Origin of the sequence: Endozoicomonas montiporae CL-33, assembly GCF_001583435.1 — a bacterium.
In the GTDB taxonomy this organism is placed as follows: Bacteria; Pseudomonadota; Gammaproteobacteria; order Pseudomonadales; family Endozoicomonadaceae; genus Endozoicomonas_A; species Endozoicomonas_A montiporae.
In genome coordinates, this window is record NZ_CP013251.1 from 4,014,316 (window position 1) to 4,129,658 (window position 115,343).

Sequence of the window (115,343 nt, forward strand, 5' to 3'; positions counted from 1 at the left end):
GGTCACTTTTACTTCGTATTCAGGGAAGCTTTCTTCCACTGCACGACCCAGTTCAACCACACCGCCAATCTTTTCACCTTCAGACACCACGACGATGCTGGAGGTTTTACCGGCACGACCGCTGTTCTGCAGAGAATCCATCAGCTTATCAACAGAGTGGTCTTCTTCAGGAATCAGGATTTCTTCAGCGCCTGCAGCAATACCGCTGTTCAGGGCGATAAAACCTGCATCACGACCCATTACCTCAATCAGGAACAGGCGGTTGTGAGAAGTCGCCGTGTCGCGAATTTTGTCAATCGCTTCTACCGCTGTATTCAGAGCCGTATCGTAGCCGATGGTGTAATCTGTACCGAAGATATCGTTATCGATAGTGCCCGGAACACCGATACAAGGCATACCGTGTTCTTTTTCAATCAGCATGGCGCCGGTAAAAGAACCGTCACCACCGATCACAACCAGTCCGTCCAGACCGGCTGCTTTGGCGTTTTCAAACGCCTTGGTACGGCCTTCAGGCGTACGGAACTCTGCACAACGGGCAGATTTCAGGAAAGTACCACCCTGGTTGATGATATTGGCAACGGAACGGGCGTTAACCTCTTCCATGTTGTTTTCAATCAGACCCTTGTAGCCTTCATGAATCGCCACCGGCTGAACACCGTAGTAAATGCAGCTGCGTACAACGGAACGAATGGCAGCATTCATACCCGGAGCATCACCACCCGAAGTTAGAACGCCAATTTTTTTCATCTCTGCCATGGTTCTGTTCGTCTCCCTAGTCTTGAAACTTGTCTGAAACTCGCGTTACAAGTCGCGTTAATAAAGTATCTTCCGAAAAAGAGTGAAGATGACTCGATGCGCTTTCAGTGCGACGGATTTATTTAACAGTAATGATCTGCATGGTGTTGGTGCCTCCTTCAACCTCTTCACTCTCCCCTTTGGTCAGAATGATTCGGTCGCCGGGCTCCAGCAAGCCACGCTCTTTCAATTCTTTAATAGCACGGTCATTCACTTCAGGACCGTACTTACTGCCACTGTCAAAAGCGACAGCCTCAACACCCCGGTACAGAGCCACACGACGCTCGGTCGTTTTGTAGCGAGTCAGGGCAATAATGGGCAGTTCCGTATTGATACGGGAAACCCATAAAGGTGTTGCACCGGACTTGGTCAGACAGACAATGGCCTTAACCCCAAGATTATTGGCCGCATAAGTGGCTGCCAGTGCAATGGCTTCATCTGTTTCTTCAAAACTGCCTACGGCCTCTCGATCCACATGAGCAATCAGTTCAGGATTTTTTTCAGCACCCGAGCAAATGCGGCACATGGCCTTAACCACTTCATGCGGACGCCTGCCGGTGGCTGTTTCACCCGATAACATCACGGCATCCGTACCATCCAGCACGGCATTGGCGACATCAAACACCTCCGCACGGGTCGGCTGGGTGTTGTGTATCATGGATTCCATCATCTGGGTGGCTGTAATCACCGGACGGTTCAGGCGGCGGGCTTCATTGATCATATTTTTCTGAACGCCAATCAGCTCGGCATCACCAATCTCAACGCCCAGGTCGCCCCGAGCCACCATCACAGCGTCGGATGCCCGGATAACGGCTTCAAGCAATCCGGGATCAGCCACCACTTCTGCACGTTCAATTTTGGACAGAATACTGGCAGTGCCTCCAGCCTTACGCATTAATTGACGCGCCAGATGCAAGTCATCAGGGCTGCGGACAAAAGAGACGGCCAGATAATCCACCCCGATATCAGCCGCCAGCTGGATATCAGCTTTATCTTTATCGGTTAACGCGTCTGCCGATAGTCCACCGCCCGCCAGATTGATGCCTTTGTTGTTTGAGAGTTCGCCACCGTCCAGAGTGGTGGTCACAATGCGCGAACCATCAATTTTGATGACCTGCAGGCTCAGGCGGCCATCATCGAGTAACAAAACATCGCCGACTTTGCAGTCATTAGGTAAATCTTTGTATGAGAGTCCAACCCGGGTTTCATCACCGGCTTCAATAGAAAGCTCTGCATCCAGAACAAATTCTGCCCCGTCGGGCAAATGAATTTTTCCGTTCTGAAAACGACCAATGCGTATCTTAGGTCCCTGCAGGTCACCCAATATGGCGATACTGCGCCCAAGGCGGGTAGAGATCGTGCGAACCTGTTCCGCACGGGTGCGGTGATCTTCAGCATCACCGTGGGAAAAATTCAGGCGGACAACATTAACACCAGCCTTTATCAGCTTTGTTAACTGCTCATCGGTCTGCGTAGCAGGACCGAGCGTGGCGACAATTTTCGTACGTCTGAGCATGCTATCCTCTCAAGTTTGACCTGTGGATCACCTGTGTGGCAATTCAACCGGACTGCTGGATTTTCCTGCCAATGACATTCGTATGACAGCTTAATGACAACCGGTTGTAGCTCTACAGCTCAATACTCTCCTTTAACGAGCCTTCAACGAGCCATCAACGAGCCCATCAACAAACAATCAGAAAGCCCGGTTAATGAGCTCATTCGTGATTGATGATTAATGGATACACGGTACGGCAAACAACAGAAAAAAGAAGGCAGTCTCTTGAGACAGTATAGTCTTCGACCTGTTGTGGGTGATGAACTTTGACCAGCCTGCTCTGTGACAACAGTCAATGTGAACAGATACGTTCGGCCACGAGGGTCTATTCAGAAAACTCTGAAAATACGAGCACCGTCTTCTTTTTACTACTGCTCATAACACAGTCCAATTACAACTCATGAAGAAACATTTCGAGTAAAACATGAGTAAAACGGCTGTTTACATCTTCTGCGGATAAAAAGTGACACTTTTCTTATCCGGCTTTTACAACAAAAACACAGGCCCGAAAAAGAGCCTGTGTTTTCATTCAAACAACACTTAGGCGTTCATGAAAGCCTTAGCGGTGTCCAGCATACGGTTGGAGAAGCCCCACTCGTTGTCGTACCAGGACATTACCTTAACCAGGTTGCCTTGCACGCGAGTCTGGGTCGCATCGAAGCTGGAAGAGAACGGGCAATGGTTGAAGTCCATGGAAACCAGAGGCTGGTAGTTCACGTGCAGAACCTTGCTCATAGCTTCGGAAGACTTGGCCGCAGCAGCAACGATTTCGTTTACTTCTTCAACAGTAGTTTCGCGGCCAGCAACGAAGCTCAGGTCTACCAGAGATACGTTGATGGTAGGTACGCGAACAGCCATACCGTCGAACTTGCCTTTCAGTTCTGGAACAACCAGACCAACAGCAGCAGCAGCACCAGTAGCAGTCGGGATCATGTTCTGTGCAGCAGCACGAGCACGGTACAGGTCGCTATGGTATACGTCAGACAGACGCTGATCATTTGTGTAAGCATGAATAGTCGTCATCAGACCCTTTTCAATGCCCAAAGCATCATTCAGCGGCTTGGCAATTGGCGCCAGGCAGTTAGTGGTGCAAGACGCGTTAGAGATAACGGTCATGTCAGAAGTCAGAGTCTCGTGGTTAACACCGTAAACGATAGTAGCGTCTACGTTAGAACCAGGAGCAGAGATGATTACTTTCTTCGCACCAGCGTCCAGGTGAGGCTGACAAGCGTCCTTGGAACGGAATACGCCAGTACATTCGAATACTACGTCAACACCCAGCTCAGCCCATGGCAGGTTGGATGGATCGCGCTCGGAGAAAGTTTTGATTTCGTCGCCGTTTACGAACAGCGCGTTTTCACCTTCTTCAACCTGAGCGTTGAAACGACCGTGTACGGTGTCGTACTTGGTCAGGTGAGTGTTAATTTTTGCATCGCCCAGGTCGTTGATAGCAACGATCTGGTATTCATCACGGCGACCTGCTTCATACAGTGCACGCAGAACATTACGGCCGATACGGCCGTAGCCGTTGATAGCGATTTTGATCATGACGTCTCCAATACCCTTAGTCACAGCGGACAAGCCGCTATAGCCTTTAGTAAATAGGATTTTTTGAGCGAATGCAGCCTAGTGAAAATACCTACCCATCTCTACAAACACCTTTAAACACAAGGGTTTACAGAGATTACCAGCCTCACTAAACAAACATTCACACATCAGGACAGCAACAGGCAAGCCGTTCACAGGATAAACAATGTATACCCAGAACCACTCCAATCATTACAGCAAAATGCACGACAAGACACAGACGTGAACACGCTATATCACCCGGTCAAAAAAACTGATCCTGATCAATAAAATCAACTATTGGTCAACCACAGAGCCTGAGTCGAAAATACCCCCAAAACATACCAGCCTGAGAGTTTCCTGAAACAAGCCTGCCCGCTACCAGTAGCTGTCTGCCTCAGTAGGACAGTTCACAGACGACAAAAAGCCGAGCCACCCCAGCAAGCACCAGCCTTTAAACAACATCATGTTGCAACCTGATACTTCCGAGTTTGCTCAGCTTATTCTAGAAGCAATCTCATGCACTTGCTGTGCCTGAGGCTGTTTCCAGTCATTTTTATCTCTTTGCCTGCAGATTGAAATATAGCCATCATTAGCGGCTATACCTAACTTTCGATGAGTTTCGACTACAAATCAGTCGTTAAAAGGACCATCAAACATCTGCCGGCCGATCCGGACAGCGGATCAGAGAAATCATTACTTCAGGGTGGTGATGAACTCAGCCAGGTGAGATACCGCACCTTCAGCACCTTCGCCTTCACCGATGATGGTCACGGTGGAGCCTTGGGTCAGACCCAGAGTCTGCAGCTTGAACAGACTCTTGGCGCTCGCCTGCTTGCCAGCAGCTTCCAGTTTGATGTCGCATTCGAAGCCTTTGGCTTCTTTTACGAACTGAGCAGCTGGACGAGTGTGCAGACCATTTTCAGCAGTAATAACTACGTCTTTCTTGAACATTGTATTTCTCTCAATAAGCGTGGAGATTTTGCGAGCGTTGAAGCGGCTGGATTTAAAAATAATAAATCAGCACATCCGGATGCTCAAACTAAAAATCAACGGGGCCACACAACGGCAACCCCTTACAATTCTATTGAAATAGAAAGTAAAACGAATTGATATAGCGGCTTGTCACTATTGTCATGTTTGCAAAACCTTTCAGAACAGCCGTTACGCCAGTTCCTGCCTGATTTCTCCGGCAATAATTTCTGCCTGTGGCCCCAGAATAACCTGAAGGTTATTGGCACCAAGCTTCACCACTCCCTTAGCCCCCATAGCTTTAAGGCCCGGCTCATCAATTTTATCACGATCTACCAGAGTCAGTCGTAAGCGGGTAATACAGGCGGATACAGAATCAAAGTTGTCTTTACCGCCCAGCAACTCAATAAATTGCCTGGCTCGCCCGGATTCGGAAATCTCCCTGTCCGCCCCCTGTTCAACATCCTCTTCATCACGACCCGGCGTTTTCAGGTTAAACACCCTGATCGCAAAATAGAAGGTGCAGAAGTAAATCACAGCAAAAGCCAGACCAATAATGACCAGGGTCACAGGTTTAGTGGCCAGCCCCCAGTTAAGTACCATATCAAAGGCACCGGCGGAAAAACCAAAACCATGAAGTACGCCAAACCAGTTAGTCACCACCAGCAATAAGCCGGTCAGAACGGCATGGACGACATACAAACCCGGAGCCTGAAAAACAAATAAAAATTCCAAAGGCTCAGTCACACCGGTAAGAAAGGCTGTCAGGCCAACCGAAAACAGCAGGCCACCCACTTTCGCCCGATTCTTTCTGGGTGCAGCAAGATACATCGCCAGGGCAGCCGCTGGCAAGCCAAACATCATAACTGGATAAAAACCAGCCATAAACACGCCTGCCGTGGGGTCGCCTGCAAAGAAACGTGGCAAGTCGCCATGAACAATGTGACCCGCCGCATCCGTATATTCACCCAGACCAAACCAGAATACAGAATTAACAACATGGTGCAAACCAACAGGAATGAGCGCCCTGTTCAGCACGCCATAAATGAACTCCCCTAAAGAGCCAGAATCAGCAACCCCGGTTGCAAAAGCATCAATACCAGACTGAATGGCAGGCCAGACAAATCCGGCAACCACAGACATCACAAGGGCAATCAGGCCCGTCATTATCGGCACAAGCCTTTTACCACCAAAGAAAGCCAGGTATTGTGGCAACTGAACGGTATGAAAACGGTTATAGCTATGCCCGGCAATAACACCGGCAATAATGCCGCCAAAAAACGACATATCGATGTTTGTATTGATGGTTTTGGCTGCTGCCGTCAATACAAAGTAACCGACCGCACCTGCCAGCACTGCGGAACCAGCATCATCTTCCGAAAGTCCGGCGGCAATACCCATGGCAAATAACAGTGGCAAGTGACTGAAAATTGCATTGCCCGCTTCTGCCATAAAGGCAATATCCAGCAAATCCGGTTGCCCGATGCGCAACAGCAGGGCAGCAATAGGTAACGTTGCTATTGGCAACATCAATGCCTTACCCAAACGCTGCAAATAACCTAAAACATCCACAACCGTACCCCTGCATGTCATTATTTTTGCTGTTTGATTTCGATCAAAGAATGCCGAAATCAGTTTTCGGATGAAAATGTAACGGGTTACAAAGCTGCACTTCAAGTAGTTGCACGTATTTAAGACCGGCCATTAACCTGTAATTTGGTCTACTGCAAAATAGTCCTTCCAGTGATGGATTAACAAGTTCTGTTTAAATCTCCCCGATTTTTTAACGAAGCTCGTAACAAACCAACGGTTGAATGCTCACCCATGATTCTGCGCCTGCTGATAACAACACTTCTAACCTGTCTGGCCTCTTCAGTGGTGGCAGGAACTACACCCCATAACGAAACCCGGGGCTTTATCAATGTGCTCCACTGGTGGACCTCCCCCAGTGAAGCCGCAGCGGTTGATGTATTAAAGCAACATTATGCCCGGTCGGGATTTGCCTGGGCTGATCAGGCTATTGTTGGCGGCGGCGGCGGCAAAGCCATGACTGTATTGAAGTCCCAGATTATCTCTGGAAACCCGCCTCATGCTGCGCAGATCAGTGGTATGGGCATTCAGAACTGGGCCAGCCTTGACTTGCTGAGACACATTGACGGCTCTGCAAACCGCAATCAATGGCGAAATGTCCTGCCACAGTTTGTATTGGACACGGTGCAGTTCCGTGACCGTTACTACGGCATTCCGGTAGGCATTCATCGCAACAACTGGCTCTGGATTAATCCAACCGCCTTTGAAGACACCGGGTTGGCAATCCCATCCAGTTGGGATGACCTGATTGCCATTGCCCCACGCTTGCGTCGAGCAGGATTCATTCCACTGACACACGGTGGCGAACCCTGGCAGCAGGCAGCCATTTTCGAGTCTGTTGTACTTTCAGAAGGCGGAGCAGACTTTTACCGTCAGGCTCTGGTTGAGCATGATGAAGAAGCACTGACCAGCCCCACCATGATCAAAGTGTTTCGCAAGCTGAAGCAGATTACATCTTTAACACCCAATGACCGGAGCAGAAGGCCCTGGGATCAGGCAACCAGGGAAATCATCAACGATGAGGCCGCAGTGATGCTGATGGGAGACTGGGCGTTGGGAGAGTTCAAAATGAGCGATCAGCTCGAAGGCGTAGATTTCTACTGTCGCCCCGCCTTTGGTACCGAAGATCATTTCATCTATAACATCGACAGCTTTGTCATTTTCAACCGCAAACGCTTCAAAGACCGTCAAGCTCAGCAATGGCTGGCACAACAACTCATGAACAAGGAAACCCAGATCGCCTTCACCGATAAAAAAGGTTCCATTCCTGTTCGAATGGACGCCACAGATCAACTCGAAGGTTGTCAGAAAAAGAGTCTGAATGCGCTAAACAAAAGCATCAAAGAAGGCACTCTTGTACCCAGTATCATTCACGGAATGGCGGTTAAAGAGTCCCTTCAGGCACCCGTCATCAACTTTGTCAGCAGCTATATGTCCGTCCCGACCGCCACTCCCGAACAGGCAGTCATATCGCTATCTGCAGCGCTTTTGGCCCCCGCAAAATAGCCATGACTTATTGACACGAAATTGACTTACAGCAATGCATTTTCGTTCGCACTTTTTGCAGAAAGAGTTCGTTACATTTCGTTTACCTCCTTTACCCAAGAGGTACGGACGTTTTGATACTCTCCGCCCACGATAACAATCAAACACAGGCTCACACCTGACAACAGTGTGTGTGCCGTTGACCAGACTCAATCATCACGAGGTTTCACACCATGTTGCAAAACGCCTTTGGGGTGCTGCAGAAAATCGGCCGAGCGCTGATGCTGCCTGTAGCCATTCTGCCAGTCGCGGGTATCCTGCTGGGTATCGGTGCTGCTGATTTTAGTTTCCTGCCTTCCCTGCTGAGTCAGGTGATGGAACAGGCCGGTGGTGCCGTATTCGGCAACCTGCCACTGCTGTTCGCCATTGGTGCGGTACTGGGTCTGACTGACAACGACGGCGTCTCCACTCTGGCGGCTATCGTGGGTTACGTTGTTATGCTGGCCACCATGGGTCTGGTTGCAGGCCTGATGGGTGTTGAAACCAAGTCCATTATGGGCATCACCTCCATCGATACCGGCGTATTCGGTGGTATTCTGTCCGGTGCCCTGGCGGCGTTCATGTTTAACCGCTTCTACAAGATCCAGCTGCCTGAGTATCTGGGTTTCTTTGCGGGCAAGCGTTTCGTGCCAATCGTAACCGCTTTCGGCGCCATTGCCCTGGGTGCCATCATGGCGTTCGTATGGCCTCCCATCGGTCGCGCCATCGACACCTTCGGCTTCTACGCTGCAGAAGGTAACCCGGTTGCTATGGGCTTCGTATACGGCTTCATCGAGCGTCTGCTGATTCCATTCGGTATCCACCACGTATGGAACGTTCCTTTCCAGATGGAAATGGGTCAGTTCATCAACGAAGCAGGTCAGGTATTCAACGGCGACATCCCACGCTTCTTCGCGGGTGACCCGACTGCTGGCTTCCTGGCAGGCGGCTTCCTGTTCAAGATGTTCGGCCTGCCTGCTGCCGCTATCGCTATGTGGCACTCTGCCAAGACCAAGCAACAGAAGCGTGTTGGCGGTATCATGATCTCCGCAGCCCTGACTTCCATGCTGACCGGTATCACCGAGCCAATCGAATTCTCGTTCATGTTCCTGGCACCTGCCCTGTACGTGATCCACGCGGTACTGGCTGGCTTCGCCTTCGTGATTACCAACTTCCTGGAAATCAAGATGGGCGCGTCCTTCTCCCACGGCTTCATCGACTTCGCTCTGTTCGCAGGTATCGGTACCAAGTCCTTCTGGCTGATCCCACTGGGTCTGGTTTATGCGGCTCTGTACTACAGCGTATTCCGCTTTGTTATCGCCAGGTTCAACCTGAAGACACCAGGTCGCGAAGACGAATCTGCTGGCGGCAAGGTCGAAGTTGGCCCAGAACTGGCTGGCAAGCTGATTGAAGCTTTCGGTGGCAACGCTAACATCAAGTCCATCGACGCTTGTATCACTCGTCTGCGTGTAGCGGTTGTTGACGTGAAGAACGTTGATCAGGCTGCTATCAAGGCACTGGGCGCTCGTGGCGTAATGGTTGTTGGTAACAACATGCAGGCTATCTTCGGTCCACAGTCTGAGAACATCAAGACTGAAATGAACGAACTGAACAAGTCTGGCGGCATGGCTCCAGCAACTGCTTAATAATCCTTTAGCGGATTAAATAAGCAACAGAAACGGGGACACCTCTCAAGGGTGTCCCCGTTTTTTTAAATCACGCAGACCGTTACTTAGAGTCGTATCATGACTATAAAGAAGCAAGCTGCCCTATCGCCCGGGATAATATCAAACATTCTGTCTACTTCGCGCGCGACTGCAGCTCTCTCATCAATCACCCACCACTCACTCACGAACGCTTTTCCGGGGCGCAAATAATGTAGGCACTACGGGAGCCGGAAGAAGATCAATACGACTTCTCAATCATCCAGGAAGATCTGGACTATCTGGCCAAACACGATAAAAAGCTCTTCATTCAGCTACAGGACGCAACCTTTGATCCGGGCCTTCGCGGCGTTCCTGACTATCTTGATGATGCAAAATACGGAGGTGGCTCAGTGCCTCGTATGAATCAACAGGGCGAGCAAAATGGCTGGACCGCACGCCGCTGGGATCCTGCCGTTCAGGAGAGATTTGCAAAGCTTATTGGTAAACTCGGTGAAACATTCGATGGGCAAATCGCCGGAATCAACCTGCAGGAATCGGCCACCGCCACCACATCCGACATTGACCCCGGTTTTTCTGAAGTAAAGTTCGTCAATGGCATCAAATCGAACATGAAAGCACTGGGTGAGGCTTTTCCAGAAAGTACCACCATGCAATACGCCAACTTTATGCCCGGCGAATGGCTGCCGTGGGACGACAAAGGTTACCTCAGAGCTCTGTATGAATGCGGTGAAGAGATCGGCGTTGGTCTTGGCGCTCCGGACCTGATGGTTCATCGGCGCGCTCAACTGAACCACGCTCTGGCCATGATGCACGAGAGTGATTTTAGCGTACCCCTTGGAATCGCGATTCAGGATGGGAATTACATTGGTGAGACAGACTCTCATAAGGTGGTTGAGCAACGCGAGAACATTGTCCCTTTACTGCACGCTTTTGCAAACCAGTTTCTCAAAGTAGACTACCTGTTCCGGGTCAACCAGTCGCCGTATTTTGAAGAGGATGTACTGACTTGCTTTGAGCTACCTGAAGCCAAAACAGCATCAGGGCAACAATCAACGCTTTCAAAGAACTAGCGGCTTTCAGGAATACCTCTCTACAGGTATTCCTCATTTTCTACCACAACCCCTCACCACCAATAGTCATCTGGAATATGTACTCAGAATTACAGAATAGATGAAAACGTTTACACCCTCTTGAACACAGTCTTCGTCTTTTTTTATTGAGTTAAGACAAAAAAAACACTCTCTCACGACTGATAGCCTTCATCCACCCACAGCAACCACGACAAAGCACTCCCACATAACAACGCTGTGTCTGACGACTATTGACTGACAAGAGGTTTTCCAACGATGCAAAATGCATTCAGCGTACTGCAAAAGACAGGGCGCTCACTGATGCTGCCAGTAATGATACTGCCCATAGCTGGTATCCTGCTTGGCATAGGCAGTGCCAACTTTACCCTTATTCCCGACCTGCTTAATGGTGTCATGATCAAAACTGGCAGTGTCATTTTTGGCAACCTGCCACTATTGTTTGCCATCGGCACCGCCCTTGGCCTCACAAACAATACCGGCACCGCCACATTAACAGCCGTTGTCGCTTATCTGGTTATGCTGGCCACCATGGGAGAGATGGCTCAGTACCTTCAGCTGGATACAGTAACAGTACTGGGTATTGAAACCATTAATACGGGCATTCTGGGCGGGATACTGGCAGGCATCCTGACAGCAGTTCTATTCAACCGATTCCACAAACTGAAGTTGCCCGATTATATTGGTTTCTTTGAAGGCATTCGCTTTGTGCCCATTGTTTCAGCCTTTGCTGCCATTCTTCTCGGTGTGGTTCTGACGTATATCTGGATGCCGGTAGAAAGCGCCCTGAACTCATTCAGCCAACAGGCCATCGAAACCAGTCCGGGCAGCATGGGCTTTCTCTATGGATTTGTCGAACGCCTGCTGATTCCATTGGGCATTCATCATATCTGGAACATTCCTTTCCAGATGCTGATGGGCGAATTTGTCACCGCCACCGGTGAAGTGGTGACCGGCGACATTGCCCGCTTTTTTGCCGGAGACCCCAGCGCAGGATTCCTTGCCGGAGGTTTCCTGTTCAAGATGTTTGGCTTACCCGGTGCAGCCATTGCCATTTGGCACAGTGCCAGACCTGAGAATAAAAAGCGCGTTGCCGGGTTAATGTTTTCAGCCATTCTGGCGGCCATGATGAGCGGCATCACCGAACCCATCGAGTTCGCCTTCATGTACATTGCGCCAATGCTTTATGCTATTCACGCTGTATTGGCCGGCATTGCCTTTATGGTCACCAATCTACTCGACATTCGCATGGGCGCCTCGTTCTCACACGGACTGATTGACTATGTACTGTTCTTCAGCATCGGCAACAAACCCTTCCTGCTGATCCCTGTCGGGTTATGTTTCACCGCCATTTATTATTTCGTCTTCCGCTTTACCATTCATTATTTCAACCTGAAAACACCTGGGCGGGAAGATCAACCAGTGTCTAATGAAAAGCTGGCGGTTACACCTGAACTGGCAAGAAACCTTGTACATGCGCTGGGTGGAAACAATAATCTTAAGACCATCGACGCCTGTATTACACGTCTGCGTATTAGTGTTAACGATGCAGACGTGGTTGATCAGGAACGGCTAAAAGCACTGGGGGCAAGAGCAGTCGTCGTCGTTGGAAAGAACTTGCAGATTATCTTTGGGCCGCAATCTGAAAGCATTAAGACTCAGATAGTTGAGCTGGACGAACCAGACTGCAAGCCTTTGACATCACCTGCATAAAATTTTTAACTGATGTTACGCACCTTAAACGAAGGAATCAGGGCTACAGAGCAATGACCTCGTTCGGAAATCTTGATGATTCGTAGAGGGTGCGTAACTCCAGTTTTTAAGAAAGCATGGCTCTGATTGCATGACGATTCAGAGCCACTTACTTAAGGGAAGATAAATTACGAGTCGAAAGGAATAGTCAGTGTAACTTCAAGCCCACCCTCAGGATGATTCCGAAGCGACAGGTCCCCACCATGAGTACCCGCCAGATGCCTTGCTGTAATAAGCCCAAGACCATTACCACCCGGATTACAGGCCTGACCATGTTCAAAACGTCGATAAGGCTGAAACACTTCTTCTTCCATACCCTCAGGAAGTCCAGGCCCCTTGTCTCTGATCACAATCAGGTTCTGCCCCTCTTCAATAGAAAGAGAGACATCGGCATTACCACCATAAACAACCGCGTTATCTATCAGGTTTTCAAGACAACGCCGCAATGCCAGCGGCTTGCCGGTCACCAACTCATGCTCATGGTATTTCAGACTGATCTTCTGTCCAACGGACTGACCGGCTCTGGCAATATTTTCTAGCACCTGTTTAAGGTCAACCGGCTCCGGATTTTCATGAATGTCGGTATCGCGAACCATTTGCAAAGCACTGCGTACCATCATATCCAGGTGATCAATGTCTTCAACAAATCCCTGTCGTTCATCATCGTCATCCAGCATTTCAGCGCGCAAACGGAGCCGTGTCAGCGGAGTCTTCAAGTCATGGGAAATACCTGAAAACAGCTGTTTTCGATCATTCAGAAAGTGCTGAATATTTCTCTGCATCCGGTTAAACGCACCGGCAGTCGTTTTAAACTCTATCGCACCTTTTTCTGGCAGATACACAGGCTCAAAACTCCTGCCAAAGTTTTCAGCGGCTTTGGATAATTGTTTTACAGGGCGGGTCAATACATAAATCATCCAGCTGCCAAACAACAGCAAAACGGTGAGTGCAAACAGATAAATAAGCTGCAAATCCACGGGGAGACTCGAGGACATAATGGCGTAATCCGGCATGAGGGTAGCCAGATAGAGCCACTCATTATTGGAGACCGGCACCTGTATCACCAGAATAGGCAACGACAGAGGCTCCACAATCAGTGCATGCTGGCCCCAACTTTCTGTCAGCTCCATCAGGTAAGTGTCGTTATTAAACACCCGCAGTGTTTCCGGTGCCGAAAACGCAATACTGATATCACCATTGGCATGAAAGGCATCCAGAGTATCCTGAAAGCCATTAATGACGATGTCTTTACTGCGGGTTCTTGCCAGCTCATCAATCTCGATAAAATCACGATTGAGGGTAACAAAATAGCGCGTACCGCCCATATCCCGAAGCTGGTCCAGAATAATATGACGGTAGCGATTGGGCAGGGAGTCAAAGTATTCAATGGTAGACGACACTCGCATCGCCATATTGAATACAACATTTTCCAACGCTTTTTCCTGAGTTGTTCGGGTCTGATAATTCCAGACCACGCTGATCATGAGCTGAGAGGCAAACACCAGCAACAGCATAAACATGAAAAACCTTCCCGGCAGGGAGTCTGGCAGCAAAGCCCGACCCTGGGACGCTAATCGACGCCACCCGGTTCTGGTGCTTTTATGGCCCGCAGGTTTGGAAACACCACCCTGACCCGATGCCGCCTCGGCATGAACATCAACAAACTCAGTCAAACAGCTACTTCCTCATGCTGTGCTTTATTTATGCAGGCACTTTATCAACCCACTCAACTTCTGTAGTCAGAATGTAACCCTGACCTCTGACCGTTTTGATCAGCTCCGGCGCACGGGCGTTTTCACCCAGACACTGCCGTAAACGACTAACATTCACATCAATAAAACGATCCATCGGTGCCGAATTACGCTTGCGCGTTACTTCTGCAATGCTCTCACGACTGAGCACTTTCCCCTGATTGCGGATAAACAACATCAGCAGGTTATAGTCAGCACCGGTTAATGGCACAGGTTCACCATCCGGAGAGACCAGTTCGCGGGTCACCTTATCCAGACAGAAACCATTAAACACGGCATAGCGACCCGATGTCTTAGGCTCTGCCACCTGCTCACTACGACGAAAGATGGCTTTAATACGTGCCAGCAATTCGCGAGGGTTGAAGGGTTTACCCAGATAATCGTCAGCGCCCATTTCCAGACCAATGATTCTATCCATTTCATCGGAAACCGCTGTCAGCATTATTACCGGCGCTTTTGAGAAAGTACGCAATTCACGGCAGACGTCAAAGCCATCCATACCGGGCATCATGATATCCAGCACGACAATGACGCGAGACTCATCCTCTCCAGCCGATCGCCACTCCTGGAACTCCTGCAAAAAGCTTTCACCACTATTCGCAGCAATGACGTTATAGCCATTCTTTTTCAGATAGCTGGCCAGCAGATCACGAATCGAGTCATCGTCGTCTACAACAAATACAGTGCTAGAATCAACCATAAGCAACCAAGTCCCAATATACTGCAACATTATGTCTCGGGAAGAGACTGTAACATAATGATTTGGCTCAATTTTAGATAAATTGACCCAACACCGTCATACTCACATCTCCATCGATCCGGTACTAATGCACAGATAGAATGTAGAAACCGCTGCACCTTCCTATAACGCACAGCGCACGACAGCTTAACGGTTTTTACCAAGGATTGTTATAGTTGTGTATCCCTCCTGTCTTCGGCCTATGGACTACATTTCAAATCAGATATTCAAGAGTGATGATTGTTATGGCTGGCACTATCTTTCTGTTACTACTGATAGCTTTTAGCTTCATTCTGAAAAACCGGTTAAAACCGGCACTGGGTGTATTTTTTCTTTCCTACCTGGTGGCCGTTTATTGGCTGCAACATGACGGATTCGACACCTTGTCCATAATGCTCTAGGAAATGATCATGAGTCAGAACGAACCACTTGTTGTTTCAAACCTATGGCGACAAATAAACGCCCTGGGACTTTTAGCTCTTTCAGGCGTTCTGGGATTTGCCCTGCTTAACCAGTTTGCCTGTCACGACCTGCCCTGCCCACTCTGCTTACTTCAGCGCATTGCCTTTACCGGTTGCATGTTCGCGATTTTGCTGAATATTTTTTACGGTACACGACCCTGGCATTACGGTATTTTACTGGTATCAGCCATGCTGGGGGCAGGCATAGCACTGCGCCAAATCAGCCTCCATGTTATTCCCGGTAATCCGGGCTACGGAGGAACAGTTTTCAGCTGGCACTTTTACACCTGGTCATTTCTCTGCTTCACCACCATTATTGCAACCGTTTCTTTAACTTTTCTTGTTCCCAGCCATTTCAGCGTTTCATCCGCTTTCATCGGCTTCGGAGCACAACCCGCATGGATAAAACTGGCCGTTGTCCTCTGTTATTTAGTGGTTTCGGTGAATATGGTTTCAGCTTTTCTGGAATGTGGTTTTTATGCCTGTGCTGAAAACCCTGTGCATTACAAGCTACTGCAAGGCTGGCTATAAGCCAATGGCACTGAACCCAAGAACACAGTAGCTCTGCACGCTGTCTCAACGAGTTCGGACTGTAGGTTGGGACGAGCGGAACGCGACCTCCCAACACGGTCACTATCAACCTGTCACCGCAACACTACAGCTATAAAACCCATGCCCTTCAAGGGATTCACCGTGTTGGGAGTCACTTCGTTCATCCCAACCTACAGCCCTTTGTTTTTAAGAAATAAGTGCTTAAGCCACCGCCACTGGGCTATAAGCACCTATATCAACCGCAGTTATTAGACAAAAAAATGGGGCAGATGCGTCTTTCATCATCTGCCCCATTTATCGTTCTACGTTTTATCGCTAAAGACTACACAGCAGTGAGCTTATTCGCCGTAGTAAGCCTTTTTAAGCAGCCCTTCCAGCTCGGTCACCAGAGGCATACGAGGGTTGGCCGTGGTGCACTGATCTTCAAAGGCATGAGCGGCCAGTTCCGGCACCTTCGCCAGGAACTCTTTCTCGTTGAAGCCCATTTCCTTCAGGGAGCCAGGCATGCCCACTTTCTTCATCAGGTCACGAACGGCATTTGCCAGTGATTTAACCCCTTCATCAGTGGTGCTGTGCGGCAGACCCAGAGTCTTGGCTACTTCAGCGTACTTCTCGTGTGCGATGTAGTGATCGTATTTCGGGAAGGTCGCTACCTTGGAAGGCTTGCTGTTACCGTTGTATTCAATCACATGTGGCAGCAGCAGAGCATTTGCCAGACCATGAGGGATCTTCATCTCATGACCCAGTTTGTGCGCCATGGAGTGATTGATACCCAGGAAAGCGTTGGCAAAGGCCATACCTGCAATACAGGAAGCGTTGTGCATCTTCTCACGGGCACGCTTGTCGGCAGACTCGTACGACGCTGGCAGGTAGTCAAAGGTCAGTTGAATAGCCTTCATCGCCAGAGCATCGGTGTAATCAGACGCCATCACCGACACAAAAGCTTCCAGAGCGTGAGTTAGTACGTCCAGACCGGTGTCCGCCGTCACCTTCTTAGGCACAGTCGCGACCAGATTCGGATCCAGAATCGCCACATCCGGTGTCAGCTCGTAATCCGCCAGCGGGTACTTGATGCCTTTTTCCTTGTCAGTAATCACCGCAAAGGAAGTCACTTCAGAACCGGTACCGGACGTGGTTGGAATGGCTACCAGACGCGCTTTCTTACCCAGTTTCGGGAACTTGTAGACACGCTTGCGGATATCCAGGAACTTCTGTGCCATGCCTTCGAAGTCAGCTCCGGGCTGCTCGTGGAACAACCACATGCCTTTCGCCGCATCGATGGGAGAACCACCACCCAGAGCGATAATCACGTCTGGCTGGAAACGATCCATATCTTCAGCACCGGCACGAATAGTGGCCAGTGACGGATCAGGTTCAACCTGATTGAAAACGCGCACCTGCACAGGCACCTGACGGCGACTCAGGTGGTACTGAATCTTGTCAACGTAACCCAGACTCTGAATGGTTTCATCGGTGACGATAAATACACGAGAGATGTCTGGCATCTTCTCAAGATACTGCAGGGAGTTGGCTTCAAAGTAGATTTTACGTGGCAGTTTAAACCACTGCATGCTCACACGACGCTTCGCCACACGTTTAACGTTAATCAGGTTAACCGCTGAAACGTTGGACGTGGTGCTGTTACCACCATAGGTGCCACAACCCAGAGTCAGTGACGGCATGTTGGTGTTGTACAGATCACCAATAGCACCGTGGGTAGACGGTGAATTGATGATAATACGACCAGCCTTCATCGCCAGAGAGAACTGATCGATAACATCATCATCCTGCGCGTGCAGTACCGCAGAGTGACCCAGACCACCAAAGTTCAGCATCTTGTCAGCCAGCTCGATACCGTGCTTGGAATCACGAGCCTTCAGAACACCCAGTACCGGAGACAGCTTCTCGCGCGACAGCGGGAATTCAGGCCCGACACCTTCAATTTCAGCAGCAATAACACGGGTATTTTCAGGGATCTTGATCCCTGCCATTTCAGCAATCACCACCGGCTTCATGCCAACAATTTTGCTGTTAACGTGCCCGTCTACAATCACTACTTCCGCCAGTTTTCTGGTTTCTTCAGGGTTAGTGAAGTAAACATTCAGCGCCTTCATCTCTTTGATGAACTGCGGGTAAACGGCTTCATGAACAATCGCTGCCTGCTCTGAGGCGCAGATCATGCCATTGTCAAAACTCTTGGACATCACCAGGTCATTGGTCGCCTGCTTCAGGTCAGCAGTGCGGTCAATCACACAAGGTACGTTACCCGGACCTACACCCAAAGCCGGTTTACCGGAAGAGTAAGCCGCACGAACCATGCCGGAACCACCGGTGGCCAGAATGACGGAAATATCCGGGTGAATCATCAGCTTCTGAGTGGCTTCCAGAGAAGGTTTTTCTACCCACAGAATACAGTCTTCCGGCGCGCCGGCTTCGATGGCAGCATCACGCAGAATGCGGGCGGCTTCACTGGAACACTTCTGGGCAGACGGATGGAAAGCAAAGACAATCGGGTTACGGGTCTTGGCGGAAATAATGGATTTGAACATGGTGGTAGACGTCGGATTCGTCACCGGGGTAATACCGCAGACAATACCCACTGGCTCCGCCACCAGCATGAAGTCTTCTTCCTGATTATCTTCAATAACGCCGACAGTCTTGTCGTACTTGATGGAGTGATGAATGTACTCGGTCGAGAAGATGTTTTTGGTCACCTTGTCTTCCAGAATACCACGGCCGGTTTCTTCAACCGCCATACGCGCCAGTTCCATATGCGCTGCCTGACCAGCAAGCGCCATCGCCTTATTGATTCGGTCGATCGCTTCCTGATCCAGCTCCAGGTATTTTTCACGAGCCGCTTTGGCTCGATCCAGCAGAGCGTCGAGTTGAACCTCAACCTCTGTCTTACCGGTTTCCTGTTTTACTGCTTTGGCTGACCGCCCTTCTTTCGCTAAAGGCTTATCATTGGCCATTTGCATTACCTCATACTTGTCATCGAAATCCTTCCAAGCCTGATTCGTTCATTCATTCAGGCTCCAGGAGCCTGTCGGCCTTATGCGTCCGTAGCGAGGATTGCAAGAAATTGAGGATAAAAGCTTCTGATTTTGAGGCGAATAGCAAGCTATTCAACGAAAAATCAGGAGTTTTTAGACCAATTTATTGCAACCGCAGTAGGACAGTCTTAAGGCCGGCAGGCTCCTAGCCGGTATAAACGTCGTGCCGTGTCATTAACAGCTATTCTGACGCGTTACCGCTATCCGGAGCTGGTCATTGCCAGCCCCTCTTTATATTTCGTTGTTGGCAGTTCTTTATTGTGTGAACTGTCCTGCAGTCAGTAGTCGTTTAACGACCATCACTGCGTTCAAGCTTAAGGTGGTTACCATTTCCGCATGCCAAATAACCTTCGTCTATTTATAAAACAAAGTACTTAAAGCTGCTTGGAATCCGGAAATGATAATTGGCTAACATTACAATCTCAGACTTACAGAAGCCTGCCTGACGGCAGGCTTCTGTTATGAGCGTATGATTCAGCAATCATACGTCACAGACAGCTTAGTGCTTGGCAATAAAGTCGTTCAGCAATGCTTTTACGTCTTCAGTGGTTGGCTGGTTTACAGCCGCTTCAGCCATCACTTTCAGCTCTTCGTACTTGTGGCTACGCAGAACTTTCTTAACACGTGGAATAGAGGTGGCACTCATGGAGAACTCGTCCAGACCCAGACCCGCCAGAATCAGGGAAGCACGCTCGTCGCCCGCCATTTCGCCACACATACCGGTCCACTTGCCTGCTTCGTGGGAGCAGTCGATGACACGCTTGATGGCACGCAGAACAGCCGGAGCCATTGGATCGTACATGTCCGCGATCATTTCGTTACCACGGTCTACCGCCAGAATGTACTGGGTCAGGTCGTTGGTACCGATGGAGAAGAAGTCCATTTCCTGAATCAGCAGGTCAGCAACCATCACAGCAGCTGGTGTTTCAACCATGATACCCACTTCAACGGTATCGTCGAACGCGATGCCTTCTTTGCTCAGTTCCGCTTTCACGTCAGCAACGATCTGCTTCAGACGACGGGCTTCTTCAACAGAAATCACCATCGGGAACATGATCTTCAGCTTACCGAACGCAGAAGCACGCAGAATGGCACGCAGCTGGGTGTTCAGAATCTCAGGCTTGTCGAAGCACATACGGATTGCACGCCAGCCCAGGAACGGGTTCAGCTCATGCGGCAGATCCAGGTAAGGCAGATCCTTGTCACCACCGATATCCAGAGTACGGATAACAACAGGACGATCGCTCATTGCTTCTGCAACGGCCTTGTACGCTTCAAACTGTTCTTCTTCGGTCGGCATCTGGGTACGGTCCATGAACAGGAACTCGGTACGATACAGACCCACACCTTCAGCGCCGTGACGGTTGGCACCTTCAGTGTCTTTTACGGTACCGATGTTGGAGCAGATTTCGAACTGCTTGCCATCAACGGTGGTGCATGGCAGATCTTTCAGCTTGGACAGTTCTTTACGCTCTTCGTCCAGCTGCGCCTGCAGGGTTTTGTAGGAATCGATAGCAGACAGGTCCGGGTTAACCAGAACCTTGTTGTTGATCGCGTCCAGAACAACGGTATCGCCATTCTGAATACTGTCAGTGGCTACCTTGGCACCCACGATAGCTGGCAGTTCCAGAGAACGGGCCATGATCGCAGAGTGGGAAGTACGGCCACCAATGTTAGTGATGAAGCCCCATACACGCTCAAGGTCAATCTGGGAAGTTTCGGAAGGCGTCAGGTCATCAGCGATGATGATGGTGCCGTGATCAACGTCTTCCAGAGAAGCCATGTCGATGCCCAGCAGGTTCTTGATCATGCGACGACCAACGTCCTTGATGTCAGCAACACGCTCACGCAGGTAAGGGTCATCCAGCTCTGCCAGCATCGCAACGTTCGCTGCGATGGTTTCACTCAGCGCTGCATCAGCAGGCTTCAGGCCCTTGATCGCTTCAACAACTTCTTCTTCCAGCTCTTCGTCAGTCGCCACCAGAATGTGACCTTCGAAAACTTCCGCTTCTTCTTCACCCAGCTTGGCTGCCGCCTTGTCGCGGATTGTTTCCAGCTGTTCAACGGTTTTAGCGATCGCCTCTTTGAAGCGCGCAATGTTTGCGTCTACTTCAGAGCTGTCCAGTACGCCATCGCTGATTTGAAATTCAGCTTCTTTAAGGACAAATGCTTTACCAATGGCAACGCCGGAGGAAGCAATGATGCCTGAGAACATAAACCACCCACATTTATATCAATCTAATACTGACGTTTGCATATAACAAAAACATTTAACACAAAACATCAATAATATTTAATCATTTAGTTTCAAACAGAATGACCGAATCTTCACACAGCCATGCACAGGCTTTGACATCAAATCACATTCAACATTTTCAAATGAAATAAAGCATCGAAACTGTCAGAAGCAATTAATCAAATCAAGATAGTGCAACATCCGGTGAAATGCTCTGCAAAACACCCACCAGACCAATAGCCAAACAAAAAAACATTTGCACTCATAATCAAACAGTATGATATATGAAATACAGATTTATATAGTGTTTTTTCATTTAAAATGTGAATTCCAGACAATCTCTGCCCAAATTTATCTAGCCGGGGAAAATTACAACACCGTTATGTGAATTTCCCTGACCTGTATCAGTATTTCCTTGCCACCACTGCACCCGGACAACGGATCACATCAAAAGCACCGTATTGCGCAACCTCCGGGAGCCTTGTACGTATTAGTACTCAGCACCAGCACTACAAGAACAACGAGGCATTTGTATATAATTGCCAAATGTCGCACAATAGCGAGATTGTGTTGTCAGGCTTTCGTAATCAATGTCCATTCAATGCGGCTAAGGCGTTAAATACATTAACTGTATTTATACACTGTTAGCGCTGTAACAGGTAAGACCAGACAGTATTAAGAAACAATTTTTCAATATCTAACAGATTGGGAAAGACTTCTTTACATCATTTCTGGCCTTTTGATTTAAAAAAGCAATTAACCTGACAATCAGAATGTTAATGATGACAGTAATTATTAGAACACTGTCATATAAAGACATTCACTCCCAGTTCAATTCAACCTGACGAACGTCAGGTTGATAAAACTCGATGAAGCAAACCTTTCTGGGATGCATCACAACTGCTACCACTGACCGAGGAATCGTTTATGGCTCTGGTATCTATGACTGAAATGCTGAACAAGGCACGCGAAGGCAAATACGCCGTAGGCCAGTTCAACATCAACAACCTGGAATGGACTCAGGCTATCCTGACTGCCGCTCAGAAAACCAACGCTCCGGTTATTCTGGGTGTATCTGAAGGCGCTGCTCGCTACATGGGCGGTTTCAAGCTGATCACCGCTATGGTTGGCGCTCTGATCGAAAGCATGGAAATCACTGTTCCTGTTGCTATTCACCTGGACCACGGCTCCAGCATCGAGAAGTGTAAGGAAGCCATCGACGCTGGTTTCACTTCCGTAATGATCGACGGTTCTCACGGCCCATTCGAAGGCAACGTTGAGATGACCAAGACTGTTGTTGAATACGCTCACGCTCGCGGTGTTTCTGTTGAAGCCGAGCTGGGTGTCGTTGGCGGTCAGGAAGACGACGTTATCGCTGACGGCGTTATCTACGCTGACGCACAGGAATGTAAAGAGCTGGTTGAGCGCACCGGTCTGGACTGCCTGGCTCCGGCTCTGGGTTCCGTACACGGCGAATACGCTGGCGAGCCAAACCTGGGCTTCGCTGAAATGCAGGAAATCAACGAACTGACCGGCGTACCTCTGGTACTGCACGGTGGTACTGGTATCCCAACAGCTGATATCCAGAATGCTATCAGCCGCGGTACTGCAAAAATCAACGTAAACACCGAAAACCAGATCGCATGGACCAAGATGGTACGTGAAGTTCTGGCTTCCGACGCTAAAGTTTACGACCCACGTAAGGTTATCGGTCCTGGTAAAGAAGCGATCGTTGAAACCGTAATGGGCAAGATCCGTGAATTCGGTTCTGAAGGCAAGGCGTAAGTCCTGACTTCTTTCCAGCAGCCTTCCGGCTGCTGGATTCTTCTCCCCCTCCCTCCTTATTCTTATCATTTATAACCACCTTTACATCTATAACGACCTTTGCATCCCGACTCCGGCATGGCGATAATAAGGTCAGTCCTCATAACTCGAACAATACCAAATTCCCTCAACCCTCTTTTACTAACTGGAGTTACGCACCCTCTACGAATCATCAAGATTTCCGAACGAGGTCATTGCTCTGTAGCCCTGATTCCTTCGTTTAAGGTGCGTAACATCAGTTACTAATAAAAAAGGAGCAAGCATGGCTCTCATCAGTCTCAGACAGCTTCTCGACCACGCTGCCGAGAACAACTATGGCGTTCCTGCGTTCAATGTTAACAACCTGGAACAGATGCGCGCCATTATGGAAGCCGCCGATGAAACCGATTCACCGGTCATTGTTCAGGCATCCGCCGGTGCCAGAAAATACGCCGGAGCCCCTTTTCTCAGACACCTGATTCTGGCTGCCATAGAAGAGTTCCCACACATTCCTGTGGTGATGCATCAGGATCACGGCACCAGCCCCGCCGTCTGCCAACGCTCAATACAACTGGGCTTTTCCTCTGTCATGATGGACGGCTCACTAAAAGACGACGGCAAAACACCATCCAGTTACGAATACAATATCGATGTCACACGACGAACCGTTGAAATGGCACACGCCTGCGGTGTTTCAGTGGAAGGTGAGCTGGGCTGTCTCGGCTCATTGGAAACCGGAGAAGCCGGCGAAGAAGACGGCGTAGGCGCTGTCGGCAAACTGTCTCACGATCAATTATTAACAGACCCTGACGAAGCCGCCGACTTTGTTCAGGCTACCCATGTGGATGCACTGGCCATTGCCTGCGGCACCAGCCATGGCGCTTATAAATTTACCCGTCCGCCAACAGGTGACATTCTTGCCATTGACCGCATTCGTGACATACACAAACGCATCCCCAACACCCATCTGGTGATGCATGGATCATCCTCTGTTCCTCAGGACTGGCTCAAAATCATTAACGACAATGGTGGTGAAATACCGGAAACCTATGGCGTACCCGTTGAACAGATTCAGGAAGGCATCCGCCACGGCGTGCGTAAGGTGAATATCGACACCGACCTGCGACTGGCTTCAACCGGTGCTATCCGCCGTTTCATGCAGGAAAACAAATCAGAGTTTGACCCTCGCAAATACCTGACCGTTGCCACCAAAGCAATGAAAGACATCTGCCTTCAACGTTATCAGGCGTTTGAAACAGCAGGCAACGCTTCCAAAATCCGGGCTCTGAGTCTGGAAACCATGTTCGACCTGTACAGCCAAGGCAAGCTCGACCCTAAAGTACAGTAATAAGAGTACAGTAATGACAGCAGCCGGTTGCCAGTCATAGCGCAACCGGTTTCATGAGCTGGATCATTTAGCGACAATCATGTAAGTGTTATAACGTCCATCACATCCCTGATCCTATAAATTTCAAAATAAAGCGGAGAACGTCAGATATGTTGTATGGACTGGACATTGGCGGTACCAAAATGGAACTGGCGGCCTACAATGATCGCCACGAAAGAACCTTCAGCAAACGCATACCAACACCTACCGACTGTTATGACACTTTCAGGCAAAGTATAAAAAACCTGATTCTGGATACTGACGACCAGCTCAACGTACGTGGCTGCGTCGGCATCGGTATACCCGGATTCATAGAACCTGATTCAGCCAAAGCACTGATTGCCAACATACCCTGCGGCAACGGTAAAAACCTGTTAGCAGACCTTGAATACCTGTTAAATCGTCCGGTTAAAATAGAAAACGACGCCAACTGCTTCACCGTTTCAGAAGCCATTGGTGGTGCAGGAGAAGGCTACGATAGCGTCTTCGGCGTTATTTTAGGCACCGGCTGCGGCGGCGGAATATACGTAAAGAACAGGATTTATAACGGTCAAAATAATCTGGCAGGAGAATGGGGACACACACCTCTGCCTTTTCAAGCACTGGAACTCGGCGGCAACGATTTCCCCATCATCGATTGCGGCTGCGGCCTGCGCGGCTGCCTGGATAACTATCTGTCCGGCCGCGGACTGGAAATCATTTACAGACACGTTTCAGGCACACAGGCAGAAGGCAAAGACATCATTCAGCGTTACCGCCATCAGGACAGCCATGCTGAAAAAACCATCAAACTCTACACCGAACTACTGGCCTGTGGACTGGGAAGTCTGACCAACGTGATTGATCCTGGCGTATTCGTACTGGGCGGCGGTCTTTCAAATTTTGATGAGCTTTACGACCTTGTTCCACCACTCATGAAAAAATACACGCTTAAAATCGGGAAACTGCCTGAAGTGCGTAAAGCACGATTTGGTGATGCCGGCGGTGCTCGTGGGGCAGCAATGTTGAATTATTAACCGTATCTATCAGGAGGTGGCAAAAAGCATCCACCTCCCTACAAATAATCTAAATAAAAACAATTCTTTTTCACAGTTAAAAAGTACTAGGAGCCTGTCCGAGAATAGCGCCCGTAGCGAGGATCGTAGAAAATTGAGGATAAAAATTCGGTTTTGAGAGGAGAATAGCGAGCTATTTGACGAACAAAATCGGATTTTTAGACCAATTTACTACGACCGCAGTAGGGCAGACTATTCTCGGACAGGCTCCTAGCTACGCTTACCCCTTAATTACACATATCAGATAAAAGGGATAAAGCACTATGGCACTCTTTTCGAAGAGACTGAGGCGAGTTGCAGTCTTAACTTCAGCATTAACCATAACAGCCTTCGACCACGTATTTGCAGAAGATGAAACTGATACAACCTCAGTTCTTAATCGCATCAGCGACCAACACACAGACTGCCATATCTCATTGCTTTCAATTGCAAAGACCAATCAAACGTACCTGCCACCAGAAACAAACTGCACAACTACAACACAACTACAACACAACTACAACACAACTACAACACAACTACCAGCCGGCATTATGATCGAACGATCAACTCTCATCGATGGAAATTTAAAATAACCACAACTGCCCCCGGTGCCATCAAGGTTTAGCGCATCGCACGGTAATTTGAGGTGTTTTACCCCCTTGATAGCCAGCTCGGAATAGACTTTACTGACATCCTGTTCGAAGAGTTCGTCCAGTGTTCTTCCCAGAACCAGGGCTTACGCATCAATCTGAACTAGCAAATGCCGATTAGGGAGTTGTTTTCTCTAACACACAGCTGAAAAGAAGTTGAAATAATCAAACTCTCAGGATTTTTAAACGACAGTAGGTTTTATATCTCCTGATTTTCACCAATTCCAAACCGAACAGTCGTACTTTGAAAATCTGTAGTCGTTAATATTCAGCCTCTACAAGATAGGTACGATTGTTTTAATTTGATGCGTAAACCCTGTTCCCAGAACTAATGCAGTTTCCTGATATTTGCTTTTTTGATAAATAGCAGAAATCAGGAAAATGTCAGGTTAGGTGGTGAATGACGGACACAACTAATACCAATTCCGCTTTCTAAATATGACCATGAGCAAACCATTCTGGGTCGCGGGACAATACCCTGAAGGGCATAAAGCGAAAAGACGAGTAATAGCGAGCTACTTGTGCCCTTTGGTTATTGCGAGGAACTCCAACGCAGCTCCCGTGATTCAGAATGGCTGCGCAATTCATGTTTAGAAAGGGGGAATTGGTATAACTACTCATAAAATCTAGCACCGAAGATACGTTTTAATTTTTATAGAGACGGCCTGCCAAATATTATGAAAAGTCCATCCATAACTATTCTTTATTTTACGTATAAACTGCGTTGTTCTTTATCTGTTTTTTTTCTAACCGTCTGCGTTTTTTCTTTTTCCACTTACAGTGCCAGTGATGGCGATACCCCCCCGGGCACAACCTATTCCCCAAAAAACACAACCACCCACCTGCCCTCCCTTGGAAAAAGGGCAGAAAAACCATCAACAACAGTGCAAATTGCATCGTCTCCTTTATTGGCGGCATCACGTCCTTCAGCCGCCGCTCTAAAGTCTACAGCGGTTGCAGCAATCACTCCAACGGCTACTTCAACAGCTTTCGTTAGCGCCACCACAGCCCTCCTGAATCCCTGTGACAGGTTGAGGGATGATGAAAAAGCCCGAAATATCTGTAACCACTTTTTCAAAACCCCCGGAGCTTCAGTTAATCCTGAAGAGTTTTCCCATGCATTTGTTGTTAGCTCCAGCCATGTTGATTACAGACCAGACAAACAGCTTGCTTCATCACGGATTGTATCTTCACAAACAACAGCAGCCACACCATCACCCGGTGCAACGTCATCAACGGTAAAAGCTGCCCCGTCGACCCATGTATCTCCTGACGTTTCCGTTGGCAGCATTACGCCAGCCCGGTTACCGGTCTCTGTCACCGCATCGGTCAGTCCGGCACTCGCGAAAACAAAACCATGTAATGATATCCGGACGCACACAACCGCATTTGCTGCCTGCAAGGCATTTCTCGAAAACAAAACAGCCTCTGCTGGTCACACTTTTTCCACGGCCGTGGTGGTCAACAATGCAAAGGAACTGGACGACGCAGTGACAGGAAAATTCCTGTCAGGCAGTGCAAAAACCAGCAAACTGATTGTCTTGAAAAGTGGCACCTATCAACTGACCCGCACACTGTATATTAGGGACAAAATAGCCCTGGTCGGAACCGTTGAAGACGGTGAATATCCGGTCATTGAAATTGATGCTGGCAACTTCAAATCGAACAAAAACTCTCTGGCTCACCTCTACCATGATTCAACGGTAGTTGAATCCGGCTTCTACAGTCATCACATTCACTGGAACACCACCAATCACAAGGGCACAACCTTACAACTGTTCATGGGAGCCATTGACAGCCAATCTTATGAGGGGGAGCTTCGGATTTATGAAAACAAATTCTCGGAAGCAAGACCCGGTTTGACGAGTCACTATATCCTGCTATTGAATGCTATTGGTGGTGCGGTTATAGAAAACAACCGGTTTGATACCGGTTATTTAACATATACTCCTGTTTTGGTTACTTGTTTAAGTGATATCTGCGAAACAGCAAAACCAGGACTTGAAGTTCTCGATAACCATTTCCACAGCAACATTCCTATCACAAATAACCAACTGCGTTCAAAGTATTCAATTGTCGTCAGAGGTTACATGCGCTTCGGGATCATTGGTAACCGGCAGGAAACCAAAGAGGCTGCAGGCAATATCTATATCACAGACCATAAAAATGAAAAAAACATAGATGGCTATGTACTCAACAACATTGCCCATAAAAACGCACCGGAGCTTCAGCGCAGAATTCTCTTTCGGTCCTTCCACTCTCCCGAAGAATCCGTGAAGATCACCGGAAAGCTTCATGTTGCAGGAAATGACTACTACACACTTAAAGAATATGGACTTTCCTCCAACCATGTTGATTACAGAGCAGGCAAACAGCTTGCTTCAGCATCGGCGGCACTGGCACGTTTTACACCCTCTGTTACACCTTCCCCGCCTGTTTTGGCTACAGCCACAGTCAATAGCTGCGGCACTCCCATGCCAAGTCGAATCGGAAAGATGCGGTCATCACCCCCCATTATCAGCAGTCCGTGTGACCAGCTGACCTGTTCTGAAGCACAAGTTTGTCAGAAGCTTACGGATGACCTTCAGAAGCTGGAAATACAAACAACGTTCTCTGAAGCGGTTATGGTTAAAAACAGTCAGGAACTGATTAACGAAATAACCACGACTTCAGAGTCCGGCAAGGTTATCCTGCTTCACGCAGGCAGTTATGCACTGGACGAACCACTCCATATTCTTAAGACCGTGGCGCTGGTCGGCATTGGGAATGCGGTGGTTAAACCTTCGGCCAATTATCCTGCCGAAGCAGGTGCACTGGTTCTCCTTGATGATGCCGGTACAGGTCATGGTTTCTTCACCAGAGACATGACCTGGGATATCTCGGCGTTTGGAGATTCACAGGGCGATCCTCTCAGCACTGCAGTCAAGGCCGTCAACTATGAAGGCAAACTCCTGATGAGTGGTAATGATTTTCAATATCACGCAAACAGGGAGAACGAAAAAGCACCTTACCATTATATCGAGGTCCAGAACTCATCAGGCGATGTACTGATCAGTGGCAATAATTTCTTTTCAGGAGGACTGCAGAGAGCCCCCATTTATGCCAGCTGTCAGGGCTGCCGGACCGACGACCAGACTATTGGTATTTTCAGTAACCACTTTACAGACTCAAATGATGGCGAGTCTGCACTGACTGCCATTGATGTCCGTCACTACAAAACCCTGAACGTTCATGGCAATGTTCAGGACACAGAGTCTGCTTCGGCTGGCATCAATATAGAGCTGCCAAACCATACAGACGCTATCAATGCCATTATCAAAGACAACATTGCTATTGGTACATCCGATGAAACCAGACGAACGATTGATCTGACAGTTGCCAGACTCGCAAATGAAGCTGCCCGCATCGATGGCACTGTGGAGGTATCCAATAACCGCTGCTTCTCCGTTAACCACAATGGAATACCGTCACATGTTCTTGGGCTGATACAGGGTAGCTGCCCGATTTCACCGGCTGCCCGGGCTCATATAGGAGAACAATCATCCAGTGGCATCAGTGCTGGTGAAGGCGTTGGCTATACGGTGGCTGCTGCTTTTGGTACTTACACAATACTTCTTCTGTCAAGCGGAGCATACAGCAGGTTCTCACTGCCCGGTCACGAGTATGTTTACAATAAAATATTCCTGAGGCTGGCAGGGCCTGTCCTGTGGCTGTACTCAAACACTTTTGGTTCTAAAGGCCACAAGCCAAAAAACAACCAAGAAGAAAATGAATTAAAATTTCTTGATAGACCCGTCGCCACTGAAAATGATTGTTTTTTTTAGATGGTTGATTTTTAGATGGTTTTTCTTCATGGTACGACCATGCCGAAAATCACCCTCGCTCTCAAGCAAAAGTCAGCTCTGGAGTCACGCCATAAAAAAGTGCGTGATGCCCGTGAGTGTGACCGCATTAAAGCCGTTTTGCTGAGCTCTGAAGGGTGGTCAATCAAATTTATTGCACAAGCGCTGAGGTTAAGTGAGCACAGCATCAGTCGCCACTTGGATGACTATCTCAAGCAAGAGAAGTTGAAGCCGGAAAATGGCGGCAGTGAAGGTTATTTGTCCGATGTGCAAACCCAATTGCTTGTTGAACATCTCACAGAATTCACCTATGCCCATACCCACCAGCCCCCTGTGTCAGCATAGTTGTCGCCTACGTTTCTGACAGATGGGGCATCAAGTATACCGTTTCAGGGCTTAACAAATGGTTGCACCAACAGGGGTTCTCATATAAGAAACCCAAAGGTGTTCCTCATAAGGCAGAATAACGACCATCGACATGAAACCCGGTGCAATCAAGGTTTAGCGCATCGCACGGTAATTTGAGGTGTTTTACCACCTTGATAGCCAGCTCGGAATAGACTTTACTGACATCCTGTTCAAAGAGTTCGTCCAGTGTTCTTCCCAGAACTTTGTCGTTCATGTGCTCTGGTTTAATGCCTTCCCGTATCAGTTTATCGAGAGGCTTATTGGCGAAGAAGTTGCACATACCGGCTACCAGACCGAAAGTGTCTATGTTCTGAATCTGAGTGCGATACTGAATAGGGGCATAATGCAGTTTCCTGATATTTGCTTTTTTGATAAACAGCAGAAATCAGGAAAATGTCAGCTTAGGTGGTGAATGACCGATACAACTAACTACTCATACAATCTGGCACCGAAGATACGTTTTAATTTTTATAGAGACGGCCTGCCAAATATTATGAAAAGTTCATCCAGAACTATTTGTTATTTTACGTATAAACTGCGTTGTTCTTTATCTATTTTTTTTCTAACCGTCTGCGTTTTTTCTTTTTCCACTTACAGTGCCAGTGATGGCGATACCCCGGGCACAACCTCTTCCCCAAAAAACACAACCACCCACCTGCCCTCCCTTGGAAACAGGGCAGAAAAACCATCAACAACAGTGCAAATTGCATCGTCTCCTTCATTGGCGGTATCACGTCCTTCAGCCGCCGTTCTAAAGTCCACAGCGGTTTCAGCAATCACTCCAACGGCTTCTTCAACAGCTTTCGTTAGCGCCCCCCCCACAGCCCTCCTGAATCCCTGTGACAGGTTGAGGGATGATGAAAAAGCCCGAAATGTCTGTAACCACTTTTTCAAAACCCCTGGAGCTTCAGTTAATCCTGAAGAGTTTTCCCATGCATTTGTTGTTAGCTCCAGCCATGTTGATTACAGACCAGACAAAACACCATCACCCGGTGCAACGTCATCAACGGTAAAAGCTACCCCATCGACCCATGTATCTCCTGACGTTTCCGTTGGCAGCATTACGCCAGCCCGGTTACTGGTCTCTGTAACCGCATCGGTCAGTCCGGCACCCGCGAAAGCAAAACCATGTAATGATATCCGGGCGCACACAACTGCATTTGCAGCCTGTAAGGCATTTCTCGAAAACAAAAAAGCCTCTGGGCCTGCTTCGGATAAGCCTAAGTTTTCACACGCCATTCTGGTTAACAATTCGACGGAGTTGATCGACGCCGTCAATAAAACGACCGGCGATGATGGCAGAGCCATTCGTGGCCGCATTGTTCTATTGAACCCGGGCACCTATGAGCTGTCAAAAGCTCTGTCCGCCACTCACCGGACTGCAATGATTGGCCTAAAAGATGAAGACGACAGACTGCCTGTTATAAAGCCAGCAGGCGACTCAGCTGGCAGCCGTAATAAGTTGTATTCACTGCTTATCCTGAACACCATATCGAACCCTCGGGATACCGGTTTTTACAGCTGGAACCTGGAGTGGGCAGGCAGCGATCACTACTATTTTGACGCCATTGTTTACGCAAAGGGTTATAACGGAGACATACGGATTTACCAGAACCGCTTTAGCAATAAGTATTTCAGTTGGTTCAGTTATACTACTTCTCTGTTGGGTAACGCCGGTCATAAGTACTACTTTGGCTACAATACTTGTGATGATACATCATCATTAAATGGCATTTTGAGTTCCAGTGCCATAAAAAGTCAGGCAGAAATTGAGATTGAATCGAATGAATTTAAAGCCTCTGCTGTTGAAGGTGCACTTGAAAGATATTTGTATTCAAACGCTATCTACCTTGGTGGTTATCAACGCCTGAAAATCAACGACAATATTCAGAAAGACAAGTACGCTCTGGGTAACATAAAAATTAAATTTTTCAATAACCAACAAATCATAAATGCTTCCATACAAGGTAACAAAGCGCATAAGGACATGCCGAGAAAAGGCAGAACCATTAAGCTGGAACTTGACAAGAGTTCTTTTGAAGATGATGGCAACTTATCGGGCTATGTAAGCGTAACCAAAAACGACTACTATGAGCTTGAGATTCTGGAGTTAGCCGATAAAAATTATCGCTATACCCCCGGCCTGAAAGTGAGTGCTTCAGCATCGGCGGCACTGGCACGTTTTACACCCTCTGTTACACCTTCCCCGCCTGTTTTGGCTACAGCCACAGTCAATAGCTGCGGCACTCCCATGCCAAGTCGAATCGGAAAGATGCGGTCATCACCCCCCATTATCAGCAGTCCGTGTGACCAGCTGACCTGTTCTGAAGCACAAGTTTGTCAGAAGCTTACGGATGACCTTCAGAAGCTGGAAATACAAACAACGTTCTCTGAAGCGGTTATGGTTAAAAACAGTCAGGAACTGATTAACGAAATAACCACGACTTCAGAGTCCGGCAAGGTTATCCTGCTTCACGCAGGCAGTTATGCACTGGACGAACCACTCCATATTCTTAAGACCGTGGCGCTGGTCGGCATTGGGAATGCGGTGGTTAAACCTTCGGCCAATTATCCTGCCGAAGCAGGTGCACTGGTTCTCCTTGATGATGCCGGTACAGGTCATGGTTTCTTCACCAGAGACATGACCTGGGATATCTCGGCGTTTGGAGATTCACAGGGCGATCCTCTCAGCACTGCAGTCAAGGCCGTCAACTATGAAGGCAAACTCCTGATGAGTGGTAATGATTTTCAATATCACGCAAACAGGGAGAACGAAAAAGCACCTTACCATTATATCGAGGTCCAGAACTCATCAGGCGATGTACTGATCAGTGGCAATAATTTCTTTTCAGGAGGACTGCAGAGAGCCCCCATTTATGCCAGCTGTCAGGGCTGCCGGACCGACGACCAGACTATTGGTATTTTCAGTAACCACTTTACAGACTCAAATGATGGCGAGTCTGCACTGACTGCCATTGATGTCCGTCACTACAAAACCCTGAACGTTCATGGCAATGTTCAGGACACAGAGTCTGCTTCGGCTGGCATCAATATAGAGCTGCCAAACCATACAGACGCTATCAATGCCATTATCAAAGACAACATTGCTATTGGTACATCCGATGAAACCAGACGAACGATTGATCTGACAGTTGCCAGACTCGCAAATGAAGCTGCCCGCATCGATGGCACTGTGGAGGTATCCAATAACCGCTGCTTCTCCGTTAACCACAATGGAATACCGTCACATGTTCTTGGGCTGATACAGGGTAGCTGCCCGATTTCACCGGCTGCCCGGGCTCATATAGGAGAACAATCATCCAGTGGCATCAGTGCTGGTGAAGGCGTTGGCTATACGGTGGCTGCTGCTTTTGGTACTTACACAATACTTCTTCTGTCAAGCGGAGCATACAGCAGGTTCTCACTGCCCGGTCACGAGTATGTTTACAATAAAATATTCCTGAGGCTGGCAGGGCCTGTCCTGTGGCTGTACTCAAACACTTTTGGTTCTAAAGGCCACAAGCCAAAAAACAACCAAGAAGAAAATGAATTAAAATTTCTTGGTAGTAAAACTGGAAACGAGGTATATACAAGTGACAAAGGTGAAGCGGGTGACAGCGCTTTTTTAACCAGATAAGAGAGCAATCTTTAATAAAGGCATTCTCTATAGAAACGCCCCTGTACAGTCTTTTGCGTAACTGCTCAAAATCAGTAGGCAACAGCCATTGCCAGATTGCCTGAAGCACTGACTACGAGTTGTCGTAACCGGGGTATAATACCAATTCCGTCTTCTAAACATGAATTGCGCAGCCATTCCAAACCGCTGGTTCTGCGTCAGAACTCCTCGCAATAGCCAGCTATTACTCGTCGTTCTTCCTTGCCCAGCGATTTGGATTGGCTTGCTCATGGTCATATTTAGAAAACGGAATTGGTATAAGATTGGTAGGTATCAGCTTATCCAGCGGCCTGCCTGCGTGATACCAGCTTGCGACAGGTTCAGCCTGAGAATATGGGAGGTTTGATATGAACTGAAATAATTCGTTGAAATCCAGTGGGTTCGACTCCCACCCGGTAAAGACTAACCATCAGCCGGAAGCGAGTCTTGCATAGCCAGTGGTAACGCTGGTTGTGAAGCGTAAACAGCAGGTACTAAAGCCGCGGGATTGAGTCTCGAAATCATGTGACCGTTGAGGACTTCATTTTGTTGGTTGTGGTCAGCACTGCCAACCCGACTTGGTGAGGGTATGGCAGCTCGGCTGGGCTCTGAGGCCGGGGCAAAGGTACAGGACGGATTTCTCAGGAACCTGTGAGACCCAGTGTTGACCAGTGTAAATTCACCATTGGTTCTCTGGTTGATCAGAACCCGGTTGTCTGGCTTAGCTTCAAGCCGGACAAAGCAAATCCGAAGCAAGGCACTGGAGCCCGGAAGCGAATCCATAAGTGACCGGGTAGTAGGTACTGGAAGTCTTAGTGTCCCATAGTACTGATGACAACGGGGAACTCCGCTCGGGAGGACCCGGACGAGGAAAGGGGGCACCATGGTTATTGACCCGTTTGCGGGAAACACAAGAGGTGCATCGGAACCTTATGTTTGTGTCACTCGATGATGCAGTTTTACCTAAGGAATCGTCTAAAAATAACTTCCCGATTTGCTGCAATCATCAGCCAGTAATGGCTTGAGGTAAGCGATAGTGAAATACGGAACTTATTTTCAGACAAATCCTTACATAAAAAGACGACCTCAACCCTGCCCTGACTGAATCATAAATTTCAGGCATAAAAAAAACCAGTCACGATGGACTGGTTTGTTTATATATTGGAGCGGGAAACGAGACTCGAACTCGCGACCCCAACCTTGGCAAGGTTGTGCTCTACCAACTGAGCTATTCCCGCTTGAAGTTTTTGAGAGCTTCAACTCTGAAAAATGGCATCCCGTAGGGGACTCGAACCCCTGTTACTGCCGTGAAAGGGCAGTGTCCTAGGCCACTAGACGAACGGGACACATTTCATAACCAAGCAGTCGCCTGATTTTTGAAATTTGGTGGAGCCTAGCGGGATCGAACCGCTGACCTCAACACTGCCAGTGTTGCGCTCTCCCAGCTGAGCTAAGGCCCCAAATCTTGTTACTGCATTATGCTGCTTTCTCATTTAAAATCAAGTAGTTATTGATTATCTTTGGAAGCAGCGCTGACAGCGAACGAGGCAAAATAATAGGGATTTGCTGCCTTACTGTCAACCGCTAGTTGCTTTTTACAGCCATGGAATGACTCCCCCAGGTTTTGAGAAAATATAAATAATTACCCCGCAATTTATCTCTTAACTCATTACCCTCAGGGTCTCGATAGACAAACCAGGCCCGCTCAAGCACCTTAACATCAACAGGTGTACGAAAATCGGGGGATTCATCTGTAATAACATCGACAATCCTTTCTGCAACCTCTTTTGAAGAAGCCCCTTTCTCCAACCGATCCAACATCATATTCCGTAAACGTTCAGTTTTCGCACCGGCAGTATCACCCTGCACACTCACTGAACCGCTCACAGCGTTTCTGCCAATATTGGTATTCGTTGCTCCCGGCTCAAAGACCACCACTTTGACACCATAATCCTCAAGGTAGGCCGACTGACCCAGAGATAAGGTTTCAATAGCAGACCTTGTCGCTGAGTAAGACTCCATCAACCCTCTCGGTTCAAAAGCCTGCGAGCTACTCATGTTCACCACCAGACCCGATTTCTGCTGGCGCATATAAGGCAAAACAGCGCGTGTCGCTCTCGCATAACCAACCACATTGACATTCAGCATATCCAGCAACTGGTCAGGATCGACACTCTCCACTGAACCCAACACCATGTAAGCGGCATTATTGACCAACACATCTATCTTTGACTCCCGGTCACCAATCGCTTTCATGGCAACATTGACAGACTCCGTACTCGCCGGATCCATTCTCACCAGCGAATAGCCTTTATAGTCACCAACCAGATCAGCCTGCCGTGTCGTGCCATAAACTTTATAAGCCTTATCCGCTGCCAGCACTTCCACCAGACTCTTCCCAATACCGGAAGAAGCTCCAGTGACGACAACCACTTTTACTGAATCATCGGCGCTCAGCAGACTTGCCAACAACAGCAAGCCTGACAGCCAAAAACGTACCATCATTATTTTTTCTCATTTGTAATTTTGATTAAGAAAATAGCAGCGATTGAGGGGGTTGGCAGGGATATAGGGGAGTCGTACACTCAAAAACGCAAAAAGCCCGGCGCGTAAGCACCGGGCTTTTCTGAATATGGCATCCCGTAGGGGACTCGAACCCCTGTTACTGCCGTGAAAGGGCAGTGTCCTAGGCCACTAGACGAACGGGACACAATTTCTTGCGCCTTTATGCTTTGGTATCGCATAAAGCCTGTATTTGGAGCGGGAAACGAGACTCGAACTCGCGACCCCAACCTTGGCAAGGTTGTGCTCTACCAACTGAGCTATTCCCGCAGTGAAGATCTTTTAAGACTTCTTCGAAGTCTGGGAAACGAGACTCACTCTTTAAACCGGAGGCGACCCCAACCTTGGCAAGGTTGTGCTCTACCAACTGAGCTATTCCCGTCTGAAGTTTTTAAAGACTTACTTCATGTCTTGAAAATGGCATCCCGTAGGGGACTCGAACCCCTGTTACTGCCGTGAAAGGGCAGTGTCCTAGGCCACTAGACGAACGGGACACAATTTCTTGCGCCTTTATGCTTTGGTATCGCATAAAGCCTGTATTTGGAGCGGGAAACGAGACTCGAACTCGCGACCCCAACCTTGGCAAGGTTGTGCTCTACCAACTGAGCTATTCCCGCAGTGAAGATTTTTTAAGACTTCTTCGAAGTCTGGGAAACGAGACTCACTCTTTAAACCGGAGGCGACCCCAACCTTGGCAAGGTTGTGCTCTACCAACTGAGCTATTCCCGCAGTGAAGATTTTTTAAGACTTCTTCGAAGTCTGGGAAACGAGACTCACTCTTTAAACCGGAGGCGACCCCAACCTTGGCAAGGTTGTGTTCTACCAACTGAGCTATTCCCGCAGTGAAGATTTTTTAAGACTTCTTCGAAGTCTGGGAAACGAGACTCACTCTTTAAACCGGAGGCGACCCCAACCTTGGCAAGGTTGTGCTCTACCAACTGAGCTATTCCCGCAGTGAAGATTTTTTAAGACTTCTTCGAAGTCTGGGAAACGAGACTCACTCTTTAACCCGGAGGCGACCCCAACCTTGCCAAGGTTGTGCTCTACCAACTGAGCTATTCCCGCAGTGAAGTTTTTGAGAGCTTCAACTCTGAAAATGGCATCCCGTAGGGGACTCGAACCCCTGTTACTGCCGTGAAAGGGCAGTGTCCTAGGCCACTAGACGAACGGGACACATCCTGTGCCTTTATGCTCATGCATAAAGCCTAATTTGGAGCGGGAAACGAGACTCGAACTCGCGACCCCAACCTTGGCAAGGTTGTGCTCTACCAACTGAGCTATTCCCGCAGTGAAGATCTTTTAAGACTTCTTCGAAGTCTGGGAAACGAGACTCACTCTCTAACCCGGAGGCGACCCCAGCCTTGGCAAGGTTGTGCTCTACCAACTGAGCTATTCCCGCTTGAAGTTTTTGAGAGCTTCAACTCTGAAAAATGGCATCCCGTAGGGGACTCGAACCCCTGTTACTGCCGTGAAAGGGCAGTGTCCTAGGCCACTAGACGAACGGGACACAATTTCCTGTGTCTTTATGCTTGTGCATAAAGCCTATTTATTTGGAGCGGGAAACGAGACTCGCTCTTGCTATAAAGAGACGACCCCAACCTTGTTAAGATTGTGTTCACACCCAAATTTTAAACTGGAGCGGGAAACGAGACTCGAACTCGCGACCCCAACCTTGGCAAGGTTGTGCTCTACCAACTGAGCTATTCCCGCAGTGAAGATTTTTTAAGACTTCTTCGAAGTCTGGGAAACGAGACTCACTCTTTAACCCGGAGGCGACCCCAACCTTGGCAAGGTTGCGCTCTAACAACTGAGCCATTCCCGCTTGAAGTTTTTTTAAAGACTTACTTCATGTCTTGAAAATGGCATCCCGTAGGGGACTCGAACCCCTGTTACTGCCGTGAAAGGGCAGTGTCCTAGGCCACTAGACGAACGGGACACAATTCTGTGTCTTTATGCTTGTGCATAAAGCCTATTTGTTTGGAGCGGGAAACGAGACTCGCTCTTGCTATAAAGAGACGACCCCAACCTTGGCAAGGTTGTGTTCACACCCAAACTTTAAACTGGAGCGGGAAACGAGACTCGAACTCGCGACCCCAACCTTGGCAAGGTTGTGCTCTACCAACTGAGCTATTCCCGCAATATGGAAGCTATTTAACGACATCACCGGGTCGAAACGTAATCAGTATTTATGGCTAACTGATTGCGTCAAAGGAAGTGGCATCCCGTAGGGGACTCGAACCCCTGTTACTGCCGTGAAAGGGCAGTGTCCTAGGCCACTAGACGAACGGGACGCAAAATCATCCTTATACTCACCGTATAAAGATGCTCTTTTTAAAGAAAGAGTGGTGGAGCCTAGCGGGATCGAACCGCTGACCTCAACACTGCCAGTGTTGCGCTCTCCCAGCTGAGCTAAGGCCCCAATATTCACTTGTTTTGAGAACTTCCAACTCGTTGTGAGTGGCTGCCCCCGAAACGCAGGGCGAATGATATGGATGCCCCCCTATCCTGTCAAGCATCACTTATGAAAAAACTTCTGGTCGTTTCAAATAGTTATAAGTGAAGCCTTGGTATATAGGCTTTAGAACAGTAGAAGTCCGTTGTTCTTTTTTTGAGTCACATACAAAAAGAGGCCGGAACAACACCAACCTCTTTTTCGATACTCTATGTAGAAGGTATAGAAGCTACTTATACACAGAAATGATTGAAGCAATACACGACATCAGGACGCTTCTGCACCAAGAGCCTTAAACTCCTTCTCCAGTCGTTTACCTTCTTTCTTGGACACCCCACCCAGAACGGCAACGGCATGACGCAAACGAGCACGAGTCATGTCGGCACCAAGAATTTCCATGGAGTCCATCACCGACCATGAGTTGGGTGTACCGGCAATCGCAACAAAGATCGGATGGTTAAAATCACCCAGCTTCAGGCCCATTTCCTTGGATAACGTTTTAATCTCGTTAAAGATATTGCCTTTATTCCACTGGCGCAGTTGCTCAAGACGCCACAGCGTAAACTGCAGAACCTTTTTCACTTCAGCTTCTTCCAGCTTTTTATGAGCAAAGTCTTCAGCACCCAGATCCAGCATGCCGGAGAACATAAACGCCGCCATTGGTGCAAAATCACTCAGTCGCTCAACACGCCCCTGAGCGAACGGCAGAAACTTCATAATGAAGTCTTTGTTCAGCAGCCAGCCATGCAAGCGATCTGCAAATTCTTCAGCACTCAGGTCTTCGCGAATCCAGCTGGCGTTCAGCCAGGACAGTTTCTCCTGATCGAAAATAGGTCCACCCAGAGACACCCGGGTAATGTCGAAGTTTTCCAGCATATCCTGCAGACTGAACTTCTCACGTTCGTCGGGCATAGACCAACCCATACGACCAAGGTAGTTCAACAAAACTTCCGGCAGGTAACCGGCGTCACGGTAGTAAGTGATGCTGGTAGGGTTCTTACGCTTGGACAATTTGCTCTTGTCAGGGTTACGCAGCAGTGGCATGTGACACAGTACCGGCATTTCCCAACCGAAGTATTTGTACAACAGCTGATGTTTAGGTGCGGAGTTAATCCACTCTTCACCACGAATAACGTGGGTGATTTCCATCAGATGATCGTCTACAACGTTCGCCAGATGGTAAGTTGGCATACCGTCGCCTTTCACCAGAACCTGCATATCGACCTGAGACCAGTCGATTTCGATGGTGCCACGCAGCATATCGTCAAACTTGCAGGTGCCTTCTGCCGGAATCTTCATACGCACAACATGTTCTTCACCAGCAGCCAGCTTAGCCTGAACGTCGTCTTCACTCAGATGCAGGCAGTGTCCGTCGTAACCAGAAGCCTGTTTGTTAGCGGCTTGCTCGGCACGCAGCGCGTCCAGACGTTCGGAAGAACAGAAGCAACGGAAGGCATGGCCTTTATCCAGCAATATCTGTGCATGTTCTGCGTAAATATCACGGCGCTCGCTCTGGCGATACGGGCCCTTATCACCACCAACATCCGGACCTTCATCCCAGTCCAGACCCAGCCAGCGCAAAGAGTCCATAATCTGCTGTTCTGATTCAGGCGTACTGCGAGCCTGATCTGTGTCTTCAATACGCAGCAGGAATTGACCACCCTGACTTTTGGCAAACGCCAGGTTAAACAGGGCAATATAAGCGGTGCCTACATGAGGATCGCCTGTAGGGGACGGCGCAACACGGGTACGAACTGTCATCAGAATTCCCAGTCAGAGGAATTAAAAACGTTGCATTATAGCGAGAGAGGGTGGGCAACCCAACCAATTAACCATTGCTATGAGAAATAAGGCTTCCCACTAGCTGGTTATCGAGCATGTTGGTCACTTTTTTGATTTTCCCAATTTCATTATTACCTATACCTTTTCTGGTATTTCTATATTCACCGGCGTCATTGAAAAATTTCTGAGTGAAAGAATTCAAAGTATCCTTTATAGATAGCAAAACATGCACATGCCTCCACACCACCTGATCATCAGCGAGCGACTGCCCTTCATAAGCTGTTTTAGAAGTCGCGTCCGCTTCGCTCAGCTCAGGAAACTGCTGTGTACTGAGATAATGAAGATGGTTCAGATCTTTGAGATAATCAACAAGACGCCCCATAAACAAAAGATCATTCAGCGCCGACTGCTGACCCTGTTCATGATCTTTTTGGGAGCATTTTTTCATCACCCCGGGGAGCTCTTTGACCAGCAATCGAACTGCAGCAAAGTGATCAATTAACGCTTCTTTCTGCTCGCTTTGAGGGAGCTTCTGCCTGAGGCTTTCTGAGAACAGCTGTGATTGCTCACTATCAACGTTCAGAAGCTTAGGTGCTGACGGCTGTAACGGCATGAACCAGTTAGATTGTCGAAGCTCTGTATCAAAGACCGCTTTAATGTGTTCATGCATACCCGGAGTTCTTTCAGAATTTAAATAATCCTTAATCAAAGCGACATCACCACCGGCCTGACAAGAGCTGATCACCGCTGCCAGACGATCCAGCTCCAACACTGCCTCTTGAGCGTGACACATCTGATTAGTTCTTACCTCCAAAGCTTCTGGACTAACACCATCACGAAAAACGTTACTAAGAATTTTACAATAGTCTTCCAAACCCTTCTTCAGCACTTCCAGACAACATTGCACATGTTCCAGCTGAACCTTCCAGCCATCTTTGTCATACGTTGAACTCTCTGGCTGAGTCATATTATTCAGGGTCAATTCGAGCACCTGCATGAGCCCAGCTCCACTAACTTGATAGTCTTTGTTGTACTTAATAGCGGTCTTGCCAACAAAATTGAGGTCTCCCGCCTTTCGGTACAAATCACTCTCACTGCCAAGACCAAGTCCCATAAGCGTGAGACCTTTAACAGAGAAAAAACCGGGCTGTATTTTGAAATCGAATGCTTCTTGAACCGGACCCGAACATTCAGGTAAAAAGCTCAAAGGCAAGACTTCACCGGAAGTTGAAGGCATTTCATCTAGCTGTACTTTCTGTCTTTTCTGCTCAGGCTGCGGTGACAAAGTTTTGCCGTCTTCCTGACCTGAGACCTTATCCGGAGTTGGTAATCTGGAACGCTTTCGAACAGCTTTTAGCAAGCCGCCTACAGTTATATAGCGATAATCTTCATGGTACCGTGACAACTTGACAGAACAATTTAATCCAATACTTCTTGAACTGTCTGATCGACTGAAGCGGCTTCCTGCTTCTTGACTGGACTCAACTTCAGGGGTTCCCGAATCAGCCAGTACCTCAAGACCAGTCCAGCTGAATTTGTGTTGTGGTTGTAGCTCTATAGTCTTTACCTCTTCTTTATCTACTTCCACGGGCGTTGTTATCGCTGCTATCTCTTTATCAACAAGAGAAAGCCTGTGACTCATACTGTTGTACGACACCTCTGAAATATCGGATTCCTGACAAATGTATTCTTCGTGCTTAAAAGCAACTAACCAATCATTGAGACCAGGTTCCCTTTCAGAGAGTCCCTTGGCAGTGATTGGCTCGCCTTCCCTGATAGTACTGTTTCGAAGAGAGTAATAAGTTAAGTACACATCACCCAGGTCCAGACCATTCACTTCCTTGTTCATCCAGGGTGGAATAAACTGCTCACGCTTGGTTTCCTGCATATAGCGTTCGCGGTTAGACTTTAGTCTTGGCTCAAAGCATTTATCACAGGCTTTAATCTTCCATCTTTTAACATCAGGACTGAGGGCAAGAGGCAACTCCCTCCAGCCTACCGGGAAGTACTCGAATGCATCATCCAGCCAACCCGCAATGATACTTTTCTGCTCTGCGGTAAAAGCATTCTCCTCACAAGCCACCTGAAGCTTCATCAGAGCAATCACCACATTATTATAGGTAGGGCTGAACGCATTGGCAGTATTGAGAAATGCTGGATTTGTAGTCGTTTTACGGCTCTGGTTGTAAAAGTTGCCAATGGGCACAAAAACAGTTTCTTTATAAGCTTTAAACCAGTCCGGACATCTGACTGGAAGCTTTTCCGAACTGGCACTTACGGATTCAAATTGCGAAATGCAATAGTCAGGCAAACGTTTCTCAGATACAGAGCAAGCAGTATCAGCATCTGGCATCTGCTTTGAAGCAGGGAACGATGCCAAAGTGCGATCTCTATATCGTACTACTTGTTCATCGTCCGGCGTGCGGCCGCCCCGGGCCACATCAGAAACAGGCGGTTTATTATTAGACGCAGCACATTCCATAGTAAATCTCGACATTCCATTTAAGTTGAATGCCTATAGGACACAGTTAATGCACTAAAGTTCCATATATGATTCAAACCCGGACAATATGAATTGACTTGATTTGGGTTGGAAATAACGACTTGGAACATTTTGGCGAACAATGCTTGTATTGACTATATTTGCAATTCCATAAAACTAGGAAGCTCAAGCATTGCATCATCAAAAGCACTGTCAGACCAATCAGCCATCAGGCTCAAAATCCCTGCTTATCAGCCTGCTGCTGGTATTTACAGCGATAATAACAGGCTGTGGCTCAACACAGGCAGAACAGGAAGAGAGCCACGAATTTCTCACTCTGGACGTCAACGAGCTGAAAATGACAATGCTTGCGGACATTTCCACCATTATCTTCAGCGATGACGAACTGAGCAATGACGTTAAGACCGACATTACCCGTCTTGCCATTACCCCCTTACGGAAATCGTCCGAAATCAAGATTGCTGGCACCGATCAGGAAACAAGACCCATTGCCGTCAGCTTTCAGAAAGCTTTCGAACAAAGTCTGGTCAACATGGTCGATGAATCACACATTACACAGGCCACAGCAATCATACACACACGTAAACCTACAACGCCCCTCTGCAACCCGGCAGGCAAATCCCTCACTGCCACCCTGCCCCTGACCATGCAAGACGATGCAATGCGCCGTAAAACCATAGAAGATCGCACCATTACACTTCGACGAATGGCCAGATCAGCCCCCATCGACCTCTATGTTGCCTATGTTCACGATGGTTTAAACCAGCGCTCTCCGGCGGAGCAGGCTATTTACCGGGGCGAAGTCAGCAACCCGGAAAATATCAGCCTCCATGACTTGGAAATGGCCTGCACTGAAATGCCTGATGACATAGTGGGAGCCTCCTATGTATTAACGACTAAACGGGGAAACTCGCTGTATTTTGGCAACAATGGCAAGCAGGCTGCTGACGGAAACGGGAACACTCTCTGGCGATACTGGTTTGGCGGTCTGCAAAGCGCCCCGGTAGACAAACGCTACCATCAGGTTCTGGACTATCTGCGCGAGTGCGGGCTGGACATTGAATTGTAAGCCACATCAGACAATTCCCATTGAACGGAAACTTGCCGTTAATGATTCAGTCAAAATCGAAACAGTGTGAATCATGGATATCGTTTGCAATGACAAGGAGTTCATCTCTTACATCTGGCTATATCAGGTAAGCACTCTTGAGTTTTCTGTTATTGCAAAACACTCACGCCTCTCTGGTAACGGAAGCGCCGCCTCCAAGACCGGCTTATAACGCCTTACACAATGGCGGACTGCATGAAATTTGCCACAATATACAAACCTACAGCCCTGAATTACTTATCAGTCGTCCAGCGGCCATCAGAGAAATGCTACCGACGGAGCCTGCCCGACAGCGAAGTTATGTCAAACTGAATGGTCCGGACAGTCTTACTCGTCCAATCGCTGTTACTTTTCAACGCGCCTTTGAGCAATCGATTATCAAGATGCTTCAAAACGGCAGCATAAAAAGTGCAACAGCCATTATTCATACGGATCGTCCCACCACGCCGTTATGCAATCACAACGGAAAGATTAATTACGACTCACTTCCCGAATCAGTCAGGCAAGATACCAAGCGCATAAAAACCATAAAGGACCGAAACGATCCGCCTGCTGGCCCGTCACAAAGCCATCAACTTATATATTTCGTACGCTCGTGACGGTTTAAAAAAACGCTCAGAAACAGAGCGGAGCATTTATCAAACCGAAGTTAATAACAGAAAGAACGTTGCCCTTCACAATGTCGAGTTATCCTGCCCGAAAATCCCCAAACAGCTGTCCGGAGCCACCTATATTTTGAAACTTGGCAATGGAGAACAGCTGTTTTTTCTCTGACGGGCAGTCAGGCGCAGGATGCCAACGACACGATGGGCTGGGAGTACTGGTTTGATAACCTGGCAAATCCGACAATGCAAAAACGAATGAAGAGGAATGAAGAGTGTTCTGAATTTTTTAAAAGACTGCGGTCTTGTAATAATGAACGGCCAGTGCCTGATCTTTTTATCCAAGTACCGGCCAGTTTTTAATTTAATATATTAATTAAAAAGGCCATCATATTTTACAGTTTCTTTTTCAAACCCAGCCTGAATTAAAAAGCTTTATTGACAAAACGACTGACAGGCACAAACGTTAGATAAGTATTTGTACTCAAATCCTTTAACTTGCTTAGTCAGGCACGATGACAAAAGCACCGAAGCACACTAAAATCTCGCCATTCATAATCCTCCCCCACGTAAACTCTCAGGTAATGACATCACCATGGATAAAGTGATCGAAACTCCAGATGCACCGCCAGCGATCGGCCCATACTCTCAGGGCATTCAGTTCGGCAATCTGATCATCACTTCCGGCCAGCTGCCCATCGACCCGGAAACCGGTGAAATGCAGGACGACACCAAGGCCCAGGCGCATCAGTGCCTGAAAAACGTAAAAGCAGTGCTCGAAGCCGCCGGCAGCAGCATGGACAAAGTGCGTAAAGCCACTGTGTTTGTCAAAGACATGAACGACTTCACTGACATCAATGAAGTCTACAAACAGTACTTCACCTTCCCGTTCCCTGCTCGCAGCCTGGTAGAAGTCGCACGTCTGCCAAAAGATGTGAAAGTTGAAATTGAAGTGATTGCTACTGCTGAATAATCATCAGGATGCAATGATTCTCAGAGGGGGCTGATAGCCCCCCTGATCCTCTTACCACATCAGGTCGTCCGGAATCTCAAAGTCCTTGTACCAGTCTTCCTCTTCACTGGTCAGCTCTTCTGCACTGTTGTCGTGAATAACCACCGCTTCAGGAATACGTTCGTTAATCTTCGCGGCTACCGGCGCAGGGATAACATGAAAGACTTCTGAACCATCGGCTTCCAGCAGAATACCAATGGCAAACAAGCCCCGGCTCAGACGCTCCTGCATTTCTTGCGTCACATAAATTTTCTTCACCTTCTTATCGACGACAAAGTTGTAACCCACTTCACCACCCTCACGGGACATGGCATTGGTTTCAATCAGCTGTCGAACCTGAGCCCCAACTGCTTTTTGCTGACGCTCCTCTTCCAGCTTTCGGTTCAAATCACGGTCCCGCTCAGCCTGCGCTGCTCGCTCTTTTTCCAGCTCAATGCGACGCTTTTCCTGCTCGGTCATTTCACCAGACTTAACCGCCTGCTTCTTCTTTTTCTTGCTGGTTGTTTTCGCTTTCAAAGCCTGCTGCTTGGTCGCCAGACCGGCTTTCATCAACTGATCTCTAAGGGATTTACTCATGAAGCTCTCTCACCCTGCCATACAATGTGGAAACTCAGCCGCCTGCATGACACTAATTCATAAAAACAAGTTCATAAAAACAAAGGTGCAATGGTAGCAATGCCAATAACATTCAGCCAGAGTACAACTCCTGGTCTGATAACCACAGACAGCAGAAAATGTTAATGGCAAAAAAAACGGCACTAAGAAAGCGCCGTTTTTTTATCTCTCAAATGTCAGACGTTAATGCACATCTTTCCAGTACTCTCGCTTGAGCAGGAAGGTAAAGATGAACAGCAGAACCAGGAACAACATGACATAAATACCCAGCTGCTGACGCTGTGCCTTCATCGGCTCTGCAGAGTAAGCCAGAAAGTTCACCAGATCATACATAGCCTGATCGTACTCAGCCGGAGTCATGGAACCCTTTCGCTCAGGATCAACCGTCAAACCACAAATGGTCTGCCCGGTCAGAGGGTCTCGTTTCGTTGGGTCTTCACCGTTGCAGCTGTCGAGCTGCACGCCCTGCAACTCGGCTAGCACATGAGGCATACCGACATCAGGAAACACCTTGTTATTCACGCCCCATGGGCGTTTAGGATCTTCATAAAATGTTTTCAGGTAGGTGTAAACCCAGTCATCCCCACGAACACGAGCCACCATGGTTAAATCCGGCGGAGCCGCACCAAACCAGACCTTGGCGTCTTCTTTTGCCATGGCATTGGTCATCAGGTCACCAATTTTGGCATCTTTGTTGAATACCAGGTTTTCCATCATCAGGTCATGGGGAATACCCAGATCATCAGCTACACGCTCATAACGCTGAAACTCGGTAGAATGACAGCCACTGCAATAGTTTTGATACAGTGCAGCACCCCGCTGCAAGGATGGCTTATCCGAAGGGTCAGTTTCAATTTTATCCAATGGATAACCACTGCCAGCAGAAAAAGCCAATACCGAATAAAAAGACAGCAACAGTGTAAGTATTGTTTTTTTCATCAGCCGGTCACCCTTTCAGGTACAGGTTTTGTTTTCTCCATCCTTGTGTAGAACGGCATCAACAGGAAGAATGCAAAATACAGCACAGTGCAAATCTGGGCGATCAATGTGTAAGTGACCGTAGCAGGCTGAGTACCCAGCCAGGTCAGGAGAACGAACACAAAGGCAAAAACGACAATGGCAATCTTACTGATTACTCCCTTATAGCGAATCGACCTGACACGACTACGATCCAGCCAGGGCAGTACAAACAGAATGGCAATAGCTGCCCCCATCGCAATAAAGCCACCCAGCTTCGAGTCTATCGGCCCGACATCAAACGTGATCGCACGCAAAATGGAGTAAAACGCGCCGAAGTACCACACAGGTGCAATATGCTCGGGAGTTTTCAATGCATCTGCCTGTTCAAAATTGGCATGCTCAAGGAAGAACCCGCCCATCTCCGGCATGAAGAAAATCACACCACAGAAAACAAACAGAAATACTGCAACGCCCACCAAATCTTTCACGGTGTAGTAAGGGTGGAAAGGAATACCATCCAGAGGAATACCGTCAGGTCCTTTGTTCTTTTTGATATCGATTCCGTCAGGATTGTTGGAGCCTACTTCATGCAGCGCAAGAATATGCAACACAACCAAACCCAGAATAACAATGGGCAGTGCCACCACATGCAACGCAAAGAACCGGTTAAGGGTAATACCGGAAATCAGGAAGTCTCCACGAATCCACTGCTGCAGATCCGCACCAATCCATGGAATAGCGCCAAACAGGGAAATAATTACCTGAGCACCCCAGTAAGACATCTGCCCCCATGGCAGCATATAACCCATAAAGGCTTCAGCCATCAGAGCCAGATAAATGGCCATGCCAAATATCCAGATCAACTCCCTTGGCGTCTGATAGGAACCATAGAGCAGACCACGGAACATGTGGCAATAGACCACAATAAAGAAAAATGACGCTCCGGTTGAGTGCATATAGCGAATCAGCCAGCCATACTCAACGTCGCGCATAATGTACTCAACGGACGCAAAGGCTTTCTCCGCATCGGGCACATAACTCATGGTCAGCCAGATACCGGTCAGAAGCTGGTTAACCAACACCAGTAATGCCAGCGAGCCAAAGAAGTACCAGACATTGAAGTTTTTCGGCGCATAATATTTGGCCAGATGATCTTCCCAGGCTCGCACCACGGGAAGCCGCTCATTGACCCAGTTCAGCAGACTATTCATCATGCATTCTCCTTATCCTGGCCAATGATGATGACCGAGTCGCTTTCATAGCTGTACGGAGGCACCTCAAGATTTGTTGGTGCCGGCACACCTTTGTAAACCCGACCCGCCAGATCAAACTTGGAACCATGGCACGGGCAGTGATAGCCACCTTTCCAGCCGGCATCAAATTCCATGGGTTTGACTTCAGGGAGATATTTGGGAGAACAACCAAGGTGGGTACACAAACCCACAAGAATAAGAAACTCGTCTTTGACAGAACGGTATTCGTTTTTAGCGTAATCGGGTTGCTCTGATTTATCGGAACCCGGGTCGCGCACCTTGCCGTCTACCGCCTGAATTTCCTTCAGCATCTCCGGGGTTCGACGGACTACAAAAACGGGTTTCCCCCGCCACTCCACTACGATCTGCTGTCCCGGCTCAAGCTTGCTGAGATTCACCTTCACAGGAGCGCCAGCCGCTTTGGCTTTGGCACTTGGATTCCATGATTTGATAAAAGGTGTAGCAACCCCGACAGCTCCGGCAGCCCCCACCACCGAAGTTGCAGCCACGAGAAAGCGGCGCCGGCCAGTATTTACGCCGTTGTCACTCATTAACCTACTCTCCCCATCCGGGCGACTTTGCCCATTGACTTCTTTTTGTTCATGGGTGGGATATTAGCAGGGAGTTAAGAGATGATGACTCTTGTTGAGAAAAAAACACCGGTTTTAAAGTATTTTTTCCTCATCCCCCGTTCTCACCATTCTGTATTTTTACCTACCCACTTAATATGGTGGTACGTAATGATACTGCTTTTACCGCTTTCTAAAAAGGCTTGGTTTGTATTTTGTAAGGATTTTGTAGGCCCCTTGGTCGATATGACGATTTATTTTACGCGGACTTTCCTGCATGCCTGTCCGACATTTTCTTCAGACAAAAAAAATGCCTGCGGAAAGCAGGCATTTTTTGTAGCGCGGTTCCCGGCAAGGGAACCACTGAGAAAACGTCCGTAGACGTATTCCCATTAACGCTTGGAGAACTGTGGACGCTTACGCGCTTTGCGCAGACCGACCTTCTTACGTTCAACTTCACGAGCGTCACGGGTAACGTAACCCGCTTTGCGCAGAGAAGGACGCAGGCTCTCATCATACTGCATCAGTGCACGGGTGATACCGTGACGGATAGCACCAGCCTGACCAGAACCACCACCACCGGAAACAGTGATTTTGATGTCGAACTTCTCGAGCAGTTCAGTCAGTTCCAGAGGCTGACGAACGACCATGCGAGCAGTTTCACGACCAAAGTACTCGTCCAGGGAGCGACCGTTAACAACGATGCTGCCAGAGCCAGACTTCAGAAATACGCGAGCGGTAGAAGACTTACGACGTCCAGTACCGTAGTATTGAGTCACAGACATGACTACCCCCGATTAAATTTCCAGTTGCTTTGGCTGCTGTGCAGTGTGCTTGTGCTCGGCACCAGCGTACACTTTCAGCTTGCTGTACATAGCGCGACCCAGAGGACCACGTGGCAGCATGCCTTTAACAGCAGTTTCGATAACCATCTCTGGCTTGTGAGCGATCATTTTTTCGAAGCTCATAGACTTCAGACCACCAACATAGCCGGTGTGGCGATGGTACATCTTATCAGTAGCTTTACGGCCAGATACATGTACTTTCTCAGCATTGATAACAACGATGTAATCGCCGGTGTCAACGTGAGGAGTGTATTCAGGCTTGTGCTTACCGCGCAGACGGGAAGCAATCTCGGTAGCCAGACGACCCAGGGTTTTGCCCTCAGCGTCTACTACATACCAGTCACGTTTTACAGTTTCTGGCTTTGCACTAAAAGTTTTCATTAAATTCGCCTCAAGAGTATTACAGATGCAATACCTGTTCTTACTTGGCCGTTCCTGCGCAGCGTGAACTTTGCAGAATTAGAAACCAGGCTAATAGTTCCCGAATCGGCCTGCTCAAACATTGGGCGCTCAATTGGGAAACGGGAGCCGTATTATAGCGGCTGAAAACAGGAAAAAAACCCCTCTTGAGGTAATTATCTGGACAATTTGGCCAATTACGGATAGAGGTGGGTGAAATATGACATATGTTGCTATTGAAATGATCAACCGCCATGCCTTTTTCACCCTGAAAAGCCGGTCTCCGCATTATTGGCACTGGAAATCGAGGGTGTAGACATAGCCGGGGCCAATGGCATCTTCGACGATGCTTCCACCCACTGCTGCCACTTCGCCCGATTCACGGGAATTCTCGTCCCGTCCCCACAGCCAGGAGGCTCCACCAGCCTTTTTCACCACCTTGGCAGCCGCTTTCAGGGCATGATAGTCCGCTTCACTGAGACTCCCGGTGTAGCGGTAGTTTTCGCTGACAATGAAAGCCACCTTGCTCTGGCTTTTACAAAAGTGGTCTGCCTGAGGTTTTGCCTTCTGATAACCTGACTGCCGGTCTTCCGTGTTCAGGACAACCCGGTGGGTGCCCGACACATTAGGACGTACGTCCTGGTGATGTTGAAGATACGAGCAACCGTTCAGGATCAGTCCAGCAATCGCTGGCAATAGATAGCGCATAATCAATCTCCCTGGTAAACAAACGCAGTCTCATCTTTGATAGCTATTTCAGGAATAGTTCCCCTGCCATCCAAACCCTTGCACCAAACCCTTAGCAACAAGAACTGACATCTGCCCGGCAAACCGCTAAAATCCTGCCAAACCCTGACAGACCTATAGACTGGAACACTGCACAATGCGTGACTTTATTATTGCTCCCAGCATTCTTTCTGCCGATTTTGCCCGTCTGGGTGAAGAAGTGGATCAGGTCATCCAAGCTGGAGCCGACTGGGTTCACTTCGATGTGATGGACAACCACTATGTTCCCAATTTAACCATCGGCCCAATGGTCTGCAAGGCTCTGCGAAATCATGGTGTCACAGCGCCTGTCGATGTTCACCTGATGGCTAGCCCGGTGGATCGCCTTATCCCCGACTTTATTGAAGCCGGTGCCAGTATGATCACCTTCCACCCGGAAGCCTCCCGGCATATCGACCGCACCCTGCAGATGATCCGTGAAGGCGGCTGTAAAGCCGGTCTGGTGCTGAATCCGGCCACCAGCCCCGATATCATTGAATATGTGATTGATAAACTGGACATGATCCTGCTGATGTCCGTAAACCCCGGATTTGGCGGTCAGAAGTTTATCCCTTCCACCCTGAAAAAGCTGCGTCATGTTCGCAAAATGATCGATAACAGCGGTCTGGATATCCGCCTTGAAGTCGATGGTGGCGTAGGCGTCCAGAACATTCGCCAGATCGCTGAAGCCGGTGCCGATGCCTTTGTCGCCGGTTCTGCCATCTTCAATGCCGAGGACTACAAAACCGTTATTGGCCAGATGCGCGAAGAACTGTCCAAAGCTGACCCGGTTTAATGAACACCCATTCGGCCTTCCAAACGCAATCAGGTAATAGTAAGACATGAAACTGACTGAATTCACGGCGGGAAAACTGCCACAGCTGATCATGTACGATCTGGATGGAACGCTGGTTGATAGTGTGCCCGATCTGGCTATCTCTATTGATGCCATGCTGGATGATATGAACCTGCCCAAAGCCGGTGAAGACAAAGTTCGCCTCTGGGTCGGTAACGGTATCCCGTCACTGGTCAAACGCGCACTGGTTGATGATATGGCAGGCGACCAGCCGGGCATTGTTAACCGCGATGTGTTTATCAAGGCTTACGACAGCTTCAAGCATCATTATGCCATTGAAGTAGGCCAGCACAGCCACCTTTATCCGGGCGTAAAAAACTTTCTGGAGGCCATGGCCAATAAAGGTGTTAAGCAGGCGGTAGTGACCAACAAGTCCGAAATTTTTACCGAAAAACTGCTGAAGCTTATGGGGATTGATCACTTTTTCGAGATCAGTCTTGGCGGCGACAGTCTGGATGAAAAAAAGCCTCACCCAATGCCTTTGCTACACGCCATTGAACAGGCAGAAGCCAGTCTGGATACAGCCCTGATGATCGGTGATTCCAGTAACGACATTAAGGCAGCCCGTGCCGCTGGCGTTAAAGTCATTGCCCTGCCTTACGGTTACAACCATGGCGAACCGATTGAAGCGTCTAACCCCGATTTGATTGTTCCGACCATGGACAAGCTGCTTTGACTCTCAAGGCAGTGACTTTAGTACTCGCTCGCTGAAAACAAAGATCTGTAGGTTGGGACGAACGAAGTGACTCCCAACACGGTGAGCCTTTTGACAGGTACGGTCTTGATAACTGCTTTGCTTTCGTACCATGCAGAAAATCACCGTGTTGAGAGTCGCGCCCCACTCGTCCCAACCTATGCTCCGTATTCATCAAGTGATGCCCTAAATATTATTATTTTCAAGATTTTTTTCGTTAAGTTAGTGCCATTTATTAAGCACCTTCCCATTCGTACTCCCTCTCTACTCAGCTATCTCTTTAACACATCTCCTAATCTTGGCTTATCCTTTTTTCAGATGAGTCAAGATTGTGCTTCCACTTCCTCCTGAACAATGGGCAGAACTTACTTTTGGGTGCGCTGATTTGGGTGATCAACGTCGTACAAAAAGGCTGGTGCACACAGCAGCGGAACTATCCGCTCATACGGGTTCGTCATTGGCTGAGTCTTGTGAAGGTGACCTGTCCTTATTGGTTGGCGGTTACCGCTTAATTGAAAATGAAGCTGTTAAGCCTGAAGCCATTGCCGAGGCTGGCTTTCAAGCAACTCTGCATGCTCTTCAGGACTCTGAACTTATTCTGGCTCTTGAGGATTCAACAACCCTTGGTTACAAACATTCCGCAAGGTCAGGGCTTGGTGATTTGGGTGGACCGAAAGACGCCATAACAAGGGGTTTTGGGCTCACTCTGTTATGTTGCTGGATGCCGAAACAGAACGGACTTTGGGGCTCATTGACCAGCAGCGCTGGATCAGAGATGACGATCAGCGTGGCCAAAAGCATCAACGCAAACAGCGACCTTACGAAGAGAAGGAGAGCTTTAAATGGCAGCAGTCTTCAGAAAATATTGAGCGCAGGTTGGGTGAGGCTATGGCTAAAACGATCAGCGTCTGTGACCGTGAAGCGGATATTTTCGAATATACCCTCTACAAGCTTAAACATGACCAGCGATTCATCGTCCGGGCAACACAGAACAGAACCCTGATTGATAACGACAAACTACTGTTTGATGCCGTTGCAGAAACGCCTGTACTGGGTAGCTATACCGTTATAATCCCGCAGCGTGGTGGCAGAAAAGAGCGAAAGGCCACCCTGCAAATAAAGAGTAAAAGCGTCACCATTCAATCACCACAAAGACCCGGAGGTCGGCTTCAACCAATCAAGGTTAATGTTGTTACAGCACAGGAAATCAAGAACGACGCTGAAGATAAGCTGTGCTGGATTCTTTTAACCACAGAGCCCGTTGCGACATTTGAAGACTGTCGTAAGGTGCTACGGTTTTATGAACTCCGTTGGCGCATAGAAGAATTTCACAAAGCTTGGAAAACAGGTGCTGGTGTTGAGCGTCAGCGTATGCAAAGCGCAGATAACCTTGAACGCATGGCCGTGATACTGATGTTTGTGGCTGTTAGGCTGATACAAATACGCGAGGCGCTCATGCTGCCTTATGTGCGGACTGATGACGAAGTGTGGCATGAAGAAACACCAGCCAATCAGGTAGTCAGTGATGATGAGTGGCAGGTGCTTTGGTTAAAGATGGAAAGTAAAAAGTTACCAGACAAGCCGCCATCGTTGATTTGGTTGTTCCAAACCATTGCCAAACTAGTGCTGGAAAGCTCTAATATACATACACCTCATGTTGTGTTCTGATCTGCATCCATTTTTCGCCCCCCAGCTTTGTCAGAAGCAGCACGGATGCAGTCAAAACACACCCAGAAAATCGTCTTGTCAGACCAGCAGCGTAAAGACCTTGAGCTCATAGTCCGCAGACGCAAAAGTAGTCAGTCACTTGTGCTCAGAGCCAAAATCATACTGGCTGGTGCAGAAGGTAAAAGCCTGCTCGGAACAGCTAAAAAATTAAAATGTACCAGAGAAACGGTTACCCGCTGGCGCAAGCACTGGGTCGAACGACCTGGTGACCAATCCACCCTGGAAAAGCTGAAAGAAGCCCAAAGGCCGGGCACTCCGCCCAAGTTTACCGCTGAACAGATTTGCCAGATTATTGCCCTGTCTTGCGACAAGCCAGAAGACCATGGCTACCCCTTCAGCCATTGGTCAGAAAGCTTATTAGCCATGGTGGCAGTAGACAAAAAAATTGTCTCATCCATCTCGCAGAGACAGGTGGGGCGTTTTTTAAAATCAGGCCGACATTCGTCCAGACAAGGTCAAAGGCTGGGTTGATACTCCGAAAGATGAAGCGTTTGAAATCCGCTGCGCCGATATATGTGACACCTATCAGAAAGCCGTTAAGCGTGCAGAGCAAGGCATCAATACCTTTTCCTTTGATGAAAAAACAGGCATGCAAGCTCTGGAGCCCGTGAAACCAAACAAACTGGTTAAGCCGGGTCACATAGAAAAGCGTGAGTTTGAGTATACTCGTCATGGAACGCAAGCTTTGCTGGCCGGTATGGATGTGGCTACAGGAAAGATAATTCCTCTTATTAGAGATACTCGAACAGAGCAGGATTTTGCTGACTGGCTGGATCTTGTTCTGGCCAGTGACCCAAAGGCAGCAGGTTGGCATTTGGTCATGGATCAGCTCAATACACACATGTCAGAAGCGGCTGTCATGAAGGTTGCAGCTATCGAAAACACACCAGCTAATGAGCTTGGCGTCAAAGGTAAATCCGGTATTTTGAAAAATATGGAAACTCGGGCGGCTTACCTCAGTGACCCATCCCATAAAGTAGTATTTCATTACACGCCAAAGCACGCATCATGGCTGAATCAAATTGAAATCTGGTTTTCCATTTTGGTGAGACGGTTTTTGAAAAGAGGCATATTTACATCAACTGAAGACCTGAAAACCAGACTTCATGGTTTTGTAGATTTCTTCAATGAGCGGATGGCCAAGCCTTTTAAGTGGACTTATCGGGCTCGGCCTCTGCAAGCATAAGAGTGTATGGATATTAGAGCTTTCCAGCACTAGGTGGCTGGTGCAACTCCAAACGCACAGGTCGCCCTGGTTGGCTGGCAATTTGGAAGGGCTGGGCAAAGCTACAGATTGGCGTCGAGGTCTGGCGCATGGCTCGCCAGTTCTGGGGTGTAGAGATGTGTTAAAGAGATAGCCTGTATCAGGTCGGGGAAGTCAGAAAGAGAATAGAACCCTGTCAGACTGTCACTGTTCAAAAGGCAAGTACCCAATGAATCCGGTAATCTTCCAAATACCCTCCATTTTTCTCAGGTAATAGAGCGTTTGCCAATTCATAACAATGTCCGATTCGCCGCTCAAGCGCACATGACCATTGAACTTTTTATGCGCTATTGCTTCGTTTCCATTGATATCAATGTCATTCAATAGAGTGACATCATACAAGTCACGAATCAGATCCACAGGCTGATGATCCCTGGTTATTTCAGCGCTTCGCTTTTTCCAGCGTTCTGAATAGCTGTTCAGCGACGGAAAGTTAAGTTTCCAATGATCCGGATTGTTTGAATGGCAACAGTCCACACCTGTAAATCCGTCTTCATAAAAATCGCTGGCTATCAGATCCCAGTCACTTTGCCCAAAAGCCAAAATGTCCTTTTCCACCAGCATCAGCCAGATAGAGTGGCGATCAGTATCCAGAGTTTTGTTAAACGGATTTTCAAACATGCACTATGCCTTAAAAAGGTTTTCATCAAAATAAGATTCTCAGCCTTCAACGCTGACACTGCTCAACAACCAAACAACAAGAATTGACCGAAAACAACATAAAGGCAATCAATTTCACAGTGTAGACACTTCAATTCCTGTTATTTGATCCCAATCAACAAAACGACGACAACCTTCATTTATCTTGCAAACCATATCATTACCTTAGAGGCTGTTTGAAAAGTACCTGCCCTACTGCGGTCGTAGCAAATTGGTCTAAATATCCGCTTTTGTTCGTTGAATAGCTTGCTATTCACCTCTCAAAACCGAATATTTATCCTCAATTTTCTACGATCCTCGCTACGGGCGTTACTTTCCAAACAGCCTCTTACCAATTTGCTGACTGCCTGAATCAGTCATGGGGGAAGTATGACTGCTGCTGAACAAACCATTGAAACAGGGATCACTAAACCGATCTATTCACAATCTCTGATCTGCCACCATCCAACATCGGATAACCCGGAAGTATTGAAAGGCTTTGCCCTGGCCATGCTGAAAGGTGAAGGTTACTATTCGAATGATCAGGGTCAGTCCGAGTTTTATGAAGAGCTGCTCGACGGTGAACGCATTCTGATGACAACCGTCACAGAAGCCAGTCATACAGGCATTGCCGTGGTCACCACCAGGTCTCCAGTCAAATATCTTACCGAAGACATGGAAACCGGTACGATTGAAGAAAAAACCATCAGTCTTTTTGTAGCTGTTTCTGTTACCCGTGAAGACACCAATTTCCTGAGCCTGCTCAACAAAATTCAGTCATGGAACGACGATAAACTGCTGACGGATCGTCTGGGACAGGCAACCTTTAATGATGTCTGGGCCAATATCTCCGGCGAAAAAATGCTGCCAAATGTGGCCAGTGAATACATTTATCACAAACTCTCTGTAACATCCGAACAGCAGTCACTGATTCAGAATGCAAAATTCTTTGCCTCCAGAGTACGCAAACTCGATAGCAAGGTAGAAATTCGCAATGCCAGCAAAGGGGCAAAATTTGTTAATGCCAAAAGCTTCACCGGCTTGCTGTCATTAACCGTATCAACTGGTCATCAGATTGAGATGAGAGTACTGGGTACTCAGGCCGACTCGGAAGAAGCCGTTGCCATCCTGAAACAGGCCATGCACAAAGGTAGACAATTCTCTTTCAGCAAAGGACACACGGCAGATTAATCAATCAGTCCGCGCTATAGAGCAGGTTCTATAGCACCTTCAACAGGGAGTACCTACTGCCCTTCGGACATTTGCAATACGCACAGCAGTCGTATACTCTTTGAGCCTCGAAACTGATCACCCTGTGTCAGCCTGATTTTACGGCTGACACGACCCAAACGACATAGCGTGGAGTCAGCAGTGAACCACTGTGACATGGTGCCAAACAGCCCTTTCTCCCAAGCTATCCCTTCCTGGCGATGGTCTGCCTGGCCTTGCGCCTGAAATATTCAAGGCTGATAGCCGCACTCCGTTTTTAGCAGCCCTGTGCTGACCAGCATCACCCCGAGTGATGACCGTTTCATAATAAACCGTTACTGACAAGAGACTGTTATGACGCCTGAAGTGTTCGTGCGTCTGGCCCGTGAAGGATACAATCGCATTCCCGTTACCCGGGAAATCCTGGCGGATCTGGATACACCTTTAACCACCTATCTCAAGCTGGCCAACGGCCGGTATTCCTACCTGCTGGAGTCTGTTGAGGGCGGAGAGAAATGGGGTCGTTACTCCATGATCGGCCTGCCTTGTCGCAGTGTTCTCAGGGTTCATGGTTACACAGTCACTCTGGAAACCGATGGTGAAATCGTCGAGCGCCATGAAGTAGAAGATCCGCTGGCTTTTATCAATCAGTTTAAAGAACGCTACAAAATGCCGGAGCTGCCGGAGCTGCCACGCTTTACCGGCGGGCTGGTCGGCTACTTCGCTTACGACACCGTCCGTTATATTGAACCCCGCCTGCAACACTCCACACCCCATGATGAACTCGGAACGCCTGACATACTGCTGATGATTTCCGATGAACTGGTGGTGTTCGATAACCTCAGCGGTAAACTGATTCTGGTCACTCACGCTGAGGCGTCCGACGAAGCTGCCCTTGAGAAAGCAGAATTCCGGCTGGATGATCTGGTTCGCCGTCTGCAAACCACCAATGTTCAGCCACCGGTTCAGGCATCACTGAATCCGGTGACCGAAGAAGACTTCCAGTCCGGTTTTGGCGAAGCGCCTTTCAAGGCTGCTGTGGCAACCATTCGTCAGTACATACTGGCTGGCGACGCCATGCAGGTTGTGCCTTCCCAGCGCATGACCATTCCCTACGACAGCTCTCCTCTGAATCTATACCGTGCCCTGCGTAGTACTAATCCATCGCCTTATATGTACTACATGGATCTAGGGGAATTTCATGTGGTCGGCTCGTCACCAGAGATTCTTGCGCGTCTGGATAATGGCGAAATCACGGTACGCCCCATTGCCGGTACCCGTAAGCGGGGGGCAACCGAAGAAAAAGACCGGGCTCTTGAGCAGGAACTGCTGAACGACCCGAAAGAGCTGGCCGAACACCTGATGTTGATCGACCTTGGTCGAAACGACGTTGGTCGTGTGGCAGAAACCGGCTCCGTCAATCTGACCGACAAAATGATTGTCGAGCGTTACTCCCATGTCATGCACATTGTTTCTAACGTCACTGGACGTTTAAAACCGGGACTGGATGCCATTGATGTACTCAAAGCCACTCTGCCTGCCGGTACCCTCAGTGGTGCGCCCAAGGTACGAGCCATGGAAATCATTGATGAGCTGGAACCGGTAAAGCGCGGTGTCTACGGTGGTGCAATAGGCTATCTTGGCTGGAACGGCAATATGGATACCGCCATTGCCATTCGCACTGCGGTGATAAAGGATCGTCAGCTTCACGTTCAGGCCGGTGCCGGTGTTGTGGCGGATTCCATTCCCGAACTGGAATGGAAAGAAACCATGAACAAGGGTCGGGCTCTGTTCCGCGCAGTAGCCATGGCTCAAACCGGTTTTATTCACAGCCCTGAGCGCAAACACAGCCCTGAGCGCAAACACAGCCTTGAGCGCAAACAAACAGCGCGCCAAACCACCAGCATGATGGAGGAGAAGTAATATGCTGTTGATGATTGACAACTACGACTCCTTTACCTGGAATCTGGTGCAGTACTTTGGTGAGCTGGGAGCAAAGGTTGAAGTCCATCGCAACGACGAGATCACCATTGCACAGATAGAGAAGCTCAATCCAAAACGTATTGTCATTTCTCCCGGCCCCTGCACACCCAATGAAGCCGGGATTTCCATGGAAACCATCCGTCGTTTTCAGGGAGAGCTGCCTATTCTGGGGGTTTGCCTCGGGCACCAGAGCATTGGTCAGGTTTACGGCGGCAACATTGTTCGCGCCCGTCAGGTGATGCATGGCAAAACTTCTCCGATTTATCATAAAAACGAAGGTGTGTTTGCCGGACTGCCCAACCCGGTAACGACTACCCGTTACCATTCCCTGATCATTGAAAAAGAGTCACTGCCAGACTGCCTCGAAGTCACCGCGTGGACGCAGTTTGATGATGGCCGTGAAGATGAAATCATGGGCGTGCGTCACAAAACCCTGCCCGTTGAAGGCGTGCAGTTCCATCCGGAATCCATCATGACCCACAACGGTCATGACATGCTGGCAAACTTTCTGAAGACCTGATTAGAGCAACCATTATGACTATAAAAGAAGCGATTTCACTGGCAGTCCGAAACCTCGACCTGAGCCGTGACGACATGATTGATGTGATGCGCGACATCATGTCCGGCCAGTGTACCCAGAGCCAGATTGGTGCGTTCCTGACCGCCATGCGCATGAAGAGTGAAAGCATCGAGGAAATTACCGGCGCCACCACCGTACTGCGGGAAATGGCCACTCACGTCAATGTCAGCGCTGACCACCTGGTTGATATTGTGGGCACCGGTGGCGATGAAGCCCAGCTGTTTAACGTATCAACGGCTTCTTCCTTTGTGGCAGCAGCAGCAGGCGCTCATGTTGCCAAACACGGCAACCGTGGTGTATCCAGCTCCAGCGGTAGCGCCGACCTGCTGGAACAAAGCGGCGTGAACCTGAATATTTCTCCGGCTCAGGTAGCCCGCTGCATTGAAGAGGTCGGTGTAGGCTTTATGTTTGCACCTGCACACCACGCGGCTACAAAAAATGTCGCCATTATCCGCAAAGAGCTTGGTGTTCGAACCTTTTTCAATATCCTTGGCCCCATGTCCAATCCGGCAGGCGTGCCTAATCTGGTCATTGGTGTGTTCACCCGTGAACTGTGCCGACCTATGGCAGAAGTACTGAAAGAACTGGGTAATAAACACGTTATGGTGGTTCATTCCCAGGACGGTCTGGATGAAATCAGCATAGCCAGTGAAACGTTTGTGGCGGAACTGAAAGACGGACAGATCTCAGAATTCACCATTAAACCGGAAGACTTTGATATCAAATCCCAGAGTCTGATCGGACTGAGTGTTGAAAACTCCACCGAATCTCTGGAGCTGATCAAGAATGCTCTTGGCAAGCGCGACAATGCCAATGCCAGAAAAGCCGCAGATATGATTGCCCTGAATGCCGGTGCAGCCATCTACGTTTCGGGAGTGACCCAAACCATCGCCCAGGGTGTTGTTATGGCACAGGATATCATTAGCAGTGGCCTGGCTCTGGAAAAACTGCAGGAACTGTCCATCTTTACTCAGGCACTGGCTGAATAACAGGCCGGGGATAAGCAGGAGAGTTTATGTCTACACCAACCATTCTCACGACGATCGTCGAACGCAAGTTTGAAGAGATTGCTGAACGACAAAAATCGTTAGATATCGATGACGTTATTGCCAAAGCCCGGGCTGCAGAGCCTGCTCGTGGTTTTGCCAAAAGCCTTGAACGCCGATCCTCTGAAGGTCAGGCGGGCATTATTGCCGAAATCAAGAAAGCGTCCCCCAGCAAAGGCGTGATCCGGGAAGACTTTCATCCGACAGAGATTGCCAGAAGTTACGAGCAGGCCGGCGCCAGCTGTCTGTCGGTTCTGACTGATCAGGATTTCTTTCAGGGTTCAGAGCAATACCTTCAGGAAGCCCGCGACGCCTGCTCACTACCGGTTTTACGCAAAGATTTCATGGTGGATGTGTGGCAGATCTACGAATCCCGTATGCTCGGTGCCGACTGCGTTTTGCTGATTGTTGCCTGCCTGACCGACGAGCAGCTGGTTGAAATGAGCAGTGTTGCGCTGGATCTGGGCATGGACGTACTGGTTGAGGTACACGGTGCCGATGAACTCAAACGCGCACTGCCACTGGAAGGCACCTTGCTTGGTATTAACAACCGTAACCTGCACACCTTTGAAGTAACACTGGATAATACCTTTGAGCTGTTACCTTTAATTCCTGCCGGTCGTAAAGTGATTACCGAGAGTGGTATACATACCGTTGAAGACGTAGATGCCATGTTTGCGAAAGGGGTCAACAACTTCCTCGTTGGTGAAGCCTTTATGCGACAGGATAATCCCGGAGAGGGGCTGAAGGCCTTATTTGGACATCAGCTCTGATTAATTCATTTTGACCAGCTTTTCCGAGCTGACTGCCTAAAGAGTAAAGTCGGCTCGGTTAAGTCATGAAATCTATACATTTCAGCTACTTCACAACACCACAAGCTATTCTGGCACCGCCACCACCCATAGGTGGGTTGTCAGAATAGTTATCGCCTCCTGCATGAATCATCAAAGAACGCCCTTTCACTTCAGACAGCTTTAAACGTCTTGCCACTACCGGTGATTTGGCAAACCCTTTGTCATCAACCACCAGAACAGGAAGGTCACCTCTGTGTCCGTTACCTTCAGGTCCGGCGTGCCGACCCGTATTGTCCGGATCGTAATGACCACCTGCCGCCAGCGCTGCTACCATCTTGCCGTCTTTCTCTCCCGGATCGCACGACGGGTTTTCATGAACATGGAAACCGTGCTCTCCGGGTACCAGATCATAAAGGTCAGGGGTAAACTGAAGTCCTCCTGACACATCTTCCAGAGTAATAGTCCCGATTTCCGGCCCGATACCGTCCGGCGACACCTGATTCATGACTACCTGCACCGAGTTATCGGAAGAACAACCTGTCAAAATAGCGGCCGCGAGCAACGAAGCTCCCAGCGTTAAAGACAGACGAATCTTAGTAATTTTCATAATCTGACTCTTTGTTAAGACTACCTGCAAATATAGCCAGCCACGAACAGAGTTCCCAATGAAATTTCAACCATCAGCCATACCCCGGCCTGAACTATGCTAATGCTGCTTTTAACGGATGAACCGCGAATGTGAAACCTTTGTACCTGACTGCACGACGGTTGATGACTGTTTCCATCGCTGCCACTCTGGCTGCTTCTATCGCTGCCATTTCCCTGTCAGCAGCCCCTTTATACTCGATGCTGCAGTTTTACCTAAACAAGTAACGTATTTATCTCGATTCTAAGCTGCATCTAAAAGTTTAAACTTCCGGGCGTGTGCTTTGAGTGAGTCAGTTGCCTTTTGTTCTCCCAGGTCTCTACCAGCCATATGCCTGCTCGACTCCCGCTTGGGCAAAGTATGCTCTAAGGCTAAGGCCAGAGCCTTAAGCTCGGTATCTGGATCTTCCGATTCAACCACTGATTTCACCGTAGCAAGCAAGGCTTCTGCATTGAGGCGTTCGATCAGACAGCCTGCGGGCATTCCGGCCTGTTTGTTTTTCAGTAGGACGAATTGCTCAGGGTGCAGTAACAGCATGTGTTCGCACAGCAGGCTCAGGATCACGCCGCGCTGCGATCCGTCAGCACCTTGCTGTTTGCTCAACCTGTTCCAGCCACAATGAGCTTTCCAGTCTTGAATGAAAACCTCGACCAACCACCTCAAGGTGTAAATCCTGGCTATGTCGGTATGCCGCCATGACATATCTGAAGCCACCAGATAGCGATAATCCTCTTCACCCTCATACTTCAGGGCAATAACAAAACGTCTTTTCCCATGAGCCTTAACATACAGCCGAGCAGCCAGCATCGTGACCTGCTCTTCTTTGCCACCGCGTATTATGAGTTGAGTTTCAGCGCCTTTCTGGCGCGAAAAGTAAGCTTTGAGAGTCGCTTCCGAGTGGGTTTCGGTTGGATACTTTCTGATTCGAGCGCAGTTGGCTGACAACCTGGGCTCCGCCTGTTATTTCCGCAGCCTTATCCATAAAGTCTCCTGTGCCATACAGTGCATCAGCGAGAATTGCTTTGATCGTAATGTTGGGAAACGAATCAACAAATTCTTGCAGCATAACCAGCGTCAACGACTGCATGGTGGGGTAACGAACATGATCTGGCTCAGGACGGTTCGGTCGTTCTTTTTTCTGAATGCCTTGCTTCCTGAGCGCCTTGTCTTTCTTCCTCCATGCAGATAACTCAGGGTCAGGAATATAAAAGCGAAACCCTACTGGAAAGGTAGCTACTTCAGTAACGAGCACCATAAACACCAGTTCCTGCCCATTAAAATAACCACCTGTTGATTTGTCTTTTATCTTATGGGCACCGTCGATTTTTGAAGTCCTTTTAGTGCGCTTTTTTCCTGTATCGTCGATAGCAAGGGTTCCACTTTGTATTCCATAGCGTAGAAGAATATTTCTGACGCTGGCCTGTAGCAGGCTTTGCCATGCAATTTCTGCTTGATAAAACATCCAGCACAGACGGGTCGCTTTGAATCTGCCTAAGCTTCTGCGCTCAAAAGCAGCCCAGTTAATAGTTTTAGTTACCACGATTCCCATGATAAAAACGCCCAGTGCCACTTTCTGGGATCTACTCAACTGCGCAGAGGAATTGATGGACTTGAGCGAATCATTCAAAGCATCCAGAAAGGCAGTGACAACGGGTAATGGGCGAATTAGCAAGATACGACACTTGACGGTTATTAAGTTCCTATGAGATCTTACCTCCAACCTGCTGCTGTGGCTATGATGGAATCTCGCAAGGCTTGAATTCGGAGCTGCAGTAGTAGTCTGCTCTTATGCCACCCTGCCATTTCCTGCTCTCCCTCAAATATCAAAAACTGCAGCATCGAGTTATACCAATTCCGTTTTCTAAATATGACCATGAGCAAGCCAATCCAAATCGCTGGGCAAGGAAGAACGACGAGTAATAGCTGGCTATTGCGAGGAGTTCTGACGCAGAACCAGCGGTTTGGAATGGCTGCGCAATTCATGTTTAGAAGACGGAATTGGTATTACCTGATCATCAACAACCCAATAAATTCCAGTTAGGTAGAACGGCTGATCCTCAGCGTATTCAACAAGGCTCTTTATATGTTTCAGGGGGTGTGTTTCAGGGGGCTACGACCGAAGACTGAATTTTTTCTGAAAAAAATGCTCTGTAGGCCAGAGAATTTAGCAGCTACCAGCGAGCTTTTTGATATTTTTCTACCAACCTTCCGGAATCCATAAAGAGCCACCGGCAAATACACCGACCCTATGCCCGACGGCACTGCAAGACAGTTCAGTTTTGTCATGGATGCCCGATCTGTGATCACCTCTCCCACTTTTCCACAACAATTAGAACCGGGATGGCATGAAATCAGGGGGCTGGCGTGTTAAAAACGATGGCAGAATTTATTATGACGTGGTCGCCTGATTGCACCTGCTAATCGTTAGCGGGTACCAAACACCACCATGGTTTTACCCTTGACCGAAATCAGCCCCTTGGACTCAAGATCTTTCAACACCCGCCCAACCATTTCGCGGGAACAGCCAACAATCCGGCCTATTTCCTGCCGTGTAATTTTTATCTGCATACCGTCCGGATGGGTCATGGCATCCGGTTGCTTACACAGCTCCAGCAGGGTGCGGGCAACACGACCACTGACGTCCAGAAAAGCCAGATCACCCACCTTCCGGGTTGTCTCCTTCAGCCGGTTAACCAGCTGGCCCGATAACGACAACAGCAACTCAGGGTCTTCCCGGATCAGTTCATGAAACTGATCAAAGCTGACTTCCGCCACTTCACAGGCAGACCGCGCCTTGATCCAGGCGCTTCTTGGTGCCTGACTGTCATCAAACAGACCCATCTCGCCAAAATACTGACCGGGATTCAGATAAGTCACAATCATTTCGCGCCCGTCATTATCTTCAATAACAACAGACACCGTGCCTTTGATGATGTAGTAGATAGCCGTTGAGGCTTCACCGGCACAGAGAATTGTGCTCTTGGGCTTGTAGTTCTTGCGTTTTCCGACGGACAGAAGCTTTTCTATCCTGCTATCTGACTGCGCAATCATGGTCATTATACTCTTCCAGACTTTTGTTCTAGTTATCCTGATAAAGAGAAGTAGCCGTTACGACTCTCAGGCTTGACTGGTTCGCGTCATTTTTTTCCTATACCCTTCGCAGACAGCCTTTGATTAGCGAATTCAAGGTACACGGAGTTTAACGTGTTCTCAGCCGTTTTACATCCGGTTTAAAGCCTTCATTTAAGGGATATTACAATGCAAGCTCAGGTTAAATGGGTTGGCGATGATCGTTTTCTGGGTCTCACCGACAGTAACAACTCCGTGATCATGGACGCGCAGCCAGGTGACAAATCAGCCCCTTCTCCTATGGAAATGGTTCTGATGGGTGTTGGCGGCTGTTCATCGGTTGATGTCGTGAGTATTTTGCAAAAATCGCGCCAGAATGTGGCAGACTGCAGAGTCGAGATTAAAGCTGAACGTGCCGATGCCGTTCCTGCCATCTACACCAAAATTCATCTGCACTTTGTAGTGACAGGCAAAGATATTAAAGAAGCTCTGGTTAAGCGCGCGGTGGATCTGTCTGCCGACAAATACTGCTCGGTTTCCATCATGCTGGGTAAAGGCGGGGTTGAAGTCACTCACAGTTATGAGGTGATTGACGCCTGATCATCGGGCTTAGAATAGTAGCAATGCTGCATCCGTCATCTCCGCGAAGGCGGAGATCCACTGTTCACGGTGGGTTCCCGCCTGCGCGGGAACGACAACAGGATGTTTTTACCTGCTACTCCCCTTAGCCCGGAGGCCATGCCATCTGACGACCACCCAGCAGATGCAGGTGGATATGGTACACAGACTGTCCGCCGTGACTGTTGCAGTTCAGTGCAACCCGATAACCGTCTTCTGCCAGCCCTTCTTCAGCCGCCAGCTCTTTGGCTTTCAGCATAATTTTCCCCAGCAGCAACTGATCATCCACAGAAGCATCGTTCAGTGTGGCAATGTGTTTTTTGGGAATAATCAGGATATGGGTCGGAGCCTGCGGGTTTATATCCCGAAAGGCCAGCAGCTCATCGTCTTCATACACCTTGTCTGTGGGGATTTCTCCGTCCACCATCTTACAGAAAAGACAGCTCATCAACGGTTCTCCGTTCTGTCATCAGAATAATCAGGAACGTTCAATCTCACGCTCCCACAACAGGGTAGAACCTACCACGGCGGCAGGCATGATCACCAGATTTATAAACGGCACCAGCAACAATAAAGAGACCGTTGCCCCAAACCCCCAGACACGGGTTCGCTGTTCCCTGAGCCTGAGGAGCATGTCACTGAACGACACTCCACGGTTATCTGCCGCATAATCACAATACTGAATGGACATCATCCAACTGTTGAACAAAAACCAGAGTACCGGGCTGACCAGATTCACCACCGGAATAATGGACAAAATCAGCAACACCACTGCCTTGGGCAAATAATAAACCAGTTTCCTGAGTTCCCGGCACACGGTTCGGGGCAACAGAATCAGCCAGTCTTTCAGCTCATAATCCGGCAGATCATCCGCACCATTAAGTCTCTGTACTTTTTCTGCCAACAAACCATTGAATGGCGCTGCAATTAAATTACCCAGAATTGTGAAGGTAAAGAACACTGCGCCCAGCACGGCCATGGACAGCAGAGGCCACAGTAGATATTCCAGAAACGACAGCCAGGCAGGAATCCAGCCAAACAGCTCTTCCATCCAGAGTCCAAACTGCCGAAACGTCCAATAGATCAGTCCGCCAAACACCAACAGGTTGATCACCAGTGGAAACAGGACAAACCATCGGATCGCAGGGTCTGGCAACATTTTCAGACCTTCCAGAAAATACCCCGGCCCCCGGGCAACAGACTCTTTCATGCTCTTGGCTCTATGCTCAGTTATTGGAATACGGCAAGCTATGCGCACCAGTATATCAATGGGAAGTATCAGTGACCGAATCGAAAAGCAGTCACTCTCAAACAGTAATTTATTAATACTCTCTGGTTATCATTCAGACCGGTGTTATTATTGCTCTCAGTTTCAACAATACCTACGCTGACATCTGCAGGATGCTGCATTCCAAGGAGTATAACAATGAGCGAAGCCTCACCTTCTGCCAGACACTGCCGCCTGCTCATCCTCGGGTCAGGCCCTGCTGGATACACAGCGGCTGTTTATGCCGCCCGAGCCAACCTTAATCCGGTTATGATCACCGGCATGCAGCAGGGTGGACAGCTGACCACCACTACCGATGTGGATAACTGGCCCGGTGGCGCAGAAGGTCTGCAAGGACCGGGACTGATGGTTGACATGGAAGCTCACGCCAAACGTTTTGGCACAGAAATCCTGTTCGACCATATTGAAGAAGTTGACTTCAGCCAGAAGCCTTACACCCTGAAAGGTTCCAACACCTACACCTGCGACGCACTGATCATTGCTACCGGTGCCAGCGCCCGTTACCTGGGCCTCGATAGCGAAGAAGCTTTCAAAGGCAAAGGCGTATCAGCCTGTGCCACCTGCGACGGTTTTTTCTACAAAAACAAAGACGTGGTCGTGGTGGGCGGTGGCAACACTGCTGTTGAGGAAGCGCTGTATCTGTCCAACATTGCCAGAACCGTCACCGTCATCCACCGTCGTCAGGGTTTCCGTGCCGAGAAGATTCTTCAGGACAAAATGATGGACCGGGTAAACAATGGCAACATGCGTCTGGTGCTGGACTCCGTTCTGGAAGAAGTGCTGGGTGATGACATGGGAGTGACTGGTGTACGGGTTAAAAACGTACTGACGGATGAAGCTCAGGAGATTGACGCTCTTGGCTGCTTTATCGCTATTGGTCACACACCTAATACCGGCATTTTTGCTGATCAGCTGGACATGAAAGACGGCTACATTATCGTTGGCAATGGTCTGGAAGGTAACGCTACTCTAACGTCTAAAGAAGGTGTGTTTGCGGCAGGGGATGTGATGGATCATGTTTACCGTCAGGCCATCACTTCGGCAGGCACTGGCTGCATGGCGGCTCTGGATGCTGAAAAGTATCTGGATTCTCTGGCTTAAAAACATCTGCAGGTTGGGAAAAACGAAATACCTCCCAACCTGCACGGCTATCTCAACTAGCCTGTTTCTCTTCAGCCACCGGGCCAACAGCTTCGACTTCAACCACAGGTGCAGCTGGTTTTTCTTCAGATTTCACACCAAACTCTTCAGACAAGGTTCCCTTTTCGTCAGGTGCATTTTTAGGAGCGTAGTCCTTTGGCTGCTCCACCGCCTTTGGGCGTTCGGTTCTGCGTTTGGTGATGTTACCCGACAGCAGGGCATTACTGCTGAGCAAGGCATCGCTCAGACGGTTTTTTACGGCTTCATCTTCACACAGATTCTCTGCACCGCTTGCCATATGTTCGTGCACATCACGGTAGCTGTCGGTCAGTTTATTAATGAGATGTGCAGTGGTACCAAAATGGTCAGATACTTTGTTCTGGTAATCTTTAAAGTCATTCTGTAGATCATCCAGCTGATTTTGCAGTTTACCCCGCTCGGAGTTTGACCCGCCCAGCAGATGATAAAGCAACGCCCCTGCCAGCATCCCCCCCAGAAATGCCAGACTGCCTACAAACCAAAGTACATTCATTTCTTCCACAGTATTGCCTCAATGGTACGTTCTGACTCTGCCTGTCACCCGGACAGTGCTCACCGTTTATCGTGAAGTCACTCCCTGATACTGAAGGCCAGTTTGCCAAGATTCACTAACGTTATAATTTTTCCATGGCAAAGTATACATAGGTCTGCCGGATCTTTACGCTGGTTATACCAATTCCGCCTTTTAAATATGAACATGAGCAAGTCATTATGAACTTCAGGGCAAGGCGGGACGACGAGTAATAGCCAGCTATTGCGAGGAGTACCAACGCAGATCCTGCTGTTCAGAATGGCTGCGCAATTCATGTTTAGAAGGGGGGATTGGTATTACTCACTCTTTACCTTATTCTGGCGGTTGCCGCCAAAGCAACATGAAGGTACATTGATCAGCACCTGCCTCATCACCAGCAGTTATAAAAATTAGCATGACACCGCAAGAACGATATCAGCGCGACCTGAAACGTGACGACTTTATGTCTGACCCGGCCCAGCAACAGGCCGTTCAGCATTTGCAAACCCTGTATGAACAGCTGATTACGGTGCCACCGCCCTCACTGATACAACGCCTCAACCCGTTTGCCTCAAAAGCCAGAACCCCGGTTCAGGGGCTCTATTTCTGGGGCGGTGTCGGACGCGGCAAGACTTACCTGATGGATACCTTTTTTGACTGCCTGCCCTTTCCAGAGAAAATGCGCTTGCACTTCCATCATTTTATGCGACGGGTGCATTCTGAATTAACGGCACTGGAAGGCGAAAAAAATCCACTGGAAAACGTGGCTGCAAAGCTTGCCGGTGAAACCCGGATTATCTGCTTTGATGAATTCTTTGTGTCCGATATCACCGATGCGATGATTCTTGGCGGGTTGTTTGAGCAGCTGTTTCAGCGTGGCGTCACACTGGTTGCAACGTCTAATGTTGAACCCGACAATCTGTATAAAGACGGTCTGCAACGCGCACGTTTTCTACCCGCCATTGCGCTGCTGAAAACACACACACAAGTGATTAATGTGGACGGCGGGGTGGATTATCGCCTGCGTTTACTGGAACAGGCTGAAACCTACCATTTCCCACTCAATGAACAGACCGGCGAGCGACTCACCAATGCTTTTGCGGCACTGGCAGCCGACTTCAACCATGCCACTGGCAACAAACCTGTGACCATTGCAGGCCGCGACATCCCCTGCAAACACAGTTGTGAAGACCTTGGCTGGTTCACCTTTGAAGCTTTATGCGACGGCCCCCGCAGCCAGAATGACTATATTGAGCTGGCCTGTCTGTTCCAGACCATTATTCTGGAAGGCGTTCCACAAATGGACGCCAGTAAAGACGATCAGGCTCGTCGCTTTATCAATCTTATTGATGAGTTTTACGATCGTCACGTCAAGCTGATAGTCTCGGCAGAAGTCACTTTAATTGAGCTCTATGCCGATGGCAGGCTGGGCTTTGAGTTTCAACGAACCATCAGCCGCCTGCAGGAAATGCAGTCACGGGAATATCTGGCACAGCCACATCGATCAGCTGTCGTTTAATACCAATTCCATTTTCTAAATATGACCATGAGCAGGCTAGTCCAAATCCCCGGGCAAGGAGTTCTGACGCAGAGCCAGTGGTTTGGAATGGCTGCGCAATTCATGTTTAGGAATAGTCCCAAAATAACTTCCGAATTTCCGTCATTCCTACGAAGGTGGGAATCCACCACTAAAAAGCTGTTCACGATCTTTTGAGGACTGCAAATGTCGATAAATTGCCCCTGTTTTTTGATCTCATTCGTTGCGTAGCACCACTACGCGCCTCATGAGATCAAAAAACAGCAACAATTTCTCACCATTTTCGCTTTCCTCAAAAGATCATGAACAGCTTCCAAGGTGGCAGGGTGTTGTCTATGGACAGATGGCGCAGTGAGCAGGTGACGCAGTGAGCAGGTGACGCAGTGAGCAGAGCATTCTAAGGCAGTCATCCGCGCTCCCCGTAAGCCTGTAAGGAACTACTCCCCCCGCCCACGGTCTTAAAGTCATTAAAAGGAAAACAAGGTATGGACACCAGAAATGATTAGCCCCGCTCCTATATCGCCGCAGCTTACTGCACCCGAAGTACGCGCAGTTAGCCCTGAAAAAGCGTCTGATGAGCCGTTACCGGTTCGTTATATGCCGTCTCCTCCCTGGCCACAGGATCACCGTAACAGGCCGCTTCCTGCGTACACGGTTCAGACTCTGGATGAGTCTGTCAGTCTGTTGCAGGTGACGCCAGCGCTGCCCATTTTCTGTGATCTGCCTCCACTGCCGGAGATGGCAGGCATTCCGGACGCTTTAAAAGTGTCCTTTACCATGAAACTGGGCCAGCTGGTTGAGCAACTCAGGCTGGAAAAGTACGCCGAAGGCACGCTGCTGTACGAAAAGCTCAGGAGGTTTGCCGGAGTCAATCAGCATCTTAATACTCCAGAGATCCTGCAGTTTCTTGATTCGCTCTACGTTCTGTTCAGCCTGAATCTCGGCAGGAAGGATGTCATCGACCAGTTGCCCGCTACCGATCCGGAAACCTTTATTCACTGGCATCTGGATATCGCAGCCAATGCCGCCACCGGCTCTGACACCCTGAGGCCGTCGAAGGAACTGGAGCTGTACTGTTTCCGCAGGGCGGCGGACGCAGGCAGCCAGACCGCCAGACAGCATCTGGTGCTGCAATTGCTGTTTGGTCAGGAAAGCCAGGCGCCTGACCTTTATCTTCCCGAAGAAGCGCTGCGTTATATCAAAGCCATGGCGACTAAACAGGGTGAACCACCGCAGCCCCGGATAATGGGACATCATGATGCCGTTATTCATAAACTGGTAAAGCTCGCAGCCAGCCCAACGGCACAAGATCGTGAAACCCTGGCCAGAGAGCTGGCTGAAGACAGCGACCCCGCCATTCAGGCACTGGCTGTTGCCCTGTACCTGGAGCCTCTGTTTGGTACCGTAGACATTGACCGCGCACTGGAAGCAGCGATCCCGCTGAACGCTGCCCCTGAAAGTCACCCTTGCCTGCGTTACTGGCAAGCAAAGGCCCAGCTTAAAAAAAATGAGCCAGCTCTGGCGAAACAGGCAGAAGCCAGCCTGAATACACTGGTCGAACAAGGTTTCCCGGCCGCCATAAGTTTGTTAACCGGGCATTTTATACAGGCTAAAAACTCTTTTAAGGTCGAAAACCTTCTGGCAACCACCACAAAGAAACATAAGGCACTGACCCAATACTGCCCTGATCTTGCTCATACGCTGTCAATCGCCTGCCAGTTCCCGCGAAAAGCATTAAAAACAACACCTTCAAACTGGTTAACCACGGCGAACAAGATAAAAGCGTGTCAGAACTACAAAGACATCGCCATCAGCCAGTGCTGCCCTGAAGCCCGTCTTGCCAGTCTGGCAGGGCAGGCCGAAAAACTGGATAAATACGCACAGCCTGATGCAACGTCCGGGCTACCAAAGCAGGCCAGAGACTTACTGCAACAATGCCGTTTTTCTGAAGACCCACAGATAATGGTGTTTATTTATCTGGATCAGTTACTGCAAACCGGTGAAGTCGATGAGCGTCTGCTCGATATTGCCATGGCAATGGACCCTGTCAGAACGTGTTGTCGTTTACTGGCACTGGAAACGCGTTCTGGAAAATGGTCGTACCAGGCTCTGAAGACAACATTATTCAGTCTGATTAATGATGTGACCGACCTGCCTGACGACTGGCAGCAGAAAACGTATCAGAAAGCACTCTATTTCGGACTGATAAGGCACCATAATGATCTCACTCCGGACAGTGAGAAGTACTTCCGGCTTGCCTCACAGCTGGCTCATGGTTACCAGAGCATAACACCCGATACAACGGGTATTTATGACGACCTGAAAGAAGATTATGCCAAATTCCTCATGCGTCAGGGCAAGCCTGAAGACGCAAAAAAAATGTTCGCCAGGTACGAGAAGGCCAAAGGACAAAGGTGGATGCTGTACGATGCAGCCGATAAGGTGCCTGATGATTATTACATTTTTCAAAAAGGCTTACCCGTCCACTACTGGGATTTAACCACCCTTGAAACCTGTTCAAACAATACGACCGTAGCGTCTGTGAAATACCAGACCCTGCTCGAACTGCACCACACAATCGCCAGTGACCCCAATCCTGCGGTTCATCAGAAATGGTTTAAAACCTGCGGGTACTTTTTGGGTGATTCGGGCAAACATCTGACCGGCGAACAAACTCTGGATCTGAGTCAGCGGATGGTCGAATCGCAGAAACAGGTTAAGGCACTGTCAGCCTCTTTGCTGAATCAGTCCAGACAGCTGATCGAGGCAAAGACAGAGCAACTCGCATTGACTCGGGGCAGCTCCGAACGGCTGGAAGCACTCAGGAACCAATGGAGTCAGGTGGCCTTCCCTGAGGCTACCCGTAAAGACATAACAGCCGCTGACTCACGACAGGCCATTCAGCAGAGGCGACTGCCGGAAAAAAAATGGAACAGCTATGTACTGGAACACCACCTTGAAGCACCACTGCTGGCGGCAGAGTCTGCCGAAGAACGACTTGAGCTTCTGCAACAACTGCTGGCAAAGGGGCTATTCAATACGCCTGTCATTACGGCCCTCGCCCTTGAAACGATAGAGACCCTTCCTCCAGAAAGGCATGAAGAGGCGCTTGAGTGTTTATTGCAGCTGGCAAAAAGACTGACAGACGACGTGACCAGCCTGGAGAATCGCCTTCATAAATCGTCCTGTGAGCACGTCCAGTCCCTGCATGAAATACTGTATAAGCACCCCGACAGAAACGACCGGGAAGCGCTTGAATTGCTACTGGAAGATATGAAAACCCGTGCAGGGGCTGAAAACCCCAAACAGTTAGCAGAGGTATTGCGGCCCTGTCTGGGTCGTCAGGAAAGAGGCCTGTATGATCAGTTGAACATGGCGTCAGAACCCTTCTCTGAACAGTTGAAGAGTATGGTGTCCAGCACCAGGGAACCGGACTGCTTTCTGGGCTATGCCGGGCATCTGAGACGCAAGGCACTCAGCGATGAGGAAATCAGGGCTCTTCAGGAACTCCCCGAAAAAGTAAGGCACAGTGAAAAAGCTCAGGCAACACTGTTCTCGGACTATGTTCTGGGCAAAGAGTGCAGAACCCATATTTTAAGCGCCGCAGCTAACACGAAAATCTTCCGGAACTACAGAGTGGACCTGCTGTCCATTGGCCTGGAGGCAGGCATTATTTCCGCTGACGATGTTCGGCAAAGTGCCGAGCTGTTTGCCAAAGACTCAGCCTGTAAAGATGTGCTTTATGCCCTCTCGGCCACCACCACTAATGAGCTGAAACATTACCACGATAAGCTGAAGGCCTCGACCAGACTGAGTAAGGATCTGGGGTCAACCTCGACACAGGGCTGCAGGGACAGTAGCAAGGAATGCGATGACAGCTACTTTGTGGCTTTTGGTTTCAAAAGCCTGAAGATGGGGGATTTCAGGCTCGCTTATGACTGTTTCAGGAGTGGCAAATGTGACTACGGTATGGCCATGCTGGCATGGAAGCACGGCATGGGTTCTCAGGCGGGTGAGATTGATGTTCAGGCAGATAGCCAGATAGCCAGACAGCTCGAACTGGCGGCTGCGGATGCCAATACCGATGCCCAGTGTCGTTTGATTGACTGGATACTGGAGGAGAGTGGTCAGGCCGAGCCACCGCTGCTGAGAAAACGCGCCTGCCGTTACCTGTTTTCCCCCATGGTTGTGCCATCCAGTGAGCGGCTGTTTTACCAGGGTGTGGTTGAGCATCTTGGGATCGCTGACGCTTCCGGTGAACAGACGGATAAAACGGCGGGTTTAACAAAAATCCTCGAAGCCCTGGATTCAGACTCCCCCATACCGGCTTTACGACTGGTTCAGCTGAAGGAGAACGGTACGCTTCCACAGACAACAACCGGCACCGACGGCCTGCTACTGTTTGCCCAGAAGCTGAACCGTTATACGGGCAACCTGCCGCAGGAACTAAAGCTGGCCGAGCCGGCAGAGACCTGGAAACAACTGGCAGACACACTGGAAGAGCATTCCGGAACCATCGCAAAAGCCGACAGTGACGTTTTATTAACCGCCGCACAAACACTGAGAGACGCCGTTGAGCCCCCCAAAACCATCACCCTGATGCCTGCCAGAGTGCAGAAAACAGCGCCTTCCCATAAAAAGGTGTCTACGGCTCAGGAGGAACATCAACTGAAACTGCAACGTGAAAAAGAACAACGGGCTGAAAAAGAGCAGAAAATACTGGACGACCTTACCAGCCGGCTTCAGGACGTAATGGCTGAGCCGCAAGCCGTGATTGCTCTTTTGTCTGAGCTTAGAAAAGTGCAGGGTTCCCGCTTCCCTGAAGTGGCTGACCACTTATTGCCCAGGTTGACCAACTGTCTGCCCGTATCGGCAGACAATAATGATTTAACTGTGGCCTTTTTCAGAAATATTCAGGCCAAAGAGAGTATTGACGAGATCATCAATGAGATGCTGGAAAGCTTCCGGTTCAGGTTCGAAATCAGAGAATCCTGTCTTTTAGCCAACGACCCCAGGAGCATGACAGAAGAGAAAGAAACCCTGTTGGGGCTATTACCTGATGACCTGAAGGTGTCTGAAGCCAACCGGGAAGCCATGTGCATTTTTACGGGTGCCTTTGCACCGGATTTTCCAGAAAAACTTCAGCGCATTCTGAAATTGCCACACAATGTCGCCTTCCTGCAGCGCATTCTTCTGGAACATCCCGAGCTGACACCAGACAGCCACCATTCGCTCTATTGTTCTTACAGCCTGAATCGTGACAGGTTCGATGACCAGGACAAGTTTAGCCAGTCGAAAACGAATGAAGAGCTTCTGGACACCCTGTTTTGCGATTTATCATCCTTTACGGCCAGCGATATTGAACGCTTTCTGTTGAAGAACCCTTACCTGCGCGCTGAAGCAAAAATAAAGTACTTCATGTTATTGAGCCTGCCAGTAAAGCAGAAGCTGCTGGCAACGGTCGATGCGAAGGTTATCTGTGAGGGGTTCTGTCAAACGGCTACCAACCCGAGGCGAGTGCTGAAACGAGAAGAGTTGCAGGAAAAAGCCCGGGAAATTCTCTCGGGTGAACGCCCGAAAATCACGGACATACTCTCTGTTTACATGATTTTAAAGGGTTATAAGGACATTCAGCTCGCTGAGCAGCTGCATCCGGAAATGCAAAGGCTGTCTGATCATTATCTTCAGACGCCCCCGGAGCATTGGGACGGAAGCATCGACAGGCTCTATGCGATCGCCATAAAACACCTGCTGGCTGGTGAACAGGCAGACTCCAGCCCTCCTGTTCAGCGTTGATGGGGCGTGAAGCCTCACTCCAGCGAGGCTCAAAGAAAAGCGACAACATCCTGACAAACTCATCAAACCATGTTTCAAAATGATCAAGGATTCGTTGAAGGTGATCCAGTCCAGCTCGGAAAAGAGTTTGTGCTTTTCTCCCATGACTCTTGGTCTTGATGGGACGCTCTTCATTGACATATTCACCTGTCTTGTAGCTCCAGCAGAATGATAGCGCCACAACCGCCAGAAGCTTTGACAGCTTGTCTCTGTCCTGAACGTGTGTGTCTTCCATATTGAAGCCTCATCCCTTCAACACCTGAAACATGGTTTCGTTTTGCCATCTCTGCAAATAATCAGCAATTGCCGATGATGGGTCAGCATTACAAATGACTACCATCAGCTCTGCACCTTTCCTGGAGGCTGCAAGGTAGACCATTTGCCCCCAGACACTTCGAGGCTTTTGTATTGCCATGGTTTCACCAACGGTTAGCGGGAAGATTCTATAAACAGGTAGCTCTCTGTTCCGGTGCTTATTGGGAGCAAGCGTATTTCTGGGAATACGTATAGCCACTTCGATGGGACAGTCTGGTAGAATGAGTGTGCCCCACATAAGGCCGCACTCTACTCATGCCCATCACGCTATTCTGCTTTCACCCCCCGGCAAAGAGTATAGGTGTGATGACTTTGATTAATGCACTCCAACAGTTTTTCATTCCCTCGTTTTCTTAATGAATCCAGAGCACTGCTGCGTCTGTCCCTGCCCATTATTATTACCCAGCTGGCCACCAATGCCATGGGATTTGTTGATACCAGTATGGCCGGACAGGCCAGTGCACGCGATCTGGCTGCCATTGCGGTAGGTACCAGCCTGTGGCTACCGGCCAGTTTGCTTCTGCGCGGTATTCTGATGATGCTAACGCCTGTTATCGCCCACCACAGGGGCGCTGATAACCAGACTGGCATCTCTGTAGACTTTGGTCAGGCGCTCTGGATTGCCCTGCTTTCTGCAATGGTTCTGATCGCCTACCTGACCCAAAGTGAAAATATTCTGACCTTTATGAATGTTGATCCGGACGTGGTACCCATTGGCGTAGGCTATCTTCACGCTCTGGCAATGGGTGTACCGGGAATCGCCCTGTTCTATACCATCAACAGTTTTCTGGAAGGCATGGGCGACACCCGCGCTCCAATGGTGATGTCACTGCTGGGTCTGCTGATCAATATCCCGGTCAACTATCTTCTGATCTACGGCAAGCTGGGTTTACCCGAATTGGGCGCTGTGGGCTGTGGCTGGGCCACCGGTATTGTTTACTGGCTGATGTCTCTGATGATGATCTTCTACATCAACACCCGTCATCGCTACAAAATTTTCATGCGACCCAAGCGCATGTTACCTGACTTCAGACGTATGTCCGAGCTGTTCAGGCTGGGGCTGCCCATTGGTATCAATGTCTTTGTGACCGGCAGTATTTTTGCTGTTATTGCCCTGCTGATCGGTAAGCTGGGAGCCAGTAACATTGCGTCTGCCCAGATCGCCCTGAACTTTTCCAGTATGACGTACATGATTCCCATGAGCCTGTCGTTTGGTATTACCATTCGCGTCGGGCACGCACTGGGGCAGACCAAAATGGCTGAAGCCCGGTTGCGCTCCATCACGGGCATCCTGCTGGCAGGCATTATTGCCATGATTTCTTCCAGCGCGCTGTTACTGTTTCCCGAGCAGATCATCAGCCTTTACACCAGAGACCCTGAAATTGCACAAATGGCTGCTGCGCTTCTGGTATTCACAGCAATCTACCAGTTCAGTGATGCCATTCAGGCGGCTGCCAATGGCGCACTTCGGGGTTATAAAGACACTCGTACGCCTATGCTGCTTGCCTGTGTCGCCTACTGGGGCATTGCCCTGCCACTGGGATACACAACGGCGATGACGGATCTTGTTGTACCGGCTCTGGGGGTTCGGGGTTTCTGGGTGGGTATTGTGACAGGCCTAACGCTATCAGCCGGTTTTATGCTGATTCGTCTGATCTGGAAAATGCGCACGGTTGAGTCACAAAGCTCTATTACTTGATAAAGCCACTCCCTGTCCATGGCAGGGAGTTTCATAATTCCCATGAGGCTCCAACTAAAACTCATAGCCTGCTGTTCCAAATTCGTCAGTACACTGCTGATTTAGAAGACATTTGACGTTAGAATCGATAGTCCGGATGGAGGAGTACTATGAATCTAAACATAAAAAATAAAGTCTTCATGGTGGCCGGAGCCAGTTCTGGCCTGGGTCTCGGTATTGCTCATCAGCTGGCAGCTGAAGGGGCAAAAGTATCAATCGCCAGTCGTACACCTGACAAAATAGCACAGGCTGCATCGGCCATAAGCAGTGAAACCAGTACAGAAATCCGTGGGTATGTGTTTGATGCCCGCAAACAGGAAAGTATTCACCACTGGGTTCAGTCAACATTAAACGACTTCGGTCATATCGATGGCGTGGTCATCAATGCAGGCGGGCCAACACCCGGTTCGTTTGATGAACTGGACGACAAAGCCTGGCAGAATGCCTTCGATCTTACTCTGATGAGCGCGGTACGCCTGATCCGGGAAACTCTGCCCGCCCTGAAGGTGAACGGTGGCAGTATTCTTACACTGACCTCGTCCACCATTAAAGAGCCTGTTGATTATCTGACTCTGAGCACCGTTATGCGATCTGGTGTTGCTGGTCTGGCAAAGAGTCTGGCAGATCAGCTGGCTGAAGATAATATCCGGATTAACAACCTGATTCCCTGCAGTATCCAGACCGACCGCATGGATGCGCTTAACCAGTATATTGCTGGCCGAAGCGGCACTTCCCGGGATCAGGTTCGTGCCCGTATTGAAACAGACATTCCCATGGGACGTTACGGCTCTACGGAGGAATTTGCCAAAGCAGCTACGTTCCTGTTGTCTGACGCTGCCAGTTACATTACCGGTAGCAGTCTGGCGGTAGACGGCGGTCGTATGAAGAGCCTTTGATAGTCCTAAGAAAATCCAAGACCAGAATATAGTAGCACACACAGGGCGGAGTGCTCTACGCACTCCCAACTTCCATCCCCTCACTCAAGAGGGTGTCGCAAAACCCACTACAAGCCGGTAATCTGGATATAAAGTAGCTTTACCGGCTTCAGTATGACAACAAGACCGCAAATCAAGATTAATACAGCTCCACAGCTCGATATTTTTTCAGGTGCAGCCAGTAGTCCGGATCACAAAAAACACGATAAGCCCAAAGGATCAGGCAACAAAACAGACAAACGACGTTTTGTTGCTCCGAACCCCAACGCCATCACCCTTGGCAACTCTAACTTGAAAGAACACCTTGAGCTAACTGGTCAGAAAACACCTTTTACTGTTGCATCCCTTCTTGATGAGCAAGACTGGTCTGATTTTGAGCAAAGGTATGCCTCAGAAGGTCGCCCTCCTTATTCACCCCGTAACATGATGGGTTTGATTCTCTATGGCATTATGCAGGGCATTACCTCGCTGAGAACTCTGGAGCGACTAGCCCGTGTTGATCTTGGCTGTATGTGGGTTACCGGTGGGATTTTTCCAGACCACGCCATTATTGGTCGCTTCATCAATATGCATAGCAAGTCCATGGGCGGTGCATTTTTTGAAAGCCTGACACGAGCCGTCCTCAAAAAGACGAACTCTGATGGTAGCTGCCTGGCTGGTGATGGAACGGTCATAGAAGCCGCCTGCTCAAGCTACAACCTGATGAAGCAGGAGGCTGCACAACAGGCTCATGAAACAGCACAAAAGCAAGCTGACAACCATCCAGACTGTCCTGAAAACAAAAAGAAACTGGAGATGGCCAGCAGTACTCTCGAAGCAGTTATTGAACGCAACGAGAAGCGAAAAAAGAATGGTAAATCAGGAAGTGCTGTCGTTAGCCCTACAGAGCCTGAAGCCGTTGTTCAAAAGATGAAACGGGGGCGAGGTTATACAACGGGTTACAAACCATCCGTGTTAGCCAATAACAAGCGGGTGGTACTGGCTCAGGCTGTTGATCCCACCAATGAAACAACTGTCGTAAGTCCAATGCTTGATCAGTCAATGCAGATCACGGGCAAACCAGTAGATGAAATGCTTCTGGATGCTGGTTACTTCAATGATGAAGTCATTTCAACCAGTCTGGAACGCGACATCAGCCTGCTATGCCCTGAGGGTAAAGAGCCAGGCAAGCCCAAAGAATCCAAAAAGTTCCAGAAGGGACATTTTTATTATGATGAGACTAATGACGTTTATCGTTGCCCTGCAGGAAAAGAGCTGGTTCTCATCGGGCAGATAAAGGGAAGCATTCGCACAAAAGAGCAAAAGATATATGGCAATGGACCGTGTGAAGGTTGTCCTCTCAAAGATCAGTGTACGACCAATAAGAAAGGGCGCCGCATAAAACGCTATGCGATGGATGATGCCAAGGATGCACTGAGGCAGGTTATGCAGCACCCGAAAGCTAAAAAGTCTTTCAGCAAAAGAAAGGCGATGGTTGAGCCTGTCTTTGCCTATTTACGGGATATACAGGGGTTAAACCGTTTTCGTCGCAAGGGGTTGGAGAAAGTTAAACTGGAGTTTGGCTTACACCTGCTGGCCTATAACCTGAGCCGGGCTGTAAAAGCCAGTTTTCACGCTATTTTCAGGTACAACAGGATTCTCTGGCTGTACTTTGAGCGGTATCGGCCATTTGACAGAAAATGGGGCAGCTGGGAAAGAGATCCAGTGAAGCGTCATTCTTTGCAGAGAAAAGTGCTTCACTGGGTTTAAATTTTGGCTTTTAAGACACCCTCTCAAAGTAAGGGGGTTTTACGTTGGAAGCGATAAACATAATAAAACCAGAAAATTAGCCCGGAAAGAGCCCATTAATATCAGCCCCTGACAGTAAAATAGAGACTCAATATAGACAACACACTAACTACTCTCTTTGGTCTTTCTACCGGTATGCAAAAATCGTTTGCTACAACCTCTTTAAAAGGTTGTCTACCCCCAACTGCATCACGACGACCTGCAGCCATACTGCTCTAATCAGTGAGCTTACCGATCCCAGCAGGCTCAATGTCATGAAAAACGCCAATAACTTTTACATCAATGGTGAATGGGTCACGGCCAGTCAGCCCAATGCCATTAAGGTGATTAACCCCGCCACAGAAGAAGTCATTACCCGTATTGCCAAAGGCGATGCCAGCGATGTTGACCAGGCCGTCGCGGCTGCCCGCTCTGCCTTTGAACAATGGTCAGCAATGCCCAGTAGCGAACGAGCCGAACTGCTCGGCAAGCTGGCCAGAAAAATGGGCGAAAGACTCGAAGACATGGGCGCTCTGATTTCCTCGGAACAGGGTATGCCGGAACACCTTGCCAATAAGATTCAGGCAGGTGGCCCTACCATGGCGACGGGAATGTATGCAGAAATGTGCAACCTGATGGACAAGGTGGACATTAAAGGCAACACACACATTGTCAGAGAGCCTATTGGCGTCTGTGGTTTCATCACGCCATGGAACTATCCATTGCATCAGATTATTGGCAAGGTAGCTCCGGCTCTGGCAGCCGGTTGCACAATGGTACTCAAGCCCAGTGTTGAAACGCCATTAAACGCCATTCTGTTTACTGAAATTCTCGATGAAGTGGGCTTCCCTCCGGGCGTCTTCAATCTGGTGAATGGCTCCGGCTCGGTCGTTGGAGAAGCCATTTCAGCTCACCCTGATATTGATATGGTGTCGTTTACCGGATCCACCTGGGCGGGCACCCGGGTAGCAGAAGTGGCAGCCAAAACCGTAAAACGGGTCACTCTGGAACTGGGCGGCAAGTCTGCCTGCATCATTACTCCTGACGCTCCGTTAAAGCAGGCAGTAGAAAAAGGCGTCCAAAGCATCATGATTAACTGCGGACAGACCTGTACCGCCAAATCAAGAATGCTGGTGCATCATAGCCAGTATGAAGAAGCCGTTGAAATTGCCCGCCAAACCGCAGAGTCCATTAGCGTTGGAAACCCGACATCAACGGACTCCTACATGGGGCCGGTTGTCTCACAGAAGCAACTGGATGATATTCTGGGCTTCGTTCAAAAAGGGCTTGATGAAGGTGCCCGGCTGGTGACCGGCGGTAAAAAAGCGGAAGGCTTTGCTGCTGGCTATTACATTGAACCAACGGTTTTTGCCGATGTGGACAACCAGATGACCATTGCCCGTGAAGAAATTTTCGGTCCGGTGCTGTGCCTTATTCCTTATCAGGATATCGACGAAGCAGTGAGCATTGCCAACGACTCACCCTATGGACTGTCTGGTGAAGTATGGGCAGATTCAGACGACAATGCCAGAGCCATTGCCCTGCGTCTGCGAACCGGCATGGTACACGTGAACGGTGGCAGCTTTACTTATGAATCACCGTTTGGCGGTTACAAGACTTCGGGTAATGGTCGGGAGTGGGGAGAAGCCGGTCTGGAGGAGTTTGTCGAAATCAAATCGCTCTTTATGCCTGCTTCTTAGCAACTACTACTGAAACATCAGGGGTTTTAACCCCTGATGGTAATGCTTCTGTCACGTAGAGTTTTGCCGACCGGCGGATAGTGTTTCAACACCAGAACATTCACAACCTTCTTGACCATTTTGATCAACCTTGCGGGGTAAAAGCAGTAAATGCCCTGAGAAGGGTCTCTTTCCAGACACACACGGGTAACGGCTGGCACCTGCCAGTACATAAAGCGTTTTCTAACCAGATACATGGTATCCACCTTTATCAGGGATAACGTTGGGAACAAAGAGGAATGGCAAACGTTTTACCATCAGTGGCGCTTTAGTCCATGTATCGGTGAGAAAGTTCCCTAATTTGTATCATCGTACAAATTAATTGTTTTTCCGGCTATTGCGGATATGATCGTAAGCCCCCTGAATTTCCTGGGCTTTCTGCTTGGCGACTTCCATCATTTCTTCTGGCAGCCCCTTTGCCACCAGCTTGTCCGGATGATGCTGGCTCATCAGCTTACGGTAAGCGCGCTTCACATCCGCATCGGAGGCCGAGGGTTCAACCCCAAGAATTTCATAAGCCTGCTTGAGTTCGTCCCTGCCCGGATGACCCCAGCTTCCACCACCCGTCTGTTGTTGACCGGCATGATGATAATACGCCTGTTGAGCCTGAAAGCGTTTATGCAGCAACTCAAAACTCAGCTGACTGACACCCAGCTGGTCACAGATATGGCGAAAAACCGCACGTTCTGCCTGAGTCAGGCCACCGTCGGCATAAGCAGCCTGTAGCTGGATTTCCAGAAACATGGGAATCAATGTACTGGAGCCTGCCACACGGCGAAACTCGGCCAGCGCCTCGGAAATATCGGTAGAGGGGTGTTTGCCCTGATTGAACAGATCGATGGCCGCCCGACGCTGCTCCTCGGAGAGCCGCATTTCCCGCATGATGGCAGATGCCATCTGAATTTCATCTTCACTGACACGACCATCGGCTTTGGCAATGCGCCCCATCACTAGAAAAGAAGCCCGGAAGAAAGCCGATTGAGCCCGCTGGCGGTTGTATCCACGATGACCGGTATGTCGTCGATATGGATGTGGGTTAATGAAATTCTTGTGAATCCAATGGCCTATAAATGCACCCAGAAGGGCACCAAAAGGCCCACCCGAAATGAACCCGATAAAAGCGCCAATTACTATTCCTGTTGATGTCATTTAACTTACTATTACTGTTCATTGTGCCAGTACTGCCAAGTACTGTTCTAATTCATTGAGTCGCTCAATCGTACCTACATCGGTCCAGAGTCCCCGAAAGTGTTCTCCGGTGACGTTCCGGCTCACCATGGCCTGCCTGAGAACCGGTGCCAGTGACTGCACACCCGCATCCGTGTTGGCAAACAGATCCGGTGTCAGCACACTGATGCCACTGTAGGTGAGCAATGACTCGCCCTGCTCCTGAACCTGCCCCTGCTGCAGGGCAAAATCGCCCTTTTCTTTGAACGCAGGGTTATCAACCATAATCAGATGCGCCTGTCCGTCTATGTGATCGGGCACTTGGTTGAAGGGGTAGTCGGTAAATACATCACCATTGACCACCAGAAAGGGCTGATTATCCTCACAGTTGCCCTCATTAAGCAATGGCAAAGCCTGAATAATACCACCAGCGGTTTCCAGAGGTTCAGGTTCTTCGGAATAAACGATGTTCAGCCCCCAGTGCGAACCATTGCCCAGAGCTTTAACAATCTGGTCACCATGCCAGGAATGATTGATGACAACGTCTTTAAAGCCTGCCGCAGCCAGTTGCTCAAGGTGATGGATAATAAGGGGTTTGCCTGCAACTTCAATCAACGGTTTGGGTTTGTGCAGTGTCAGGGGACGCAGACGCTTCCCCAAACCCGCAGCGAGGATCATGACTTTCATGAATTAACAGATTGATCCTTTTTAGTAGAGCTGCTTTTTGTAGAGCGGTTTTCTGCCGACGAATGTTCTGAAGCAGATGCTTCTACAACCGGCATATCTCTCATCTGGCTGGAAGTCTGCGCCGTGATGTCCACAATTTTCTGGCTCAACAGCAGAGCGACACGCTTATTCAACCATTGTCCGTGTTGCTCGAAAGCAGGATAACGCTGACACACTTCCAGCACATAACGGAAGGTGGCGGGAATCGCAGACAGGTATTGCGGCTTGTTATCACGCAGCCAGAGCCGGGTAAATATACCCAGACACTTGAGGTGACGCTGTAAACCCAGCCAGTCAAACCAGCGCTGGCAGGTTGTCCAGTCAGTGTCTTTCAATAATTCGTGCTGACTGACAAAGGATTTCAGCCAGCCTTCAACCTGCCAGGGTGTCCAAGTCACGTAACAGTCTTTCAACAGAGACACTGCGTCGTATAAAACCGGCCCGTGCAATGCGCCCTGAAAATCAATAACGCCAATCTGACCATCAGGCAGGTGCATCAGGTTACGGGAGTGATAGTCGCGGTGAATAAAAACAGAGGGTTGTTCCAACGCACTGGCAATGAGCATCTGATCCAGACCGCGGAAAAGTTTCTCTTCCTCTTCAGTCAGCTCAATCCCCATCAGCTGTTGCAAAAACCAGTCTTTAAAAAGATCCAGTTCGGTTTGCAGCAGTGCTACGTCGTATTCTGGCAGCGTTTCCGGCGAAGTCGCCTGAATGTTTTTCAATAAACTGAAGGCATCGGCATACACACCATCAACGGTTTGCTGATCCAGCAGGTTCAGCAACAGAGTGTCACCAAAATCTTCAATGAGCATAAAACCCAGATCGTAGTTCACGGCTTTGATTTCTGGCACCCGGATACCCGCATCAGACAACACTCCGGCAATGCTGACAAAGGCAGCCGAGTCTTCCTGCTCCGGTGGTGCATCGACAGCCAGCAGAGAACCCTGCGGACTCTGAAGCCGATAGTAACTGCGAAAACCTGCGTCCCCACCCACAGGTAACAGCTGCACTGCATCCGTTAAATGTTCTTCAGCAGGTACCAGCTGCTGCTGGACCCATTGTGCCAATTGTTCCAAACGCTGAGCGGGTTTAGACGACTGGCGAATCTGATCAGACGGAGTCATATCGAACAAAGAATTTCCTTGAAAGTTTCCCTGTGTCAGGCAGCATAGATCATCGGCTGAAAAAACCACGCCTTCAGCCCGTAAAATTTTTTAAAGTTATTGCACTGTCGGTCAGAGTAACACAGACTAATGTGAGTTATCACCGGAATAAATCTGATAAAAGCAAGAATAATCGACAACAATCATACAGTTAATCCGTTACAATGGCCGGTTAACGCAAACGGAAACCAACCAAGTCGTGTTTTACCGTGGACATTTTCTGTCATACAAGCACCTGCAATGACGAAAAGTGAACGCATGGCTGTTGAACGTTTAAAAACACACTGCCGGGACTGCAAAGCTCATGGAGATGCATCACTTACCTTTCAAACTTCGGGCAATAACTCTGGCAGTGGCCAGCGCAATCATTGCCGGTCAGCCAGTCAGCAAAGCCAGAGCCGAGAACACCCTTTCCGCCGACAGCGAATGGAGCTGCGAAGTCGCCAGCGACGGCAGCGGCTGGCACTGTTCTGTTGTGCCGCTGAAACAGGGAGCCATGAAACGCGCCCCCCGGCCGGTCATCACTGAAAGAGCAACACCTGCCAGCAGCACTGCCACTCAGAGCAAAGCCGCTGAAACGACAGTCGCCGTCAGTCAGCCTGAGAATGTGCGCACACAGCTGGACTGGGTACATCAGTCGCAATTATCCGATACCCAGCGTCAGACACTGAAGCAGGATGAACCCTGGTGTTCGGGCACCTACGTGGAACCACCGCGCCCCGGAAAATTCTTCAAAGGCGACCCGAACTCTGCCCCGATTATTGCCGACGCCGACGCATCCACTTATCAAAACTCTATCGCCACCCTCACCGGAGCCGTAGTGATCCGTCAGGGCAATCGCCAGCTCGAAAGTGATGAAGCGCACCTCGATAATGAAAAGAACTTTGGTGAATTCAAAGGCAACATCGTTTTCCGAGAGCCCGGCACGCTGATTGTCGGTGATACGGCTCAGTCGCAGTTGGACACAGGCCGGACTGAAATCGACAACGCACAATACGTGATGCATGAATCCCACGCCCGTGGCAGTGCCACTGCAGTGTTGCGGAATGAAGATGCCACCATGGAGCTGGATGACGCCACCTACACCACCTGCCCACCCGGCAATGAAGGCTGGCAGCTGTCTGGCGACAGTGTGACGCTAGACCCATCGACTGGCTATGGTACTGCCCGCAATGCGGTGGTCAGAGTCCAGAACCTGCCGGTTTTTTACAGCCCTTATCTCTACTTTCCAATAGACGACCGTCGTCATTCGGGTTTCCTGTATCCCACCGTTATGGGATTTGACGACGAGGGCGGTGTCGAGTTTGACCTGCCGTATTACTGGAACATTGCCCCGAATTACGACGCTACATTTACACCACGGGTGATGACCAAACGGGGTTTCCTGCTGGAAAACGAATTCCGCTACCTGACCGAAAAGGACGAAGGTGAACTCGGTGTCGCCGGACTGATCGGCGGCGATCAGCTGGAAGACGACAACGAGTACTACAAAAAAGATCGCTGGTTTGTAAACGCCCGCCATCGCCGGCAGTTTAATAGTAACTGGATGGCTGAACTGGACTATGCCGATGCCAGTGACAAAAACTATCTGGACGATTTCAGCTCCAGCCTGAACTATTCCAGTTCCGGCCCCCTGAACCAACGCATAATGACTCGCTACGATGGTGGTAATGACTACACCAACTGGCAGGCAAAGCTCGACGTTCACAAGCTTAAGAATATGGATCGTACCGCTGACGATCCATACAACAAGCTGCCACAAATCGAGCTGAGCGGTAACTGGCAGGCCACTGACCGGATTCAGGTGAATTACCTGGCAGACTACACCTACTTTGACCGGGCTGATGACTGGAACTATGCCTTCGAAAAGCCCCATTCCGGCTTCCCGAATAACACAAAAATATTAGAAAGCGTTTACAACGAAGGCTACGGCATCAAGCGCGCTGTCGGTAGCCGTGCTTACTTTGAAACCGGTATGAGTTACCCCATTCACAGAACATGGGGTTTCCTGACGCCGGAAGTCAAAGTTCGCAGCGTGAATTACAGTCTTTCAAACCTCAAGGAAAACGAGGTAATGAATGACCTTCGTAACTCATACGTAGGACAAACTTTCAAAGACAGCGATTTCACCAAAAGCCCGTCAACCACTGTTCCGGCATTCAGCGTGGACAGCGGCTTGTACTTTGATCGTTTCACGAATCTTTTCAACACCAACTATACCCATACGCTTGAGCCTCGTATGAAGTACCTGTATGCGCCGCATGTAGAAGGTCAGGAGTTCAATCCGATTTTCGACACCGCCAATATGGGTTTCAGCTACAACTCGCTCTGGCAGGACAACCGGTTCAGCGGTTATGACCGGCTGGCGGATGCTAATCAGGTATCACTGGGCATAACCACCCGCTTTATTCAGGATGACGGTTTTGAACGAATGCGGTTTGGTGTGGGTCAGATTTTCTATTTCGATGACCGCGAAGTCTACATTGCCAATAATCTCGGTCAGCCAGGCAGCATTCCGGAGAATGAAAAAGACCGGCCGGACGAAGATTTAGTCGCAAAAGATGCCCGCTTAAGGCAGGAACTGCGGGATTCAACCTCTCCCATCGCCTCAGAGTTCGTCTACAATTTCACCCGCACCATGAGCCTGCGACAGGACTTTGTATGGAACGGCAATGAAAATCGTATCGACAACTACGCGCTGACCTACCGGTATCGTCCGGATCATCGCAAGACCTTGAATCTGGGTTTCCGTTTTGCTGATCAGGTCGATCGGTTCGTTAAAGACAGAGACGGAAATTACATTAAAACTGGCGAGGATCAACACGGTGATCCTATCTACCAGAAAACCAAAAACGACCTGAAAGCCACGGATATCAGCTTTGCATGGCCGATTCCCTACACCCGGAACTGGTCTGCCATGGGTCGTTGGCAATACGATATGACCAACAAACGGAACCTTGAGGAGCTGTTTGGTGTCGAATATGCCAGTTGTTGTTATCAGGTGCGATTATTCTGGCGTTCCTATGTTAAATCGACTGATAATATCGACCATCCAACCGACCGGAGCGGCATCTACCTGCAGTTTGTACTGCGAGGTCTGGGTAGTTTGACCGGTTCATCGGGTAAAGAGTACTTGCAAGGTATTTCAGGTTATACAATTCGCGAGAAGTAATGATGAAGGGATTGAAGAATTTGATGCTATCGGCCTGCCGCGCCCTCGCGCTGGCAGCGGTTGTGGTATCAACGGGCAATATCGCCCACGCCAAACCCGTTCCCCTGGATCGCATCGTCGCTGTAGTCGATAAAGATGTGGTCATGGAGAGCGAACTCAACAACCGTGTTGAGGCAGTGCAACGCCAGCTGTCTGACCGTAATATCACCCTGCCCCCGGAAAGCGTCCTGAAGAAACAGGTGCTGGAACAGCTGATACTGGAAAACCTGCAGCTGCAAATGGGTCGTAACGGTGGTATTCGCATTGATGACTGGACGCTGAACGATGCGGTGACTCGCATTGCCGAGCGTAATGGTCTGACCATCGAAGAGTTCCGCAAAAGTCTGGAATCAGATGGCCTGTCCTACGCTGACGCCCGCGAAGAAATTCGTCGCGAAATGATTATCAACCGGGTTCGCCAGCGTCAGATTACCAGCCGCATCCAGATCAGCGAACAGGAAATCGACAACTTCCTGCGTTCTCCGGAAGGTCAGGCAAGCCAGCAGGTTGAGTACCGTCTTGGTCATATTCTGATCTCCACACCGGATAACCCTACCCCGTCACAGGTGCAGGCTGCCGAGAAGCAGGCAAATAATATCTCTGTTCAGCTGGAGCAGGGTGCCAACTTTGCAGAAATGGCCATCACTTACTCCAAGGGACAGAATGCCCTGAACGGAGGCGATCTGGGCTTCAGAACACCTGAACAGCTGCCGACCCTGTTTGCCGAGCAGGCCGTCAAAATGAACACAGGACAGGTGTCCCGACCTGTACGCAGTGCCGGTGGTTTCCACATATTCAAGCTGTTGGACACCCGGGGTAATGAAAAGGTGATGGAAGAACAGATTAACGTTCGCCACATCCTGATCAAGCCCAACGAAATCCGCAACGACCTTGAAGCACAGATGCTGGCTAAAGACCTGTATAACCGTATCGAAAGCGGTGAAAGCTTCAGCGAGCTGGCAAAAGCCTATTCTGACGATCCGGGTTCTGCCCTGAACGGCGGCAGTCTGGACTGGATTTCTCCGGAAACACTGGTGCCTGAATTCCAGAAAGCCATGAGCGACACACCTCAGGACATTGTCAGTGAACCATTCCGCAGTTCTTTTGGCTGGCACATCCTTGAGGTGAAAGGCAAGCGCAAGGCCGATATCAGCAACCAGGTACGTCGTAACGAAGTACGCGAACTGCTGGGTATGCGTAAATTTGAAGAAGAACTGGAAGTCTGGCTGCGCGAGATCCGCGACCAGTCTTTTGTAGAGGTTCGCCTGTAATACCAATTCCGCTTTCTAAATATGACCATGAGCAAGTCATTATGGGTCACGGGACAAGGCGGAACGACGAGTAATAGCGAGCTATTGCGAGGAGTTCCAACGCAGCTCCCGTGATTCAGAATGGCTGCGCAATTCATGTTTAGAAGGTGGAATTGTTATAAGCACGCCTTCCTCTTTTAGATAAAATAGCTCCGTCGTAGGTTGGGACGAGCGGAGCGATTCCCAACACATCATTATTTTACCATGTTGGGAATCGTTGCACTCGTCCCAACCTACAAGTCAAACTTATGCTCACCTCTTATAAGCGTTTAATCATCACCTCCGGCGAACCCGCTGGTATCGGACCTGACCTGTGTTTGATTCTGGCCAGTCAGTCTCTGCCCGTTCAGCTGGTGATTGCCGCTGATCCTGAGCTGCTCAGCCAACGTGCCAGACAACTCGATCTGAATGTAACACTGACCACTTTTAACCCGGAAGATCGCCAACCAGCAAAGGCGGGGGAGTTGCTTGTTGCTCCCTTTTCACTCAGTCAGCCCTGCCTAACCGGCCAGACAAACCCTGCAAATGGTCAGTATGTTCTGGACATACTCAGTTATGCTGTTCAGGGTTGTATGGATGGACTGTTTGACGGAATGGTCACCGGTCCGGTTCACAAAGAAGTGATCAACAATGCCGGTGTACCATTTACAGGCCACACCGAGTTTCTGGCAGAACAGACCCAAACCCATAAAGTCGTGATGATGCTGGCTACCGAAGGCCTGCGGGTCGCTCTTGCCACCACGCACCTGCCACTAAGCGAAGTCGCCGATGCCATTACTCCGGATTCACTGGAAGAAGTGATCCGCATTCTTAATGCTGATCTGGTCAACAAATTTGGCATTATCGAGCCCGAGGTTCTGGTGTGCGGACTGAACCCTCATGCCGGAGAAGGTGGTCATCTGGGAATGGAAGAGATCGAGGTCATTATTCCGGTTCTGGACAAGCTGCGCCGGGAAGGCATGAATTTGAAAGGCCCTCTGCCCGCCGACACCCTGTTTAATCCGAATTATCTGGCATCGGCAGATGCCGTGCTGGCTATGTACCACGATCAGGGGCTGCCGGTGCTGAAATACAAGGGATTTGGCAAAGCGGTGAATATTACGTTGGGGCTGCCAGTGGTGCGAACATCGGTTGATCACGGCACTGCTCTTGATCTTGCGGGCACTGGTCAAGCCAGCCCTGACAGTCTGTTGACTGCAATCGACTACGCCATGCAAATGATCAGTGAATAAAAAGCTGGCTTATTGCTTATCGGAAGGTAACCGCTTTTTGTGCTGATAGACCTGAATTTTCACAATTCTGCGATCTGCTGCAACGGTTGTATTTTTGGGGTCAGGATTGGAACCGTATGGAAAAACCATTATTTTCTGTTTCAGCCGCATGTTCTACCTCCCTGACTTTATATACCGTGTGAATAAAGTTTTGAGCTTGATCACACGGTTTAGTTCCTCACACAGGGCTCTTTTGAACAGCAAATAACCATCAGCAGTTTGCAAAGCAGTATTCTGCCGCTATCATAAGCCGCCATTTCCGAGAACGACTGCAAACAACACATTATGTCCGAATTTCCCCATCACAGAGCCCGTAAACGCTTTGGCCAGAACTTCCTACACGATCAGGGCATAATCCAGAGAATCGTTCGCTCTATCTACCCGCGTGAAGGCGATCGACTGGTCGAGATCGGTCCTGGTCAGGGCGCCATCACCGAATTCCTTCTGGATGGTGCCGGTCAGCTGGATGTAATCGAGCTGGATCGTGACCTTATTCCTATCCTGAAGCTTCGCTTTGGCCTGAACCCGAATTTCCGTATCCACGAAGGCGATGCTCTGAAATTCGACTTTGCCAGACTGAAAACCGACGACAAGCCTTTGCGACTGGTCGGCAACCTGCCTTACAACATCTCCACACCATTGATTTTTCACTTGTTGGAATATCAGGGACTGATCAGCGACATGCATTTCATGCTGCAGAAAGAGGTGGTTCTGCGTCTGGCGGCCCAGCCGGGGGAAAACAACTACGGTCGTCTGGGCATCATGGCGCAATACTTCTGCCGGGTTGATTACCTGTTCACGGTGGGTCCGGGCTGCTTTAATCCTCCGCCCAAAGTCGATTCAGCCATTGTTCGCCTGACACCGCACAAAGAGCTGCCACACCCCTGTAAGGACGTAAAAATGCTCAGTCGTGTGGTTCGCGAGGCATTCAGCATGCGTCGTAAAACCCTGCGCAATACGCTTAAACAACTGGTGTCCTCTGATGAACTGGAACAGTTGTCAATCGATCCGTCTATTCGCCCCGAGCGTGTGACTCTGGAAGAGTTTGTTCGTATCGCAGACTTCATTCACGACCGTAACACCTGATCACTGTCACGCTGCACTTGAACAAGTGCAACAAGCTGAGATAAAACTATAAGGGTTGTCTGGCATAAACACTTCTATACATGCCAGCGACCTTTGTGTGTGACTCAGGAGACTCTATGGCGGTTTATGCCATTGGCGATATTCAGGGCTGCTACGACCCGTTTCGCCGTTTGCTCGACAAAATCAAATTCAAACCCGGTAAAGACAAGCTCTGGATAGCAGGCGATATGGTCAACCGGGGCCCGGATTCGCTGGCAACCCTGCGCTTTATTAAATCCCTTGGCGATGACTGCATCTCAGTTCTTGGTAATCATGATCTGCACTTACTGGCAGTGGCATCAGGCATTCGTCCGGCAAAGAAAAAAGACACCCTGGGACCGATTCTTAATGCTCCTGACTGTGACGAACTGATCCACTGGCTGCGTTACCGTCCGGTACTCCATCACGATAAACGCCTTGACATCACCATGGTGCATGCCGGAATTCCTCCTATCTGGACCATTAAACAGGCGCGCCTCTATGCCGAAAAGCTTGAGCAGGCATTGCAGGCTAATGACTACCGGGAGCTATTAAGCTACCTGTTCACAAACGACAAACTGAACACCTGGGATAAAGCCCTGACCCGGCGCGCCCGACTCAAAATGATTACCGCCTACTTCACCCGCATGCGCTTCTGCGACGAGAATGGCAAACTGGATCTGGAAAACAAAACCGCTTATGCCAGAAAGGACTTCTATCCCTGGTTCCAGTTTCCGGACAGCCCGATTTACAAAGAAACCATCGTCTTTGGTCACTGGGCCGCATTAGAAGGAATCACTGGCCGTAAACGCATTCATGCCATTGATACCGGCTGTGTCTGGGGTGGTGAAATGACAGCTCTTAACCTGAAGAACTTCCAACGTACCAGTGTTCCTGCGGAATAAGTCTGTTTTTTACTATTGCCAAGGTACATCTGTCCGATACATACGCTTATGATCTTCGAAAAACAGCCAGAGAGCGTTCAGCCTTAGTGTATGAGAGGCTCTCAGTGTTGGAAAATAACAAGACTGTACGGACGCATCTATGGCCAAAAAAGCAGCCAAATCTTCCACTTTTATCTGGGAAGGCAAGGATAAAAGTGGACGCAAGATCAAAGGGGAGACCGATGGTTCCAGCATAGCTCTAGTCAAGGCCGAGCTTCGTAAACAGGGTATATCCGTTACCAAGATTAAAAAGAAAGGCATGTCGTTCGGAGGCAAGGGCGGCAAAATCAAACCTCTTGATATCGCACTGTTTACCCGACAGCTCGCCACCATGATGAAAGCAGGTGTGCCGTTGCTTAATGCCTTCGACATCACCACAGACGGTATCGAAAAGCCCGCCATGAAAGAGCTACTGGTGAAAGTGAAAAACGAAGTGGCTGGCGGTACTACTCTTGCGGAAGCATTGCGGGCGCACCCCCTGTATTTTGATGATCTCTACTGCAACCTTGTAGCATCGGGTGAACAGTCTGGTGCTCTGGAAACCTTGCTGGACAGAATTGCAACCTATAAAGAAAAGTCTGAAGCACTGAAAGCCAAGATTAAAAAAGCAATGAATTACCCCATTGCCGTTGTCTGTGTTGCTTTTGTCGTTACCGGTATTCTGCTGGTTAAGGTAGTTCCTCAATTTGAAGAAGTATTTCAGGGCTTCGGAGCTGAATTACCGGCCTTCACTCAGGTCGTTATCCAGATTTCCAACTTTGTTCAACAATGGTGGCTGGCTGCTATTCTCGGGTTGATTGCCTTTGGTTTCATGATCAAAAAACTCATGCAAAATTCAAAAGCCGCAAGAGACAGAAAAGACCGGCTGGCATTGAAACTGCCCGTTATTGGGCCCATACTCGAAAAGTCTGCCGTCGCACGTTTTGCCAGAACCCTTTCAACGACATTTGCCGCCGGTGTGCCTCTGGTCGATGCTCTCGATTCAGTAGCCGGTGCTGCAGGTAATGTGATTTTCACCGATGCCACCAACAGAATCAAGGAAGATGTATCCACCGGACAACAGCTGCAGTTTGCCATGAAAAGCTCAGGTATTTTCCCGGCCATGGCGATACAGATGGTCTCAATCGGTGAAGAGTCAGGCTCACTGGACGAAATGCTGGATAAAGTAGCGACCTTCTACGAGGATGAAGTGGACAATGCCGTTGATGGTCTGACCAGCCTGATGGAACCATTAATCATGTCAGTACTTGGTGTGCTGGTAGGTGGCCTGATCGTTGCCATGTACCTTCCGATATTTCAGATGGGTTCTGTCGTTTAAAACATTGTTGTTGTTATTGTTGTCAATGTGGATTCAACTCATCAACAGCCTCCAGTGCAATCCGGGAACTGTGTCATAAGAATGAGAATTGCTTTTGGCTCTTTATGGATTCCGGAAGGTTGGTAGAAAAATATCAAAAAGCTCGCTAGGAGGCTGACCTACAGAGCATTTTTTTCAGAAAAAATTCAGTCTTCGGTAGTAACCCCCTGAAACACATAAAGAGCCTTCGGAAAAACCGTGTTCAGCCCACCACCCTGAAACACATATAGAGCCAACATGAATTGCGCAGCCAATCCAAAACGCTGGTTCTGCGTCAGAAATCCTCGCAATAGCCAGCTATTACTCGTCGTTCTTCCTTGCCCGGCGATTTGGATTGGCTTGCTCATGGTCATATTTAGAAAACGGAATTGGCATAACGTGAAGAGCTTCGAAGAGCCGTCAAATAATTTGCGATCCAGTGATGTCTGGGTCGCAAGTTTCAAACCTGACAGGCATGCCTTATTGTACTACTCCAGCAGTTTATCATAAAGATCTCCGGATAATAGAAATCGCTCATATTTTTCATGTTTTGAGTTTTCAACATATTCGTTTAATTCCTTCAATGCAGTGTATTCAGCCACACTCCATTTAAATTTCTTCTGATTCTGTCTAAGAAATTTTTGCTCCTCATTTTGCATCATAGCTATTCCAGCTCGCTCTTGGTCCATCTTGCCTAAAACCTCATTGACAGTAACATGAAACTCATTAATTTTACTTTGAGTATTAACTATTGATTCATGAACCCCCTTCAAAGTATTTAATATTTCAATTGCCTCATTTATTTGATCTAATGAAAAATTCTTGGTTACTTCTTGATGAAGCGATAGAAATCCTTCATTTTCTAGCACCGGGATTGCCATCAGCTCCTTACTCGTACTAACTGCTTCTGATATCAATACAGACCAATCTAACATTTTCTCCTCCATACCTTTATACAGAGCATTGGCATTTTTAATGTATTTTGTTTTTTCATCTATATTTGGAAACTTGATATTGCTAATTCTTATCGCCACCATTGGATTAACATTATCTTTTGATCCCCTTATTTCTACTGAATTTAGCAACAGATTACGAACCTGTTGAAGATCTAAATCCATGATCACTTTCTGAAATGGCAATAATTTTTTGACAAGCATGAATTCATCTTTGGATAATTTTAAAAAACGATTCACAAGGAACAATGTTTTTTCTATCAGTGCACTTACTTTTTGCTCTGGGGTTACTGAAGCTGCCAAGGCTTGTCCGATAATAAATTTTGATTGCTCAAAATTTTGATCTTTCATAGATTTTGCAAAGTTAAACATGTGCTCCTCCCAAGGTGTTTGATGGTTTTGCAGACTGGTTAAAGGTTGAGTGTCTTCATTATCTGATGATGTATCGCTACCTGCTTCCAAACATCCATTATCCGGATAGGTTAACGCTGTTTTTTTCTTGTATTTTTCAGATTCAGGCTGCCGCTGCTCACTCAAAAGTGTTTGATAATGAAGTTCATTAAAGTCGTTCTGATCGTGAACATGTACGTCTTTAATAAGTTCATAATTTTCTTTCACTAACTTGGCCTGTTTTTCCATATACGCTTGTTCTTCTGTAGATAAATAAAAGCCACTATTGAAGAAAAAATTTAGTATTACCGTTTGTTCAAAGAACATTGTATCTTTTGTAGAGCTTACCTTTTTTGTGTAAATGTTATCAACAAAGCTTTGAAGGCTTTTAAATAACCTTACCTTAAAATCCGGGTATTGTGAAAATAAAGATTTTAGTTCTTCAGAAAACGGGCTGGTAGGCGTTGCCGGAAGAAAATAAAAAATATCATGATAAAAACCATTAATAGTTGTTGTTGAACTCAATAAGTCAGGAAGGGTTTTCAAAAAAACACTTATCGCTTCCTGATGACTTTCTCCTGAAGAAAACTTGTTTATCAATGGCAATGCAAGCCATTTAAAAAATTGCAATAATGCACCCGTCATTTTTATCCTTATGATTATCCTATCTGTTCTTCCATTATACTTTTCTTTCAATAAATCCCACATGGCTTTTTCTGATTCTGGCTTCAATTCTGGTTTCTGATTGTCATAGGAATATGGCTCCCACCTAGCCCTGCCTTGTTCCAGCATTTCTAAGGCATTCATTAATAATGGTGCTAGTTTTATCATATCATGCATTTTTTCAAGCAACTCTTTTTTCTTCTCATTGTCTTCAACATAGTTGAGACTAATACAAATCATTCTTCCATAGCCACTAACGATATCGATAAGCTCTGCCACCGAAATGACAGATGGCAACTCCTGAATGGGTTTTTCGGTATTTGTAGAGTGTTTTTTCAGAATTTCACTGTAAAATTCCAGTAATTTATGCAATGAGTCTAAGACAGCAATGATTCTCACCTCTCTATTTCCATGAGCTTCAGATGTTCTAGCTGATGCTTCTTTTTTACTTGTTTCTGGTAGATCATGAGCTGCGGTTATAAATCTGCCAATATTTTTTGGTTTTGTTACAGGAACTTTTCTTGCAGGAACTTTTCTTGCAGCACCAGATTTCTTAACAAATTTTGAACATTCGAAAAAATCAGCAGCTAATATCTTTTTAATAAGCTGTCGAACATTGTCAATGGATTTAGGAAAATTTGATTCAGTCATCATGCTCATCTTTTTAAATATTCCAAGCGCTCTAACACGCGAATCAATAGTTTCTTGTTGTTTTTTGTATTCTTCCAAGCTAAGCTGATCCAATTTTTTTTTGGTTACCGACTTATCAACTGAATGTTGTTTGCCTGGAGTGTTGCGTTTAACTTTACTATTTTGATCTAAACATACTCTGCAGATAACCTTTCCCGACGTAGTGCTTTTTCTGGTTAACTGATCTAGTGGAACTTTATCACCACAATCTGAACAGCGTTTCAATTTTATATTCGGAACGCTGTATTTTTCTGGCACTTTTTTCTTGTCATCGTTCTTGTCATCTTTTTTGTCAGGCTCTTGCTTTTTTTTGGTCGGCGTCGACGACAACGATGTGGCACTTGTTGGTGTTGGTGTTGGTGTTGGTGCTGATGATGCTGGTGCGTTACCAGCCCTTGATACAATCCCATGCATTAGGTGTTTATCCGGCTGGCTTTGTAGTTGAACAGTAAGACCAACCGTTTTGAATCGGGAATCATGAGTGACTGTTTCTGATGCAGGCAGTAGGTTGCTTTTGACTGGCTTTGGCAATGAACGAGTATCGACACGCTGCTCTTGCATATCTGGACTAACGTGCTTCAGGTTAAACATAAACTGGGACAATAGCATACCGTCATTAATATCTTTTTGCTGGTAAACTACCTGGCTTGTAGTTGCCAACGCAAGTTCCCAGTATTGCCTGGATTTAAGTTCATCAGGTGGCAGGAATTCCCTGGTGATTTGGATAAAAGGGTTATTTTTATTGGAGAAGACCGTCCAGCTTTCACTTTCTGTACTGGCTAAGGCCACAGCGTTGTGACCCAGACGGGTGACATTTATGGCAGCAGGCGGCAAAGCGTCTGATGACAGATACAGTGTATCGTCGGCTTCTGATTCAAACCACGCCTTGCTCAGTATTTCAGTTCTAATCCAGTCAAGCCACTGCGTTGAAAGAATATTATGTACACCGATGTCATTCGGTCGGTCAAACTCACAAGGGTCAAGCAACCACGAGTGATCAGTATTGATAGCCGCAATCAACTGTTTTTGAATACCATTGATAATAATCAGCAGTTTGTCCCTGAGAGGCATAATTTCAAGAGTGTAAACGACCTGTTCTTCCATCCACTGGGCTATTTGATGGAAGCCCGGGAAGCTGTCCGGAGTTAAATAGTAGGTTGGTTGCCACCCGCTTACTTCATTTGCAAGGGATTTGATAATAAGTGCTGGTCTGCCGGAACGGTTTTTTACCCTCAGGTATAACCGACTGGCAAGAACAGGGTCTTCAATGTAGACCGGCATTTCCCGCCAGCTACCGCACCCCCCAAGGGATTGCCGGACAGTGTCAGCGATGCTGGTCGCTGTATAGTCAAGCATTGACTGTGTTGATGAAACTTTTTGATAGGCCAGTGAAGCAAAGCACAGCCCGTACAGGCCATAACCAAAGCGACCGTGCCCTGTGAACAGCTTGATATAGTGGTCGCTGGCGGAACACAGTGCCCGAATGAAATATATTTTAAGCCCGTATTCAATAACAGAGTCGCTTAGCGCTCTGGCATCCAGATCAAAAACATAAGTTACCTGACCGACTGTCTTTGAAGTGGGCCTCTGCCCCAGCAATGGTACCTGATCCGTATCCACTAAAGTTTCTGACTGGACTGTCTGCACGGTCACACATGACAGAAGCAATAATAGCCAAAGCCAACGAGATGATTTCGGGGGCTGGCTACATTTTTTGGAAGCGATCGGGCAAACGAAATGCACAATTTGTTCTGTTAGAAATTAACGAGCTTGACATTATAGGTGAAGATCCCGGCTGCCACTCAGAAAAAGCCTTAACCTGTAATACCGATTCCATCTTCTAAACGTAACTGCTCAAAATTCGTAGGCAAGTCAACACATAGACGTCAATGTTTTGATCATCCAAACTGGGCATAATCTCAGCCCATGAACCCGTCCAAATCCTCAGCGCTTGAAACCGAAGTCAGCGAACTCAAAGTCCTTGTCAGCAACCTGCTCAACAAGGTCAACAAGCTGACCACTGAAAACACCGCCCTGCGTGAGGAAATTCGGCACCTGAAAAAACTTAAGGGGCAACCCAAAATTCGCCCTAATAAAAAGGGTTCGGAAGACGGCGAAGACGACAAGGGCAATAAAGGCAACAAGTCGGCACCAGACTCTGGCAACTCATCACCACCGAAAGGCAAACGCCCCAGCTCACAACCAACTGGTCGTACAGCCAAACCTTCTCCATCTTCTATCAGGGAAGAAATCTGCCCGGCAGAAAATGTGCAAGGCGACTGGCTGAACAAGGGCTGGGATTATTCCCCGATTGCCAGACATGGTTCGGGAGAAATCCGCTCAGCTTATGGGCCAGTCTGCCTACGGATTTTGAGCAGTTACCTACATGCCTTATTGTACTACTCCAGCTGCAGTGCATTATAAAGATCCTTGGATAATAGAAATCGCCCATTGTTTTCATCTTCTGACTTTTCAACATAACTGTGTAATTTCCCCAGTAGAGTGTGTTCAGTCACACTCCATTTAAATTCTTTCTGATTCCGTCTAAAGGATTGTTGATCTTCATTTGGTGTCCTGTCTTTTTCAGTTTGTTCTCGTTTCCGCTCACCTACAGTTTGGTTGATAGTATAATGAAAATTGTCAATTTTATTTTGAGTGTCAACTATTAATTGATGAATCCCCTTCAAAGTAATTAATGCACGAGTTGCCTGATCTATTTTTTTTAATGAAAAATGCCTGATTGTATCTTGATGACTCAATTCAGAATTTTCATTTGCTAGCACCGGTATTGCCATTAGCTCCTTAGTCGCACCAACTGCTTCCGATATCAATACAGACCAATCTGACATTTTATTATTCATACTTTTATACAGAGTATTTGCATTTTTAACGTATATTGCCTGTTCATCTTTACTTGGAAATTCGAATAAATTATTTACTACCACCATTGGATTGATTCTTTTTCCTGACTCCACTTTTGATGCCTCCAGCAAACTATCACGAACCTTTTCAATATCCAAATTCATGACCTTTTCCTGAAATGGCGATAAATCCCTGACAAGCTTTAACTCATTTTTAGATAATTCTAAAAAATGACTCACAAGAAGTGTTGTTTTTTCTAATAGTGCGCTTACTTTTTGTCCTGGGGTTTCTGAAACCTCAAGAGCCTCTTCGATAATATTTTTTGATTCCTCAAATTTTTTTTTGCTTGTGATAGATTCTTGAAATTTACGCATAGACATCTCCCAAGGTGTTTTGTAATATTGTGGTCTGGTTAAAGATTCAGTTTCTTCATTATCTGATTCTTCATTATCTGATGATGTATCGCTACCTGATCCCAAGAGTTTATTATGTGGATAGGCCGTTACTGGCACCATTATTTTTTTCACCCGGTTTCCAGATTTAGACTCTGGTTTACTCATAAATGCTTTATACTGGCTTGGATCAAAATCACCAGATTTGTAAACATGCTCTTGTTTAATATACTCAAGATTATTGTTCACAAAGATGCTGTATTGACCCATATCCAATTGCTCTTCTGCAGATAAAAAAAAGCCTTCATTGAAGAAAAAATGTAGTATTACCGTATTTTTAATGAATATATCTTTGTAGACCGTTTTTATGTCATCTGAATTATAACGGGCTTGCTTTGTATAAATTTTATCAATGAAGTTTTTAAGACTATCAAAGAATTCCGCTCTAAAATCAGGATCTTTTGAAAACAAATCCTTTAATTCTTGAGCAAAAGGACTGGTAGGTCTTTTTGGAAAAAGTTCGAAAATATCATTGCAAAAATAATTAATAGTTACAGTTGAATTTAATAAGTCAGGAAGAGCTTTTAAAAAAACAATTATCGCTTCCTGATACATTTCTTTTGGAGCATTATATTTCATTAATGGCAACGCAAGCCATTTAAAAAAATACAAGCATGCTTCCGTCACCTTTATTCTTATCCTGGTCATATCTGTTTCTTTACTGTATATTTCTTTCAATAAATTCCACCCAGCTTTTTCTGAATCTGACTCTTCGTTCATACTTGAATATGCCTCCCATTCAAATTTGCCTTGCTCCAGCATTTGTAGAGTACTCATTAACAGTGGTGCTAACTTCATGATATCAAGAACTTGTTTAGACAGCTCTTCTTTATTTTTATCACTTAAGTGTTGAACGCTACTGGAGATATTTTTCCCATAATCTGCAACGGAACTGATAAGCATTGCCACTGAAATAACAGATGGTAACTTCTGACAAGATTCATCAATACTTGTCGATAATTCTTTTAGCATTTCACTATAATATCCAAGTAATTTATGAAGGGAGTGGAAGACAATAATTATTCTTTCATACCTTTTGTTATAATCTTCTTTCAATTTAGACACTAAGTCTTTTCCAAGCAAAGCTGGCAACTGATGTGCCGGGGTTATTGCTCTGGCAGTATTTTCTTTCTGCGTTACAGTAAATTTGCCTGTAGTAGCATATTTATCGGTACCCACATGTGGTTCTGAACAGAATTCAAAATCACTATCTAATACCCCCGTAATAAGTTTCCGGATGTAATCACTAAGCCTAGGGAAATATTTTTTTTGAATAGTGTTACCTTCTACAAATGATTTGAGGCTTCTGGTATTTTCCTCCATAGACTCCTGATCTTGCTCGTATATTTGCCTGGTGACTCTTCTCTTTGCAAGGTAAGCTTGGAACCCATTAGCTGAACGCGATTTGCCTGGAGTACTGACTTCATTTTGTTTATTTTTGTTAAAACATCCTTTACAGATAAGCTTTTGCGACTTGTCACTTTTTGGGACTAATTGACTTAATGAAACTTTGCGATTACAACCTGAGCAGGCTTTCAATTTTGTCTCCAGCTGGCTTTGCCCTTCTGACTTTTTTTTAGTCGGCGTCGACAGCAATGATACGGTGCTTGTTGGTGTTGGTGTTGGTGCTGGTGTTGGTGTTGGTGCTGGTGCGTTACCAGCCCTTGATACAATCCCATGCATTAGGTGTTTATCCGGCCGGCTTTGTAGTTGAACAGTAAGACCAACCGTTTTGAATCGGGAATCATGAGTGACTGTTTCTGATGCAGGCAGTAGGTCGCTTTTGACTGGCTTTGGCAATGAACGAGTATCGACACGCTGCTCTTGCATATCTGGACTAACGTGCTTCAGGTTAAGCATAAACTGGGACAATAGCATACCGTCATTAATATCTTTTTGCTGGTAAACTACCTGGCTTGTAGTTGCCAACGCAAGTTCCCAGTATTGCCTGGATTTAAGTTCATCAGGTGGCAGGAATTCCCTGGTGATTTGGATAAAAGGGTTATTTTTATTGGAGAAGACCGTCCAGCTTTCACTTTCTGTACTGGCTAAGGCCACAGCATTGTGACCCAGACGGGTGACATTTATGGCAGCAGGCGGCAAAGCGTCTGATGACAGATACAGTGTATCGTCGGCTTCTGATTCAAACCACGCCTTGCTCAGTATTTCAGTTCTAATCCAGTCAAGCCACTGCGTTGAAAGAATATTATGTACACCGATGTCATTCGGTCGGTCAAACTCACAAGGGTCAAGCAACCACGAGTGATCAGTATTGATAGCCGCAATCAACTGTTTTTGAATACCATTGATAATAATCAGCAGTTTGTCCCTGAGAGGCATAATTTCAAGAGTGTGAACGACCTGTTCTTCCATCCACTGGGCTATTTGATGGAAGCCCGGGAAGCTGTCCGGAGTTAAATAGTAGGTTGGTTGCCACCCGCTTACTTCATTTGCAAGGGATTTGATAATAAGTGCAGGTCTGCCGGAACGGTTTTTTACCCTCAGGTATAACCGACTGGCAAGAACAGGGTCTTCAATGTAGACCGGCATTTCCCGCCAGCTACCGCACCCCCCAAGGGATTGCCGGACAGTGTCAGCGATGCTGGTCGCTGTATAGTCAAGCATTGACTGTGTTGATGAAACTTTTTGATAGGCCAGTGAAGCAAAGCACAGCCCGTACAGGCCATAACCAAAGCGACTGTGCCCTGTGAACAGCTTGATATAGTGGTCGCTGGCGGAACACAGTGCCCGAATGAAATATATTTTAAGCACGTATTCAATAACAGAGTCCCTTAGCGCTCTGGCATCCAGATCAAAAACATAAGTTACCTGACCGACTGTCTTTGAAGTGGGCCTCTGCCCCAGCAATGGTACCTGATCCGTATCCACTAAAGTTTCTGACTGGACTGTCTGCACGGTCACACATGACAGAAGCAATAATAGCCAAAGCCAACGAGATGATTTCGGGGGCTGGCTACATTTTTTGGAAGCGATCGGGCAAACGAAATGCACAATTTGTTCTGTTAGAAATTAACGAGCTTGACATTATAGGTGAAGATCCCGGCTGCCACTCAGAAAAAGCCTTAACCTGTAATACCGATTCCATCTTCTAAACATGAATTGCGCAGCTATTGCGAATCACGGGAGCTGCGTTGGAACTCCTCGCAATACCCAAAGGGAATAAGTAGCTCACTATTACTCGTCATTCCGCCTTTATGCCCTTGGGTACAACAGCGGGAGCTCAGTGAGCTATGTGACCAGAGTTGCAACGCCGTACAGTGCCTGAACAATGAGTCAGAATATAGATTTCATATGGTTGAGTACTTATGGCCGTCAGCGTTCAAAGCCATTGCATTGAACGCTGACAAAGCAGACCATCAAAACACTATTCTGTCAGCGCTTTTTCAGGCGCTGCTACCTTAACTTTCTGAGGCGCTTTGCTCTCTGGCAGCACAAGGTTAGCAAGAACAGTCACAATCGCTCCCAACGCCACACCATTACCGCAAACCATACGAACCAGTGCTGGCAATTCATTGACGATTTCAGGTCGATACGTCACGGTCAGACCTGCAGCGATACCCAGTGCCAATACCATAGTATTACGACGGGTGAAGTCTATCTTCTTGAGTATGCCAATACCGCCAGCGAGGATCATGCCGAACATAATCAAACCCGCTCCGCCAATCACAGGCTCTGGCACGCTGACAATCAAAGCACCGAATTTTGGCAGCAGTCCCGCAGTAATCAGGATTCCGCCGGAGAATGCCACCACATAACGACTGGCAACACCGGTGATACCGACAACACCGATATTCTGGCTAAAAGAAGTCGTCGCCATAGAGTTAAACACTGCAGCAAACGCGCTGTTCAAGCCTTCGCAGCGAACACCGGCACTCAGACGGTTACTGTCCAGCTCGGTATCACAGTAGTTTGAAAGCGCTAAATAATCGCCAACAGACTCGACCATGGATACGGTATAAACGACACACATTGCAATAATGGCACCGACATGAAACTCGACACCAAAGTAAAGCGGGGTAGGAATCGCCACCACGGCCGCTTCTGTTACCGGGCTTAAGTCCAGCAATCCAAGCGCTGCCCAGAGCAGATAACCAATAAACAGACCAATCAAAATTGAAGCAGATGAAACAAACCCTGTGAACCACTGGTTAAAGAAAATAACCACTAAAAAAACGACACCACCGACACCCAGATACATCAGGCTACCATAGTCTTCTGCACCTTTGCCGCCAGCCAGCCAGTCCACCGCAACTGGAAAGATCGTCATACCAATCAAACAAACAACGGTTCCGGTCACAACAGGGGGAAACAGTTTCCGTATCCGATGAATATAAAAACTCAGGAATACCTCAAACAGTCCGCCAACAATAGTGGCTCCCACCACCGCTGCAAAACCGTATTGAAAACCAATGGTGATCGACACACCGACGAAGGCAAAGCTGGTTCCCTGAATCACCGGTAATTTGGCACCCAGCTTTAAAGGCGCACAACCCAGTCCCTGGATAATACTGCCGACACCGGACATCAACATGGAAGCATTCACCAGAATAACGGTTTCCTGAATCGTAAATCCAAGCACCGACGCCACAACCAGCGGCGCACCTATAATCCCGGGCAGGGCGGACAAGAGATGCTGCAACCCCAGAATGAGGCTTTTTACTAGAGGAGGGCGATCATCGAGCTTGTAATACAATTCCATACTACCTCCGTATTGCCTCACGTTTTCCAGCAATACCACCCTTTAAAGAGACTGTATCATTGAAAACAGCTTCAGCAACCGTTGTTTTAGTACCTGCTAATTGATGGATGCAAATACATACAACTTATTATTCAGGTACCTGTTGTTTTTAGGACGATCTCATCAATCACCTTAAGCAATGGAAGTGCGTTTTATTTTGATGCAGGTCACAAACAACTGAACAATTATTTAAAACCAGTATTAAAAAAGTTTGAACATTAAGTTTTTTTCATTTTGATTCTCACTCACTTTTTATTATCAAACTGATCGAACGACATTAGGCAATTAAAAACAGAGCGATAAATTTATCTGTCCAAAAAAAACCAGCCTTTTTAACACTTCCAGCAACCCATTGTTTTTATTGAATTTTTAATAAAAACGATCAAACCGGAACAAAATAATCACAAACTGGCACGCAACTTGTTATGAATAACAACAGAGTGACAACAGAGTAACACAGAGTCTAACGCGCTCTTAATTACCAGAAATCAAACAGCAGACCACTGAAGTTTCAATCCATCAGACCGCTGTTTTTTCATACAGAAAAAAGAACGATTCACTGTTCTAACTAACATCAAAGGACCATTCCATGGCTAACTATCAGGACCTTATCGAAGAAATCAAAAAGCTGGACACTGAACTGCATACCAAGGATTTTCTGCTGACCTGGGAACAGTCCACTGATGAGTTGAAGCAAGTATTGAACGTTGCAGAAGCGCTTCGCACACTTCGCGATGAAAACATTTCTACCAAAGTATTCGACAGTGGTCTGGGCATTTCACTGTTCCGTGACAACTCAACCCGTACCCGCTTCTCCTACGCTTCTGCCTGTAACATGCTGGGTCTGGCTGTTCAGGATCTGGACGAAGGCAAATCACAGATTGCCCACGGCGAAACTGTTCGTGAAACCGCCAACATGATCTCCTTCTGCGCCGACGTGATCGGTATCCGCGACGACATGTACCTGGGCTATGGTAACCAGTACATGCGTGAAGTCGGTGAAGCTCTCGACTTCGGTAAAGAAGAACAAGTTCTTGCTCAGCGTCCGGGCGTTGTCAATCTGCAATGCGACATTGACCACCCAACCCAGAGCATGGCCGACCTGGCGTGGCTGAAAGAGCACTTCGGTTCTCTGGAAAACCTGAAAGGCAAGAAAATTGCCATGACCTGGGCGTATTCCCCAAGCTACGGCAAGCCTCTGTCCGTACCTCAGGGCATCATCGGTCTGATGACCCGCTTCGGCATGGATGTCACTCTGGCTCACCCTGAAGGTTATGAACTGATTCCTGAAGTGGTAGAAACGGCTGCCAAACAGGCTGAAGAAAGCGGCGGCAGCTTCAAGCAGGTAGCCACCATGGAAGAAGCCTTTGAGGGTGCGGACATCGTTTATCCAAAATCATGGGCTCCTTATCACGTGATGGGCAAGCGCACCGAGCTGTTGAAAGCCAACGATCACGAAGGCCTGAAAGCGCTGGAGAAAGAGTGTCTGGAACAGAATGCCAAGCATAAAGACTGGCACTGCACCGAAGACATGATGAAGCGCACCCAAGACGGCGAAGCCCTGTACATGCACTGCCTGCCTGCAGACATCACCGGCGTTTCCTGTGAAGAAGGTGAAGTAACAGAAGGCGTATTCAACAAGTATCTGGTGGACACTTACAAGGAAGCTGGCTGGAAGCCATTCATCATTGCCTCCATGATTCTTAACCGCAAGTTCGGCAATCCGGAAGACATTCTGGAAAGACTGATGGAAAAAGGTAAGCGTCGTGTAGACGGCTAATAGCTACATAGAAAGCTACATAGAAAGCTACAAAGCTAGCTACAAGGATAGCTACAGGGATGTCCACAGAGGCTTTGACCATCAATGCCTGAACAAAGCATCTGTGGAAACTTCGGAAACACTATCGTCTACCCGCCAGTACTCTTTTCTTTAAAGGTACAGAAAGGTACAGCTTAATTTTCAAAGTACAGCCTAAGAGTACAGCATAAAGAGTACAGCGGTCAGGAGTACAAAGTGTCTACATTTTCATTATCACTGCAACAAAAGGACAATCCGTTTTTTAACGGTCAGTCGTCTCATTTGTTCAGCACCGAGATTGCCAAAACCGTTCTCGGCTTTCATCAACAAATCGACGCTTATGAACCTACACCGCTGGTTTCTCTTGATCAGCTGGCAAACAAGTTGGGTATAGGCAAAATTCTGGTCAAGGACGAATCCTACCGGTTTAACCTGAATGCTTTCAAAGTACTGGGTGGTTCTTACGCCATTGCACAATGCGTCTGTCAGAAGCTGGGCATCTCACTGGATGAGTTTACCTTCGACAGCCTGAAAGGTCAGGAACCGATCACGTTTGCTACCGCTACCGATGGAAACCACGGTCGCGGTGTTGCCTGGGCGGCACATCAGCTGGGACAAAAAGCCGTTGTTTATATGCCCAAAGGTGCGGCGAAGGAACGCGTTGACAACATTCTGAAACTCGGTGCGGAATGCATTGTTACCGATTTGAATTATGACGACGCTGTTCGTCTGGCCTGCAAAAATGCCGACGACAATGGCTGGTTGATGGTTCAGGACACGGCCTGGGAAGGCTACACCAAAATCCCGACCTGGATCATGCAGGGATACATGACCATGGCATCGGAAGCCTGTGACCAGCTTGAAGCCATGGGCATCAAACAACCCACTCACGCCATTTTGCAGGCAGGCGTTGGCGCGCTGGCTGGCGGAGCCATGGGCTATCTGGCCAACCGTTATAGCGCAGAGTCTTTCAGAGGCATTGTTGCCGAACCGGACAAGGCCGACTGCATCTATCAATCAGGCTGCAGCCCTCAGGGTACCGCCGTCAATGTTCCTGGCGATCTCGACACGATTATGGCCGGTCTGGCCTGCGGCGAACCTAACCCTCTCGGCTGGGAGATTCTCAGAAACTGCAGTCGTCACTTCCTGTCGGTAGAAGACAAAGTTGCAGCACTGGGCATGCGTATTCTGGCTAGCCCTCTGCCGGGTGACAAGCAAGTGATCTCCGGCGAATCCGGCGCTATTGGTATCGGTCTGCTTTACGCCATCGCCCAACACCCTGATGCCAAGCGCATCATGGAATCATTAAAACTCAATAAAGATTCTGTCGTATTGCTGTTCAACACGGAAGGCGACACCGATCCGGTCAATTACCTCGATGTGGTCTGGGAAGGCAAATACGCTGTTTAACACTGCCAATTTAAAACTAGTTAATAAATAGTTAATAAATAGTTAAGGAATAGAACAATGACAACCGATCTGAAGCTCCCTTTTGCTGACATTCTGAAAAAAGCAGAAGAATACAAGCCGGACATGACCCGTTTCCTGCGCGATATGATCGCCATTCCCAGTGAATCCTGCGATGAAGAAAAAGTCGTTCTGCGCATCAAGGAAGAAATGGAAAAGGTAGGTTTCGACAAAGTTGAAATCGACCCTCAGGGTAACGTTCTGGGTACCATTGGTCACGGTAAGCATGTGATTGCCATGGACGCGCATATCGACACCGTGGGTGTGGGTAACATGGACAACTGGACCTTCGACCCATACAAAGGCTACGAAGACGAAGAAACCATTGGTGGCCGCGGTGCTTCTGACCAGGAAGGCGGCATGGCCTCCATGGTTTATGCAGGCAAGATCATCAAAGATCTGGGTCTGGAAGACGATTACACACTGGTCGTTACCGGTACTGTTCAGGAAGAAGACTGCGACGGTCTGTGCTGGCAGTACATTATTAACGAATCCGGCCTGAAGCCAGAGTTCGTCGTCAGCACCGAGCCAACAGACTGCAACATTTACCGTGGTCAGCGCGGTCGTATGGAAATCCGTGTCGAAGTCAGTGGCATCAGCTGCCACGGTTCTGCACCAGAGCGCGGTGACAATGCGATCTTCAAGATGGGCCCAATCCTGAATGAAATCAAAGAGCTCTCCTCCCGTCTGGGCGACGACGAGTTCCTGGGTAAAGGCACCCTGACCGTCTCCGAAATCTTCTACTCCTCTCCAAGCCGTTGCGCTGTTGCCGATGGTTGCGCTATCTCCATCGACCGTCGTCTGACCTGGGGCGAAACATGGGAAGGCGCTCTGGAAGAAATCCGTGCTCTGCCAGCGGTTAAGGAAGCCAAAGCAGAAGTCACCATGTACAACTATGACCGTCCATCCTATACCGGTCTGGTGTATGAAACCGAATGCTACTTCCCGGCCTGGCTGATAGATGAAGATCATCTGGTGACTAAAACGACAGAAGACTGCTACCAGCTGCTGTTTGATGAAAAGCCACTGGTAGACAAGTGGACTTTCTCCACCAACGGCGTATCCATCATGGGACGTTATGGTATTCCGGTGATTGGCTTTGGTCCGGGTAAAGAACCTGAAGCTCATGCCCCTGATGAAAAGACCTGGAAAGACCATCTGGTCAAGTGTGCAGCCATGTACGCAGTGATTCCTGGCATGTACCTGCATAACCTCAAGAAGTAATACAAAAAACCGTCCGTTGCCCGCTTTCCTCCTGTCTCCATAAAAGCGGGCAGCAACCAGAACTCTGCGGAGTTCTGGTTGCCTTACCCGTAGCCATCAGCAGGAGCCTGTCGGACTTAAGCGTCCGTAGCGAGGATTGCAAGAAATTGAGGATAAAAACTCATGATTTTGAGGCGAATAGTGAACTATTCAACGAAAAAGCAGGAGTTTTTAAACCAATTTATTGCAACCGCAGTAGGACAGTCTTAAGTCCGACAGACTCCAGACCAGTGGCTACCGGTAAGGTAACCAGACAGGGTTAAGATCATGTCCGTTCTTATAAAAAACGCCACACTGGTTAATGCCGATGCCAGTGAACAGGCTGATGTACTCATCAACAACGGCATCATTGAACGGATTGCACCCGTTATCTCTTCTGCCGATGCAGAACAGTCAACGACCTCCCCTGTCGAAGTCATAGACGCCAGTGGTAAATACCTTATTCCCGGCGGTGTGGATGTTCATACGCATTTCAACATCGATGTAGGCATTGCCCAGAGCTGTGACGATTTCTACAGTGGCACCGTCTCTGCCGCCTGCGGGGGAACCACCACCATTATCGACCACATGGGTTTTGGCCCCAAGGGCTGCTCACTGCATCATCAACTCGAACGCTACCACGAATACGCCCGCGACACTGCCGTTATTGACTACAGCTTTCACGGTACCATCCAGCACATAGACGACAGCATCCTGGATGAAATGGAATCCATGGTGTTCGATGAAGGTATATCCAGCTTTAAACTGTACTTGACGTATAACTACAAACTGGACGACACCGATGTACTGGCTGCCCTGTCCCGGTTAAACCAGCTGAATGCGCTCACCTGTGTACACCCTGAAAATGACGGAGCCATTCGTTTCCTGAAAAACCGCATGCTGTCACAGGGGCTGAAAGATCCTATCTATCATGCACTCAGCCGCCCTCCCGAATGCGAAGCCGAAGCCGTTGGTCGTATGATCAACCTTGCGGTTCTGGCGGGCGATGCACCCATTTATATTGTTCACCTGTCCAACGGTATCGGGCTTGAGTACATTCGTCAGGCACACCAGCGCGGACAGTCTGTTTTTGCCGAAACCTGCCCTCAATACCTGCAACTGGATATCAACCGTTACAACGAAACCTGTGCAGGCGATTACCCCACAGACCAGGGCCTGAAGTACATCATGAGCCCGCCTCTGCGCGACAGCGACCATCTCGAACAGCTATGGGATGGATTACAGGATGGCACTATCAGTACCGTTGCCACCGACCACTGCGCTTTCACCATGGAGCAGAAGCGGGCAGGCCGCGATGGCTTTCAGTATTGCCCCAACGGTATTCCCGGTGTTGAAAACCGCGTACCACTGATGTTTTCGGAAGGGGTAATGAAGGGTCGTCTGTCCATTAATGATTTCGTTAATCTTGTCAGCACCAAACCGGCCCAGCTGTTTGGCCTTTACCCCCGTAAGGGTGTTATTGCCGAAGGTTCCGACGCAGACCTGGTGATTATTGATCCGGACTGTGAAGTCACTTTAAGCCAGAGCCAGATGCACAGCCGCTCCGATTATTGTCCTTACGAAGGCATGACCCTGCAAGGTTATCCGGTGATGACAATGTCCCGGGGCAAGATCATTGTTCGCAATGGTGTATTCAAAGGGCTGGCGGGTGATGGCGAATTTGTCCCGAGAGAAACTCTGAATCGTTGTTTTCGCTATTGGACCAGGAGCTAACATGAGCATTGGCGACTCTGAACAACGGCTTGATGCTACCGCCAAGGTAACAGGCAGAAGCCGTTTTACCAGCGACCTGATGATGCCGGGCACGCGCGTTGCAAAATACCTGCGCAGTAAAATTGCCCACGGCAGAGTCACCAGCATTGATACCAGCGAGGCCAGGGCACTGGCTGGTGTCGATGCAGTGTTTACTTTTGCAGATATTCCCAAAATACCTTTTGCGACAGCCGGTCATGCCTATTCCCTTGATCCCAAGACAAGGGATGTTGAAGACCGACTGCTGCTGACTGATTACGTACGCTACCACGGCGATGAAATTGCCATTGTCGTCGCTACGGATCAGCTGATTGCAGAGAAAGCCCTGCAACTGATTCGGGTCAGTTACGATGAATACCCGCCGCTACTGAACCATCAGCAGGCTATGGATGATCAGGCACCGGTGCTTCATAACAAAGCTTTCAATAAAGTCGGAGAGCATGAGTACGAGCTTGGCAACCCGTCTGAAATGTTGAAAAGCGCAGACCTGCAACTGGCAGGTTCTTTCCAGACCCAGATGGTTCAGCATTGTCATCTGGAAAATCAGATCGCAATGGCTTATATGGACGACACAGACCATATTGTTATTGTCTCCTCCACCCAGATTCCTCATATCTGTCGCAGAATTGTCGCTCAGGCGCTGTCATGGGACATGAGCCGTATACGGGTCGTTAAACCCACAGTAGGCGGAGGTTTTGGCAATAAGCAGGATGTCGTTCTTGAACCCATGGCGGCTTTCCTGACCCTGAAGCTGGGGGGCATCCCGGTACAGATAGATCTGGATCGGGAAGAAACCATGCTCAGTACCCGGGTTCGCCACCCGATCAGTGTCGATATAGAGTGCGGTGTCAACAAGGATGGAACCCTGAAGGCACTTTCTCTGGATGTTATTTCCAATACCGGTGCCTATGCTTCCCACGGCCATTCCATTGCCAAATCGGCCGGTGCAAAGCTGCCGCCACTGTACCCGAAAGCGTCACTGCGTTATCACGCCATGACCCACTATTCGACACTGCCCGCAGCAGGTGCCATGCGAGGATACGGCTCACCACAGATTGTTTTTGCCGTTGAGTCAATGGTTGAGGAAGCCGCCCGAAAAATAGGCATGGACAGTGTCGAGTTCCGTTTGCGTAATGCGGCGCAAAAAGGCGATATGAACCCACTCACTGATAAACACATTACCAGTTGTGCGGTCAGAGAATGCCTGAGAAAAGGCAAAGAACACATTCAGTGGGATCTGAAGAAAAACGAATACCGTCGCAGTAATGAAAGTTCTGAAAACAGAAACATACGACATGGACTGGGTGTTGCCTGCTTCTCCTATGGCAACGGCACTTATCCTGCCGGTGTGGAAATTGCCGGTGCCCGGATGATATTAAATCAGGATGGCCGGATAACCGTGCAGGTGGGCGCGACGGAAATCGGACAGGGGTCTGATACAGCCGTTGCCCAGATGACCGCTGAATATCTGAACGTACCGGTTTCATCGGTGCATGTTGTGTCCTCTCAGGATACCGATGTATCGCCGTTCGATCCCGGCTCGTTTGCGTCACGGCAAACCTATGTGGTGTCCAAACCTGTGTCAGAAGCGGCCAGAGAACTGCGACAGAAAATTCTTGATTACGCCGCTGAAATGCTCGACTGCCCGGCATCCGGTCTTGAACTCAACAATGGAAGGGTGACAGGTAACACCGGGGAAAAAACACTGACTCTGAAAGAGCTGGCTCTGGACGCCTATTACCACAAACAGCGCGGGCACCAGCTAACAGCGGATGTCTCACGTAAGACAACCAGCAATGCCAGCTCTTACGGATGCACCTTTGCCGAGATAGAAGTTGATATTGAACTGTGCCAGGTCAAAGTACTGAACATTCTGAATGTTCACGACGCCGGTAAAATCATTAACCCGGTATTAGCGGCAGGTCAGGTACACGGTGGTATCGGCATGGGTTTGTCAGGTGCCATGAGTGAAGAACTGATGGTCAACCCGAAAACCGGCACCATTTATAACGGCAACCTGCTGGATTACAAGATCGCGACCATGCCCGATATGCCGGATATAGGCAGTGACTTTGTTGAAACCAACGAAACCACCAACGCTTATGGCTCCAAGTCCGTCGGCGAGCCTCCCCTGCTCTCGGTGGCTCCGGCTATTCGTAACGCCATTCTTGATGCCACCGGTGTGGCAATGAATAAACTGCCAATGTCACCTAAAGCTTTGTTTAACGCCTTCCGTGAAGCACAACTGATTCAGGAGGCCAACTAGATGTTTTCCGTCGAACAGTATTTTAAAGCCGACAGTATCGACTCAGCCTGCGCCTATCTTGCCGAGCATTCTGATGCACGGCTGATTGCCGGAGGCACTGATGTATTAATCCGGCTCAGGGAGGGTAAGCCGGAATTCCGTCACCTTGTGGATATTCAGTCTATCGACGCGCTGCAGCAATTAACTGTAGACAGTGAAGGACGAATAACCATCGGTGCCAGTGTGACTATTTCTCGTCTGATTCAGTTTCTTAAACAACAGAAGTTGTGTAAGTCACTCATCGAAGGGGCTTCTTCTCTTGGAGGGCCACAGG

Annotated in this window: 84 protein-coding genes, 21 tRNA genes and 3 pseudogenes (2 of these 108 only partly in view); 50 read left to right on the forward strand and 58 right to left on the reverse strand. The window is 48.5% G+C overall.

What is annotated here, in order from left to right; genetic code table 11:
- The 3 genes from pfkA to gap all read right to left on the reverse strand — a co-directional run.
- A protein-coding gene (gene pfkA, locus EZMO1_RS18380) for a 6-phosphofructokinase (protein ID WP_034876451.1) crosses the window boundary here: on the reverse strand, positions 1 to 756 show its 5' portion. Its footprint begins 225 nt before the window's first position; 756 of the gene's 981 nt are visible here — the first part of the coding sequence; its start codon is at positions 754 to 756; its stop codon lies beyond the left edge, outside the window.
- Positions 757 to 874: 118 nt separating this feature from the next.
- Positions 875 to 2,311 (reverse strand): pyruvate kinase, encoded by a 1,437-nt coding sequence (gene pyk, locus EZMO1_RS18385; protein ID WP_034876449.1) that lies wholly within the window; start codon positions 2,309 to 2,311, stop codon positions 875 to 877.
- A gap of 579 nt (positions 2,312 to 2,890) precedes the next feature.
- Positions 2,891 to 3,898: a type I glyceraldehyde-3-phosphate dehydrogenase gene (gene gap / locus EZMO1_RS18390; RefSeq protein ID WP_034876447.1), complete on the reverse strand. Its 1,008-nt coding sequence runs from the start codon at positions 3,896 to 3,898 to the stop codon at positions 2,891 to 2,893.
- Positions 3,899 to 4,531: 633 nt separating this feature from the next.
- On the opposite strand from gap, the gene EZMO1_RS28420 reads away from it, so the two are divergent.
- Positions 4,532 to 5,029 (forward strand): hypothetical protein, encoded by a 498-nt coding sequence (locus EZMO1_RS28420; protein WP_461781987.1) that lies wholly within the window; start codon positions 4,532 to 4,534, stop codon positions 5,027 to 5,029.
- 51 nt (positions 5,030 to 5,080) lie between these two features.
- Here the strand turns inward: EZMO1_RS28420 and nagE are convergent, their stop codons facing one another.
- On the reverse strand, positions 5,081 to 6,481 hold the full coding sequence (gene nagE, locus EZMO1_RS18400) for an N-acetylglucosamine-specific PTS transporter subunit IIBC (RefSeq protein WP_051790163.1): 1,401 nt from the start codon (positions 6,479 to 6,481) through the stop codon (positions 5,081 to 5,083).
- Positions 6,482 to 6,712: 231 nt separating this feature from the next.
- Here nagE and EZMO1_RS18405 point away from each other — a divergent pair, with 231 nt between their 5' ends.
- From EZMO1_RS18405 to ptsG (EZMO1_RS18420), 4 genes are all read left to right on the forward strand, one after another.
- Positions 6,713 to 7,984 carry an ABC transporter substrate-binding protein gene (locus tag EZMO1_RS18405; protein WP_034876443.1) on the forward strand — a complete coding sequence of 424 codons (1,272 nt, stop codon included), beginning with the start codon at positions 6,713 to 6,715 and terminating at the stop codon, positions 7,982 to 7,984.
- Positions 7,985 to 8,196: 212 nt separating this feature from the next.
- Entirely contained in the window at positions 8,197 to 9,648 is a 1,452-nt protein-coding gene (ptsG, locus tag EZMO1_RS18410) for a PTS glucose transporter subunit IIBC (RefSeq protein ID WP_034876441.1), read from the forward strand.
- 410 nt (positions 9,649 to 10,058) lie between these two features.
- Positions 10,059 to 10,739, forward strand: coding sequence for a hypothetical protein (locus EZMO1_RS18415; protein WP_187300030.1), 681 nt, complete (start codon positions 10,059 to 10,061; stop codon positions 10,737 to 10,739).
- A 276-nt stretch (positions 10,740 to 11,015) separates the two neighbouring features.
- Complete coding sequence (gene ptsG / locus EZMO1_RS18420; RefSeq protein ID WP_034876439.1) at positions 11,016 to 12,470, forward strand: glucose-specific PTS transporter subunit IIBC; 1,455 nt, start codon at positions 11,016 to 11,018, stop codon at positions 12,468 to 12,470.
- 167 nt (positions 12,471 to 12,637) lie between these two features.
- Here ptsG (EZMO1_RS18420) and EZMO1_RS18425 read toward each other — a convergent pair whose 3' ends face one another.
- Both EZMO1_RS18425 and EZMO1_RS18430 read right to left on the reverse strand, forming a co-directional pair.
- Positions 12,638 to 14,182: an ATP-binding protein gene (locus tag EZMO1_RS18425; RefSeq protein WP_051790010.1), complete on the reverse strand. Its 1,545-nt coding sequence runs from the start codon at positions 14,180 to 14,182 to the stop codon at positions 12,638 to 12,640.
- Between the two features lie 28 nt (positions 14,183 to 14,210).
- On the reverse strand, positions 14,211 to 14,960 hold the full coding sequence (locus tag EZMO1_RS18430) for a response regulator (RefSeq protein WP_034877463.1): 750 nt from the start codon (positions 14,958 to 14,960) through the stop codon (positions 14,211 to 14,213).
- Positions 14,961 to 15,409: 449 nt separating this feature from the next.
- Here EZMO1_RS18430 and EZMO1_RS18435 point away from each other — a divergent pair, with 449 nt between their 5' ends.
- Positions 15,410 to 15,991 carry a disulfide bond formation protein B gene (locus EZMO1_RS18435; RefSeq protein WP_034877461.1) on the forward strand — a complete coding sequence of 194 codons (582 nt, stop codon included), beginning with the start codon at positions 15,410 to 15,412 and terminating at the stop codon, positions 15,989 to 15,991.
- Between the two features lie 359 nt (positions 15,992 to 16,350).
- Here EZMO1_RS18435 and adhE read toward each other — a convergent pair whose 3' ends face one another.
- The gene (gene adhE / locus EZMO1_RS18440) at positions 16,351 to 18,984 is read right to left on the reverse strand and encodes a bifunctional acetaldehyde-CoA/alcohol dehydrogenase (RefSeq protein WP_034877459.1); all 2,634 of its coding nucleotides are present in this window, start codon (positions 18,982 to 18,984) and stop codon (positions 16,351 to 16,353) included.
- A gap of 580 nt (positions 18,985 to 19,564) precedes the next feature.
- Positions 19,565 to 21,280: a phosphoenolpyruvate-protein phosphotransferase PtsI gene (ptsI, locus tag EZMO1_RS18445; protein WP_034876436.1), complete on the reverse strand. Its 1,716-nt coding sequence runs from the start codon at positions 21,278 to 21,280 to the stop codon at positions 19,565 to 19,567.
- Between the two features lie 948 nt (positions 21,281 to 22,228).
- On the opposite strand from ptsI, the gene fba (EZMO1_RS18450) reads away from it, so the two are divergent.
- The 5 genes and pseudogenes from fba (EZMO1_RS18450) to EZMO1_RS18475 all read left to right on the forward strand — a co-directional run.
- Entirely contained in the window at positions 22,229 to 23,086 is an 858-nt protein-coding gene (gene fba, locus EZMO1_RS18450) for a class II fructose-1,6-bisphosphate aldolase (protein WP_034876434.1), read from the forward strand.
- 301 nt (positions 23,087 to 23,387) lie between these two features.
- A complete protein-coding gene (gene fba, locus EZMO1_RS18455) occupies positions 23,388 to 24,452 on the forward strand; it encodes a class II fructose-bisphosphate aldolase (RefSeq protein ID WP_034876432.1) in 1,065 nt (354 codons plus the stop codon).
- A gap of 149 nt (positions 24,453 to 24,601) precedes the next feature.
- Complete coding sequence (locus tag EZMO1_RS18460; RefSeq protein ID WP_034876430.1) at positions 24,602 to 25,507, forward strand: ROK family protein; 906 nt, start codon at positions 24,602 to 24,604, stop codon at positions 25,505 to 25,507.
- Between the two features lie 1,555 nt (positions 25,508 to 27,062).
- Entirely contained in the window at positions 27,063 to 30,002 is a 2,940-nt protein-coding gene (locus tag EZMO1_RS18470) for a hypothetical protein (protein WP_222842142.1), read from the forward strand.
- Between the two features lie 39 nt (positions 30,003 to 30,041).
- A pseudogene (locus EZMO1_RS18475) lies at positions 30,042 to 30,478 on the forward strand (helix-turn-helix domain-containing protein); the annotation flags it as partial.
- Here EZMO1_RS18475 and EZMO1_RS18480 read toward each other — a convergent pair.
- Positions 30,478 to 30,744: pseudogene (locus tag EZMO1_RS18480) on the reverse strand (DUF4277 domain-containing protein); the annotation flags it as partial. The pseudogenes EZMO1_RS18475 and EZMO1_RS18480 overlap by 1 nt on opposite strands.
- Positions 30,745 to 31,019: 275 nt before the next feature.
- The gene (locus tag EZMO1_RS18485; RefSeq protein WP_034876416.1) at positions 31,020 to 31,250 is read right to left on the reverse strand and encodes a hypothetical protein; all 231 of its coding nucleotides are present in this window, start codon (positions 31,248 to 31,250) and stop codon (positions 31,020 to 31,022) included.
- A 25-nt stretch (positions 31,251 to 31,275) separates the two neighbouring features.
- Here EZMO1_RS18485 and EZMO1_RS18490 point away from each other — a divergent pair, with 25 nt between their 5' ends.
- Positions 31,276 to 34,065, forward strand: a complete 2,790-nt coding sequence (locus EZMO1_RS18490; protein WP_034876414.1) for a hypothetical protein — start codon at positions 31,276 to 31,278, stop codon at positions 34,063 to 34,065.
- 1,180 nt (positions 34,066 to 35,245) lie between these two features.
- Here the strand turns inward: EZMO1_RS18490 and EZMO1_RS18500 are convergent.
- The 24 genes from EZMO1_RS18500 to EZMO1_RS18620 all read right to left on the reverse strand — a co-directional run bounded on the left by EZMO1_RS18500 (position 35,246) and on the right by EZMO1_RS18620 (position 43,085).
- Positions 35,246 to 35,321, reverse strand: a tRNA-Gly gene (locus tag EZMO1_RS18500).
- Between the two features lie 32 nt (positions 35,322 to 35,353).
- Positions 35,354 to 35,429 (reverse strand) — tRNA-Glu (locus EZMO1_RS18505).
- Between the two features lie 38 nt (positions 35,430 to 35,467).
- Positions 35,468 to 35,543, reverse strand: a tRNA-Ala gene (locus EZMO1_RS18510).
- Positions 35,544 to 35,667: 124 nt separating this feature from the next.
- A complete protein-coding gene (locus tag EZMO1_RS18515) occupies positions 35,668 to 36,588 on the reverse strand; it encodes an SDR family NAD(P)-dependent oxidoreductase (protein ID WP_051790008.1) in 921 nt (306 codons plus the stop codon).
- Between the two features lie 128 nt (positions 36,589 to 36,716).
- A tRNA-Glu gene (locus EZMO1_RS18520) sits at positions 36,717 to 36,792 on the reverse strand.
- A 47-nt stretch (positions 36,793 to 36,839) separates the two neighbouring features.
- Positions 36,840 to 36,915: transfer RNA gene (locus EZMO1_RS18525), tRNA-Gly, on the reverse strand.
- Between the two features lie 148 nt (positions 36,916 to 37,063).
- Positions 37,064 to 37,139: transfer RNA gene (locus tag EZMO1_RS18535), tRNA-Glu, on the reverse strand.
- 47 nt (positions 37,140 to 37,186) lie between these two features.
- Positions 37,187 to 37,262 (reverse strand) — tRNA-Gly (locus EZMO1_RS18540).
- 31 nt (positions 37,263 to 37,293) lie between these two features.
- Positions 37,294 to 37,372: transfer RNA gene (locus EZMO1_RS18545), tRNA-Gly, on the reverse strand.
- Between the two features lie 33 nt (positions 37,373 to 37,405).
- Positions 37,406 to 37,484, reverse strand: a tRNA-Gly gene (locus EZMO1_RS18550).
- Between the two features lie 33 nt (positions 37,485 to 37,517).
- Positions 37,518 to 37,596 (reverse strand) — tRNA-Gly (locus tag EZMO1_RS18555).
- 33 nt (positions 37,597 to 37,629) lie between these two features.
- A tRNA-Ala gene (locus EZMO1_RS18560) sits at positions 37,630 to 37,708 on the reverse strand.
- A gap of 34 nt (positions 37,709 to 37,742) precedes the next feature.
- Positions 37,743 to 37,818 (reverse strand) — tRNA-Glu (locus EZMO1_RS18565).
- A 38-nt stretch (positions 37,819 to 37,856) separates the two neighbouring features.
- Positions 37,857 to 37,932, reverse strand: a tRNA-Gly gene (locus EZMO1_RS18570).
- Positions 37,933 to 37,963: 31 nt separating this feature from the next.
- Positions 37,964 to 38,042: transfer RNA gene (locus EZMO1_RS18575), tRNA-Gly, on the reverse strand.
- Between the two features lie 34 nt (positions 38,043 to 38,076).
- Positions 38,077 to 38,152: transfer RNA gene (locus EZMO1_RS18580), tRNA-Glu, on the reverse strand.
- A gap of 127 nt (positions 38,153 to 38,279) precedes the next feature.
- Positions 38,280 to 38,355: transfer RNA gene (locus EZMO1_RS18585), tRNA-Gly, on the reverse strand.
- A gap of 31 nt (positions 38,356 to 38,386) precedes the next feature.
- Positions 38,387 to 38,465, reverse strand: a tRNA-Gly gene (locus EZMO1_RS18590).
- 40 nt (positions 38,466 to 38,505) lie between these two features.
- Positions 38,506 to 38,581, reverse strand: a tRNA-Glu gene (locus EZMO1_RS18595).
- Between the two features lie 125 nt (positions 38,582 to 38,706).
- Positions 38,707 to 38,782: transfer RNA gene (locus EZMO1_RS18600), tRNA-Gly, on the reverse strand.
- A 78-nt stretch (positions 38,783 to 38,860) separates the two neighbouring features.
- Positions 38,861 to 38,936 (reverse strand) — tRNA-Glu (locus EZMO1_RS18605).
- Positions 38,937 to 38,988: 52 nt separating this feature from the next.
- Positions 38,989 to 39,064 (reverse strand) — tRNA-Ala (locus EZMO1_RS18610).
- Positions 39,065 to 39,364: 300 nt separating this feature from the next.
- The gene (gene gltX / locus EZMO1_RS18615) at positions 39,365 to 40,858 is read right to left on the reverse strand and encodes a glutamate--tRNA ligase (RefSeq protein WP_034876408.1); all 1,494 of its coding nucleotides are present in this window, start codon (positions 40,856 to 40,858) and stop codon (positions 39,365 to 39,367) included.
- 67 nt (positions 40,859 to 40,925) lie between these two features.
- On the reverse strand, positions 40,926 to 43,085 hold the full coding sequence (locus tag EZMO1_RS18620) for a hypothetical protein (protein ID WP_145912661.1): 2,160 nt from the start codon (positions 43,083 to 43,085) through the stop codon (positions 40,926 to 40,928).
- A gap of 469 nt (positions 43,086 to 43,554) precedes the next feature.
- On the opposite strand from EZMO1_RS18620, the gene EZMO1_RS18625 reads away from it, so the two are divergent.
- The 3 genes from EZMO1_RS18625 (at position 43,555) to EZMO1_RS18635 (ending at position 46,065) form a co-directional block, all read left to right on the forward strand.
- Positions 43,555 to 44,451: a hypothetical protein gene (locus EZMO1_RS18625; RefSeq protein WP_034876402.1), complete on the forward strand. Its 897-nt coding sequence runs from the start codon at positions 43,555 to 43,557 to the stop codon at positions 44,449 to 44,451.
- Between the two features lie 137 nt (positions 44,452 to 44,588).
- Positions 44,589 to 45,089, forward strand: a complete 501-nt coding sequence (locus EZMO1_RS18630; RefSeq protein WP_034876399.1) for a hypothetical protein — start codon at positions 44,589 to 44,591, stop codon at positions 45,087 to 45,089.
- Positions 45,090 to 45,687: 598 nt separating this feature from the next.
- The gene (locus EZMO1_RS18635) at positions 45,688 to 46,065 is read left to right on the forward strand and encodes a RidA family protein (protein WP_034876397.1); all 378 of its coding nucleotides are present in this window, start codon (positions 45,688 to 45,690) and stop codon (positions 46,063 to 46,065) included.
- A gap of 51 nt (positions 46,066 to 46,116) precedes the next feature.
- On the opposite strand, the gene EZMO1_RS18640 is transcribed toward EZMO1_RS18635, so the two are convergent.
- The 4 genes from EZMO1_RS18640 to petA all read right to left on the reverse strand — a co-directional run bounded on the left by EZMO1_RS18640 (position 46,117) and on the right by petA (position 49,483).
- The gene (locus tag EZMO1_RS18640; protein WP_034876394.1) at positions 46,117 to 46,680 is read right to left on the reverse strand and encodes a DUF2058 domain-containing protein; all 564 of its coding nucleotides are present in this window, start codon (positions 46,678 to 46,680) and stop codon (positions 46,117 to 46,119) included.
- 222 nt (positions 46,681 to 46,902) lie between these two features.
- Positions 46,903 to 47,658 carry a cytochrome c1 gene (locus EZMO1_RS18645; protein ID WP_034876391.1) on the reverse strand — a complete coding sequence of 252 codons (756 nt, stop codon included), beginning with the start codon at positions 47,656 to 47,658 and terminating at the stop codon, positions 46,903 to 46,905.
- Complete coding sequence (locus tag EZMO1_RS18650; protein ID WP_034877455.1) at positions 47,658 to 48,890, reverse strand: cytochrome b; 1,233 nt, start codon at positions 48,888 to 48,890, stop codon at positions 47,658 to 47,660. The genes EZMO1_RS18645 and EZMO1_RS18650 overlap by 1 nt, the downstream gene beginning before the upstream one ends.
- On the reverse strand, positions 48,890 to 49,483 hold the full coding sequence (gene petA, locus EZMO1_RS18655) for a ubiquinol-cytochrome c reductase iron-sulfur subunit (protein WP_034876374.1): 594 nt from the start codon (positions 49,481 to 49,483) through the stop codon (positions 48,890 to 48,892). The genes EZMO1_RS18650 and petA overlap by 1 nt, the downstream gene beginning before the upstream one ends.
- Before the next feature lie 81 nt (positions 49,484 to 49,564).
- On the opposite strand from petA, the gene EZMO1_RS18660 reads away from it, so the two are divergent.
- Positions 49,565 to 49,882 carry a hypothetical protein gene (locus EZMO1_RS18660; protein WP_034876372.1) on the forward strand — a complete coding sequence of 106 codons (318 nt, stop codon included), beginning with the start codon at positions 49,565 to 49,567 and terminating at the stop codon, positions 49,880 to 49,882.
- An 11-nt stretch (positions 49,883 to 49,893) separates the two neighbouring features.
- Here the strand turns inward: EZMO1_RS18660 and rpsI are convergent, their stop codons facing one another.
- The 3 genes from rpsI to EZMO1_RS18675 form a co-directional block, all read right to left on the reverse strand.
- Entirely contained in the window at positions 49,894 to 50,286 is a 393-nt protein-coding gene (gene rpsI / locus EZMO1_RS18665; RefSeq protein WP_034876369.1) for a 30S ribosomal protein S9, read from the reverse strand.
- 12 nt (positions 50,287 to 50,298) lie between these two features.
- Positions 50,299 to 50,727 carry a 50S ribosomal protein L13 gene (gene rplM, locus EZMO1_RS18670; protein ID WP_034876366.1) on the reverse strand — a complete coding sequence of 143 codons (429 nt, stop codon included), beginning with the start codon at positions 50,725 to 50,727 and terminating at the stop codon, positions 50,299 to 50,301.
- Between the two features lie 306 nt (positions 50,728 to 51,033).
- Entirely contained in the window at positions 51,034 to 51,453 is a 420-nt protein-coding gene (locus tag EZMO1_RS18675) for a hypothetical protein (protein WP_034876363.1), read from the reverse strand.
- Between the two features lie 175 nt (positions 51,454 to 51,628).
- Here EZMO1_RS18675 and rpe point away from each other — a divergent pair, with 175 nt between their 5' ends.
- The 6 genes and pseudogenes from rpe to EZMO1_RS18700 all read left to right on the forward strand — a co-directional run bounded on the left by rpe (position 51,629) and on the right by EZMO1_RS18700 (position 55,974).
- Positions 51,629 to 52,306 (forward strand): ribulose-phosphate 3-epimerase, encoded by a 678-nt coding sequence (gene rpe, locus EZMO1_RS18680; protein WP_034876360.1) that lies wholly within the window; start codon positions 51,629 to 51,631, stop codon positions 52,304 to 52,306.
- A gap of 46 nt (positions 52,307 to 52,352) precedes the next feature.
- A complete protein-coding gene (locus EZMO1_RS18685) occupies positions 52,353 to 53,042 on the forward strand; it encodes a phosphoglycolate phosphatase (protein WP_034876357.1) in 690 nt (229 codons plus the stop codon).
- A gap of 349 nt (positions 53,043 to 53,391) precedes the next feature.
- Positions 53,392 to 53,529 (forward strand): annotated as a pseudogene (locus EZMO1_RS28275) (IS4/Tn5 family transposase DNA-binding protein); the annotation flags it as partial.
- Between the two features lie 242 nt (positions 53,530 to 53,771).
- On the forward strand, positions 53,772 to 54,728 hold the full coding sequence (locus tag EZMO1_RS26320) for an IS4 family transposase (RefSeq protein WP_051790007.1): 957 nt from the start codon (positions 53,772 to 53,774) through the stop codon (positions 54,726 to 54,728).
- 45 nt (positions 54,729 to 54,773) lie between these two features.
- The gene (locus EZMO1_RS18695; protein WP_051789993.1) at positions 54,774 to 55,259 is read left to right on the forward strand and encodes a helix-turn-helix domain-containing protein; all 486 of its coding nucleotides are present in this window, start codon (positions 54,774 to 54,776) and stop codon (positions 55,257 to 55,259) included.
- A gap of 136 nt (positions 55,260 to 55,395) precedes the next feature.
- Positions 55,396 to 55,974: a transposase gene (locus EZMO1_RS18700; RefSeq protein WP_413783212.1), complete on the forward strand. Its 579-nt coding sequence runs from the start codon at positions 55,396 to 55,398 to the stop codon at positions 55,972 to 55,974.
- 222 nt (positions 55,975 to 56,196) lie between these two features.
- Here the strand turns inward: EZMO1_RS18700 and EZMO1_RS18705 are convergent, their stop codons facing one another.
- Entirely contained in the window at positions 56,197 to 56,673 is a 477-nt protein-coding gene (locus EZMO1_RS18705) for a hypothetical protein (RefSeq protein ID WP_034876349.1), read from the reverse strand.
- Between the two features lie 408 nt (positions 56,674 to 57,081).
- Here EZMO1_RS18705 and EZMO1_RS18710 point away from each other — a divergent pair, with 408 nt between their 5' ends.
- The 5 genes from EZMO1_RS18710 to trpC all read left to right on the forward strand — a co-directional run bounded on the left by EZMO1_RS18710 (position 57,082) and on the right by trpC (position 62,282).
- Positions 57,082 to 57,882, forward strand: coding sequence for an HPr family phosphocarrier protein (locus EZMO1_RS18710; RefSeq protein WP_034876347.1), 801 nt, complete (start codon positions 57,082 to 57,084; stop codon positions 57,880 to 57,882).
- A gap of 372 nt (positions 57,883 to 58,254) precedes the next feature.
- Entirely contained in the window at positions 58,255 to 59,823 is a 1,569-nt protein-coding gene (gene trpE / locus EZMO1_RS18715) for an anthranilate synthase component I (RefSeq protein WP_051790005.1), read from the forward strand.
- A gap of 1 nt (position 59,824) precedes the next feature.
- On the forward strand, positions 59,825 to 60,403 hold the full coding sequence (locus tag EZMO1_RS18720; protein ID WP_034876344.1) for an anthranilate synthase component II: 579 nt from the start codon (positions 59,825 to 59,827) through the stop codon (positions 60,401 to 60,403).
- A gap of 14 nt (positions 60,404 to 60,417) precedes the next feature.
- The gene (trpD, locus tag EZMO1_RS18725; protein WP_034876342.1) at positions 60,418 to 61,452 is read left to right on the forward strand and encodes an anthranilate phosphoribosyltransferase; all 1,035 of its coding nucleotides are present in this window, start codon (positions 60,418 to 60,420) and stop codon (positions 61,450 to 61,452) included.
- Positions 61,453 to 61,478: 26 nt separating this feature from the next.
- Positions 61,479 to 62,282: an indole-3-glycerol phosphate synthase TrpC gene (trpC, locus tag EZMO1_RS18730; RefSeq protein WP_034876340.1), complete on the forward strand. Its 804-nt coding sequence runs from the start codon at positions 61,479 to 61,481 to the stop codon at positions 62,280 to 62,282.
- 85 nt (positions 62,283 to 62,367) lie between these two features.
- Here the strand turns inward: trpC and sodC are convergent, their stop codons facing one another.
- The 4 genes from sodC to crp all read right to left on the reverse strand — a co-directional run bounded on the left by sodC (position 62,368) and on the right by crp (position 66,000).
- Positions 62,368 to 62,910: a superoxide dismutase family protein gene (gene sodC / locus EZMO1_RS18735; RefSeq protein WP_034876337.1), complete on the reverse strand. Its 543-nt coding sequence runs from the start codon at positions 62,908 to 62,910 to the stop codon at positions 62,368 to 62,370.
- Positions 62,911 to 63,192: 282 nt separating this feature from the next.
- A complete protein-coding gene (locus EZMO1_RS18740) occupies positions 63,193 to 63,894 on the reverse strand; it encodes a transposase (RefSeq protein ID WP_222842144.1) in 702 nt (233 codons plus the stop codon).
- Positions 63,800 to 64,621: a transposase gene (locus EZMO1_RS18745; protein ID WP_145912662.1), complete on the reverse strand. Its 822-nt coding sequence runs from the start codon at positions 64,619 to 64,621 to the stop codon at positions 63,800 to 63,802. Before EZMO1_RS18745 ends, EZMO1_RS18740 begins: the two co-directional genes overlap by 95 nt.
- 752 nt (positions 64,622 to 65,373) lie before the next feature.
- A complete protein-coding gene (gene crp / locus EZMO1_RS18755) occupies positions 65,374 to 66,000 on the reverse strand; it encodes a cAMP-activated global transcriptional regulator CRP (protein ID WP_413783214.1) in 627 nt (208 codons plus the stop codon).
- A 207-nt stretch (positions 66,001 to 66,207) separates the two neighbouring features.
- Here crp and EZMO1_RS18760 point away from each other — a divergent pair, with 207 nt between their 5' ends.
- Entirely contained in the window at positions 66,208 to 66,618 is a 411-nt protein-coding gene (locus EZMO1_RS18760; RefSeq protein WP_034876330.1) for an OsmC family protein, read from the forward strand.
- Positions 66,619 to 66,742: 124 nt separating this feature from the next.
- Here EZMO1_RS18760 and EZMO1_RS18765 read toward each other — a convergent pair whose 3' ends face one another.
- Positions 66,743 to 67,084 carry a histidine triad nucleotide-binding protein gene (locus EZMO1_RS18765; protein WP_034876328.1) on the reverse strand — a complete coding sequence of 114 codons (342 nt, stop codon included), beginning with the start codon at positions 67,082 to 67,084 and terminating at the stop codon, positions 66,743 to 66,745.
- Positions 67,085 to 67,114: 30 nt separating this feature from the next.
- Complete coding sequence (gene cysZ / locus EZMO1_RS18770) at positions 67,115 to 67,846, reverse strand: sulfate transporter CysZ (RefSeq protein ID WP_034876326.1); 732 nt, start codon at positions 67,844 to 67,846, stop codon at positions 67,115 to 67,117.
- A 216-nt stretch (positions 67,847 to 68,062) separates the two neighbouring features.
- On the opposite strand from cysZ, the gene trxB reads away from it, so the two are divergent.
- The gene (gene trxB / locus EZMO1_RS18775; protein ID WP_034876323.1) at positions 68,063 to 69,025 is read left to right on the forward strand and encodes a thioredoxin-disulfide reductase; all 963 of its coding nucleotides are present in this window, start codon (positions 68,063 to 68,065) and stop codon (positions 69,023 to 69,025) included.
- Positions 69,026 to 69,077: 52 nt separating this feature from the next.
- Here trxB and EZMO1_RS18780 read toward each other — a convergent pair whose 3' ends face one another.
- A complete protein-coding gene (locus EZMO1_RS18780; protein ID WP_145912663.1) occupies positions 69,078 to 69,596 on the reverse strand; it encodes a Z-ring associated ZapG family protein in 519 nt (172 codons plus the stop codon).
- A 433-nt stretch (positions 69,597 to 70,029) separates the two neighbouring features.
- Between EZMO1_RS18780 and zapE the strand changes: the two genes are divergently transcribed.
- Together zapE and EZMO1_RS18790 are read left to right on the forward strand one after the other, a co-directional pair.
- Positions 70,030 to 71,133 (forward strand): cell division protein ZapE, encoded by a 1,104-nt coding sequence (zapE, locus tag EZMO1_RS18785; protein ID WP_034876321.1) that lies wholly within the window; start codon positions 70,030 to 70,032, stop codon positions 71,131 to 71,133.
- Between the two features lie 516 nt (positions 71,134 to 71,649).
- Positions 71,650 to 76,947: a hypothetical protein gene (locus EZMO1_RS18790; RefSeq protein ID WP_145912664.1), complete on the forward strand. Its 5,298-nt coding sequence runs from the start codon at positions 71,650 to 71,652 to the stop codon at positions 76,945 to 76,947.
- Positions 76,948 to 77,230: 283 nt separating this feature from the next.
- Here EZMO1_RS18790 and EZMO1_RS18795 read toward each other — a convergent pair whose 3' ends face one another.
- Positions 77,231 to 77,539 carry a hypothetical protein gene (locus tag EZMO1_RS18795; protein WP_034876316.1) on the reverse strand — a complete coding sequence of 103 codons (309 nt, stop codon included), beginning with the start codon at positions 77,537 to 77,539 and terminating at the stop codon, positions 77,231 to 77,233.
- An 81-nt stretch (positions 77,540 to 77,620) separates the two neighbouring features.
- Between EZMO1_RS18795 and EZMO1_RS18800 the strand changes: the two genes are divergently transcribed.
- The 4 genes from EZMO1_RS18800 to EZMO1_RS18815 all read left to right on the forward strand — a co-directional run bounded on the left by EZMO1_RS18800 (position 77,621) and on the right by EZMO1_RS18815 (position 83,441).
- Positions 77,621 to 79,000 carry an MATE family efflux transporter gene (locus EZMO1_RS18800; protein WP_034876314.1) on the forward strand — a complete coding sequence of 460 codons (1,380 nt, stop codon included), beginning with the start codon at positions 77,621 to 77,623 and terminating at the stop codon, positions 78,998 to 79,000.
- 149 nt (positions 79,001 to 79,149) lie between these two features.
- Positions 79,150 to 79,935, forward strand: a complete 786-nt coding sequence (locus EZMO1_RS18805) for an SDR family oxidoreductase (RefSeq protein ID WP_034876312.1) — start codon at positions 79,150 to 79,152, stop codon at positions 79,933 to 79,935.
- Positions 79,936 to 80,088: 153 nt separating this feature from the next.
- A complete protein-coding gene (locus tag EZMO1_RS18810) occupies positions 80,089 to 81,723 on the forward strand; it encodes an IS1182 family transposase (protein ID WP_051790002.1) in 1,635 nt (544 codons plus the stop codon).
- A 293-nt stretch (positions 81,724 to 82,016) separates the two neighbouring features.
- Positions 82,017 to 83,441, forward strand: a complete 1,425-nt coding sequence (locus tag EZMO1_RS18815; RefSeq protein WP_034876310.1) for an aldehyde dehydrogenase family protein — start codon at positions 82,017 to 82,019, stop codon at positions 83,439 to 83,441.
- 26 nt (positions 83,442 to 83,467) lie between these two features.
- Here EZMO1_RS18815 and EZMO1_RS18820 read toward each other — a convergent pair whose 3' ends face one another.
- From EZMO1_RS18820 to EZMO1_RS18835, 4 genes are all read right to left on the reverse strand, one after another.
- Positions 83,468 to 83,677: a hypothetical protein gene (locus EZMO1_RS18820; protein WP_034876308.1), complete on the reverse strand. Its 210-nt coding sequence runs from the start codon at positions 83,675 to 83,677 to the stop codon at positions 83,468 to 83,470.
- 121 nt (positions 83,678 to 83,798) lie between these two features.
- On the reverse strand, positions 83,799 to 84,629 hold the full coding sequence (gene djlA, locus EZMO1_RS18825; RefSeq protein ID WP_034876306.1) for a co-chaperone DjlA: 831 nt from the start codon (positions 84,627 to 84,629) through the stop codon (positions 83,799 to 83,801).
- An 18-nt stretch (positions 84,630 to 84,647) separates the two neighbouring features.
- Positions 84,648 to 85,334 (reverse strand): N-acetylmuramate alpha-1-phosphate uridylyltransferase MurU, encoded by a 687-nt coding sequence (gene murU / locus EZMO1_RS18830; RefSeq protein ID WP_034876304.1) that lies wholly within the window; start codon positions 85,332 to 85,334, stop codon positions 84,648 to 84,650.
- A complete protein-coding gene (locus EZMO1_RS18835; protein ID WP_051790000.1) occupies positions 85,331 to 86,500 on the reverse strand; it encodes an aminoglycoside phosphotransferase family protein in 1,170 nt (389 codons plus the stop codon). The genes murU and EZMO1_RS18835 overlap by 4 nt, the downstream gene beginning before the upstream one ends.
- 343 nt (positions 86,501 to 86,843) lie before the next feature.
- Between EZMO1_RS18835 and EZMO1_RS18840 the strand changes: the two genes are divergently transcribed.
- The 6 genes from EZMO1_RS18840 (at position 86,844) to EZMO1_RS18865 (ending at position 95,697) form a co-directional block, all read left to right on the forward strand.
- The gene (locus EZMO1_RS18840; protein WP_051789998.1) at positions 86,844 to 89,711 is read left to right on the forward strand and encodes an LPS-assembly protein LptD; all 2,868 of its coding nucleotides are present in this window, start codon (positions 86,844 to 86,846) and stop codon (positions 89,709 to 89,711) included.
- Between the two features lie 23 nt (positions 89,712 to 89,734).
- Positions 89,735 to 91,021, forward strand: coding sequence for a peptidylprolyl isomerase (locus EZMO1_RS18845; RefSeq protein WP_236632023.1), 1,287 nt, complete (start codon positions 89,735 to 89,737; stop codon positions 91,019 to 91,021).
- Positions 91,022 to 91,308: 287 nt separating this feature from the next.
- Positions 91,309 to 92,292, forward strand: a complete 984-nt coding sequence (pdxA, locus tag EZMO1_RS18850) for a 4-hydroxythreonine-4-phosphate dehydrogenase PdxA (protein ID WP_034876302.1) — start codon at positions 91,309 to 91,311, stop codon at positions 92,290 to 92,292.
- A gap of 324 nt (positions 92,293 to 92,616) precedes the next feature.
- The gene (rsmA, locus tag EZMO1_RS18855) at positions 92,617 to 93,417 is read left to right on the forward strand and encodes a 16S rRNA (adenine(1518)-N(6)/adenine(1519)-N(6))-dimethyltransferase RsmA (RefSeq protein ID WP_034876300.1); all 801 of its coding nucleotides are present in this window, start codon (positions 92,617 to 92,619) and stop codon (positions 93,415 to 93,417) included.
- 80 nt (positions 93,418 to 93,497) lie between these two features.
- Positions 93,498 to 94,340, forward strand: coding sequence for a symmetrical bis(5'-nucleosyl)-tetraphosphatase (locus tag EZMO1_RS18860; protein WP_244886711.1), 843 nt, complete (start codon positions 93,498 to 93,500; stop codon positions 94,338 to 94,340).
- A 139-nt stretch (positions 94,341 to 94,479) separates the two neighbouring features.
- Complete coding sequence (locus EZMO1_RS18865) at positions 94,480 to 95,697, forward strand: type II secretion system F family protein (protein ID WP_034876296.1); 1,218 nt, start codon at positions 94,480 to 94,482, stop codon at positions 95,695 to 95,697.
- Between the two features lie 185 nt (positions 95,698 to 95,882).
- Here the strand turns inward: EZMO1_RS18865 and EZMO1_RS18870 are convergent, their stop codons facing one another.
- Both EZMO1_RS18870 and EZMO1_RS18875 read right to left on the reverse strand, forming a co-directional pair.
- The gene (locus EZMO1_RS18870) at positions 95,883 to 96,179 is read right to left on the reverse strand and encodes a hypothetical protein (RefSeq protein WP_034876293.1); all 297 of its coding nucleotides are present in this window, start codon (positions 96,177 to 96,179) and stop codon (positions 95,883 to 95,885) included.
- Positions 96,180 to 96,203: 24 nt separating this feature from the next.
- Complete coding sequence (locus EZMO1_RS18875) at positions 96,204 to 100,031, reverse strand: hypothetical protein (protein ID WP_145912666.1); 3,828 nt, start codon at positions 100,029 to 100,031, stop codon at positions 96,204 to 96,206.
- 35 nt (positions 100,032 to 100,066) lie between these two features.
- Here EZMO1_RS18875 and EZMO1_RS27430 point away from each other — a divergent pair, with 35 nt between their 5' ends.
- Both EZMO1_RS27430 and EZMO1_RS18885 read left to right on the forward strand, forming a co-directional pair.
- A complete protein-coding gene (locus EZMO1_RS27430) occupies positions 100,067 to 100,255 on the forward strand; it encodes a hypothetical protein (RefSeq protein WP_160174063.1) in 189 nt (62 codons plus the stop codon).
- Between the two features lie 82 nt (positions 100,256 to 100,337).
- Positions 100,338 to 100,835 (forward strand): coiled-coil domain-containing protein, encoded by a 498-nt coding sequence (locus tag EZMO1_RS18885; RefSeq protein WP_034876288.1) that lies wholly within the window; start codon positions 100,338 to 100,340, stop codon positions 100,833 to 100,835.
- On the opposite strand, the gene EZMO1_RS18890 is transcribed toward EZMO1_RS18885, so the two are convergent.
- The gene (locus EZMO1_RS18890) at positions 100,811 to 104,614 is read right to left on the reverse strand and encodes a hypothetical protein (protein ID WP_145912667.1); all 3,804 of its coding nucleotides are present in this window, start codon (positions 104,612 to 104,614) and stop codon (positions 100,811 to 100,813) included. The two genes, EZMO1_RS18885 and EZMO1_RS18890, sit on opposite strands and share 25 nt — an antisense overlap.
- 35 nt (positions 104,615 to 104,649) lie before the next feature.
- Between EZMO1_RS18890 and EZMO1_RS27435 the strand changes: the two genes are divergently transcribed.
- Positions 104,650 to 104,838, forward strand: coding sequence for a hypothetical protein (locus tag EZMO1_RS27435; protein WP_160174063.1), 189 nt, complete (start codon positions 104,650 to 104,652; stop codon positions 104,836 to 104,838).
- A gap of 272 nt (positions 104,839 to 105,110) precedes the next feature.
- On the opposite strand, the gene EZMO1_RS18900 is transcribed toward EZMO1_RS27435, so the two are convergent.
- Complete coding sequence (locus EZMO1_RS18900) at positions 105,111 to 106,445, reverse strand: uracil-xanthine permease family protein (RefSeq protein WP_034876283.1); 1,335 nt, start codon at positions 106,443 to 106,445, stop codon at positions 105,111 to 105,113.
- Between the two features lie 628 nt (positions 106,446 to 107,073).
- Between EZMO1_RS18900 and ygeW the strand changes: the two genes are divergently transcribed.
- From ygeW to xdhB, 6 genes are all read left to right on the forward strand, one after another.
- A complete protein-coding gene (gene ygeW, locus EZMO1_RS18905; RefSeq protein WP_034876281.1) occupies positions 107,074 to 108,264 on the forward strand; it encodes a knotted carbamoyltransferase YgeW in 1,191 nt (396 codons plus the stop codon).
- Positions 108,265 to 108,498: 234 nt separating this feature from the next.
- Positions 108,499 to 109,692, forward strand: a complete 1,194-nt coding sequence (gene dpaL, locus EZMO1_RS18910; RefSeq protein ID WP_034876279.1) for a diaminopropionate ammonia-lyase — start codon at positions 108,499 to 108,501, stop codon at positions 109,690 to 109,692.
- Between the two features lie 57 nt (positions 109,693 to 109,749).
- Positions 109,750 to 110,973 (forward strand): YgeY family selenium metabolism-linked hydrolase, encoded by a 1,224-nt coding sequence (locus EZMO1_RS18915; protein ID WP_034876277.1) that lies wholly within the window; start codon positions 109,750 to 109,752, stop codon positions 110,971 to 110,973.
- 306 nt (positions 110,974 to 111,279) lie between these two features.
- A complete protein-coding gene (gene hydA / locus EZMO1_RS18920) occupies positions 111,280 to 112,725 on the forward strand; it encodes a dihydropyrimidinase (protein WP_034876275.1) in 1,446 nt (481 codons plus the stop codon).
- 1 nt (position 112,726) lies between these two features.
- Positions 112,727 to 115,030, forward strand: coding sequence for a xanthine dehydrogenase subunit XdhA (xdhA, locus tag EZMO1_RS18925; RefSeq protein ID WP_034876273.1), 2,304 nt, complete (start codon positions 112,727 to 112,729; stop codon positions 115,028 to 115,030).
- A protein-coding gene (gene xdhB, locus EZMO1_RS18930) for a xanthine dehydrogenase subunit XdhB (protein ID WP_034876270.1) crosses the window boundary here: on the forward strand, positions 115,031 to 115,343 show its beginning. 581 nt of this gene lie beyond the right edge of the window; 313 of the gene's 894 nt are visible here — the first part of the coding sequence; its start codon is at positions 115,031 to 115,033; the stop codon falls past the right edge of the window.

Coding starts and splice junctions, on each gene's coding strand:
- pdxA (WP_034876302.1), top strand. CDS start 91,309: ATGCTCACCTCTTATAAGCGTTTAATCATCACCTCCGGCGAACCCGCT.
- trpD (WP_034876342.1), top strand. CDS start 60,418: ATGACTATAAAAGAAGCGATTTCACTGGCAGTCCGAAACCTCGACCTG.
- EZMO1_RS18915 (WP_034876277.1), top strand. CDS start 109,750: ATGACAACCGATCTGAAGCTCCCTTTTGCTGACATTCTGAAAAAAGCA.
- EZMO1_RS18845 (WP_236632023.1), top strand. CDS start 89,735: ATGCTATCGGCCTGCCGCGCCCTCGCGCTGGCAGCGGTTGTGGTATCA.
- EZMO1_RS18435 (WP_034877461.1), top strand. CDS start 15,410: ATGAGTCAGAACGAACCACTTGTTGTTTCAAACCTATGGCGACAAATA.
- adhE (WP_034877459.1), bottom strand. CDS start 18,984: ATGGCCAATGATAAGCCTTTAGCGAAAGAAGGGCGGTCAGCCAAAGCA.
- EZMO1_RS28420 (WP_461781987.1), top strand. CDS start 4,532: ATGAGTTTCGACTACAAATCAGTCGTTAAAAGGACCATCAAACATCTG.
- rplM (WP_034876366.1), bottom strand. CDS start 50,727: ATGAAAACTTTTAGTGCAAAGCCAGAAACTGTAAAACGTGACTGGTAT.
- rsmA (WP_034876300.1), top strand. CDS start 92,617: ATGTCCGAATTTCCCCATCACAGAGCCCGTAAACGCTTTGGCCAGAAC.
- EZMO1_RS18695 (WP_051789993.1), top strand. CDS start 54,774: ATGCAGTCAAAACACACCCAGAAAATCGTCTTGTCAGACCAGCAGCGT.
- EZMO1_RS18405 (WP_034876443.1), top strand. CDS start 6,713: ATGATTCTGCGCCTGCTGATAACAACACTTCTAACCTGTCTGGCCTCT.
- trpE (WP_051790005.1), top strand. CDS start 58,255: ATGACGCCTGAAGTGTTCGTGCGTCTGGCCCGTGAAGGATACAATCGC.
- murU (WP_034876304.1), bottom strand. CDS start 85,334: ATGAAAGTCATGATCCTCGCTGCGGGTTTGGGGAAGCGTCTGCGTCCC.
- fba (WP_034876434.1), top strand. CDS start 22,229: ATGGCTCTGGTATCTATGACTGAAATGCTGAACAAGGCACGCGAAGGC.
- EZMO1_RS18430 (WP_034877463.1), bottom strand. CDS start 14,960: ATGGTTGATTCTAGCACTGTATTTGTTGTAGACGACGATGACTCGATT.
- EZMO1_RS18865 (WP_034876296.1), top strand. CDS start 94,480: ATGGCCAAAAAAGCAGCCAAATCTTCCACTTTTATCTGGGAAGGCAAG.
- EZMO1_RS18710 (WP_034876347.1), top strand. CDS start 57,082: ATGACTGCTGCTGAACAAACCATTGAAACAGGGATCACTAAACCGATC.
- EZMO1_RS18820 (WP_034876308.1), bottom strand. CDS start 83,677: ATGTATCTGGTTAGAAAACGCTTTATGTACTGGCAGGTGCCAGCCGTT.
- ptsG (WP_034876439.1), top strand. CDS start 11,016: ATGCAAAATGCATTCAGCGTACTGCAAAAGACAGGGCGCTCACTGATG.
- rpsI (WP_034876369.1), bottom strand. CDS start 50,286: ATGTCTGTGACTCAATACTACGGTACTGGACGTCGTAAGTCTTCTACC.
- crp (WP_413783214.1), bottom strand. CDS start 66,000: ATGATTGCGCAGTCAGATAGCAGGATAGAAAAGCTTCTGTCCGTCGGA.
- EZMO1_RS18705 (WP_034876349.1), bottom strand. CDS start 56,673: ATGTTTGAAAATCCGTTTAACAAAACTCTGGATACTGATCGCCACTCT.
- EZMO1_RS18675 (WP_034876363.1), bottom strand. CDS start 51,453: ATGCGCTATCTATTGCCAGCGATTGCTGGACTGATCCTGAACGGTTGC.
- rpe (WP_034876360.1), top strand. CDS start 51,629: ATGCGTGACTTTATTATTGCTCCCAGCATTCTTTCTGCCGATTTTGCC.
- EZMO1_RS18885 (WP_034876288.1), top strand. CDS start 100,338: ATGAACCCGTCCAAATCCTCAGCGCTTGAAACCGAAGTCAGCGAACTC.
- EZMO1_RS27435 (WP_160174063.1), top strand. CDS start 104,650: ATGACAGAAGCAATAATAGCCAAAGCCAACGAGATGATTTCGGGGGCT.
- sodC (WP_034876337.1), bottom strand. CDS start 62,910: ATGAAAATTACTAAGATTCGTCTGTCTTTAACGCTGGGAGCTTCGTTG.
- EZMO1_RS18460 (WP_034876430.1), top strand. CDS start 24,602: ATGTTGTATGGACTGGACATTGGCGGTACCAAAATGGAACTGGCGGCC.
- EZMO1_RS18640 (WP_034876394.1), bottom strand. CDS start 46,680: ATGAGTAAATCCCTTAGAGATCAGTTGATGAAAGCCGGTCTGGCGACC.
- ptsI (WP_034876436.1), bottom strand. CDS start 21,280: ATGTTCTCAGGCATCATTGCTTCCTCCGGCGTTGCCATTGGTAAAGCA.
- EZMO1_RS18795 (WP_034876316.1), bottom strand. CDS start 77,539: ATGTGGGGCACACTCATTCTACCAGACTGTCCCATCGAAGTGGCTATA.
- EZMO1_RS18835 (WP_051790000.1), bottom strand. CDS start 86,500: ATGACTCCGTCTGATCAGATTCGCCAGTCGTCTAAACCCGCTCAGCGT.
- EZMO1_RS18720 (WP_034876344.1), top strand. CDS start 59,825: ATGCTGTTGATGATTGACAACTACGACTCCTTTACCTGGAATCTGGTG.
- zapE (WP_034876321.1), top strand. CDS start 70,030: ATGACACCGCAAGAACGATATCAGCGCGACCTGAAACGTGACGACTTT.
- EZMO1_RS18800 (WP_034876314.1), top strand. CDS start 77,621: ATGCACTCCAACAGTTTTTCATTCCCTCGTTTTCTTAATGAATCCAGA.
- ygeW (WP_034876281.1), top strand. CDS start 107,074: ATGGCTAACTATCAGGACCTTATCGAAGAAATCAAAAAGCTGGACACT.
- EZMO1_RS27430 (WP_160174063.1), top strand. CDS start 100,067: ATGACAGAAGCAATAATAGCCAAAGCCAACGAGATGATTTCGGGGGCT.
- gap (WP_034876447.1), bottom strand. CDS start 3,898: ATGATCAAAATCGCTATCAACGGCTACGGCCGTATCGGCCGTAATGTT.
- EZMO1_RS26320 (WP_051790007.1), top strand. CDS start 53,772: ATGTTGCTGGATGCCGAAACAGAACGGACTTTGGGGCTCATTGACCAG.
- EZMO1_RS18760 (WP_034876330.1), top strand. CDS start 66,208: ATGCAAGCTCAGGTTAAATGGGTTGGCGATGATCGTTTTCTGGGTCTC.
- EZMO1_RS18860 (WP_244886711.1), top strand. CDS start 93,498: ATGCCAGCGACCTTTGTGTGTGACTCAGGAGACTCTATGGCGGTTTAT.
- petA (WP_034876374.1), bottom strand. CDS start 49,483: ATGAGTGACAACGGCGTAAATACTGGCCGGCGCCGCTTTCTCGTGGCT.
- EZMO1_RS18635 (WP_034876397.1), top strand. CDS start 45,688: ATGGATAAAGTGATCGAAACTCCAGATGCACCGCCAGCGATCGGCCCA.
- fba (WP_034876432.1), top strand. CDS start 23,388: ATGGCTCTCATCAGTCTCAGACAGCTTCTCGACCACGCTGCCGAGAAC.
- EZMO1_RS18815 (WP_034876310.1), top strand. CDS start 82,017: ATGAAAAACGCCAATAACTTTTACATCAATGGTGAATGGGTCACGGCC.
- trxB (WP_034876323.1), top strand. CDS start 68,063: ATGAGCGAAGCCTCACCTTCTGCCAGACACTGCCGCCTGCTCATCCTC.
- xdhA (WP_034876273.1), top strand. CDS start 112,727: ATGAGCATTGGCGACTCTGAACAACGGCTTGATGCTACCGCCAAGGTA.
- gltX (WP_034876408.1), bottom strand. CDS start 40,858: ATGACAGTTCGTACCCGTGTTGCGCCGTCCCCTACAGGCGATCCTCAT.
- EZMO1_RS18685 (WP_034876357.1), top strand. CDS start 52,353: ATGAAACTGACTGAATTCACGGCGGGAAAACTGCCACAGCTGATCATG.
- EZMO1_RS18515 (WP_051790008.1), bottom strand. CDS start 36,588: ATGATGGTACGTTTTTGGCTGTCAGGCTTGCTGTTGTTGGCAAGTCTG.
- nagE (WP_051790163.1), bottom strand. CDS start 6,481: ATGACATGCAGGGGTACGGTTGTGGATGTTTTAGGTTATTTGCAGCGT.
- pyk (WP_034876449.1), bottom strand. CDS start 2,311: ATGCTCAGACGTACGAAAATTGTCGCCACGCTCGGTCCTGCTACGCAG.
- EZMO1_RS18840 (WP_051789998.1), top strand. CDS start 86,844: ATGGAGATGCATCACTTACCTTTCAAACTTCGGGCAATAACTCTGGCA.
- trpC (WP_034876340.1), top strand. CDS start 61,479: ATGTCTACACCAACCATTCTCACGACGATCGTCGAACGCAAGTTTGAA.
- EZMO1_RS18765 (WP_034876328.1), bottom strand. CDS start 67,084: ATGAGCTGTCTTTTCTGTAAGATGGTGGACGGAGAAATCCCCACAGAC.
- EZMO1_RS18780 (WP_145912663.1), bottom strand. CDS start 69,596: ATGAATGTACTTTGGTTTGTAGGCAGTCTGGCATTTCTGGGGGGGATG.
- cysZ (WP_034876326.1), bottom strand. CDS start 67,846: ATGAAAGAGTCTGTTGCCCGGGGGCCGGGGTATTTTCTGGAAGGTCTG.
- djlA (WP_034876306.1), bottom strand. CDS start 84,629: ATGACATCAACAGGAATAGTAATTGGCGCTTTTATCGGGTTCATTTCG.
- ptsG (WP_034876441.1), top strand. CDS start 8,197: ATGTTGCAAAACGCCTTTGGGGTGCTGCAGAAAATCGGCCGAGCGCTG.
- EZMO1_RS18810 (WP_051790002.1), top strand. CDS start 80,089: ATGACAACAAGACCGCAAATCAAGATTAATACAGCTCCACAGCTCGAT.
- hydA (WP_034876275.1), top strand. CDS start 111,280: ATGTCCGTTCTTATAAAAAACGCCACACTGGTTAATGCCGATGCCAGT.
- EZMO1_RS18900 (WP_034876283.1), bottom strand. CDS start 106,445: ATGGAATTGTATTACAAGCTCGATGATCGCCCTCCTCTAGTAAAAAGC.
- EZMO1_RS18645 (WP_034876391.1), bottom strand. CDS start 47,658: ATGAAAAAAACAATACTTACACTGTTGCTGTCTTTTTATTCGGTATTG.
- EZMO1_RS18660 (WP_034876372.1), top strand. CDS start 49,565: ATGATGACTCTTGTTGAGAAAAAAACACCGGTTTTAAAGTATTTTTTC.
- EZMO1_RS18805 (WP_034876312.1), top strand. CDS start 79,150: ATGAATCTAAACATAAAAAATAAAGTCTTCATGGTGGCCGGAGCCAGT.
- EZMO1_RS18650 (WP_034877455.1), bottom strand. CDS start 48,890: ATGAATAGTCTGCTGAACTGGGTCAATGAGCGGCTTCCCGTGGTGCGA.
- EZMO1_RS18790 (WP_145912664.1), top strand. CDS start 71,650: ATGATTAGCCCCGCTCCTATATCGCCGCAGCTTACTGCACCCGAAGTA.